Annotated in this window: 105 protein-coding genes, 1 other RNA gene and 2 pseudogenes (1 of these 108 only partly in view); 47 read left to right on the top strand and 61 right to left on the bottom strand. The window is 65.0% G+C overall.

What is annotated here, in order from left to right:
* The 7 genes from A6A04_RS14860 to A6A04_RS14830 all read left to right on the top strand — a co-directional run.
* Positions 1–1,449: the 3' portion of a DEAD/DEAH box helicase gene (locus A6A04_RS14860; protein WP_068494226.1), read on the top strand. The gene continues 612 nt to the left of window position 1, outside the view; the window shows 1,449 of its 2,061 coding nt (coding positions 613–2,061); the start codon falls outside the window, past its left edge; its stop codon occupies positions 1,447–1,449.
* Positions 1,442–2,650 carry a GIY-YIG nuclease family protein gene (locus A6A04_RS14855; protein WP_068494224.1) on the top strand — a complete coding sequence of 403 codons (1,209 nt, stop codon included), beginning with the start codon at positions 1,442–1,444 and terminating at the stop codon, positions 2,648–2,650. Before A6A04_RS14860 ends, A6A04_RS14855 begins: the two co-directional genes overlap by 8 nt.
* A gap of 8 nt (positions 2,651–2,658) precedes the next feature.
* Positions 2,659–3,963, top strand: coding sequence for a HEPN/Toprim-associated domain-containing protein (locus A6A04_RS14850; protein ID WP_068494222.1), 1,305 nt, complete (start codon positions 2,659–2,661; stop codon positions 3,961–3,963).
* Between the two features lie 221 nt (positions 3,964–4,184).
* Positions 4,185–5,342: a hypothetical protein gene (locus A6A04_RS14845; RefSeq protein ID WP_068494220.1), complete on the top strand. Its 1,158-nt coding sequence runs from the start codon at positions 4,185–4,187 to the stop codon at positions 5,340–5,342.
* Between the two features lie 3 nt (positions 5,343–5,345).
* Positions 5,346–6,329, top strand: a complete 984-nt coding sequence (locus A6A04_RS14840) for a hypothetical protein (RefSeq protein ID WP_068494218.1) — start codon at positions 5,346–5,348, stop codon at positions 6,327–6,329.
* A 290-nt stretch (positions 6,330–6,619) separates the two neighbouring features.
* Entirely contained in the window at positions 6,620–7,189 is a 570-nt protein-coding gene (locus A6A04_RS14835) for a tyrosine-type recombinase/integrase (protein WP_068494217.1), read from the top strand.
* Between the two features lie 85 nt (positions 7,190–7,274).
* The gene (locus A6A04_RS14830; RefSeq protein WP_068494215.1) at positions 7,275–7,682 is read left to right on the top strand and encodes a hypothetical protein; all 408 of its coding nucleotides are present in this window, start codon (positions 7,275–7,277) and stop codon (positions 7,680–7,682) included.
* 262 nt (positions 7,683–7,944) lie between these two features.
* Here A6A04_RS14830 and A6A04_RS23210 read toward each other — a convergent pair whose 3' ends face one another.
* From A6A04_RS23210 to A6A04_RS14800, 7 genes are all read right to left on the bottom strand, one after another.
* Positions 7,945–8,067, bottom strand: coding sequence for a 7-cyano-7-deazaguanine synthase (locus A6A04_RS23210; protein ID WP_407670274.1), 123 nt, complete (start codon positions 8,065–8,067; stop codon positions 7,945–7,947).
* Positions 8,064–8,933: a GTP cyclohydrolase I FolE gene (folE, locus tag A6A04_RS23545; RefSeq protein WP_322096820.1), complete on the bottom strand. Its 870-nt coding sequence runs from the start codon at positions 8,931–8,933 to the stop codon at positions 8,064–8,066. Before folE ends, A6A04_RS23210 begins: the two co-directional genes overlap by 4 nt.
* 1 nt (position 8,934) lies before the next feature.
* On the bottom strand, positions 8,935–9,549 hold the full coding sequence (gene queE, locus A6A04_RS14820) for a 7-carboxy-7-deazaguanine synthase (protein ID WP_068494213.1): 615 nt from the start codon (positions 9,547–9,549) through the stop codon (positions 8,935–8,937).
* The gene (locus tag A6A04_RS14815) at positions 9,546–10,157 is read right to left on the bottom strand and encodes a 6-pyruvoyl trahydropterin synthase family protein (protein WP_082914956.1); all 612 of its coding nucleotides are present in this window, start codon (positions 10,155–10,157) and stop codon (positions 9,546–9,548) included. Before A6A04_RS14815 ends, queE begins: the two co-directional genes overlap by 4 nt.
* A gap of 101 nt (positions 10,158–10,258) precedes the next feature.
* The gene (locus tag A6A04_RS14810; RefSeq protein WP_068494209.1) at positions 10,259–11,761 is read right to left on the bottom strand and encodes a hypothetical protein; all 1,503 of its coding nucleotides are present in this window, start codon (positions 11,759–11,761) and stop codon (positions 10,259–10,261) included.
* A gap of 3 nt (positions 11,762–11,764) precedes the next feature.
* Positions 11,765–13,192 (bottom strand): hypothetical protein, encoded by a 1,428-nt coding sequence (locus A6A04_RS14805; protein WP_068494207.1) that lies wholly within the window; start codon positions 13,190–13,192, stop codon positions 11,765–11,767.
* A 3-nt stretch (positions 13,193–13,195) separates the two neighbouring features.
* Positions 13,196–14,164: a DNA adenine methylase gene (locus A6A04_RS14800; protein ID WP_082914955.1), complete on the bottom strand. Its 969-nt coding sequence runs from the start codon at positions 14,162–14,164 to the stop codon at positions 13,196–13,198.
* Between the two features lie 91 nt (positions 14,165–14,255).
* On the opposite strand from A6A04_RS14800, the gene amrS reads away from it, so the two are divergent.
* The 7 genes from amrS (at position 14,256) to modC (ending at position 22,218) form a co-directional block, all read left to right on the top strand.
* Positions 14,256–15,464, top strand: coding sequence for an AmmeMemoRadiSam system radical SAM enzyme (gene amrS, locus A6A04_RS14795; RefSeq protein ID WP_068494203.1), 1,209 nt, complete (start codon positions 14,256–14,258; stop codon positions 15,462–15,464).
* 69 nt (positions 15,465–15,533) lie between these two features.
* The gene (locus A6A04_RS14790) at positions 15,534–16,535 is read left to right on the top strand and encodes a lysylphosphatidylglycerol synthase transmembrane domain-containing protein (protein WP_068494201.1); all 1,002 of its coding nucleotides are present in this window, start codon (positions 15,534–15,536) and stop codon (positions 16,533–16,535) included.
* Positions 16,536–16,609: 74 nt separating this feature from the next.
* Positions 16,610–18,115 carry a leucyl aminopeptidase gene (locus A6A04_RS14785; RefSeq protein ID WP_068494200.1) on the top strand — a complete coding sequence of 502 codons (1,506 nt, stop codon included), beginning with the start codon at positions 16,610–16,612 and terminating at the stop codon, positions 18,113–18,115.
* 128 nt (positions 18,116–18,243) lie between these two features.
* On the top strand, positions 18,244–19,749 hold the full coding sequence (locus A6A04_RS14780) for a leucyl aminopeptidase (protein ID WP_068494198.1): 1,506 nt from the start codon (positions 18,244–18,246) through the stop codon (positions 19,747–19,749).
* Positions 19,750–19,751: 2 nt separating this feature from the next.
* Positions 19,752–20,420, top strand: a complete 669-nt coding sequence (locus A6A04_RS14775) for a lipid-binding SYLF domain-containing protein (protein WP_068494196.1) — start codon at positions 19,752–19,754, stop codon at positions 20,418–20,420.
* An 8-nt stretch (positions 20,421–20,428) separates the two neighbouring features.
* Entirely contained in the window at positions 20,429–21,121 is a 693-nt protein-coding gene (modB, locus tag A6A04_RS14770) for a molybdate ABC transporter permease subunit (RefSeq protein WP_068494194.1), read from the top strand.
* 2 nt (positions 21,122–21,123) lie between these two features.
* A complete protein-coding gene (modC, locus tag A6A04_RS14765; RefSeq protein ID WP_068494192.1) occupies positions 21,124–22,218 on the top strand; it encodes a molybdenum ABC transporter ATP-binding protein in 1,095 nt (364 codons plus the stop codon).
* Here modC and A6A04_RS14760 read toward each other — a convergent pair.
* The 12 genes from A6A04_RS14760 to A6A04_RS14705 form a co-directional block, all read right to left on the bottom strand.
* Positions 22,208–23,638 (bottom strand): diguanylate cyclase, encoded by a 1,431-nt coding sequence (locus A6A04_RS14760; protein WP_068494190.1) that lies wholly within the window; start codon positions 23,636–23,638, stop codon positions 22,208–22,210. The two genes, modC and A6A04_RS14760, sit on opposite strands and share 11 nt — an antisense overlap.
* Positions 23,639–23,741: 103 nt before the next feature.
* Positions 23,742–24,761 carry a sensor histidine kinase gene (locus A6A04_RS14755; protein ID WP_068494188.1) on the bottom strand — a complete coding sequence of 340 codons (1,020 nt, stop codon included), beginning with the start codon at positions 24,759–24,761 and terminating at the stop codon, positions 23,742–23,744.
* 13 nt (positions 24,762–24,774) lie between these two features.
* Positions 24,775–25,167 carry a DUF1987 domain-containing protein gene (locus A6A04_RS14750; protein WP_068494185.1) on the bottom strand — a complete coding sequence of 131 codons (393 nt, stop codon included), beginning with the start codon at positions 25,165–25,167 and terminating at the stop codon, positions 24,775–24,777.
* A 7-nt stretch (positions 25,168–25,174) separates the two neighbouring features.
* Positions 25,175–25,723 (bottom strand): SiaB family protein kinase, encoded by a 549-nt coding sequence (locus tag A6A04_RS14745; RefSeq protein ID WP_068494183.1) that lies wholly within the window; start codon positions 25,721–25,723, stop codon positions 25,175–25,177.
* A gap of 69 nt (positions 25,724–25,792) precedes the next feature.
* A complete protein-coding gene (locus tag A6A04_RS14740) occupies positions 25,793–27,112 on the bottom strand; it encodes an ATP-binding response regulator (protein WP_156612630.1) in 1,320 nt (439 codons plus the stop codon).
* Positions 27,113–27,117: 5 nt separating this feature from the next.
* Complete coding sequence (locus A6A04_RS14735; RefSeq protein ID WP_068494181.1) at positions 27,118–27,861, bottom strand: response regulator transcription factor; 744 nt, start codon at positions 27,859–27,861, stop codon at positions 27,118–27,120.
* A 177-nt stretch (positions 27,862–28,038) separates the two neighbouring features.
* A complete protein-coding gene (locus A6A04_RS14730; protein ID WP_156612629.1) occupies positions 28,039–29,763 on the bottom strand; it encodes a hypothetical protein in 1,725 nt (574 codons plus the stop codon).
* A gap of 39 nt (positions 29,764–29,802) precedes the next feature.
* Positions 29,803–32,535, bottom strand: coding sequence for a sensor histidine kinase (locus A6A04_RS23460; protein ID WP_068494176.1), 2,733 nt, complete (start codon positions 32,533–32,535; stop codon positions 29,803–29,805).
* A gap of 3 nt (positions 32,536–32,538) precedes the next feature.
* Positions 32,539–32,766, bottom strand: coding sequence for a hypothetical protein (locus A6A04_RS14720; protein ID WP_068494174.1), 228 nt, complete (start codon positions 32,764–32,766; stop codon positions 32,539–32,541).
* 1 nt (position 32,767) lies between these two features.
* Positions 32,768–34,840, bottom strand: coding sequence for a hypothetical protein (locus tag A6A04_RS14715; RefSeq protein ID WP_068494169.1), 2,073 nt, complete (start codon positions 34,838–34,840; stop codon positions 32,768–32,770).
* A 21-nt stretch (positions 34,841–34,861) separates the two neighbouring features.
* On the bottom strand, positions 34,862–35,236 hold the full coding sequence (locus A6A04_RS14710; protein ID WP_068494167.1) for a response regulator: 375 nt from the start codon (positions 35,234–35,236) through the stop codon (positions 34,862–34,864).
* Between the two features lie 81 nt (positions 35,237–35,317).
* Complete coding sequence (locus tag A6A04_RS14705) at positions 35,318–35,920, bottom strand: HD domain-containing protein (protein ID WP_068494165.1); 603 nt, start codon at positions 35,918–35,920, stop codon at positions 35,318–35,320.
* 129 nt (positions 35,921–36,049) lie between these two features.
* Between A6A04_RS14705 and A6A04_RS14700 the strand changes: the two genes are divergently transcribed.
* Genes A6A04_RS14700 through ychF form a run of 3 tightly spaced genes read left to right on the top strand, consistent with a single transcriptional unit; the run spans position 36,050 to position 38,475 of the window.
* Positions 36,050–36,658: a 50S ribosomal protein L25/general stress protein Ctc gene (locus A6A04_RS14700; RefSeq protein WP_068494163.1), complete on the top strand. Its 609-nt coding sequence runs from the start codon at positions 36,050–36,052 to the stop codon at positions 36,656–36,658.
* 1 nt (position 36,659) lies between these two features.
* Positions 36,660–37,367 (top strand): aminoacyl-tRNA hydrolase, encoded by a 708-nt coding sequence (gene pth, locus A6A04_RS14695; RefSeq protein ID WP_068494162.1) that lies wholly within the window; start codon positions 36,660–36,662, stop codon positions 37,365–37,367.
* Positions 37,368–37,371: 4 nt separating this feature from the next.
* On the top strand, positions 37,372–38,475 hold the full coding sequence (gene ychF, locus A6A04_RS14690) for a redox-regulated ATPase YchF (protein ID WP_068494159.1): 1,104 nt from the start codon (positions 37,372–37,374) through the stop codon (positions 38,473–38,475).
* A gap of 96 nt (positions 38,476–38,571) precedes the next feature.
* On the opposite strand, the gene ccoG is transcribed toward ychF, so the two are convergent.
* The gene (gene ccoG, locus A6A04_RS14685) at positions 38,572–40,017 is read right to left on the bottom strand and encodes a cytochrome c oxidase accessory protein CcoG (RefSeq protein ID WP_068494157.1); all 1,446 of its coding nucleotides are present in this window, start codon (positions 40,015–40,017) and stop codon (positions 38,572–38,574) included.
* 239 nt (positions 40,018–40,256) lie between these two features.
* Positions 40,257–41,633 (bottom strand): SLC13 family permease, encoded by a 1,377-nt coding sequence (locus A6A04_RS14680; protein WP_068494155.1) that lies wholly within the window; start codon positions 41,631–41,633, stop codon positions 40,257–40,259.
* Between the two features lie 121 nt (positions 41,634–41,754).
* On the opposite strand from A6A04_RS14680, the gene A6A04_RS14675 reads away from it, so the two are divergent.
* The gene (locus A6A04_RS14675) at positions 41,755–42,399 is read left to right on the top strand and encodes a GntR family transcriptional regulator (RefSeq protein ID WP_068494153.1); all 645 of its coding nucleotides are present in this window, start codon (positions 41,755–41,757) and stop codon (positions 42,397–42,399) included.
* Between the two features lie 144 nt (positions 42,400–42,543).
* On the opposite strand, the gene A6A04_RS14670 is transcribed toward A6A04_RS14675, so the two are convergent.
* The 9 genes from A6A04_RS14670 to A6A04_RS14630 form a co-directional block, all read right to left on the bottom strand.
* The gene (locus tag A6A04_RS14670) at positions 42,544–43,647 is read right to left on the bottom strand and encodes a hypothetical protein (protein ID WP_068494150.1); all 1,104 of its coding nucleotides are present in this window, start codon (positions 43,645–43,647) and stop codon (positions 42,544–42,546) included.
* Positions 43,648–43,707: 60 nt separating this feature from the next.
* Complete coding sequence (locus A6A04_RS14665; RefSeq protein ID WP_068494149.1) at positions 43,708–44,616, bottom strand: SAM-dependent methyltransferase; 909 nt, start codon at positions 44,614–44,616, stop codon at positions 43,708–43,710.
* 129 nt (positions 44,617–44,745) lie between these two features.
* Complete coding sequence (locus A6A04_RS14660; RefSeq protein WP_068494146.1) at positions 44,746–45,606, bottom strand: lysophospholipid acyltransferase family protein; 861 nt, start codon at positions 45,604–45,606, stop codon at positions 44,746–44,748.
* Positions 45,607–45,745: 139 nt separating this feature from the next.
* A complete protein-coding gene (gene lpxK, locus A6A04_RS14655) occupies positions 45,746–46,723 on the bottom strand; it encodes a tetraacyldisaccharide 4'-kinase (RefSeq protein ID WP_068494144.1) in 978 nt (325 codons plus the stop codon).
* Entirely contained in the window at positions 46,710–47,990 is a 1,281-nt protein-coding gene (locus tag A6A04_RS14650) for a 3-deoxy-D-manno-octulosonic acid transferase (protein ID WP_068494142.1), read from the bottom strand. The genes lpxK and A6A04_RS14650 overlap by 14 nt, the downstream gene beginning before the upstream one ends.
* Positions 47,987–48,697: a lysophospholipid acyltransferase family protein gene (locus A6A04_RS14645; RefSeq protein ID WP_068494141.1), complete on the bottom strand. Its 711-nt coding sequence runs from the start codon at positions 48,695–48,697 to the stop codon at positions 47,987–47,989. The genes A6A04_RS14650 and A6A04_RS14645 overlap by 4 nt, the downstream gene beginning before the upstream one ends.
* A gap of 2 nt (positions 48,698–48,699) precedes the next feature.
* Entirely contained in the window at positions 48,700–50,487 is a 1,788-nt protein-coding gene (gene msbA / locus A6A04_RS14640) for a lipid A export permease/ATP-binding protein MsbA (protein WP_068494138.1), read from the bottom strand.
* Positions 50,488–50,719: 232 nt separating this feature from the next.
* Positions 50,720–51,781 carry a MaoC family dehydratase gene (locus tag A6A04_RS14635; RefSeq protein ID WP_068494137.1) on the bottom strand — a complete coding sequence of 354 codons (1,062 nt, stop codon included), beginning with the start codon at positions 51,779–51,781 and terminating at the stop codon, positions 50,720–50,722.
* Positions 51,782–51,914: 133 nt separating this feature from the next.
* Positions 51,915–52,784 (bottom strand): HpcH/HpaI aldolase/citrate lyase family protein, encoded by an 870-nt coding sequence (locus A6A04_RS14630; RefSeq protein WP_068494135.1) that lies wholly within the window; start codon positions 52,782–52,784, stop codon positions 51,915–51,917.
* 91 nt (positions 52,785–52,875) lie between these two features.
* Between A6A04_RS14630 and pdxY the strand changes: the two genes are divergently transcribed.
* Positions 52,876–53,730 (top strand): pyridoxal kinase PdxY, encoded by an 855-nt coding sequence (pdxY, locus tag A6A04_RS14625; protein ID WP_068494133.1) that lies wholly within the window; start codon positions 52,876–52,878, stop codon positions 53,728–53,730.
* 149 nt (positions 53,731–53,879) lie between these two features.
* Here pdxY and gloB read toward each other — a convergent pair whose 3' ends face one another.
* Entirely contained in the window at positions 53,880–54,653 is a 774-nt protein-coding gene (gene gloB / locus A6A04_RS14620) for a hydroxyacylglutathione hydrolase (protein WP_068494131.1), read from the bottom strand.
* 115 nt (positions 54,654–54,768) lie between these two features.
* Here gloB and A6A04_RS14615 point away from each other — a divergent pair, with 115 nt between their 5' ends.
* Positions 54,769–55,515 (top strand): class I SAM-dependent methyltransferase, encoded by a 747-nt coding sequence (locus A6A04_RS14615; RefSeq protein ID WP_068494505.1) that lies wholly within the window; start codon positions 54,769–54,771, stop codon positions 55,513–55,515.
* On the opposite strand, the gene A6A04_RS14610 is transcribed toward A6A04_RS14615, so the two are convergent.
* The 3 genes from A6A04_RS14610 to A6A04_RS14600 all read right to left on the bottom strand — a co-directional run bounded on the left by A6A04_RS14610 (position 55,493) and on the right by A6A04_RS14600 (position 59,538).
* Positions 55,493–56,272: a hemerythrin domain-containing protein gene (locus A6A04_RS14610; protein ID WP_082914954.1), complete on the bottom strand. Its 780-nt coding sequence runs from the start codon at positions 56,270–56,272 to the stop codon at positions 55,493–55,495. The two genes, A6A04_RS14615 and A6A04_RS14610, sit on opposite strands and share 23 nt — an antisense overlap.
* A 134-nt stretch (positions 56,273–56,406) precedes the next feature.
* Positions 56,407–58,992, bottom strand: coding sequence for a bifunctional aconitate hydratase 2/2-methylisocitrate dehydratase (acnB, locus tag A6A04_RS14605; RefSeq protein WP_068494128.1), 2,586 nt, complete (start codon positions 58,990–58,992; stop codon positions 56,407–56,409).
* Between the two features lie 354 nt (positions 58,993–59,346).
* Entirely contained in the window at positions 59,347–59,538 is a 192-nt protein-coding gene (locus tag A6A04_RS14600) for a hypothetical protein (RefSeq protein ID WP_156612628.1), read from the bottom strand.
* On the opposite strand from A6A04_RS14600, the gene ccmA reads away from it, so the two are divergent.
* Together ccmA and ccmB are read left to right on the top strand one after the other, a co-directional pair.
* On the top strand, positions 59,537–60,211 hold the full coding sequence (ccmA, locus tag A6A04_RS14595) for a heme ABC exporter ATP-binding protein CcmA (protein WP_068494125.1): 675 nt from the start codon (positions 59,537–59,539) through the stop codon (positions 60,209–60,211). The two genes, A6A04_RS14600 and ccmA, sit on opposite strands and share 2 nt — an antisense overlap.
* Entirely contained in the window at positions 60,208–60,873 is a 666-nt protein-coding gene (gene ccmB / locus A6A04_RS14590) for a heme exporter protein CcmB (protein ID WP_068494123.1), read from the top strand. Before ccmA ends, ccmB begins: the two co-directional genes overlap by 4 nt.
* 145 nt (positions 60,874–61,018) lie before the next feature.
* Here ccmB and A6A04_RS14585 read toward each other — a convergent pair whose 3' ends face one another.
* Together A6A04_RS14585 and A6A04_RS14580 are read right to left on the bottom strand one after the other, a co-directional pair.
* Entirely contained in the window at positions 61,019–61,537 is a 519-nt protein-coding gene (locus tag A6A04_RS14585; protein WP_068494121.1) for a dihydrofolate reductase family protein, read from the bottom strand.
* Between the two features lie 7 nt (positions 61,538–61,544).
* Positions 61,545–63,317 (bottom strand): HD family phosphohydrolase, encoded by a 1,773-nt coding sequence (locus A6A04_RS14580; RefSeq protein ID WP_068494119.1) that lies wholly within the window; start codon positions 63,315–63,317, stop codon positions 61,545–61,547.
* Between the two features lie 192 nt (positions 63,318–63,509).
* Between A6A04_RS14580 and A6A04_RS14575 the strand changes: the two genes are divergently transcribed.
* On the top strand, positions 63,510–65,024 hold the full coding sequence (locus tag A6A04_RS14575) for a UbiD family decarboxylase (protein WP_068494117.1): 1,515 nt from the start codon (positions 63,510–63,512) through the stop codon (positions 65,022–65,024).
* Positions 65,025–65,094: 70 nt separating this feature from the next.
* Here the strand turns inward: A6A04_RS14575 and A6A04_RS23200 are convergent.
* The 3 genes and pseudogenes from A6A04_RS23200 to petA form a co-directional block, all read right to left on the bottom strand.
* A pseudogene (locus A6A04_RS23200) lies at positions 65,095–65,748 on the bottom strand (cytochrome c1); the annotation flags it as partial.
* Between the two features lie 111 nt (positions 65,749–65,859).
* A pseudogene (locus tag A6A04_RS23195) lies at positions 65,860–67,092 on the bottom strand (cytochrome b); the annotation flags it as partial.
* A gap of 11 nt (positions 67,093–67,103) precedes the next feature.
* Positions 67,104–67,658, bottom strand: a complete 555-nt coding sequence (petA, locus tag A6A04_RS14565; protein ID WP_068494113.1) for a ubiquinol-cytochrome c reductase iron-sulfur subunit — start codon at positions 67,656–67,658, stop codon at positions 67,104–67,106.
* A gap of 129 nt (positions 67,659–67,787) precedes the next feature.
* Here petA and A6A04_RS14560 point away from each other — a divergent pair, with 129 nt between their 5' ends.
* Both A6A04_RS14560 and A6A04_RS14555 read left to right on the top strand, forming a co-directional pair.
* Entirely contained in the window at positions 67,788–68,288 is a 501-nt protein-coding gene (locus A6A04_RS14560; protein ID WP_245651220.1) for a tRNA (cytidine(34)-2'-O)-methyltransferase, read from the top strand.
* Entirely contained in the window at positions 68,275–68,973 is a 699-nt protein-coding gene (locus A6A04_RS14555; RefSeq protein WP_068494109.1) for a class I SAM-dependent methyltransferase, read from the top strand. Before A6A04_RS14560 ends, A6A04_RS14555 begins: the two co-directional genes overlap by 14 nt.
* Before the next feature lie 9 nt (positions 68,974–68,982).
* On the opposite strand, the gene A6A04_RS14550 is transcribed toward A6A04_RS14555, so the two are convergent.
* On the bottom strand, positions 68,983–69,267 hold the full coding sequence (locus A6A04_RS14550; protein ID WP_068494107.1) for a hypothetical protein: 285 nt from the start codon (positions 69,265–69,267) through the stop codon (positions 68,983–68,985).
* A 130-nt stretch (positions 69,268–69,397) separates the two neighbouring features.
* On the opposite strand from A6A04_RS14550, the gene A6A04_RS14545 reads away from it, so the two are divergent.
* The 4 genes from A6A04_RS14545 to A6A04_RS14535 all read left to right on the top strand — a co-directional run bounded on the left by A6A04_RS14545 (position 69,398) and on the right by A6A04_RS14535 (position 71,611).
* On the top strand, positions 69,398–70,180 hold the full coding sequence (locus A6A04_RS14545) for an enoyl-CoA hydratase-related protein (protein ID WP_068494106.1): 783 nt from the start codon (positions 69,398–69,400) through the stop codon (positions 70,178–70,180).
* Between the two features lie 221 nt (positions 70,181–70,401).
* Positions 70,402–70,752 carry a hypothetical protein gene (locus A6A04_RS14540; protein WP_156612627.1) on the top strand — a complete coding sequence of 117 codons (351 nt, stop codon included), beginning with the start codon at positions 70,402–70,404 and terminating at the stop codon, positions 70,750–70,752.
* A gap of 159 nt (positions 70,753–70,911) precedes the next feature.
* On the top strand, positions 70,912–71,064 hold the full coding sequence (locus tag A6A04_RS22425) for a hypothetical protein (RefSeq protein WP_156612626.1): 153 nt from the start codon (positions 70,912–70,914) through the stop codon (positions 71,062–71,064).
* 115 nt (positions 71,065–71,179) lie between these two features.
* Positions 71,180–71,611 (top strand): hypothetical protein, encoded by a 432-nt coding sequence (locus A6A04_RS14535; protein ID WP_068494102.1) that lies wholly within the window; start codon positions 71,180–71,182, stop codon positions 71,609–71,611.
* Between the two features lies 1 nt (position 71,612).
* On the opposite strand, the gene murJ is transcribed toward A6A04_RS14535, so the two are convergent.
* On the bottom strand, positions 71,613–73,163 hold the full coding sequence (murJ, locus tag A6A04_RS14530) for a murein biosynthesis integral membrane protein MurJ (RefSeq protein ID WP_068494100.1): 1,551 nt from the start codon (positions 73,161–73,163) through the stop codon (positions 71,613–71,615).
* Positions 73,164–73,300: 137 nt separating this feature from the next.
* On the opposite strand from murJ, the gene galU reads away from it, so the two are divergent.
* The 3 genes from galU to A6A04_RS14515 all read left to right on the top strand — a co-directional run bounded on the left by galU (position 73,301) and on the right by A6A04_RS14515 (position 76,143).
* A complete protein-coding gene (gene galU / locus A6A04_RS14525) occupies positions 73,301–74,176 on the top strand; it encodes a UTP--glucose-1-phosphate uridylyltransferase GalU (RefSeq protein ID WP_068494504.1) in 876 nt (291 codons plus the stop codon).
* 122 nt (positions 74,177–74,298) lie between these two features.
* Positions 74,299–75,321, top strand: a complete 1,023-nt coding sequence (locus A6A04_RS14520; protein WP_082914953.1) for a DNA/RNA non-specific endonuclease — start codon at positions 74,299–74,301, stop codon at positions 75,319–75,321.
* A 66-nt stretch (positions 75,322–75,387) separates the two neighbouring features.
* Entirely contained in the window at positions 75,388–76,143 is a 756-nt protein-coding gene (locus tag A6A04_RS14515; protein ID WP_068494098.1) for a class I SAM-dependent methyltransferase, read from the top strand.
* A gap of 14 nt (positions 76,144–76,157) precedes the next feature.
* Here A6A04_RS14515 and A6A04_RS14510 read toward each other — a convergent pair whose 3' ends face one another.
* Positions 76,158–77,711, bottom strand: a complete 1,554-nt coding sequence (locus A6A04_RS14510; RefSeq protein ID WP_245651219.1) for a sensor histidine kinase — start codon at positions 77,709–77,711, stop codon at positions 76,158–76,160.
* Positions 77,712–77,946: 235 nt separating this feature from the next.
* Here A6A04_RS14510 and A6A04_RS14505 point away from each other — a divergent pair, with 235 nt between their 5' ends.
* The 3 genes from A6A04_RS14505 to ubiB all read left to right on the top strand — a co-directional run bounded on the left by A6A04_RS14505 (position 77,947) and on the right by ubiB (position 81,508).
* The gene (locus A6A04_RS14505; protein ID WP_068494094.1) at positions 77,947–79,104 is read left to right on the top strand and encodes an alpha-hydroxy acid oxidase; all 1,158 of its coding nucleotides are present in this window, start codon (positions 77,947–77,949) and stop codon (positions 79,102–79,104) included.
* A gap of 11 nt (positions 79,105–79,115) precedes the next feature.
* Entirely contained in the window at positions 79,116–79,874 is a 759-nt protein-coding gene (ubiE, locus tag A6A04_RS14500; RefSeq protein WP_068494092.1) for a bifunctional demethylmenaquinone methyltransferase/2-methoxy-6-polyprenyl-1,4-benzoquinol methylase UbiE, read from the top strand.
* Positions 79,875–79,966: 92 nt separating this feature from the next.
* Positions 79,967–81,508 carry a 2-polyprenylphenol 6-hydroxylase gene (gene ubiB, locus A6A04_RS14495; RefSeq protein ID WP_068494090.1) on the top strand — a complete coding sequence of 514 codons (1,542 nt, stop codon included), beginning with the start codon at positions 79,967–79,969 and terminating at the stop codon, positions 81,506–81,508.
* A 96-nt stretch (positions 81,509–81,604) separates the two neighbouring features.
* On the opposite strand, the gene gluQRS is transcribed toward ubiB, so the two are convergent.
* On the bottom strand, positions 81,605–82,441 hold the full coding sequence (gene gluQRS / locus A6A04_RS14490) for a tRNA glutamyl-Q(34) synthetase GluQRS (RefSeq protein ID WP_068494088.1): 837 nt from the start codon (positions 82,439–82,441) through the stop codon (positions 81,605–81,607).
* An 82-nt stretch (positions 82,442–82,523) separates the two neighbouring features.
* Here gluQRS and A6A04_RS14485 point away from each other — a divergent pair, with 82 nt between their 5' ends.
* The 3 genes from A6A04_RS14485 to A6A04_RS14475 all read left to right on the top strand — a co-directional run bounded on the left by A6A04_RS14485 (position 82,524) and on the right by A6A04_RS14475 (position 84,169).
* Positions 82,524–83,189 (top strand): alpha/beta hydrolase, encoded by a 666-nt coding sequence (locus A6A04_RS14485; RefSeq protein WP_068494085.1) that lies wholly within the window; start codon positions 82,524–82,526, stop codon positions 83,187–83,189.
* 39 nt (positions 83,190–83,228) lie between these two features.
* Positions 83,229–83,326: signal recognition particle sRNA small type (ffs, locus tag A6A04_RS14480), an RNA gene on the top strand.
* 87 nt (positions 83,327–83,413) lie between these two features.
* On the top strand, positions 83,414–84,169 hold the full coding sequence (locus A6A04_RS14475) for a substrate-binding periplasmic protein (protein ID WP_068494083.1): 756 nt from the start codon (positions 83,414–83,416) through the stop codon (positions 84,167–84,169).
* Between the two features lie 6 nt (positions 84,170–84,175).
* On the opposite strand, the gene A6A04_RS14470 is transcribed toward A6A04_RS14475, so the two are convergent.
* Positions 84,176–85,633 carry a TrkH family potassium uptake protein gene (locus A6A04_RS14470; RefSeq protein ID WP_245651218.1) on the bottom strand — a complete coding sequence of 486 codons (1,458 nt, stop codon included), beginning with the start codon at positions 85,631–85,633 and terminating at the stop codon, positions 84,176–84,178.
* A gap of 7 nt (positions 85,634–85,640) precedes the next feature.
* Complete coding sequence (locus tag A6A04_RS14465; protein WP_245651217.1) at positions 85,641–87,086, bottom strand: TrkH family potassium uptake protein; 1,446 nt, start codon at positions 87,084–87,086, stop codon at positions 85,641–85,643.
* A gap of 154 nt (positions 87,087–87,240) precedes the next feature.
* Here A6A04_RS14465 and A6A04_RS14460 point away from each other — a divergent pair, with 154 nt between their 5' ends.
* Positions 87,241–88,188, top strand: a complete 948-nt coding sequence (locus tag A6A04_RS14460; protein ID WP_068494079.1) for a UDP-glucuronic acid decarboxylase family protein — start codon at positions 87,241–87,243, stop codon at positions 88,186–88,188.
* Here the strand turns inward: A6A04_RS14460 and A6A04_RS14455 are convergent.
* The 3 genes from A6A04_RS14455 to A6A04_RS14445 are packed head-to-tail and all read right to left on the bottom strand — an operon-like array spanning position 88,185 to position 89,547.
* Positions 88,185–88,493 (bottom strand): hypothetical protein, encoded by a 309-nt coding sequence (locus A6A04_RS14455; protein WP_068494077.1) that lies wholly within the window; start codon positions 88,491–88,493, stop codon positions 88,185–88,187. The two genes, A6A04_RS14460 and A6A04_RS14455, sit on opposite strands and share 4 nt — an antisense overlap.
* Complete coding sequence (locus A6A04_RS14450; protein WP_068494075.1) at positions 88,493–88,792, bottom strand: hypothetical protein; 300 nt, start codon at positions 88,790–88,792, stop codon at positions 88,493–88,495. Before A6A04_RS14450 ends, A6A04_RS14455 begins: the two co-directional genes overlap by 1 nt.
* A gap of 8 nt (positions 88,793–88,800) precedes the next feature.
* A complete protein-coding gene (locus tag A6A04_RS14445) occupies positions 88,801–89,547 on the bottom strand; it encodes a tetratricopeptide repeat protein (protein WP_068494073.1) in 747 nt (248 codons plus the stop codon).
* A gap of 116 nt (positions 89,548–89,663) precedes the next feature.
* Between A6A04_RS14445 and A6A04_RS14440 the strand changes: the two genes are divergently transcribed.
* Positions 89,664–90,518, top strand: a complete 855-nt coding sequence (locus A6A04_RS14440; protein WP_068494071.1) for an SDR family oxidoreductase — start codon at positions 89,664–89,666, stop codon at positions 90,516–90,518.
* Here the strand turns inward: A6A04_RS14440 and A6A04_RS14435 are convergent.
* On the bottom strand, positions 90,499–92,115 hold the full coding sequence (locus tag A6A04_RS14435) for a tetratricopeptide repeat protein (protein ID WP_068494069.1): 1,617 nt from the start codon (positions 92,113–92,115) through the stop codon (positions 90,499–90,501). The two genes, A6A04_RS14440 and A6A04_RS14435, sit on opposite strands and share 20 nt — an antisense overlap.
* A gap of 159 nt (positions 92,116–92,274) precedes the next feature.
* On the opposite strand from A6A04_RS14435, the gene A6A04_RS14430 reads away from it, so the two are divergent.
* Positions 92,275–92,784, top strand: a complete 510-nt coding sequence (locus tag A6A04_RS14430; RefSeq protein WP_068494068.1) for an NUDIX hydrolase — start codon at positions 92,275–92,277, stop codon at positions 92,782–92,784.
* Positions 92,785–92,791: 7 nt separating this feature from the next.
* Here the strand turns inward: A6A04_RS14430 and A6A04_RS14425 are convergent, their stop codons facing one another.
* From A6A04_RS14425 to A6A04_RS14415, 3 genes are all read right to left on the bottom strand, one after another.
* Positions 92,792–93,274, bottom strand: a complete 483-nt coding sequence (locus A6A04_RS14425; RefSeq protein WP_068494066.1) for a bacteriohemerythrin — start codon at positions 93,272–93,274, stop codon at positions 92,792–92,794.
* Positions 93,275–93,389: 115 nt separating this feature from the next.
* Positions 93,390–94,247 (bottom strand): LysR family transcriptional regulator, encoded by an 858-nt coding sequence (locus A6A04_RS14420; protein ID WP_068494064.1) that lies wholly within the window; start codon positions 94,245–94,247, stop codon positions 93,390–93,392.
* 154 nt (positions 94,248–94,401) lie between these two features.
* Positions 94,402–94,764, bottom strand: a complete 363-nt coding sequence (locus A6A04_RS14415; protein ID WP_068494062.1) for an HPF/RaiA family ribosome-associated protein — start codon at positions 94,762–94,764, stop codon at positions 94,402–94,404.
* Positions 94,765–95,021: 257 nt separating this feature from the next.
* Here A6A04_RS14415 and htpG point away from each other — a divergent pair, with 257 nt between their 5' ends.
* Positions 95,022–96,887, top strand: coding sequence for a molecular chaperone HtpG (htpG, locus tag A6A04_RS14410; protein ID WP_068494059.1), 1,866 nt, complete (start codon positions 95,022–95,024; stop codon positions 96,885–96,887).
* A gap of 40 nt (positions 96,888–96,927) precedes the next feature.
* Here htpG and A6A04_RS14405 read toward each other — a convergent pair whose 3' ends face one another.
* The 5 genes from A6A04_RS14405 to A6A04_RS14385 form a co-directional block, all read right to left on the bottom strand.
* On the bottom strand, positions 96,928–97,821 hold the full coding sequence (locus tag A6A04_RS14405) for a M48 family metalloprotease (protein ID WP_068494057.1): 894 nt from the start codon (positions 97,819–97,821) through the stop codon (positions 96,928–96,930).
* A gap of 27 nt (positions 97,822–97,848) precedes the next feature.
* Positions 97,849–98,307: an Hsp20 family protein gene (locus A6A04_RS14400; RefSeq protein WP_068494055.1), complete on the bottom strand. Its 459-nt coding sequence runs from the start codon at positions 98,305–98,307 to the stop codon at positions 97,849–97,851.
* A gap of 152 nt (positions 98,308–98,459) precedes the next feature.
* A complete protein-coding gene (locus A6A04_RS14395) occupies positions 98,460–98,891 on the bottom strand; it encodes a CBS domain-containing protein (protein ID WP_068494054.1) in 432 nt (143 codons plus the stop codon).
* Between the two features lie 262 nt (positions 98,892–99,153).
* Positions 99,154–100,332: a pyridoxal-phosphate-dependent aminotransferase family protein gene (locus A6A04_RS14390; RefSeq protein ID WP_068494052.1), complete on the bottom strand. Its 1,179-nt coding sequence runs from the start codon at positions 100,330–100,332 to the stop codon at positions 99,154–99,156.
* On the bottom strand, positions 100,329–101,360 hold the full coding sequence (locus A6A04_RS14385) for a DUF2125 domain-containing protein (protein ID WP_068494049.1): 1,032 nt from the start codon (positions 101,358–101,360) through the stop codon (positions 100,329–100,331). The genes A6A04_RS14390 and A6A04_RS14385 overlap by 4 nt, the downstream gene beginning before the upstream one ends.
* Between A6A04_RS14385 and A6A04_RS14380 the strand changes: the two genes are divergently transcribed.
* On the top strand, positions 101,359–101,946 hold the full coding sequence (locus A6A04_RS14380) for a gamma-glutamylcyclotransferase (RefSeq protein WP_082914969.1): 588 nt from the start codon (positions 101,359–101,361) through the stop codon (positions 101,944–101,946). The two genes, A6A04_RS14385 and A6A04_RS14380, sit on opposite strands and share 2 nt — an antisense overlap.
* Positions 101,947–102,011: 65 nt before the next feature.
* Here the strand turns inward: A6A04_RS14380 and A6A04_RS14375 are convergent, their stop codons facing one another.
* Positions 102,012–103,982: a protein meaA gene (locus tag A6A04_RS14375; RefSeq protein ID WP_068494047.1), complete on the bottom strand. Its 1,971-nt coding sequence runs from the start codon at positions 103,980–103,982 to the stop codon at positions 102,012–102,014.
* 219 nt (positions 103,983–104,201) lie between these two features.
* Here A6A04_RS14375 and ccrA point away from each other — a divergent pair, with 219 nt between their 5' ends.
* The 3 genes from ccrA to A6A04_RS14360 all read left to right on the top strand — a co-directional run bounded on the left by ccrA (position 104,202) and on the right by A6A04_RS14360 (position 107,855).
* Positions 104,202–105,458 carry a crotonyl-CoA carboxylase/reductase gene (ccrA, locus tag A6A04_RS14370; RefSeq protein WP_068494045.1) on the top strand — a complete coding sequence of 419 codons (1,257 nt, stop codon included), beginning with the start codon at positions 104,202–104,204 and terminating at the stop codon, positions 105,456–105,458.
* 131 nt (positions 105,459–105,589) lie between these two features.
* The gene (locus A6A04_RS14365) at positions 105,590–107,251 is read left to right on the top strand and encodes an acyl-CoA dehydrogenase family protein (protein WP_068494043.1); all 1,662 of its coding nucleotides are present in this window, start codon (positions 105,590–105,592) and stop codon (positions 107,249–107,251) included.
* A 13-nt stretch (positions 107,252–107,264) separates the two neighbouring features.
* Positions 107,265–107,855 (top strand): DUF6624 domain-containing protein, encoded by a 591-nt coding sequence (locus A6A04_RS14360; RefSeq protein WP_068494042.1) that lies wholly within the window; start codon positions 107,265–107,267, stop codon positions 107,853–107,855.
* A gap of 4 nt (positions 107,856–107,859) precedes the next feature.
* On the opposite strand, the gene A6A04_RS14355 is transcribed toward A6A04_RS14360, so the two are convergent.
* Together A6A04_RS14355 and A6A04_RS14350 are read right to left on the bottom strand one after the other, a co-directional pair.
* Positions 107,860–108,270 carry a rhodanese-like domain-containing protein gene (locus tag A6A04_RS14355; protein ID WP_068494040.1) on the bottom strand — a complete coding sequence of 137 codons (411 nt, stop codon included), beginning with the start codon at positions 108,268–108,270 and terminating at the stop codon, positions 107,860–107,862.
* On the bottom strand, positions 108,270–110,066 hold the full coding sequence (locus A6A04_RS14350) for a potassium/proton antiporter (protein WP_068494037.1): 1,797 nt from the start codon (positions 110,064–110,066) through the stop codon (positions 108,270–108,272). The genes A6A04_RS14355 and A6A04_RS14350 overlap by 1 nt, the downstream gene beginning before the upstream one ends.
* Positions 110,067–110,191: 125 nt before the next feature.
* Here A6A04_RS14350 and A6A04_RS14345 point away from each other — a divergent pair, with 125 nt between their 5' ends.
* Positions 110,192–112,246 carry a bifunctional aldolase/short-chain dehydrogenase gene (locus tag A6A04_RS14345; protein WP_068494035.1) on the top strand — a complete coding sequence of 685 codons (2,055 nt, stop codon included), beginning with the start codon at positions 110,192–110,194 and terminating at the stop codon, positions 112,244–112,246.
* A gap of 254 nt (positions 112,247–112,500) precedes the next feature.
* On the opposite strand, the gene A6A04_RS14340 is transcribed toward A6A04_RS14345, so the two are convergent.
* A partial coding sequence (locus A6A04_RS14340; RefSeq protein ID WP_216636118.1) for a hypothetical protein occupies positions 112,501–113,286 on the bottom strand: 786 nt, incomplete at its 5' end.

Raw genomic sequence — 113,286 nt, 5'->3', positions numbered from 1 at the left:
GTGCCGGTGCTGGCCCCGCTGGATGAAGCCAAGTTCGAGACGGTGACTTATACCTATTACGAGCAGTTGAACGGGTATGAGTATCTGAAGGCCTTGGACATTGGCTATTTCTTCTACACCGATGCCTATACCGACCACATCATGCGGGTACTGGACCCGACGGAAAAGACCATCGTCCATATTCCCAGCGTCAATTCGCGGGAAAGCCTGAAGGATAAAATCCGCGAGGTGGAACACATCCTGAGCGCCCTTGGCGATTGGCAGGGCGCTGATCCGGCCACCGGCTTTCAGTTGATCACCACGCCGGATGGCCGAAAGCTGAAGGTAGCCGACTTGGTTGATGATGACGCGGCCAGGCGCGACAAGGTGGTTGCCGCCCTGAAAGACCCTGCACACAAGAACAACCGCGACCATGTGGACATCATCATCGCGTTGGGGATGGCGAAAGAAGGCTTTGACTGGATTTGGTGCGAACACGCGCTGACCGTGGGCTATCGCTCCAGCCTGACCGAAATCGTCCAGATCATCGGACGCGCCACCCGTGACGCGAAGGGCAAGACCCGCGCCCGTTTCACCAATCTGATCGCCCAGCCAGACGCAGCCGACGAAGCGGTGAACGAGGCGGTCAATGACACCCTGAAGGCCATTGCCGCCAGCCTGTTGATGGAACAGGTGCTGGCCCCTCGCTTCAATTTCGTTCCCAAGACGGCTCAAAGCGGCCCGCAGGAAGGCTTTGATTACGGCGAAGGCGGATATGATCCTAACCGCTGCAATGTGGGCTTCAGCGAGGAGGCCGGGGCGTTCCAGATCGAGATCAAGGGGCTGGCCGAACCCAAGAGCAAGGAAGCCACCCGCATTTGCAAGGAAGACCTGAACGAGGTGATCACTGCCTTTGTTCAGGATAAGACCGCATTGGAACGCGGACTGTTCGACCCGGAACTGGTCCCCGAAGAACTGACCAATGTGCGCATGGGCAAGATCATCAAGGACCGCTATCCCGAATTGGATGCCGAGGATCAGGAAGCAGTGCGGCAACATGCTGTCGCCGCGCTCAACATGACCCAGCAGGCCAAGGCCATCACCCTGAACAGCGATGACGGCATGGCCAAGGGCAACACGGCATTGATTGACGGTGTACGGCAATATGCCATGGACGTGCGCGAACTGGACATCGACCTGATCGACCGGATCAATCCGTTCGGCGAGGCCTACGCCATTCTGGCAAAGACCATGAGTGAAGAGAGCCTGAAGCAGGTCCAGGCCATTATCAACGCCAAGCGCGTGAATTTGACGCTGGAAGAGGCCCGTGAATTGGCCCAACGCGCCCTGAAGTTCAAACAGGAACGAGGCCGTCTGCCGTCCATCACCTCGGCCGATGCATGGGAAAGACGCATGGCCGAAGGTGTTGCCTTCCTTCAGCGCAAGGCTGCCGAGGCCAAGAATGATTGATCAATCTGATCTTGAGCTTCTTGATGCCCTTGGGGTTGAGGTGGAGCCGGAGCGCAAGGGAACGCGCACAGCCCGCGAAGAACGCATTATTGCGGGTTTCGAGGAAATCCAGCGCTTCTATGACAGCCATGGCCGTGCGCCCCGTCACGGTGAAGACCGCGATATTTTCGAGCGCCTTTATGCCGTGCGCCTGGACCGTCTGCGGGAACTGGAAGATTGCCGCGCCTTACTGTTGCCGATGGACCGGCAAGGCTTGCTGAGCGGCGACTGCACTGCCGATGCAGCGGTCGGCGAAACCATGGACGACGACGCATTGTTGGCGGCACTTGGCGTTGAGGCCGGTGGTGGCGTGGACGACTTAAGCAACCTGCGTCACGTCCGCTCGGTGGCCGAGAAACGCGCCGCCGAAGAAATCGCCAATCGCACCAAATGCGAGGATTTCGACAAATTCAAGCCGCTGTTCGTTCAAGTCCAAAAGGAACTGGATGCGGGCATTCGGCAGACCCGACCACTCAAAATCGGTGGCGAGGTTCGGCTGGAGGAAATTGCGCTTGCTGCGTATTTCATCGTCGGCGGTCAGAAAGCGTATATCGCGGAAATGGGCGAGGAATTCGTCACTGAGTATGATCGCCGAGATCGACGGTTGCGGGTTATATATGACAACGGGACCGAGGCGGAGGTTTTGTCACGGTCCTTTCAGCGGGCGTTGCATCGAGACGACGCGGCCCGAAGGATCACTGATCCTTCCGCTGGCCCGCTGTTTGACAACGTGCAGGCCGATGGCGATACGGAAAGCGGCACGATCTATGTCCTGCGCAGCAAGTCCGACCATCCCGTTGTCACCGCTCATCGGGAGGTGCTGCACAAGATCGGCGTGACCGGCGGCAGCGTTGAGCAGCGGATCGCCAATGCCAAGCTTGACCCTACCTACTTGATGGCCGAGGTCGAGGTAGTTGCCACCTACAAGCTGTGCAACATCAATCGGTCCAAGCTGGAACACCTGATCCATCGCTTCTTCGAGCCTGCCCGGTTGAAGATCGAAATCATGGACCGCTTCGGCAACCCGGTGTCGCCCAAGGAATGGTTTCTGGTTCCCCGCTTTGCCATTGATGAAGCGGTTGATCGGATACGGGACGGCTCGATTGCCAATTTCACCTATGACCCTGGCAGCGCCAAGTTGGTGGGTGTGGAGGGGCGTTAGGGGGAAATGTGGGAACAGAAATTACACTCGATGTGGCTGGAGTGTCGGTCACGTACAGCAAGAACTATCGTGGGATTGATCACGGATCGATTTTTCAGGAGCCGGATCGAAAGCCAGTCAAAAGCGCTCAAATCGACTACGATTGCTACGAGAAGGATAGAGAATATCGTGCACTCGACGAGATGGCTTTCACGCGACCGCTAAAGCACGTCGTTCCACGCCTTGAGCTCCTTGGCTTCAATTTAGAGCACATACGGCGTGAATATGACGTCGTTGCCCAGAATTGGCAGGAGGAGAGGCTGTCTCTTCTGGACGAAGACGATAAGACGATTCCTGAGCTAATGAGTTTTGAGGAGTTCCGAGCATTTGCCGCTGCACATCCGCTCGACGGCCTAGACAATACCTTTATCGCGGGCACGGACGATGCGAGCGAAGCGAAAATGGTAGGGCGCTTCGACAGCGTCCAGCTCGAGCGGCTCCCCACCTACCGGCCCTATGATATCCAAGCCTATTCGGAGCGAAGCTTCTTCGGCGAGTTGGTGAATATCCTTCACCCATATTCGGTCCTTCGGCTCTTGGCGGAGACGAACGAGGATGCTCCTGTCGTCTGGCAATATGGACCGTTGGTGCAGGCCGGATGGGCGACGGAGCGAGAGTTTGTGCCGAATGCTCGGCGAACAGAGACGTTCCTGATTGCGACCGAGGGCAGCTCGGACATCCACATCTTGAAGCGGGCGCTTGAGATCTTGCGGCCAGGAATTGTGGACTTCTTTCGCTTCGTCGATGTTAGCGAGAGCCACCCTTTCTCTGGCACTGGCAACTTAGTCAAATTCGCAGAAGGGCTCGCGAAGATTGACGTACAGAACCAAGTCCTTTTTGTGTTCGACAATGACGCCGAGGGACTTGAGGCTCATCAGCGTCTGTCAGCACTTACCTTGCCTGTGAACATGCGGGGGATTATGTTGCCTGAGCTTGATGACTTCCGTTCGTTTCCCGCTCAGGGTCCTGATGGCCTCCACAACTCGGACATCAACCGGCGTGCGGCGGCGATTGAATGCTATCTCGACCTCAATGTAGGCGGTTATCCACCGGCGAAGGTGCTCTGGACGAACTACAAGAAGAGCCTCGGCGCCTATCAAGGGGCACTGGAATACAAGGAATCCTACAGCAAGGAGTTCTTGAAGCAGACAGCAGAGACGTTGGCTAATGGCGCGTATGACGTTCGCAAGATTGAAGCTGTCCTTGATCTGCTTATTGCGGAATGTACGGCGATTGCGGTCGACCAGCAGGTTTCCCAGATCTCTTATCTATAACCTGCGCTTCATCTCGAAGCCAAATTGCCCGCGTTCCGGAAAGTTATCCGTATTAAGGTAAGCGTGAGCCTAACCGTCGCCGCGTCTGCACTTGTAGTACAGCGTGATGCCATCCGCTTCATAGAAGATGACGCGGTCCTCTCTAGCGGCTAATGTACCTGAGGATCGTCATTGTCACACGCATTCACCATAAATAGCGTGATTTCTAGCATAGGTGCTTTATGAAGTTTGAAGTTGTCGGAATAGATTATGACAATCGCATTGATAACTTTATGATAAGTGCCAGAGCGGATTACGAATGGTATCTAGAAAAGACGCAGGGATCTGAGGAAAACCTCGCCATCCAGCGCGACATCATTAGAGGCTCCAAGCCATACAAAAATCTCAGAGCCGACCTCAAGATGGGCTGCATATTGCCCACGATAGTTCTCGCCGTTCGAAATATCGATGCGTCGGTCACGGGTAATTACAATGTAAATGATGGATTCATATCTGCGACGAGAGCTGACCTGGATTCATTGCAGAATGCAATCGCGAAGACTACACCCGTCGACGTCGATATCGTCGATGGTCTGCAACGGACCAACGCCCTTCGCCAGACTCTTGCGGAATTAAATGACGATGAACGTTCTGTCTTCCTTCTGCGGTCCCTGCGCCTTGAAATCTGGGTAAACATTGCCTTCTTCCCACTCGCGTACCGCATGTTGCTATTGAACGCCGGCCAGCGTCCGATGTCGATGAAGCACCAGATTGACATTCTATCGGGAGGCTTAGCTGAAGACCTTCAGGATCTTCCTGGTATCGAAATTATACGCCTCAAGGACCACAAACGCCGAGTCCGTCCAGGGCAATTTCACCTCTCGACGTTGGCACAGGCCTTTCAGGCCTGGATGCAAAGGAGCCCCAACGTTGATCGAACCAACCTCGTGGTCGAGACGATGGTAGTAGATGAAGCACTGGAATCGCTAGGTATCGACTTGACCGACAACAACGGCAATCAGCGTGACGGGTTTCGTCAATTCGTAGATTGGCTTCTGCGGCTCGACAGATCTCTTGGAGAAGAGCAAAACCGCTTCTTCGGAAACGATACTGTAGTGCTTGGATTTGCCGCAGCTATCGGCTTTGCGCACAAGAATGAGACGCTACAGGACCGCCTTTCCAACGCGATGACGAAGATGATCCATGATGCAGAGATGGACAAGGAAAACCCTCTTGGGGTGTTTACCTTCGAGCAAATCCGCAAGAGCATTGATGCGAAGCGTAGCAATGTCGGCGAGGCAACTCGTGCATTAGTTTTCAGGGCAGTGCGTGAATACATCATGCAGGATGGGACCAGTCCAATGATAGAATGCTGGACGCAGTCGGCAAGCATGATGTAAATCATGTATCTTCTTGAGGCACTTGCAATCGCGTCCGCCGAGGAGGTGGATCCGACACGTCCTTTGCAATTAGGGACGCTGGAGCTGGGAGTGGAGGCGGCTTCTGAAGCTGCCCGTATTCTCGCAGGTGGAGATTTCCCGCGCGATGTAAGTATTGATCCCCGGGATCTCACGAGGCCGTTTTATTGGACCGTAGCCCATAAGACGGAGGGGGAGGCCGAGATTTTTGGCTTCCCTCCTGGCACAGATCATGGGCTGCCCACAGCAATCGAAATAGCGCTCGTTCGTGCAGTAGCAGCTTCAAAGCCGGATCGGCACGCCATCGTCCTTGCGGGAGGTGTGGAAATCGCCATCGGCCCAGCTGTTGCGTCAAACGATTTCCGCAAAATAATCCGTGTTGTGGACCAACCTATGGCTGGCGACAGCATCCTCTTCAACGGTGCCACGCTTGCGATTATTGACGCGAACGTCAGCTCCCTTCTGAATAAGGTTGCGCTGAACTGCTTGGCCAACTCTTTCCGCACATCGCCGCTGAAGTTCCGGTTTCTCGAGCTCTATCGCGTGATGGAGGCGAGATTTCTCGCGGAGATAAAGATTAAATTGATCGCAAGTTTCGATGCCGAGCCCAACGCTGCATTGGACGATGCAGCCGAAGCTCTCAAATCCGAGATGAACCAAATCATCGGCTTGGCGGAAACCCAAAAAGATGCTTTCGAAGCCTGCTGGACGGCACTCGACCAACTCAACAACGTAAACCAGTTCGCGACCGCCCTATTTCGCAGGGTCACGAAGAAGAAAGTTGGCGGAGAGAAGTGGAAAACGGGCGCGGCTCTGGTCTATCAGATTCGCTGTGCCATCGTTCATGCTGGGGAGAAGGATATGATCTTTGAGAGCTTCCCGGACGGTGCGGAGGCCGTCAAGGCAGTACTGCCACATGTCGAGCGTGCCGCATTGTTGCTCGTCGGGGTAGATTTTCCGCAAGACTGACAGTGTTAATGTTGCGGGTCGGAGTGGGCCGCGAATGGCCGGATTCTGATAACTTTCCACGACCATGATGCGCGCGAAGCGTACATTAGGACAGCAGCAGCGAGCCCATCGTTTTTCGGAACGCCTCATCTCCAAGCTGAAGCACCCGCGTTCCGGAAAGTTATAGAATAGCAAAACCATAACCAAGCGCGGATTTCCGCCATTTTCAAAGCCCGATATCGGGGAGACCAAGGCAAAAGGTGATGTGACACTACCCATAGGATGAAAACATAACATTATGGGTGTTCGTCATGTCGCAAGCCAAAGTCCTGTCCGAAGCCGAGATGAAGCGCGTCCTGGCTGTGGTCGCCCAGCACGGCATCCTTTCCACCCGTAATCGCCTTGCTGTGTTGCTGTCGCACTGGGCAGGCATGCGGGCCGGTGAAATCGCGGCCTTGAAAATTATGGACGTTGTTAATGAAGGCTGTGCGGTTCGTGATCGCATCCACCTGTCCGCGTCACAAACCAAGGGCAACCGTGGTCGCACGGTGTTCATCAACACCAAGCTCCAGCGCGAGATCGCTCGTTATCTTGAACAGCGGGAATGGACGGACGAACGCAAGCCGCTGATCCGCAGTCAAAAGGGTGGACACTTCACGCCGACCACGATGGTAATGCTGTTCCGCCGCATTTACGACGAAGCGGGATTGGCGGATGCACGCTCGCATAGTGGGCGTCGTTCTTATTTGACGACGCTGGCAAACAAGGGTGTCTCCGTGTTCGTGCTTCAACAGCTTGCTGGACATCAAAGCATCCAAACCACCCAGCGTTATGTCACGGTCAACGAAGAGATGATGGTGAAGGCGGCTGAGTTGGCCTGAAATGTTGTAAATCGATATGACGTTCGCCAAATCATGGCCATAAGATACGCTGTGCCCGACCAACGCAAAATGGGGAGCGAGACGGATGTATCAGCACATGACCCACCGAGAGATGCGCGATGTGCAGCAGTATATTCTCAGCCAAAAGCACATGGTCGTGCCCTGTGTCCATTTTGGAGAGCCCCGTTCATGCCATGCCAATGCGAAACTCTATTGTGAAACAAATAAGGGCTGGAATGTGGTCTCGGGCTGGGTCTTACATGACGGAGAAACCGCCATGCTCCACAGCGTTGTATTCAACGTTGGCACAGGTGAATTCCTCGACGTAACGCTGTCGTCTCAGTTTTCAGAAATCAAGTTGGTCCCTGATGCTCGGTTGAAGATGGTTGAGCAGTGGGGGGCTCTCGAACTCGCGCTCGGCGACAAGCTGATGCCACCATCCGTTTCCCTCAACGTGGATTACACAGCTCCGCCCAAAACGCTGAGGTTATAGGGATTTTAGGCGTCAGCCCTTTGACCTCCACATCTTCCAGCCCTCAGCCCGCAATTTACAATTCGGACATTCCCCACATTCCATAACCCCAATCATGCATGTGGGTATGGTCGCCTTTGTAGCAGGTATGGGTGTCAAGCCGGATGATGTCGATAAGCTCCTCAGCGCCGAATCCGCAAGCTGATTAATGATGTCCAGATTGAGCAGGTGGTCTTCACCGCCAGGGTTGAGCTTGCCCAGAACAACCTTTCGGCATTCCAGTTCAATCCTGGGCTTGTCCGTAGTCGAAACCAACTGTGACAACCTTTTCGAATTTGCGCTTCGCCCAGGCAAGGCAGGTGGCGCTGTCTTGGCCGCCGCTGAAAAGAACGAGTGCTCCAGTCATTTTTCCATCCCGCTTTTCGGATTCCCGATCAAATTCATAAATTCCGAACGAACCTTTGGGTCCTCTCGGAACACGCCGGTCATGGTGCTGGTTATCATCTTGACCCGTTTCTTTTTGACGCCTCGCGTGGTCATGCACATGTGCTGGCCTGCGATAACTACGGCAACGCCTTTGGGCTTCAAAACCATGTGAAGCTTATCGGCGATTTGCGTCGTCATCTTTTCCTGAATTTGCAGCCGCCGTGCGTAAATCTCCACAAGCCGGGCCAACTTGCTGATCCCGACAACTGTCTTGTCGGGAATGTAGGCGATGTGCACCACCCCGGTGAACGGCACCATGTGGTGTTCGCAATGGCTGTCGAACTCGATGTCCGTAAGCGTCACCATCTCATCGTAGGAGCCCGTTTCCGCGAAGGTGGTCTTCAAGACCTCGGCTGCGGTGGAGTGGTAACCTGCGAAGAACTCATCGTAAGCTCGAATTACGCGGTCAGGCGTTCCGCGCAGCCCCTCGCGGTATGGATTGTCCCCCGTATAGGCAATGAGCGTTTTGATGGCCTCCATGGCCTCTTCACGTGTTGGGCGTCGATGAATGCGGTGCTGTGAATCGTACTTCAGGGCAAAGATGGCTTCGCTTTTGGCATCTTCCTCCGACTTGGCCGCGAGCGTAATCGTCACATGACGGGTCGTGCCTTCGGGCTTGCACATGGCCTCCCACGAACCAGTGCGGTCATTCTTGTTCAGGCCGACAAAGCCTTCCGGGCCGCGATAGATGATCGGAATGCCGCCAGCCTCCTTTGGCGGTGCAGGCTTCTTTCGGGACTTTTTCACGGGTTCAGAAAGCTGATCGGCGGCATCATTTTCGGCCATGCTATTCGAAGCCTCCAATCTTATGGGTCTGTAGGCTGAGGCTCCAATGCGGGTGAGCCAAGCAGTAGTCGATTGCCATTTTCATGCTGCCTTCAACACCGTCGCAGGGCTGAAGGAAGAAGTGCTTGAAACCCATTCGTTCAAAATCGGACGGATGGTTTTCAGCCTGGGGGTAGACAAGCTTCAACTCGTGCCCTTGATCTAACTTCACACGAGCATCGGCCTTGGGACTCACACACACCCAGTCCAGCTTGGCTGCAACGTCATGCTTGCCGACTGTACCATTGGTTTCCACAGCGACTTCAAATCCAGCGTTATGCAGGGCATCAACGAGCGGGATATCAACTTGGAGAAGCGGTTCGCCGCCTGTGCAAATGACATAGGGTTTCCCGCCGCCCGGCCATTTCGCTGCAATTGCCTGAACCAAGCAATCCAAGGTGTATTCATCGCCGCCAACGAAATCCGTGTCACAGAACTTGCAGATGGCGCTGGCCCGATCCTCGTCCTTGCCGCTCCACAGATTGCAGTTTGAAAAGCGACAAAAGATTGCAGGCCGTCCGCTGTGCGCCCCTTCACCCTGCAAGCTGTAGAAGATTTCTTTGACTTGGTAGCTCATCCCATAATCCCCGGATTGAAGCCGTCAGCCGTGTGATCGACCCAGCCGTTAGGCGTTTCAAAGAGGCGGATGTTGACGAGTCGAATTGGTGTCTTCTCGAAGTGCGCCTTCAAAGGCTGGTCCAGCATTTCGAACATATGGGCTGCAAGGTTCTCAGCGGTCGGGGAATACTGAACGGGCACGACCTTCATGCCGTCCGGGTCTTGTTCGCTGTAGCAGGTGCGAGGAAGCCGGATTGGCTTCTTATCCGCCGTGGAGCAGTACACGTCCAACTGCTCTGCGATTGATTCCTGGTAAAGATCTAAAATGGCTTTAGGGTCTTCACCTGGATAGAACATCTCCATCATTACCGCATCGGCAACGCTGACGATGAACGCATGGTCAAAGATGGCGTCAAAAATATCCATCATGTAGGCTTTGACATTGCCGAAATCGATGACCATGCCGTGTTCAGGATGGCCAAAGTCCTGAACAAGGTGGCCTGCACAGGTGGCGATTACGCGATACCTGTGACCATGCGGAGAACGGCACTTCGATCCGTGATCGGGGACGCGGTGTCCGCAATCAATGCCGATCTCACGATGAATGAGAGTTGGTGATCGTGACATGCGCCCCCCGGCAATTTGGCATATGGAGCATGGTGCCACGGAACGGCGGCAAAATCACCTCGCATCAAATTATCTTCTCATGCGAAGAAAAATCCCGCGATTTACGAAACCAGCATGCCGCCCAGATAGGAGCTCAACTCGGCCTCATATTTGTCCAAAACAGCGAATGGATTTTTGGCGTCGAAAACCTCATCAATCATCGACTTGATGGCCATGAAGTATTCCAACGACATGCCCCGATCACCCCGCCGCCAGCCCGGTGGCATGATGCCTTCTGCATGGATCAGATACATCATCGTCCAGACATCTTCTTGAATGCTTTGAAGCTCTTTGTGCTGGTCAAAGTGATTGGCCACACGCATGAGAAGCCTGTTCAGCATTTGATCGGAGAGGCTCCGTTCAACAGGCAGGCGCTCCAGCGCGACAAAAAATCGGTCGTGGGCATCCTTGTACATCTCGGTTTGGAGCCACAGGTTCTGGGCCATCATCAAGGATAGCGATATCCCGTCGCTCCAAGGCTGAAGATGCTTCGGCATGATGCGGTCTTTGTCTTCAGCATAACCAAACACAGGGCTCTCGAAGTCCAGCTGCTTCGGCAAATCGTCATGCCCCATTGGAAGGTCCCAGTCTTCCCAGCCCGTTTTGGGAACAACGGCTTTTCGCGTTGTCTCCAGATTTGGCCCCAAAATAGACCGCTCAAAATCGGTGAACAGAAGCCCAGATTCCCCGGCCTTCCGAAAGGCGGTGGATACATCGAAGGTGATTTGAAACTTCGGGATGCCGCTTCGGCGTATCATAATCTGGATATAGGAGTACATGACCGCAGCGGCGCTGACTCCAATGCCCAGGACATGGACATGAGGGCTGTGTTCTAAAGCCCCTTCCTGCTTCAAAAACATCAACATCCGAAGAAGGTTCTTCAGGTTCCGAAACGGTGTTTCCTCGGTTGAGGCTCCAAAGGCCCAGCCGTAATGGCGATACCTCTTTACGGCTTCATACCACTTCGTCTGGTCATCAATGGTGGAGCCATGAATGGCATGCAGGAAGCGAACGTTTTCATTTTTGTTGGGACGGCTTTCGTAGAACGCCAGATTTTCAAGGGTGAACGCCAAGCAGTCAGCAGGGGTTTTGAGCGCCTTGTGATCGGCTGAAGCGCCAAAGGTAGGGGCATCAAGCGACAACGAATAATCGGCAACGGCATCGATCCAAGTAAAAAGCCGCTCGCGCTTCTTGTCGATTTTCTCCGGGGAGTCCCAATCAAAGAAATCAGGAATCTTTGCCACCTGATAGCCGCCGCTATCTGTAATGAGAACGCTAGATGAGCGATCTCTTTTGAACAGGGCTGCTTCCTTGGTTGCCGCCTTCGTCAGGTCCAGTTCGGCATGGCCCGCGCTGTACATGAAATAGGGGTAGTGGAAGAATGGGCGCGTTTCACCCCCCTTGTTCCACCACCAAAGCTGCTCCATCGATTTCAGTCGCGGCGGGATGTTTTCCTGCCGTATCTCCGTGCGCTTCCGGCTGACCTTATCGAAATAGGTTGTCGAAACGCTGGGGGTGAATATGGAACGCTGCGGCAGGTTGGGCATGTCCTCGAAATAGGCCACGGCTCACCCCATGCTTGGAATCGTGAATGTAACCGCGACTTCCTTGTGGGGGCCGCTGATGAAAACACCCCCGTCACATATGCCGAAAGATGGAATACCATCAATCTGTTTGACCGCCCTCCCAACTTGTCCTTGAACCAGCTTCACCGAAGGCTGATCAGGTAATCCATCCAGCGGCAGCTTCAATTGATTCTTCGCGCACTTAACGTGCAGGGAGCCTTCAGAAGAGCTGATCGTCGTGAATTTTCCCTTCCAGCCCACTTCCACCGTTAGCTTTCTAGCGGTGTCGTCGTTAATGGCCACCGTGCTCTCGCACACAAAGTTTGGGGCGGTCGGCGGGGCGGGCACAGCTTCGACACGCCAACCGTCAATCTGCTCTGTGCCATCCGGGGCGCTCCAATTCACACCTTCGTACTGGAGCACTTTGTAGATAGCTTCCGGGTCTGGCAAAGCTTCTTGATCTTTGGCGTAAACTTTAACGGCGCTTTCCTGCACCTCCCAAACAAACCGCTCATCACCGACGCCGAGGGACAACCCAAGCAGTCGATCGATACCCTTTTCGTCAAAGGTTACGCCATCAGGCACATCCAGCTTTTGGGTGACGAAGTGGATAGCACCACAGCCTTTCAAAGCCCCAAACAGGGTTACTTTGGTGGCATCTCCGTCGTGCTCAAACTGCATGTGGCGCTGGGCTCCTTTTGGAAGCAGGGAGCGCATCCGCAATGCATCTGTTAGCGGTTTGCGAATTTTTTCAACGACAGCATATTCGTTGATGGCCTTGCGGATATAAGTGGCATCGAGCGGTGCTCGCCAAAGCTTCACCTTGCCATTCTCTCGCTTGATCAGGAGAGCTCCCAATCCATCATCATTGGGGTTCAAAAGGGCATCAAGGTCCGCTGCCGACAAGGTGATGGCATTCTCGTCAAAGGAGTGTGTGCAAGCATTGTCTAGTCGCTTGAGCAATCCCTTGTCGCTGGACCGGGCCTTGCCGCGTCCTTGTGACTGGACAAACTCTTGGCATTGCCCGGCCTCACGGTAAATCTCCGTCGCAGAGCGTGATGCCAGTTCATCCCCTAACGCACTTTCGTTCCACTGCTTGTAGTGGGCATAGGCGAGAATGGTCTGGTATTTGGAAATGGCGGCAGCGCTGGGGAACTCGTAGGTGTTCTTTTGGGTCGTGCTCGTTGTTCCAAAGCAGGCCTTCACCACATCAGTCCACCAACTGGTGTCGTTGCGAGAAGGCTTTGCCCCCATATCCTGAACCAGCTTGAACAATTCGCTTTGGTCGAGCGCGAAGGTATAGCCGAAGGCAAATGCCTCAGTTAATGCCTGGTTCAAGCACTTCTCTGCGTCGGCCTCCAGCTCAACGCTTTTTACGTAAGATCCGTTGGCCGCAGTCTTCAGCTTGGTCTGATTTGCGCTCAATCCCATGTGTCATTCTCCCCCAGCCCGATGCGGCACGGCGATGGTGCCGTCCGAGTTTATGCGAGCGCCATACAATCTCCAAAGGTCTGATGATGGATCGAAATTTGCGATGAGGCGCTCGTCGCGCTTGTTTGATCCGGCGCCATCCAGGAAGGCGTCCACCTTCCAGGTCCGGCTTGCACCAAAGTAGAACAGCTTGAAGGCTCGGGGCCAAAAGCGGCGCAAAGAGTGGGTGATGATCCAGTTATGCTTGCTGGCGAGCACCGCCTCATAGAAGGCATCAAAATTGAATCCAGCACCTTCCTTGTAGATGGTTTCCGTTCCGTCATAGGGCGGGTCCATGAAGACGACGACACCTGCATCGCTTCGGCCTTTTGCAGGCTCGGACAGCAAGGGCGCGTAATCGCCATTGGTTATGGTCACGCCTTGCAGCAAGGCATGGGCTTTTCGGATGCGGGGGAACAGGTAATCGCGCGGCTTTTGGACATAGTCCCACCGAAAGTCCTTCGCACCCATGTGTGCATTGAAAGACCACATGTTGATGATGAGGAAGGCTGTAGCCGCTTCCAGCACATTGTCGCTTTGCTGTGCGGCGAATTGCTCGGTGTATAGGGATACAGCTGCGGCCTCATCCATCCGAGCTTGCTTTACAAGCCCTGTGATATTGGCTTCTAGGGCGTCCGGCATATCGCGCACGATTGTCCAGAAGCATGTCACCCGCTGATCCTTGTCGTTGATCCAGAACGGCACGTCCGGATATTTGAAGCGAGCTAGCAAGAACGATGCGCCGCCACCAACAAACGGTTCCCGATATTCCATCACATGGGGTGGCAGCCAGCGATCAATCACATCTAATGAACGGCGTTTGCTGCCGTACCATTGAAGTGGCGTAATGGGAGGCTTGCTTGGCAATCCCGGCATCGTGATTTCCCAAATTTTGAGCAGGATATCAAAATTGGGGGATTTGAGCGCGGGCATTCAAGCGCGGATTCAAGGTCAGGGCGGCATCAGAATGTGGTAAGCTTTTGCGGTGGCGAAGCCTCTTTTCCGAGCGGGAGATTGTCTCCAAGTGTTTCGCAGAACCAAGTACTGGACGAGGCTGGGTGACGGTCGCATTCAGTGTGATGTGTGTCCCCGAGAGTGCAAGCTCCATAATGGGCAGCTTGGCCTCTGCTTCAACCGAGCTGCAATACACGACGAAATTGTTCTGACGACATACGGACGCAGCAGTGGGTTTTGCATCGATCCCATTGAAAAGAAGCCTTTAAATCATTTTCTACCGGGAACACCGATCCTGTCTTTAGGAAGCATCGGCTGCAATCTAACCTGCAAATTTTGCCAAAATTGGAGCATTTCAAAAGAGCAGGATAAATTATTGAAAACGCTTGTTCAAGAATCTCAAAATTCACACACAGTTTACACACAGTTATTGAACGAAAATATCACACAAAATCAAATAGATGCAATATGTAAGGATAGCCAGAACTGGGATATCTCCAAAGCGCGCGAACTGGACAAGCTGAACGACGCCGCCGAGCCCGAGCTGATCGCCCAGGCGGCCCAGCATTTCGGCTGCCGCTCGGTGGCCTTCACCTATAACGACCCGGTGGTGTTCCTGGAATACGCCGTGGACGTGGCCCAGGCCTGCCACGCCCTGGGCATCGGGACGGTGGCGGTGACGGCGGGCTATATCAAGCCCGAGGCCCGGGCCGAGTTCTATGCCCATATGGATGCCGCCAATGTGGACCTGAAGGCCTTCACCGAGGATTTCTACCACAAGACCTGCGGCGGCCATCTCGAGGCGGTGAAGGAGACCCTGGTCTATCTGCGGCACGAGACCAAGGTCTGGTTCGAGATCACTACCTTGCTGATCCCGGGCGAGAACGATTCGCCGGCCGAGATCGACGCCCTGTCGGGCTGGGTCGCCGATGCCCTGGGGCCGGACGTGCCGGTGCATTTCTCCGCCTTCCATCCCGACTGGAAGATGACCGACAAGGACAATACCCCGCCCGCCACCCTGACCCGGGCGAGGGACATCGCCAAGGCCAACGGCCTGTTTCATGTCTATACCGGCAATGTCCACGATCCGGCGGGGGGCTCCACCTATTGCTCGGGCTGCGGCGGCCTGCTGATCGGTCGCGACTGGTACGAGCTGTCCACCTGGGCCTTGGACGCCACGGGCTGTTGCACCGCCTGCGGCACCAGATTGGCCGGAGTGTTTGAGCCGCGCCCCGGAACCTGGGGCCGCAAGCGCCAGCCGATACGCTTTCAGCGTTGAGCGGTATTCACAGATCGCGGATTCGTGCTAAAGCTTGCCGCCTTCAGTCGCCACGAGAAGTTGAGGTCAATGGTGAAGCGCTGGCTGCCTTGGGTGCTCAAGGGGGTGCTTTCGGTCGGACTCATCTGGTTCGTCTTCAATAAGGTCGACATCAATTCGGCCTGGGACCAGGCGAAAACCCTTGATCCGTTGATGCTTGCCGTTGCCCTGGGCCTGGGCGTGATCCAGGTGCTGCTGGGCGCCGGGCGCTGGTGGCTGGTGCTCAAGGCGCTAAAGGCGGCCTTCTCGCCGGTCCAGGCCTTCGTGGTCTTCTATATCGGTATCTGTTTTTCCATCATCACCCCGGTGGCGGGTGACGCCATCCGCATGTGGAAGACGCGCCGCTCCGGCCTGTCGCTGGCCACCAGCGTCAATTCGGTGATGCTGGAACGCATCATCACCATCCTGGGCTTGGTGCTGCTGGTGGCGGCGACCCAGCCTTTGCTGCTGGCCCGCGCCCCCAACATCCCGGGGTCGTGGGTGTTCCCGCTGCTGTCGCTGGTGGGCATCGCGGGCATCGTCTTCATCAGCCAACTGGACCGCCTGCCCCAGTCTCTGCACCGCTGGCGCATCGTGCGCGGCCTGGCCCATCTGGCGGGCGACACCAGGCGGCTGTTCCGTCATCCGGGCTGGAGCGGCGGCACCCTGGCCGTGGCGGTGATCGGCCACGCCAATCTGTCGCTGGAAGCCTATGCCCTGGCCCGGGGGTTGGGGCTTAATGTGGATCTGCTGGACTGTCTGGTGCTGGTGCCGCCGGTGATCCTGCTGATGACCCTGCCCATTTCCATCGCCGGTCTGGGCCTGCGCGAGACCGCCATGGTCACCGCCTTCGGCTATGTGGGGGTGGAAAGCCATTCCGCCCTGGTGCTGTCGCTGCTGTTCGGCTTCACCAATATCGCCTCGGCCCTGCCGGGCGGCCTGATCTGGCTGCTGTCGGCCGAGCATCCCCGCCCCGACGAGATCGAGCGGATGGAGCATGCGGCCGAGGACGGCTTCGACGATCAGCCGGAAGCGGCGTCGGAAAAGACTTAGCCCCCTTTCTTTCCTCGCAGGGTTCGCTACATTTGTAGCCAAGCCCCTGTCCTGTCTTCCCCGCGAGGATTTCCATGAAGATTGCGTTTTCGAAGTCGGCCCTCCCCACCGAGGGCGCCATCGTCGCCGGTGTGCTTGAAGGCAAGCTGTTGGGCGCCACCGCCCAGTCCCTGGACTCCGAGACCAAGGGCGGTCTGGCCCGTGCCATCGCCACCAGCCGCTTCGAGGGCAAGAAGGGCCAGACCCTGCTGATCCTGGCGCCGTCGGGCCTGTCGGTATCGCGCATCCTGCTGGTCGGGCTTGGCAAGGCCAAGGATCTGGATGCCCTGGGTGCCCAGGCCTTCGGCGGCACCGCCGTGGGCTCGCTGCTGTCCAGCGGCGAGAGCGAGGCCTTCATCGGCATCGACGCCTATCCGGGCTCGACCCTGTCGGCGGCGGAATTCGCCGCCAATGCCGGGCTGGGCGCGCGGCTGCGCTCGTACCGCTTCGACAAGTACATGACCAAGCAGAAGAAGGAGGACAAGCCGTCGCTGAAGAAGCTGACGGTGATGTCCGAGGCCGCCGCCGAGGCCAAGTCCGCCTTCGCCCGCCTGGACAAGGTGGCCGACGGTGTCTTCCTGACCCGCGACGTGGTGTCGGAACCCGCCAACATCATCCATCCGGAATCCCTGGCAGAGAAGGCCGAGGCGCTGAAGGAGCTGGGTATCGAGGTCGAGGTCCTGGGCGAGAAGCAGATGAAGAAGCTGGGCATGGGCTCGCTGCTGGGCGTCGGCCAGGGCTCGGAGCGCGAATCCAAGCTGGTGGTCATGACCTGGAAGAACGCCGACAAGAAGGACGAGGCCCCGGTGGCCTTCGTCGGCAAGGGCGTCACCTTCGATTCCGGCGGCATTTCCATCAAGCCGGCCGGCGGCATGGAAGACATGAAATGGGACATGGCCGGGGCCGGGGCGGTGATCGGCGCCATGGCGGCGCTGGCGGGCCGCAAGGCCAAGGTCAACGCCGTCGGCGTGGTCGGGTTGGTGGAGAACATGCCGTCCGGCACCGCCCAGCGTCCCGGCGACGTGGTCACCTCCATGTCGGGCCAGACCATCGAGGTCATCAATACCGACGCCGAGGGCCGTCTCGTCCTGGCCGATGCCCTGTGGTACACCCAGGACCGCTTAAAGCCCAAATTCATGGTGGATCTCGCCACCCTGACCGGCGCCATCGTCATCACCCTGGGCCATGAATATGCCGGGCTGTTCGCCAGCGACGACAAGCTGGCCGATCGCCTCACGGCGGCGGGCAAGGCGGTGGGCGAGCAGCTGTGGCAGTTGCCCATGGGCGAGGCCTATGACAAGCAGATCAAGTCCGACATCGCCGACATGAAGAATGTGGGCGGGCGCGAAGGCGGCTCCATCACCGCCGCCCAGTTCCTCAAGCGCTTCACCAATGATGTCGCCTGGGCTCATCTCGACATCGCGGGCATGGCCTGGGGCAAGAAGGACACCGCTACCTGCCCCAAGGGCGCCACCGCCTTCGGCGTGCGCCTGCTCGACCGGTTGGTGGCCGACTACTACGAGGACAAGGCCGGGAAGTAATCCCTCGCCCGCTTGCGGGAGAGGGTGGCGAGCGCCAGCGAGCCGGGTGAGGGCTCGTCTGACGGACGCCATCCCCCCTCACCCCGACCCTCTCCCCCCGAAATGGGGGGAGAGGGGGGAGAGCTTGAATGCGTATCTTCTTTTCTTCTCCTCAATTCCCGCTCCTGGGCGCCGTCGCCCTGGGGCTGTGGCGGGGGCGCAAGCCCAGCACCGCCTTCGCCGCCCTGGATGGTGACGGCCGTCTGAAAAAGGCCCTGAAGCGCCTGGGCTTCGACGGCGAGTCCGAGGAGACCGAGCTGTTCCTGCTGCCGCCCGCGCCACTGACGGTGCTGGTGGCGGTGGGGCTGGGCAAGCAAAGCAAGCTGACCCCGGCCAAATTGCGTCGCATCGGCGGCGCCATCATCGACGAGTTGGACGACAGCCGCGCAGCCTCGGCCACGGTGGCGCTCGACCTTCCCCCCGATCAGGCGGCGGAACTGGCCTATGGAATGCGGCTCAAGGGCTATCGTCCCTTGCGCAAATACCGCACCAAAGTCGACCCCGACGACGAGGATGATCTGCCGCCGGTGCTCGAAGAGGTGGTGGTGACCACCACCGACCCCGCCGCCGCCGAGGCCCTGTATGCCGCCCGCGAGCAGGTGGCCCAGGGGGTGTTCCTGGCCCGCGACCTGACAGACGAGCCCGGCAATGCGCTGGGGCCGGAGGAGTTCGCCGCCCGCGCCCGCCTGCTGGAAGCGCTGGGGGTCGAGGTCACGGTGCTGGACGAGGCCGCCATCGCACAAGCCCGGCTGAACCTGCTGGCCGCCGTCGGCATGGGCAGCCATCGCCCACCCCGGCTGGTGCTGCTGCGCTGGAAAGGCGCCGAGACCCGGCCGCTGGTGCTGGTGGGCAAGGGCATCACCTTCGATTCGGGGGGCATCTCCATCAAGTTCGACGACGAGGACATGGACGCCATGAAGGCCGACATGGCCGGGGCGGCGGCCGTGATCGGCGCCATCCGGGCGGTGGCCGGGCGTAAGGCCCCCGCCCATGTCTGCGGCGTCCTCGCCCTGGCCGAGAACATGCCGTCCGGCCGGGCGCAACGCCCCGGCGACGTGGTGACCTCGTTTTCCGGCCAGACGGTGGAGGTGGTGGATACCGACGCCGAAGGCCGCCTGGTGCTGGCCGATGCCCTGGCCTGGGCGGCGGCGACCCTGAAGCCCGCCGCCATGGTGGATATTGCCACCCTGACCGGCAGCACCGAGGAATTGCTGGAGGCCGAGCATGCCGGGCTTTACGCCAATGACGACATCCTGGCCAAGCGCCTGCTGAAGCATGCCAAGGCCGAGGCAGAGCCGCTGTGGCGGCTGCCGCTCACCGAGTCCTGCGACGAGGACATCAAGTCGGCCATCGCCGATCTGCGCAATTGCGCCTGGGGCGATGTGCCCGATAACGACGATGCCGCCCGCTTCCTGTCGCGCTTCGTGCCGGATGGCGTGGCCTGGGCCCATATCGACATGGCGGGCTTGGAATTCGCCGACGAGGAGGATCCCCTGTGCCCCGAATCCGCCACCGGCTACGGGGTGCGGCTATTCGACGCCCTGGCCGGGGATGGCGAAAACCGCTATGTGAGGAAGACGGCAACCGGAGAGTGAGCATGCGGAAACTGATCCTGGCCCTGGGAGTGTTGCTGGCAGGCCTCGGCACGGCGCGGGCCGAGCAGGTCACCGACCAGACCCTGATGGTGGGCAAGGCGGTGACCACGGTGGAGCGCCTGCGCGCCGACCCCAATTTCGGCGCCACCATGGCCGACCTGCTGAACCGGGCGCGCGCCGTGCTGGTGATTCCCGATCTGGTCAAGGGCGGCTTCATCCTGGGCGCCCAATACGGCACCGGCGTCCTGCTGGCCAAGGACAAGGGCGGGCGCTGGAGCGGCCCCGCCTTCTATTCGGTGGCGGCGGGCAGCCTGGGGCTGCAGATCGGGGTCCAGGACGCCGAATGCGTCTATGTCATCATGAATGACGGCGGCTTGTCGGCAGTGGTGGAAAACAAGTTCAAGGCCGGGGCCGGGGCGGGGGTGGCGGTGGCCACCATGGGCGCCGGGGCCGAGGCCAATACCACCACCAATGTGGGTGCCGACATCTATGCCTTCTCCCGCGCCGTCGGCCTGTATGGCGGCGCCGTGCTGGACGGGGCGGGCATCCTGCCGCGCCATTCCTGGAACGCCGCCTATTACGGCGGCAATCCGACGCCCGAGGATATCTTGTTCCAGCGCAGCGTCGATTCGCGTCAGGCCGACCGGCTGCGCGACATGCTGTCGCGATAGGCCGCGCCATGTTCGGCCTGACCCCGCTGGAGACCGAGGCGCTGCGCCTGTCCCTGCTGGTGTCGGGCTGGGCGGTGGCCGGGTCGCTGCCCCTGGGGCTGGCCTGCGCCTGGCTGCTGGCGCGCCGCGATTTTCCCGGCAAGACGGTGGTGGATGGGCTGATCCATCTGCCGCTGGTGCTGCCGCCGGTGGTGGTGGGCTATGCCCTGCTGGTGACCTTCGGGCGGCGCGGCGTGATCGGCGGCTGGCTGTATGACTGGTTCGGCATCACCGTTGCCTTCACCTGGAAGGGGGCCGCCATCGCCTCGGCGGTGATCGCCTTCCCGTTGCTGGTGCGCGCCATCCGCCTGTCGCTGGAAGGGGTCGACCGGGGGCTGGAACAGGCCGCCCGCACCCTGGGCTGCGGCCCGGTGCGGACCTTCTTCACCGTCACCCTGCCGCTGGTGATGCCCGGCGTGATCACCGGGGTGATCCTGGCCTTCGCCCGCTCGCTGTCGGAATTCGGCGCCACTATCACCTTCGTCTCCAACATCCCCGGCGAGACCCAGACCCTGCCCATCGCCCTATACGCCCTGACCCAGGTCCCCGGTGGCGACGAGGCGGCGTTGCGACTATGCGTCATCTCGGTGGTGGTGGCCTTTGCCGCCCTGACGGTTTCGGAACTCCTGTCGCGTCGGGTCCAGGCCCGGCTGAGGGCCTGAGCATGCTGGAACTCTCGGTCCGCCGCCGCCAGGGCGACTTCCAGATGGATGTGAAACTCGCCGCCGGTCCCGGCGTCACCGCGCTGTATGGCCGTTCGGGCTCGGGCAAGACCTCGGTGATCAACATGGTGGCGGGCCTCGCCCGTCCCGATAGCGGCCGGATCAGCGTGGATGGAAGGGTGCTGTTCGACTCCGAGAGCGGGATCGATCTGGCGCCCGAACAACGCCGCCTGGGCTATGTCTTCCAGGATCATCGCCTGTTTCCCCATCTCTCCGTGCGGGGCAATCTGGAATTCGGCCGCAACCGGGTCCCCGTGGCGGAGCGGACGGTGGATTTCCATCAGGTGGTCGAGGTGCTGGGGGTCGGTCATTTGCTGGACCGTCGGCCGTCCTTGCTGTCGGGTGGCGAGAAGCAGCGCGTCGCCATCGGCCGCGCCCTGCTGGCCAGTCCGCGCATCCTGCTGATGGACGAGCCGCTGGCCTCGCTGGATTCGGCGCGCAAGGCGGAGCTGCTGCCCTTTATCTCGGCGCTGGCGGGCGAGTTCGCCATACCCATTCTCTATGTCAGCCACGCCATGGACGAGGTGCTGCGCCTCGCCGATACATTGGTGCTGATGGACCAGGGGCGGGTGGCGGCGGCGGGACCGCTGGAGCAACTGATGTCCGATCCCGGCCTCAGGCCTCTGACCGGGCGCTACGAGGCGGGCGCGGTGGTGTCGGCGGTGGTGGCCGGGCACGACACCGCCTATGGCGTCAGCCGCCTGACCTTTCCCGGCGGGACCCTGCTGGTCAGCCAGACCGACCAGCCGGTGGGCGCCAAGGTCCGCGTGCGCATCCATGCCCGTGATGTGGCCATCAGCATCGAACCGCCCGAGCGCATCAGCGTGCGCAACGTGCTGCCCGCCATGGTGACGTCGGTGACACCGGCGGGGTCTTTCCTGGTGGATGTGGTGTTGTCGGTGGGCGGAACGCCGCTGTGGGTCCAGATCACCGCCCTGGCCCAAGCCCAGTTGAGCCTGAAATCCGGCATGCGGGTCCATGCCCTGATCAAGGCCCTGACCATGGCCCGCGGCGACGTGGCGGGGGTTAGGCGCTGATGCGGTTGCGGCCGGCATCCTTGGCCCGGTATAGGGCGGCATCGGCGCGGGCCAGGACCTGATCCACCGACATTTCATCCGCCGCCCGCTCGGCGACGCCCAGGCTGGCGGTCAGGAATAGCGGCGGCTGGCCGTCCGGCAGGGCGATGGCCGCCTGGGCCATGGCCTGACGCAGGCGCTCGGCCACTTCGGCGGCGCCTGCCTGAGTGGTCTCTGGCAACAGGACGGCGAATTCCTCGCCCCCCAAGCGGCCCAGGATGTCGATCTCGCGCAGATTGGCCCGCAGCGCCGCCGCCGCCGCCCGCAGCGCGGCATCGCCCACGGCGTGGCCATGGCGATCATTGACCTGCTTGAAATGGTCCAGGTCGAACATCAGCACCGATACCGGACTGCCATAGCGGTCGGAGCGCTCCATCTCCAAGGTGGCGGCCGCGAAGAAGGCGCGGCGGTTCAAGGTACAGGTCAGGTCATCCACCGTGGCCATGCGGCGTAACTGCTGCTCCATGCATTTGCGCTCGGAGATGTCGGTGATCATGCCGATGGTGCCGGGCCGGGCATCGCCATCCTCGGTCAGGCGGCCGGTGGCGATCATCAGGGTGCGGGGGCCACCGGGCAGGCTGAGCGATGCCTCGAACTGCATGTCGCCGCCGGGGGCCAGGCCGTCGCCCTGGCTGTCCAGTTCCGCCAGTTGCGGCGGCATGGCGTCCTCGCCGGGGGCCAGCCCGAACATCTCGCGAAAGGCCCGGTTGACGATGCGCATGCGGCCGTCGCCATCCTTGTACCAGAGCGGATGCGGCAGCATGTCCACCAGGGTTTCGGCAAAGCGGCGCGCCCGGTCGAGCTCGCCCGTCCGTTCCGCCACCCGGTGCTCCAACGACGCGTTCAGGGTCTCGATGGTGGTCTGGTTGGCCCAGGACCGCAGGCCACCCACCAGGGAGGTGAACAGCTTCTGTGCCGTCAGCTCGGTCTTGGCCCGGTAGTCATTGATGTCATAGGCCAGCATGACCTCGCGCTCGGGGGCCTCGGCGGGTTGGCCGGTCCGCAGCACGATGGCGATGCGGCGGTTGCCCAACTCCTCGCGGATGTGGCGGACCAGGGCGAGGCCGGCATCCGGCGTCTCCATGACCACATCCAGCAGAATGACCGGAATATCGGGATGGCGGGCCAGGATGGTGCGCGCCTCGGTGGCGGAATGGGCGCTGATGACCTCGAAGGGGCGGTCCTTGAAGCTGAGGTCGCGCAGCAACAGCCGGGTCATCTCGTGGATGTCGGGTTCGTCGTCCACCACCAGAACAGGCCAGGGCTCGGATCGGGGATGGGGAGTGGTCGGCCTGAAGGCGCGCCGCAGCCGGTCGCGCAGCTTCTGCGGGCCGCCGGAAGGCGATTGCCCATCGGCAAGGTGTGGCGGCGTATCGGGCATGACTAATCCCTTGGTTCTATTCCCCCACCAGAATTAAGGGTGGCACCGCCCCCTGGACGGCGCCAACGCCGTTTTGGGGGGAATCGTGACGAATCGTCCCAGATCACTCCGCCGAGAGCGGAATGGTGACGACGAAACAGGTGCCGCCGCCGTCCCTGGGTTCGACCTGGACACTGCCGCCCAAAGGCCCGACCACCAGATTATAGACGATGTTCAATCCCAGGCCCGAGCCACCGGCGCCCCGACGGGTGGTGAAGAAGGGATCGAACACCCGGCCGCGATGCTCGTCGGCGATCCCCTTGCCGTTGTCGCAATAGAGGATGCGCACGGAGCCGGGATCGGGGCGTTCAACCTGAATGCCGATACTCCCCACCTGGCCGGGATCGAAGCCGTGGATCAGCGAGTTCATGACGAAATTGCTCAGCACCTGGGACAGGGCGCCGGGATAGCTGTTCATTTCCACCGCCTCGGGGCAATCCACCGTCACCGCGTGCCCGGCCTGACGCAGATGCGGCGCCAGGCTGGCCAGGGTCTCGCGGATATAGGCGCCCAGGTCGAAGCGGCGCCGTTCCGAGGTGGTCCGGTCCACCGCCACCTGCTTGAAGCTGCGGATCAGGTCGGCGGCGCGTTCGCAATTGCTGAGGATCAGGCCGGTGGTATCGGTCACCGTGGCCATGAAGCGCTCGAAATCATCGACGCCGATATCATCGGCCTCGAACAGCTTGCGCATCCGTGCCGTGGCATCGGCCAGATGCGAGGCGCAGGACAGGGCGATGCCGACGGGGGTGTTGATCTCGTGGGCGACGCCGCCGACCAGGGCGCCGAGCGAAGCCAGCTTCTCGGCCTGGACCAGGGATTCCTGGGCGGCCTTCAGGTGGTCCAGCGCCTCTTCCGCCTCGGCCTTGCGCTTGCCCAGTTCCTGGTTGACCGTGGCCAGTTGGGCCTGCAGGCGGTCGCTGACCTTGACCAGACGGCGCTGCTCGCGCACGCCGCGGCCATAGGCATCGATCAGACGGTCCAGGCCGTCGCGAACCTCCGGGGAGGCCTCGGCCATCTGGGTACGCAACTCCCCGGCCTGCTCGAGGAGCTTTTCCTCGGCATCGAAGAGGTTGAAACGGGCCATGGCAGGGCTGTCCTCAGCTCGCCGTCTCGACGGCCACCAGACTGAAGGACACGTGTTCCAGATCCTCGCTGAAGTCCTCGCCGAACTCCTTCATGGTGTCGTCGTCGGGCGAGTAGAACCAGGATACGGCGATCCTGGCCCCGGCCCCACCGGCGCGGTCGAGCATCTGGAACATGTTCATCAGCGCCTTGGCGCTGGAGCTGTTGAAATAGGTCAGGTCGAAATCCACCCGGATCTCGCGCCCGTCCAAGGTGGCCAGGAACTTTTCCAGCGCCTCGAAGATGGGGCCGAATACCGCCGAGGCGTCTTCGGGATAGGATTCCCCGCGCAGGCTCAACAGGCCCTGCTTGAAGTTGAATTCCACCTCGGGGGAGCGTTCGGTGGCGGCGATTTTCAAAGTATCCATGGCTACCTCAGATGCAGACCTTCATGCAGAAGAAAAAGGTGTCGCCGTCGATGCGGTCGAAATCGAACTCGATGGGCTCACTGGCCCGGCGGGCGATCTCGATCAATCCGATGGTGGCCCCCTTGCTCTGCTCTTCCGGCGCCTCTCGCAATTTTTCCTTGTAGTAGGCCTTGATGGCGTCCTTGTCCATCTTCTGCAGCCGCTCCAGCCGGTCGCGCAGCTTGGGCTCGTCGGTGGCCAATACGGTATTGGCGCAGACGATGAAGAAGCGGTTGTTCTCGGTGCCGATGGTCACCATGCCCGATGACAGTTCGGCGGTACGCGCGGCATCGCCCACCTTCTCGGCGGAATAGCGAATGATGTTCTGCGCCTGTTCGACAAAGACCGAGAACACCTTCTTGACGGTCCCGACATCGGTGTCTTCCAGGGCCATCTTCTGGCGCAGCGCGTCGCCCAGGGAATACAGGATGCCTTCCGACATATACCCGGAAAACGAGAAGATGATTCCCCGTTGATCCAGGTCGTGCTTGAAGGAGCGGTAGTATTTCGCAAGCATGTCATGCCCCTGTCTGGCGACACAGCTGAAAAAACCGGCCAACGACCGTAGCACCCGCGCGAAGGCGCCTCAAGCCGTCTTCTCCCGGGTATTGCGCGGCGGCGGACGCAGCCGCATGGTGAAGCACGACCCCTTATGGAGTTCGCTTTCCACCGTGATGGATCCGCCATGCATCTCGACGATCTGGCGCACCATATGCAGCCCGATGCCAGATCCGGGGATTCCCCGGGCGTTTGAGGCCCGGTGGAAGCGTTCGAACACTTCGCCCAGGTCTTCGGCCGGGATGCCGATGCCCTGATCGCGGACCTCGATGGCCACATCGCCGCCGTCCATGCGGGCCATCACCGACACCGTGCTGCCCGATGGCGAATACTTGGCGGCATTGCCCACCAGATTGTTGATGGCCAGGGCCACCAGCCCTGGATCGCCCCAGACATCCAGGGAGCCCTCGACCCTCGCCTCATAGCCGTGGCTGGGGGTGGCGACCCGGTGATGGGACAAGGTGACCTCGATCATGGGGGCGAGGTCGAAGGACTTTTCGTGCAAGACGATGCGGCCGCTGTCCAACTGTTCGTCGGCGAGACAGGTGTCGATCAGCCCCAGCAGGCGCTGGACACCGCCCCGGATGGTGTCGATGCGGGTGACGCTGTGGGGGTCGTGCTGTTCGGCGCGCAGGCGCAGCATCTGGGCCGAGGAATCGATGATGGCCAGCGGGGTGCGGAATTCGTGGCTGACCATGGACAGGAACTGGCGCAACTGGGTCTTGGCCTCGGTCTCGCGGGTCAGCGCGGTTTCCGCCCGATCCTTCGAGCGCTCCAGGGCGGCGTTGCTGTCCTCCAACTGGCGGGTGCGTTCGATCACCCGTTGTTCCAGCGAGGCGTTGAGTTCGGCCAGTTCCTTGTTCAGGGCGCCGATGGTGGTGATGTCGCGCCAGGCTCGCAGCGCGCCGACCACGGCGGTGAACATGCGCTGGGCGGTCAGTTCCGCCTTGCTCTTGTAGTCGTTGATGTCATAGGCCAGAACAACGTCGCGTTCGGGGGCGTCGCCGGGCTGGCCGGTGCGCAGGATGATGCGGATGGAACGGTTGCCCAGGTCCTCGCGGATGTGGTGAACCAGACGCAGGCCCGCGTCCGGGGTTTCCATCACCACGTCCAATAGGACCACCGGAATTTCCGGGGCAAGATCCAGAATGGCGGCGGCCTCGGCCGCCGAGGTGGCGCTGATGCATTTGAACGGGCGCCCCTCGAACTCCAGGTCGCGCAGCACCACCCGGGTCATCTCGTGGACCTGTTCGTCGTCGTCGACCACCAGCAGCGGCCACGGATCGACGCTTGCGCCACGGCCCCGTTTGTCCCGGTCTCTGAAGACCAGTTTCTTCGGGGCGGTCATGATCTCTAACGCAGCCCGACCGGCGCGGCGAAGGCGTAGCCGACGCTGTGAACCGATTCGATGGGGAGTTCCTGCTCCAATGCGGTCAATCCCTTGGCCCGCAAGCGGCGGACCATGGAATCCACCGAGCGGTCGGCCGGGTCCCATCCCCGCTTGCCGAGCGCGCGGAAGATTTCGTCGCGCGAGACCGGCTCGCCGGGACGCGACACCAGCAGGGAGACGAAGACCCGCTCGTTACCGGTCAGTTTGACGGATTTGCCATCGGGAGCGATGAGGGTCCAGGTCAGTTGGTCATAAATCCACTCGGTGGCGGCGGTGCTGGTCACCGGAGGCGCCGAGTGGTGGCTGTCGGCATCGCTGTCGATGGGCTGGGGGGCCGAGGCCCCGGCCCGCATGCGCCTGGCCAGGGTGCGGACCTGGGCTTCCAGTTCGCGCAGCTCCACCGGCTTGACCATGTAGACGTCGGCCCCGACCTCCAGCCCGACCACCCGGTCGACATTCAGGCCGCGGGCCGTCAGCATGATGATCCCCACTTCGGAATGGGACCGCAGGCGACCGGCGATGGAAAAGCCGCCCTCGCCCGGAAGATTGACGTCGAGGATGATGATGTCGATGGGGCGCTGGTCCAGAAGCTGTTCCAGCTCCTTGCCATCGGCGCATCCCCCCACCTCGTGGCCACAGGCCGAGAGATACTCAACCAAGTCCGTTCGAAGCGGAGCTTCGTCCTCCACCACCGCGATCCGAGCCATGGCACCCCACCTCCTTGCACTCAGTACAGATGAACCACACGGGATTCGTTACGTACAATAACAAGTAATGTCACTACGTGACGAGATGTAATGGAGAATGTGCGAAATATTGGAAGCCGCGTAAAAGGGGCGGCTCCCGTCCCCGGCGGGCCTACGGGTTCGACTTGTCATGTTTCGTCACAAAGGCGCCGGCGGAGTGGTCTTCCGTTTGCGCCGCTTCGGGGGTTTGTCGGGAATGCTGGGCAAGGCAAGCGGCAGGTCGGCCTGACGGGGCGTGGTCGGCTGCTCGCCGGGGTCCGGCGGCAACTGCTCCATCTGGGCGCTGATCTGCGCCACGCTGTGGATCAGCGCCTTCAGTTGATCCTTGAGGTCGTTGACGCCCGTGTCCGGCGGAGGTGTCGGCTCGGCCGGCTTGGGCTGGACCAGGGCGGAGGTGCCGCCCCCCAGGAAGGTGTCGCGCCAGCCTTCCAGGACCGGGATATCGATCCCCAGGGACTGGGCCAGCGTTTCGGCCGCTTCGCCTTGCAACAGGCGCAGCACCGCCTCGGTTTTCTGGACCTTGGTGAAGCGCCGCCGCTTGGCCGGGAGGGGGGAGATGGAGGGCGGTGATGGCAAGGACGGGGGCGGTGATGGCAAGGAATGGGGCGGACTGGCGGCCACCGACACCGAAAGGGTGGACAGGCGCGGGGTGGCGACCACGCTGACCGGAATCGGGTTGAGCGGGGTCGTGACCATGGGGGCGGCCGGGGGCGGCGCGGATGCCGTTGGAGGCGCTGGCGGAGGGGGTGGTTCGGGAGCGCTGAGACCGCGCATCACCGGGTGCAGGCTTGGGGGCGGCGAAGGCGGCGGAGGCGATGACGTCGGCAGGCTGATCTTTTCCGCCTCGGCCAGGGCAATGCGGGCCGCCATGGCCACGGCGGAAAAATTCTCGGGGCGGCTCAGTTGGGCCAGCAGGGCCAGGGACGCTTCGTGATAGTCGCGGGCCAGGGCGGCCTGGCGCGGCCCCGACAGCTCGATCACCCGGCGGATTCGCGAGGGAATGCGCCGCAGCAGGCCGACCCGGCGGGCGGACAGCACCTTGAAGTCCATCACCTGGACCAGGAGCTGGCGATGACGGCCGGGATGGAGGTTTTCGAACAGGTATTCGATCAGTTCGATCTCGGAAAATTCCAGGATCAGGAAGCTGCTTTCCCGCGCCTGCCAGCCCTGGACGAAGGAGCAGATGGCGGACAGTTGCGCCGCCAGTTCATCGCTGAACAGGATGGGGTCCAGCATGGCCCAGGCCTTGGCCGAGGCGATGGGCAGGCGGCCGGGACGGCCGAAATCACGGGTCAGGGCGCGGGCGATCGCCATCAGAACGCGGCTGTCCGACTGCCGGGTGCCGCGGGGAAAGGCGTCCTGCAACAGGTCCACCGCCTGGAAATCCTGCAGCGGCACTTCGTCGGCCAGCAGCAGGGCGGCGGCGACCACATGGGCGGGGATCGAGGGATCGCCCTTGGGCGGAAGCCGGGACAGGATGTCCTCGACGCGGCGACGGGCCTCGTCGGGCTCCAGGCTGGGAGTAGTCGGAACCTCCATCGGCGGAGGCAGGGCAGGCCCGCCGGTCGCCAGGGGAGCCGCCGGTTCGGGGGTTTGGCCGGGCAGGGCGTCCCAGACGGCGGCCAGCAGGCGCTGCGATGCGTCCTGGGCGGTGCGGCCCATGCGCCCCGCCAGATCCGCCAGCCGCCGCGTCCAGCGAGGCGGCTCCGGTGCCTTCGCGGTGTCCTCCCGCCGCCCCTTGCCCGGGTCGGAGGAGGCGACCGCCGCCGCCCAGCCGCCCGCCGGGGCCGATACGGATTCCGACGCCTCCAAGGCCGGGTCGTCGTCGCCATCTTGATGTCTGGACGCCAAACCGTTCGACACCTTTCACCCCTCGAATCTTCCCTCCTTGGGGAGTCTAGCTCAGCTGGTGGTGCCGGGTCCAACCGATCCGTTCGGCCGGGGCAGGCGGAAGGCGAAGCAGGCCCCCCGGCCGGGTTGGCTGTCCACCCAGATGCGTCCGCCCAGATGCTCGATGATGTTGCGGCTGATGGTCAGGCCGAGGCCGGTACCCGATGGTTTGGAGGTCATGGTGTCTCCCACCTGCTGGAACTTGTCGAACACCTTTTCCAGGGCCCAGTCGGGAATGCCCGGCCCGTTGTCGCTCACCGAGACGGTGACGGAATCGCCCTCGTCGGCAAGGCGGACCCGGACCTCGCCGCTGTCGGCCTCGCAGAACTTGACGGCGTTGGACAGAAGATTGATCACCACCTGGGAAAAACGGTCGCGGTCGGTGGCCAGACGTACCGGTTCCGGGGGCAGCGCCAGTTCCAGGGTGACGCGTTTGTCCTTGTAGAGTTGGCCGACTCCCGCCGCCGCTTCATGGATCAGGGTGGCGAGATCGGTTTCCACCATCTCCCAGTCGCCGGTTCCGGCTTCCAGCTTGGCCAGGTCCAGCACCTGATTGATCAGTCGGGTCAGGCGCTCGCTTTCCTTGATGACGATGCCGAGGAATTCCTGGCGCTGGGCCAGGTCCACGTCGGGATTGTCGTGCAGTATCTCGGTGAACGAGCGGATCGAGGTCAGCGGCGTGCGCAATTCATGGGTGACGGTGGCGATGAACTCGTCCTTCAGGCGCGACAGGTCGGAGAGCTTCTCATAGGCGGAGCGCAGTTCGGCGGTGGTGGTTTCCAACTCGCGCGATTTCTGCTCCAGCTTGTGGCTGTAGGCGATCACCTGGGAATTCTCGTCCAGGATCTCCATCACCTCGTTCAGGCTGACGATCTCGCCCTTGGTCACCGAAGCCACCACCACCCGGGCGGTGGCGGTGCCGATGGCTCCCGCCAGCAGCCGCTCGGTGAACTCCACCAGTTCGGGGTCGGCCTCGTCGCGGGCGGCTTCGCGGCGACCGCCGTTCAAGAAGGCGGAGAAGGCGGATTCGGCATGCTCGGCGCCGACGAAGCGGGCGGCCAGCGCCTGCAGGTCGGCTACCGTGGCTTGGCCGCGCCAGAACTGCGAGGCGCCGCCCGGAACATTGGTGAAGCGGTCGGTGAAGACCGAGGCCTGGATGCGCTCGATGGCGCTCTGCTCGGTGACTAGCGACACCAGCACATAGGCGCCGATATTGGCCATCATGCTCCACATCAGGGCATGGGGCACCGCCTCCAGCCCGGTCAGGCCGAACAGGGCGCCGGGCTTCAACAGCGCCAGGCCGAACGGCCCCAGCTCGACGAAGTCCGAGGCCAGCACGCCCGAGCGCGCCAGCGAGGGCAGGAACAGGGTATAGACCCAGACCAGGAACCCCGCCGACAGCCCGGCCAGGGCGCCCGCCCGGCTGCCGCCGCGCCAGAACAGGCCGCCCAGCAGCACCGGGGCGAACTGGGCCACGGCGGTGAACGACATCAGCCCGATGCCCACCAGGGTGAAATTCTCGCCGGTCAGGCGGGCATAGACATAGCCCAGCAGCAGGAACCCGGCGATGGCCAGGCGGCGGATGGCCAGCACCACGCCGCTTAAGGATTCCCGGCCGCGATAAAGCGTCATGCTGCCGCGCACCAGCAGCGGCATGGCGATGGAGTTGGAAAACATGGTGGCCAGGGCCACGGTCTCGACGATGACCATGCCGGTGGCCGCCGACAGACCGCCCAGGAAGGCGATGGCGGCGAAGATCGGGGCATCCTGGGCCAGCGGCAGCGCCAGCACATAGGTATCGGGGTCGACCCCCTGGCCCTCGAAGGCGAGCCGCCCCGCCAGGGCGATGGGCAGCACGAACAGATTGATCAGGATCAGGTAAAGCGGGAACAGCCAGGCGGCGCGCCGCGCGTGGCTTTCGTCGACATTTTCCACCACCGCCACCTGGAACTGCCGGGGCAGGCAGATGATGGCCATCATGGACAGCAGGGTCAGCGAGATCCAGGTGCCGTAATCGCCCGCGCCGGAAAAGGTGAACAGCCGGGCCAGGTCGGGACGCGCGGCGGCGCGCTCGAACAGGTCGGCGAAACCGTCATGGAAGCCGAAGGTCACCAGGCCGCCCACCAGCAGGAAGGCCACCAGCTTGACTACCGATTCGAAGGCGATGGCGTCGACCATGCCGCGATGGTGCTCCGAGGCGTCGATGTGGCGTGCTCCGAACAGGATGGAAAAGACCGCCAGGATCAGGGTGACGTGGAAGGCGGTGTCCAGCAGCACCGGCAGCGACCGGGTCGATGGCTGGGGCAGGCCATGGCTGACCAGCAGTAGGAAGGTGTCAGACACCGCTTTCAGTTGCAGCGAGATATAGGGAACGATGCCGATGACGGCGATCACGGTGACCAGGGCGCCGACCGCGTGGCTCTTGCCATAGCGCGACGAGATGAAATCGGCGATGGAGGTGATGCGCTCGGCCCGGCCGATGCGGATCATGCGGCCCACCACCATGGGCCACAGCGCCGCCATCAGGGTCGGCCCCAGATAGATGGGCAGGAACATCAACCCGCGCTGGGACGCCAGCCCGACGCTGCCGAAAAAGGTCCACGAGGTGCAATAGACCGCCAGGGACAGGGAATAGACCCACGGTCCTCCCCGCATGGCGCCGGTTCGCCGGTCGCCGCCATAGGCGATGGCGAACAGCACCAGCAGGTAAAGCAGCGACACGATGGCCAGCAATCCCGCGGACATCCGTTATTCCCCGCTGTCGCGCTCCGCGATCAGCCCCAGCAGCGCGGTCAGGCTGATCCAGGCGACGAAGACATAGAGATAGAAAAGCGGCACGCCCATCACCCGGCTGCCGGACATGAACAGGGTCAGCAGGGGGGGCGTGAACAGCCCCGTCCCCAACAGGAAGGCGGCGATCAGCTTATCGCGGGTGGCCTTGGTCTTCCTCAGGCGGAAGGCGCGGCGATGGGGCATGTCAGGCGTCCATCAGGGAATCGGCGCGAGCGAGGTTGCCGCGCAGGGCGGCGACCAACTGGTCGAAATTGACGATACGAAGGGAGTGTAGACGGTCGATCTGGCCCAGCAGCACCTCGCCGGTCAGCAGGGCGCGCCCGATCTCGGTGCGATGCTCGCCCATGCGCAGACCCAGCCGCCGGGCGCAGGCCTCCAACCCATGGTCATGGGCCTCGGGATCCAGCAGTCGCGACAGCAGCATGGTGTCGATCACCGGCGGATGCCCGCCCGCCGCCTCGCATTCCTCCAACAGGCCCAGGCATTGGCCGATGCCATGGGCGACGATCACGCCCTGGCCGACAAAGCCCCAGAATTGCGGCAGCACCACGGCCAGCGGCGGCTTGCCCCCGTCATCCCTGTCCGTGCCCTCGCCACTGCCGCCCAGGGACACCCGCCGGTCGAAGCTGCGGGCCGTCAGCAGGCGACCGTCCTCGATCCGGACGGCGCCAATGGCCGATATTCGCCGCATGTCGCCCGCCCGCACCGCGCCGGGCGGCGCTTGCACCGCCACCGCCACGAAGGGCATGCGCTCCAGCGCCCGGCCGCCGAACTCTCCCGCATGGGTGCGGATCATCTGTTCCGCCCGGTTCTCCGCCTCGGACAGCGAGGGCGGCTGGCCCAGCCCGGTCCATTCCTCGGGCGAGAATTGCGGGCGACGTGCCAGCGGCAGCGGCACCCGCAGGGCGGAGAAGCCGCCGCGCTTGGCAAGGCTCCAGGGCTGGCTGTCGTGGCGGTCCAGCACCTCGCCCACGGTTTGCGGCCCCAGGGTGGTATTGATCTCGGCCCCCAGCCAGTGGGTCAGCCGACCATCGGGCACCGGAGCGCCGGTCCAGTTGACATCCACATAGACCCGACTGTCACCCAGCATGCATTCCATGTCGAAGGTGGTGGCGCCGGTATGGGCGTGCAGGGCGGCGAACAGGGCCAGGAAGGCTTCCATCAGGCTGTGGCTGTCGCCGTGCAGCCACAGCGGCACCCCCACCATGGTCAGGTGGATGTCCAGGCGTTGTTCCAAGGTGGCGGCGACACAGGCGAAGACCTCGCTGAAATGGATGTCGGCCATGGGCCAGGGGATGACCTGGGTGTCGTCGGCTTCCGTGGCCGCCAACCGTTCCAGGCGTCGGGCCATGCGGTCGCCCTCCTCGGTGACGATCTGGACGAATCCGGCGCGCTCGGACGCCGACATGGCGGGGAAGTCCTGCAGCATCTGGGCGGCGGCGTGCAGCGAGCCCAAGGGGCCGCGCAACTCGCGGGCCAGGGTCTGGCGCAGGGCGGAAGCGCTGGTATCCGGATTGCCGTGTTGGCGCAGGACCGCCACATAACCGCCCGGCTGCTGGCCCCGATGGTTCTGCGACGGCCCCAGCACCAGGGACATGCGGCCGGACAGCACCCGGTTGCCATCGCGCGAGCGGCAGGCGAATTCCGTGGTGCCGATCTGGCCTTCCAAACCTTTGCCAAAGGCGGAAACGCGGGCCTTCAGCCCGTCCAGAGCATGGTCGAGGGCGGCGCGGGGCAACATGGCCCCCAGGCCGAAGCCACTGGCGATGCCGCTCAACAGCCGCTCGGCCTCGGTATTGTGGAACAGGACCCGGTGGTCTGAATCACAGACCACCACCGCCTCGGACAAGTCACGCAGCGCCACGTCCAGCCAAGCCCGCTGCTCCTCGGCGCGGTCGCCTGCCAGCCGGGCCGCCTGCCGCAGTCCCTGGCGCTGCTGGCGCAGCGCGTCGCACAGCCGCGCCACCGATTCGGGCAGGCTGTCCAGGCCATGGACGCCGATCCCGCTCAAGGGCCGGTCGTCGCCGCCCTCGGCGAGCCAGGCTTCCACCTCGCGGGCCAGCCGATCACCGGGGCGCAGCAACAGCCGGTCGACCCAGTTCCAGGCCACCGCCAGGAAGGTGGCGCACAACACCCCGGCCATGGCCTGGGCGGCGCCCAGGGGCTGGCCCAGCCACCAAGCGGCGGCGGCGGGCGCCAGCAGGCTGGCGAGGCCGAGACCGGCGAAGGTAAGGGCGATCCAGCTTCTGTCGCGCAATGATCCCCCCGTGGTTTGGGGTTAAGGGGCGGGGTCCAGGTAATGCTTGATCAGTTCGACCACGTCGCGGGTGGAAAACGGCTTGGTGACGTAATCGTCCACACCCATGGCGAAGCCCTTCTCGCGGTCGATCTCGCGACCACGGGCGGTCAGCATGATGATGCGCACCGACGCCCAGGCCGGGTTGGCCCGGATGGTCTGGCAGACGTCGTAACCGTCGCGCTTGGGCATCATCACGTCGAGCAGGATCAGGTCGGGCAGCTTTTCCGCCACGGCGGCCAGGGCGGCGTCGCCGTCGCGGGCGATGCGCGGCTCGAATCCCGCCTGCCGGACCAGGAATTCCAATGAGATGACGATGTTTGGCTCGTCGTCGACGATCAATACGGAACGTGCCACGCCTCACCCCCGCCGATCATTTTTATTTCTATCATTGATCATGGGGGTTAATTGGCCCGTCGCCAAGGGGTCTGTTGCTAGTTATGCCTCTGGCAGGTAGCCCAGGCGCACGGATTCATCGATCAGGGCGCGGGCATAGTCGGCCAGCCGCTTCGATCCGCCCTCGATGCGGGGCAGCAGGGCGCGGACCTTGTCGGCGGTGACGTGGTTGGGCGTCCAGGTGCCGCCCCGGGTCTCGAAATTATGCAAGAGCGGCTGCAGCCGGTCGAGGGAATGGGCGAAGCGGGCGTCGGCGGTCTCGCGGGCCTCGAACTCGCCCCACAGGGCGGTGAACTCCCCGGCTTGGTCGGCGGGCAGGATGCCATAGAGCCGCTTCGCCGCCGCCTGCTCGCGGGCGTCCTTGTCCTCGTGGCCCTTGGTGTCGTGGATGAAGGTGTCGCCCGCGTCGATCTCGACGATGTCGTGGATCAGCAGCATGCGGGCCACCCGTCCCGCATCCACCGGGGCGTCGGCATATTCCGCCAGCACGAAGGCCATGGTGGCGATATGCCAGGAATGCTCGGCGTCGTTCTCGCGGCGCGAGCCGTCGGTCAGCAAGGTCTGGCGCAGCACCGACTTCAGCGCGTCGATCTCGACAATGAAGGCGATCTGGGCGGCAAGGCGGGAATCGGGGCAGGGAATCACGGGATGGCGCCTCCTTGGAACGAAAGGAGTCTAGTCTTGCTTGCCAAGCCCCCGCAACCGGTGTAAACGACGCCCTTCCGCGCGGCACCCCTGGAGGCCGCGCTCCTACGTGTTTGTCAGGAGAATACCATGTCCGAAGCTATCACCATCGCCGCCGAGCTGCGCGATCGGAGCGGAAAGGGGGCCGCCCGTGCCACTCGTCGTGCTGGTCTGGTTCCCGGTGTCATCTATGGCGAAAAGCAGGCCCCCGTCTGCATTCAGCTCGATCCCCGCGTCCTGTGGGCGCAGATCACCAAGTCGGGCTTCTTCACCCAGCTGTTCGACGTCGATCTGGGCGCCAACGGCAAGCATCGCTGCCTCGCCCGTGACGTGCAGATGCACCCCGTCACCGACCAGCCGATCCATGTGGACTTCATGCGCGTCTCGGCCGATCACGCCATCCATGTGAAGGTGCCGGTGCATTTCACCAACGAGATCAAGTCGCCGGGCATCAAGAAGGGCGGCGTGGTCAATCTGGAACTGCACGAAATCGAGGTGACCTGCAGCCCCGACAACATCCCCCACGAGATCGTTGTCGACCTGACCGGTTTCGAGATCGGGCATTCGGTCCACCTGAAGGATCTGGCCCTGCCCGCCGGGGTGAAGCCCTATCACCTGTCGGCCGAGGCCACCGTGCTGTCCATCGCGGCCCCCACCGTGGCCCGCGCCGAGACCGCCGAGACCGAGGCCGCCGGCTAACATGCCGCTGCTGGTGGTGGGACTGGGCAATCCCGGGCCCCAATACGCCAGGAACCGGCATAATATCGGCTTCATGGCGGCGGACGAACTCGTCCGCCGCCATTCCTTTTCTCCCTGGCGCTCCAAGTTCCAGGGCGAGGTGGCGGAAGGCTCTATCGGGGGCGAGAAGGTGCTGGCGCTCAAGCCCCAGACCTTCATGAACCTGTCGGGGCAATCCGTGGCGGCGGCGGCCCGCTTCCTCAAGATCGCCACCAGTGACATCATCGTGCTGCATGACGAGCTGGACATCGCGCCCGGGCGTCTGAAGGTCAAGCGCGGCGGCGGCGCCGGGGGGCATAACGGCCTCAAAAGCATCGACGCCCATCTGGGCGCCGACTATCGCCGGGTGCGGCTCGGCATCGGCCATCCCGGCGACAAGGCGCTGGTGTCCGGTTTCGTGCTGCACGATTTCGCCAAGGCCGACGAGGCCTGGATCACCCCACTGCTGGACGCGGTGGCCGAGAGTTTCCCGCTGCTGGTCGGTGGCGACGATACCGGGTTCATGACCCGTGTCGCCCATCTGACCGCGCCGCCCAAACCGAAGAAGGAGAAGGCGCCGGAAGCCACGACCCAACCGGCGGCCGCTTCAGAAAATCCGCCGTCCCCATCGGGCGGCTCCCTGGCCGAAGCCCTGAAGGCGGCCATGACCCGATTCACCAGGAAGGACTAGTCCCATGGGTTTCAACTGCGGCATCGTCGGCCTGCCCAATGTGGGCAAGAGCACCCTGTTCAACGCCCTGACCTCGACGGCGGCGGCCCAGGCGGCGAACTATCCCTTCTGCACCATCGAGCCCAATGTGGGCCGGGTCGCGGTGCCCGATCCCCGGCTGGACAAGCTGGTGGTGATCGGCAAGAGCCAGAAGGAAATCCCCACCCAGCTGGAATTCGTCGATATCGCCGGTCTGGTGCGCGGCGCCTCCAAGGGCGAGGGGCTGGGCAACCAGTTCCTGGCCAATATCCGCGAGGTGGACGCCATCGTCCATGTGCTGCGCTGTTTCGAGGACGGCGACATCACTCATGTGGAAGGCAGCGTCGATCCGGTGCGCGATGCCGAGACCATCGAGACCGAGCTGATGCTGGCCGACCTGGATTCGCTCGAGCGCCGCATCGTGCCGCTGGAGAAGAAGGCCAAGAACGGCGACAAGGAGGCCAAGGCCCAGGTCGACGTCATGGCGCCGCTGCTGGCGGTCCTGCGCGAGGGCAAGCCCGCCCGCAGCGTGACCTTCGATTCCGAGGAAGAGCGCCGCATCGCCAAGACCCTGGGCCTGATGACGGTCAAGCCGGTGGTCTATGCCTGCAATGTCGACGAGGCCTCGGCCGCCACCGGCAACGAATTCTCCGAGCGGGTGGCCAAGTTCGCCGCCGCCGAGGGCAACAGCTCGGTGGTGATCTCGGCCGCCATCGAATCCGAGGTGGCGCAACTGGCCTCGGAGGAGGAGCGCAAGGAGTTCCTCGAGACCCTGGGGCTGGAGGAGACCGGCCTGGCCCGCGTCATCCGCGCCGGATACGAGTTGCTGCACCTGATCACCTTCTTCACCGTTGGGCCGAAGGAGGCGCGCGCCTGGACCCTGCAGAAGGGCTGCAAGGCGCCCCAGGCCGCCGGTGTCATCCATACCGATTTCGAACGCGGCTTCATCCGCGCCGAAACCATCGCCTATGCCGATTTCATCGCCTGCAACGGCGAGGCCGGGGCCAAGGAAGCGGGCAAGATGCGGCTGGAAGGCAAGGAATACGTCGTCCAGGACGGCGACATCTTCCACTTCCTGTTCAATGTGTAGGGGGCGCCACCTCTGTCACCGTCACCCTCGGGCCTGACCCGAGGGTCCATGGATGGCCGGGACGACGCCCGGCCATGACGGATAAGGGGGGCTCCCTTACTTCTCCGGCCCGGCGAACAGGCTTTCGCTCTTGACGGTGCGGCTGGAGCCTTCCAGCACGAAGGTGATGGGCAGGCTCTTGGCCGTCACCTGGGCGGCGGGCACGGTGACATAGATACGGAACGAACCGACACTGTCGCGGGAAACCTGCAATTCCGCCTTGGTGGCGTTGGTCTCGCCGCCGACCACGTCGAGGGTGGCGCCCTCCAATCCCGCCAGGGTCAGGCGGAAGGTGCGGTCCTCGGCCTTCATGTTCAGGATCTTGTAGACATAGCCGTTGCGGATGGAACCGTCCGACATCTGGACATAGAGCGGCGCGCGCTCGTGCAGGATGTTGACATCCACATCGGGGCGCGACACCAGCCGCGCCAGCATGATGGAGGCCACCAGCACCAGGATGCCGCCATAGACCAGGGTGCGCGGCCGGATGATGCGATACCGCCCGGCGCCGCCCTTGCCTCGGGCCTCGATATTGGCGCTGGAATCATAGGCGATCAGGCCGCGCGGCAGGCCGTAGCGGTCCATGACGCTGTCGCAGGCGTCGACGCAGAGCGCGCAGCCGATGCAGGCCAACTGGTTGCCCTGGCGGATGTCGATGCCGGTGGGGCAGGCCTGGACGCAGGAGCGGCAATCGACGCAATGGCCGCGACCCTCGAAGCTTTGGCCCTTATAGGCGGGTTCGCCCTTGCCGCCGCGCCAGGCCTCGTAGGTGACGATCAGCGAATGTTCGTCGAACATGGCCGCCTGGAAGCGGGAATAGGGACAGAGATAGACGCAGACCCGCTCGCGGGCGAAGCCGGCCAGCAGGAAGCAGAAGCCCCCGATGACGAAGATGGTGCCGTAGGTGGCGGTGGAGGCCTGGCCGGTGAAGATGTCCCGCAGCATCGCGAAGGCGTCGCCGAACCACAAGGTGGCGCCGATGCCGCAGGCGGCCGATATGACGATCCACGACGCCATGACCAGGGCGGTCTTGCCCAGCTTGGCCGCCGACCACGGCTGGCGGTCGAAGGCGATGCGGGCGTTGCGGTCGCCGACGATCTGCTTTTCCATCCACACGAACAGATCGGTATAGACGGTCTGCCAGCACAGGAAGCCGCACCACACCCGACCCGCCAGGGCGCTCATCAGGAACAGGGAGATGGCGGCGATCAGCAGGATGCCGGTCAGGTAATAGACTTCCTGCGGCCAGATCTCGATGAACAGGAAATAGGCCCGGCGACCCGGCATGTCAATCAGGATGGCCTGGTCGGGCGCCCCCGGCCCCCGGTCCCAGCGCAGGAACGGCGCCAGATGCCACCAGGCCAGGGTCAGGGTCATGGCCCACCACTTCAGCGAGCGGAAGGTGCCCTTCACCGCGCGGGGATAGGCCTTGCCGGTTTCCATGTAGACGGGAACCTCACCTTTATGCAGGGGGCGGGTTTCCGTGGAGGCCGAGCTGTCCATGGGTCAGGTTCCTGAATTTATATTAGACCCATACAATATTGAATCCATTCCGGAATGTCTCGGGTTTTTCCCGCATGCATGGGCTGCCCGGTCTTGTGTGAGTAAGTCACTTGCCTTCTTGCGGTCCCTCAATAGCCGGGCGGGATGCGTCCCGCATCCCCTTGGCTTTCGCGGCACGAGCCGCGTCGGCCCTTGGCCGCAATTCCTCGCCGCCGCCTGCCGCCGACGGCTCGTCGGGGCTACAGCCAGCCCAGCAGCCGCCACCACAGGAAATCCAGCGGCAGCAGGACGAAAATGGTGATGGCGCCCAGCCACAGGCACAGGGTCTGGGCGGGACCCAGCCGCTCGCCACCCAACTGCATGGCCACCACCAGCGGTGCCGACTGATAGGGCAGGATGGGATTGGAGAAGCCCAGCACCTGGCTCATCACCACCGCCTCGATGGGCAGGCCCGAGGCCTTGGCCATCTCGCCCGCCAGCGGCGTCAGGACCGCCGGTCCGCCGGGCAGGGTGGTGACCATGCTGACCACGGTGGACATGGTGGCCAGGCTGGCGAAATTGGTGGCCGGGCTGTCGGGGGCCAGGGGCAGCACCGCCAGCATGGCCTCGGCCAGCCGGATTCCCAGGCCGGATTTGTCCACCACGGCGCCCAGTCCCATGATGCCGGCGACGTAGAACAGGGACGCGTAATTGATCTGTTCCTGAAAGGCCTTGCGGTCCACCAGTCCGATCACCGGCATCAGCAGGAGGGCGGCGGCGGCCATGCTGACCCAGGCCGGGCTGACATGATGGACAAAGTCGGTGGCCCACAGCAGCAGGGCGGCTCCCAGCAACAGGGACAACTGGCGTTCGGCGCCGCTCATGGGCCCCAGGGATTGGGGGGCCTCCCCCGAGAGTTGGGGGGTGTCGGGCCACAGCTTCACGATCAGCGGGATCATCACCGCCGTCTTGAGGAAGCCCAGCACCGGGAAATGCAGCAGCAGATACTCGCCATAGCTGGGGCTGTAGTGCCACAGGGTCTCGGCGGCGCCGACCATGACCAGATTGGGGACATTGGCGGGCAGCACCGCGAAGGTGGGGACATGGCAGCCGAAGGCGGCGGCCAGGACCAGGCCGAGATGGCCGTTGCTGCCCGGCTTGAAGCCGTAGCGGGCGGCCAGGCTGAGCGCAATGGGCATCAGCAGGATGGCGCGGCCCATGGAGGACGGCATCAGGAACCCCATGGCGACTCCCACCAGGGTCACGCCGGTGATGATGCCCCAATAGCTGGAACCGAAGGCGCGTCCCAGCCTCGTGGCGATGCGGTTGCCCAGGCCGGTGGACTTGACCGCCACCCCCATGACCAGCCCGCCGAAGATCAACCACAGCGCCGCCGATTCGAAGCCGCCGAACACCACCGCGGCGGGCGCCACCTTCAACAGCATGGCCGCCGTGAAGAAGAACACCGCCGTGATGGGCTCCGGCACCACCCCGGTGGCCCACAGCCCGATGGCCGCCACCGCCAGGGCCAGGGCGCGGGTCTCGGCGCCGGGCAGCGGCTCGACCGCCAGGATCAGCAGGCCGCCGATCAGGGCGGCCCAGGCCACCAGTCGGGGCAGGGTGAGATGTCGGAGCATGGCGGGCGCCCTTCGTGATCATTCGTGTTTCATGTTACGTGATACGTTATTCCTGTTTGCGTCCGGACGCAAGCTCGGTCAGAATCAAATTTCCCTCTCAACCCTGCCATGGCGACCTGTCGTGAAGCCCCTGCAAAAGACCAATCTGGCGGAACAGGCCTATGCGGTGATCCATCGCCTGCTGCTCGACGGCGGCGTGGCCCAGCCGGGCGACAAGATCAGCGTCGAGGATCTGGCCCGGCAGCTGGGCGTCTCGCGCTCGCCGGTATGGTCGGCCATGGCGCGGCTGGAGGCGGAGCGCATCGTCGAGATTCGCCCCCGCCAGGGCGTGTTCTTCATCGGCTTCAATCGCGACCGGCTGATGGAGATTTTCGCGGTGCGCGAGGTGCTGGAAGGGGCCGCTGCCCGGCTGGCGGCGGAACGGGCCGATGCCGAGACGGTGGCGCGGCTGCGCGAGTCCATCACCCGCCAGCGGGCCGCCACCCGGCCGGGCTGCCAGAAGGAATACGCCGAGGAGGCCACCCGCTTCCATGTCCTGCTGGCGCAATTGGCGGGCAATGTCACCATGGCGGAGATGATCGAGCGGCTATGGGCCCAGACCCAGGCCATGTGCATCCGTCCCGAGGCCAAGCGGGCCATCCTGGATGAACGGGTGGACGAGCACGCCCGCATCGTCGATGCGGTGGAACGTCACGACGGCGATGGTGCCGAGGCGGAAACCCGCCACCACATCCGGCGCATCGCCGCCGAGGTCTATAATCTGTGAGGGTCGGCTAAAGTCTGTCGAAGTCTGGTGGAGTCGATCTTTCCTTTTCGTCACCCTCGGGCTCGACCCGAGGGTCCATGGATGGCCGGATCAAGTCCGGCCATGACGATGAAGGAGAACGCCTCCACAAAACTCAAGCAGACCCTACCGCTTGACCGAGGCCAGCCATTCGTCCACCGCCGGGGTCATGGCCTTGCAGGTCAGGGCGCAGGAGGTCATCAGCTTGTCCTTCTCCTGGCTCATATGGATCAGGCTGTCCACCTGCTTGCGCAGGATGTCCTTGGCGAAGGCGGGGATGGAGAGAAGCTGGGGCAGGCGCGGACCAAAGGCGGTCTTCAGCCCGTGGATCATCACCTCGACCTTGTCGATGTTCAGGCGCTGAATCTCGGCCAGATTGTCGGCGGCGATATAGCACAGCACATCGCCGAAAATCTTGATCACCGATTTGTCCAGCGCGGCGCAGACATTGAAGAAGGCGGTGTCGCGGGCGAAGAACGCCCAGGCCTTGTCGCCCAGGGTCTGGCGATAGAACTGGTACATGTCCTTGTTCCACACCGAGATGCCGTGGATGGCCTGGGGCCGGTCGGCCAGGATGGCGGCGAAATCGGCGCCGACCGCGGCTTTGGCCTTTTTCAGCTTTTCCGCGTCGAAATGGGAGACCGCCTCGATATGGGCGATGGAGGGCAGGGCGACGATGTCTTCCCCGATCTCGATGATCTGGGGATAGGACAGCTTGGTGCGATAGGCTTCCAGCAGCGGCAGTTGCCAGCCGAAGGCGATATAGCGCGACAGTTCCCGGACCTTGCGCTCCTCCACCGGGTCCACCGCCTGACGCTCCACCTGCTCGGTCTTCTTGATCAGGCCGAACATGCTGGTCTTGGTGATGGTTTCGGTGATGGTCTCCATGGGCTTGTCGGCCTCGAAGATCTTCTTGGCGCAGGTGCGGACCAGCAATTGCTGAATCTGGCCCAGGCTGACACCGCAGACCAGCGGCGTGGCCTCGTCGCGCACGGGGGCGTCGCTCGCGGCGGGGCGAACGATGTCGTCCACCAGATCGCGCTTGGCCTGGAATGTCTTGATGAAGGATTCCAGGACATGGGGGTCGGAAATGATCTGTTGATAGACGATGGCGCCGTCGACGGCGCCCGCTTCCTGGAAGCGGGCCAGGACTTTCTTCAAGCCGTCGATGATCGCCCGCTTGGTGTCGGTGTCGATCTCGACCGGAGGGGGAAGAACTGCTATGGCCATAAAGCCCTCAAACCATTCATTTTGCCCGAACCCACCACAGGTTTACTCCCAAGGATATAATCAGGCAAGGGCAGGGGTGATGCGCATCCAGGTCAGTTCATGCTTGTTGTGGGAAAGATGCAAGAGCCGCGAGCCGGGAATGGCGGCAAAGCGTTGGGCGGTGGCATGGTCGGTCTCACCCTGGAATTTCAGGGTGCAGATGAAATTGCGCGCCAGACCGCTGTCGAGCCAGCGTTCCACCAGCCGCAACAACCGCTCGGGGTAGCAGATCACGTCGGAGCACAGCCAATCCACCGGGCCGATTCCGCCGGGCTCCAGGCCGAAGGCGCTTTCCTGGCGGCACTCCACATTGGGCATGGCGGCGATGGCGGGCGCCAATGGCGCCTTGTCGACGCTGATCACCCTTGCGCCGGTGGAGGCCAGCACCCAGGTCCAGCCCCCCGGGCTGGCGCCGAGGTCCAGGCAGGTCTGGCCGGGCCTGGGCATCTCGCCCGCCAGGGTCAGGGCCTCCCACAGCTTGAGATAGGCCCGGTTGGGCGGGGCGTGGCGGTCTTCAATAAAGGCGGCCTCGCCATTGGGAAAGGGGCTGGAGCAGCGGGCCGAGGCCAGCACCGTATTCTCGTCCAGCCAACAGAACGAGCCCAGCGGCGCCGTGGGCGCGGGCTGGCCGAACTCCAGCGGCTTGGCCGAGACCTTGGGCAGCTTGTCCACCAGCAGGGCGGTGCGGCGGTGCAGGTGGAATTCATGGGGCCACCAGTTGCGCTGGATGGCTTTCAGCGCCTTGGCGGCCTCGCCGATGGAGGCCACGTTCAGGCGCTGGGGCTCCAGCCAGATATTGGCGGCCCAGGCGGCGGGGCGCGGCGGCCCCTCGGCCAGCAGCAGCCGCCCGTGCTCGGCCATGACCTCGCCCAGTTCGGCCCGCAGATCGGCCTCGAAACCCGGTGCGGCCAGATAGGCGGTGAATGTCATGACAAGGCCCCCACCCCGACCCTCCCCCGGCTTGGCCGGGGGAGGGAGCAAGAGATAGGAACCCTCCCCCGGCTTGGCCGGGGGAGGGAGGGGCCCGCGAAGCGGGAGGGAGGGGGCGTACTCACAGCATCAATCCGGCCAGCGCCGATGCAGCCACAACCATTGCGCCGGACGCTCGCGAATCCATTGTTCCAGCAGGGCGTTGATGCGGATCAGCAGCAGCCGGTTGTCGTCGTGGGGATCGCCGGTATGGGGGAAATCCAGGGGCGGATAGACGGTGAGGCGGAAATGGGCGCCCTTCAGCCGCTCCACCCGGGCGGGCACCAGCGGACACTTGAACTTGGTGGCGAAGGCGGCCTGGGCCGGGGCGGTCATGGCGTCGCGGCCGAAGAAGGGGATGGGAATCCCGTCATTCATCTTCTGGTCCACCAGCATGCCGAGATGGCCGCCATTTTTCAGCACCATCAGCGCCTGGCGCGCCCCTTCCGGCCCTTTCTGGATCAGGGCATCGGCGGCATCGGCCCGACCCTTGCGGTAGAGATCCTCGACCCAGGGATTGTTGGCGGCGCGATAGACCAGATGCAGCGGCAAGCCGTATACGGCCGCCACCGCGCCGTTCAGCTCCCAGTTGCCCACATGGCCCGAGATGAAGATGCCGGGCTGGCCGTCGTCGCGCAGCAGGTCAATATACTGGGTGCCGATCAGTTCGACCCGCTCGCTGGCGATGGTCTTGAGATGGGGGAACTCGCCCGCCACCCGGCCGAGATTGTCCCACATGTCATGAATGATGGACTCGATCTCCGCCTCGGTCTTGTCGGGAAAGGCGGCGCGAAGATTGCGCCGCGCCACGCGGGTGGCCCGCAGCCACGGCCCCAGGGTGCGACCAAGCCATCCCCCGGTCGCCGAGGCGGCATCCAGCGGCAGCAGGCCGAACAGCGCCCAGATCAGGCGGGCTCCCAGGGCTTCCAGGCGTTGGCGCAGGCGCTTCATCTCAAGCGTCCCGGAGTTGTCTTCCCGAGCATCAGCGAGGGATATCCGCTTGGCATGACCGAGCCGGTTCCGACCCGCCGGATCAGGATGAGATCCCTCCGTCCTTCGGTCGTCGGGATGACATCGTCGTAATTGGTGGTCAAGCTTTCACTCCAATGCGGTCGAGCAGGGGAGTTAGCAGATGCGGCTGCTCCCAGTCCAGCGCCACCGGCAGAACCGCGACCCGCTGGCGCAGGTCGGCGGGCAGGCGGACGCGGTCCTTGGCGGTGGTGATGGCCAGGGCTTCGTTGGCCTCGGCCTCGGCCAGCAGGTCCTCGATCTCGGCGCGCTCATAGGCGTAGTGATCGGGAAAGGCGGTGGTGGTCACCAGCCGGGCGCCGCAGGACTTCAAGGTCTCGAAGAATTTCTCGGGCCGCCCGATGCCGGCGAAGGCCACCAGCTTGCGGCCCATCAATTCGGCGCCTTCCGGTCCCGGCACCAGCCGCGCCCGCAGCACCGGCACCCCGGCGGCCTCGGAGCGGGCGGCAACGCCGGTGCGGTCCTCGCCCACCAGCACCACGGCATCGGCGCGGGCCAGCCCGCGTTCGGGCGGCTCGCGGCAGGGACCGGCGGGGATGGGACGGCCGTTGCCGAAGCCATAGGCGCCATCCACCACCACCAGCGACAGGTCCTTGGCGATGGAGCCGTTCTGGAAGCCGTCATCCATGATGATGAGGTCGGCGCCCATTTCCACCGCCGCCACGGCGCCGTCGGGGCGCCAGCGGGCCACCCAGGTGGGGGCCTCGGCGGCCAGCAGCAGCGCCTCGTCGCCCACCCGCACGAAGTCGTGGCGGTCCAGGTCGACGGCACGCGGCCCCACCTCGGAACCGCCATAGCCCCGGGTCAGCAGGTGCGGCTTGCGTCCGGCGGCCAGCAGGCGCCGGGCCAGGGCGATCACCACCGGTGTCTTGCCCGCGCCGCCCGCCACGATATTGCCGACACAGATCACCGGTATGGCGGGGCGGTATTCCTCGGCCCGCTCCAGGTTGCGGGCCACCGCCCAGGCATAGACCGCGCCCAGCGGCGCCAGGGCGGCGGCCACGGCGTTGTCGCGATGCCAGAAGTCAGGGGCGCGCATGACGCTTGTCCAATCCGCCGAGCAGGGGGGCCAGCGCCGCCTCCACCTTGTCCAGCACCCCGGCCTCGGCCTCGGTCCAGGCCAGGGCGGCGGCTTTCAGGGACTGGGTGCGCTGACGATCGGCCAACAGACCGCCCACCGCCAGGGTCAAGGCCTCGGCATCGGCGACTTCGGTGGCGGCTCCCGCCGCCCGCATGGCGTCCACCATGTCGGGGAAATTGTCCATGGCCGGGCCGAACAGCACGGCGCAGCCCATGCGGGCGGGTTCGAACGGGTTCTGGCCGCCGCCCACCGCCAGGGACTTGCCGACGAAGACGATGTCGGCCAGCCGGTAGAACAACCCCAGCTCGCCGATAGTGTCGGCCACATAGATGTCGGTGGCAGGGGCCAGCGGCTCATGGGCCGAGCGCAGCGCCACCGTCAGGCCGAGGCGGCGCAACTCCGCCGCCACTTCGGCGCCGCGCGGGGGATGGCGGGGCACGATCAGGGTCAGCAGGCCGGGAAAGCGGGCGGCAAGGGCGGCGTGGACCTGGGCGCAGAGGACTTCCTCGCCGGGATGGGTGCTGGATGCCAGCCAGACCGGCCGCCCGGCCATGGTATGGCGCAGCCGCTCCAACTCGCCCGGATCACAGGGCAGCGGTGGCACCGCGTATTTCAGATTGCCCAGGCAGCGGGCGGCGGGGGCGCCCAGGGCGGCCAGCCGTTGGGCGTCGCCCTCGGTCTGGGCCAGGCACAGTTCGAAACCCGACAGCAGCTTGCGGATGAAGCCGGGCACCGTCTTCCACCCGGCGAAGGATTTCGGCGAGACCCGGCCCTGGACCAGCACCAGCCGCACGCCGCGCCTGCGGCTTTCCGCCAGCAGGTTGGGCCAGAACTCAGATTCCGCCCACAGCGCCAGGTCGGGCCGCCAGTGGTCGAGGAAGCTCCGGACATAGGCCATGCGGTCCACCGGCACGTATTGGTGCAGGGCGCCCTTGGGCAGCCGCTGTTCCATCAGCCGGGCCGAGGTGACGGTGCCGGTGGTGACCAGCACGTTCAGCCCCCGGCCGCACAGCCGTTCGATCAGCGGCAGCATGGAGAGCGATTCTCCCACCGAGGCGCCATGGACCCAGACCAGCGGACCGGCCGGACGCGGCCGGGCGGGGCGGCCGAGGCGTTCGGCGAAGCGGGCGGAATCCTCCTTGCCGCGACGCTTGCGCCGTTCCAGATACAGGCCGATCAGCGGCCCGCCCAGGGTGGTCAGGCCCTGGTAGAGGCGGTGCATCATGCTGTCGCCTCCGGTTCGGCCGGTTCGGGGCTTTCCACCCCCATGCGGCGGTCGGCGTCAAGGGTGATGGCGTTCAGCGCCGTCTCGACCTCCAGCCGCTTGGCCTCCAGCCCGGCCTCGTCGGCATCGCGGGGCACATGGATGGGCTCCGCCCAGACGAAAACGCCCTTCGAGAACGGCAGCGCCACGGCGAAACGATCCCAACTGCCGAGCAGTTTGCGCTTCTCGGTGGCGAAGGTCGCGCACAGGATCGGCACCCCGGCGAGGCGCGCCACATTGACGATACCCGACGACGCCCGCATGCGCGGCCCCTTGGGGCCATCGGGGGTGATGCCGACGCATTCGCCCCCTTTCAGGAATTTCAGCATGGCGCGCAATGCGGCGCTGCCGCCCCGCGTGGAGGAGCCCGCCACGGTCTCGATGCCGAAATGGGCGACGGTGCGGGCGATCAACTGGCCATCGCGGTGCTGGCTGATCAGCATGTGGATGGGAATCGAAGGCCGCCAGCTCTTGGGCATCATCAGGATGCGGCCATGCCAGAAGGCCAGGATGAAGGGCTGGCCAGCATCCCACAGCGCCCGGGCATGGCCGTCATTGACCACCTGCCAGCGTCCGCTGAGATGGACGAAGCGGATATAGAGCGAGCCGAGCCAGCACAGCAGGCCGCGAAGGGATTCGCTCTTGCCGATGCGCTTGGCCAGCCCCATGGCTAGCGTCCCGAGGGGACGGCGGCGGGGTCGTCGGCAAACTGCATGGCGTACAGACGGGCATAGGTTCCGTCCTTGGCCATCAAACTGGCGTGGTCGCCGGATTCGATCACCCGGCCCCGGTCCAGCACATGGATCAGGTCGGCATTGACCACGGTGGACAGGCGATGGGCGATGACGATGGTGGTGCGCCCCTTCATCAGGTGTTCCAGGGCGGTCTGCACCTGGCGCTCGGACTCGGTGTCCAGCGCGCTGGTGGCTTCGTCCAGCAGCAGGATGGGGGCGTTCTTCAGCATGGCCCGGGCGATGGCGAGACGCTGGCGCTGGCCGCCCGACAGGTTGAGGCCGCGCTCGCCCACCACGGTGTCATAGCCCTCGGGCAGGCTAGTGATGAAGTCGTGGGCGGCGGCGGAGCGGGCGGCGGCCTCGATCTCCTCGTCGGTGGCGCCGAAGCGGCCATAGGCGATATTGGCCCGGATGGTGTCGTCAAACAGGGTGATTTCCTGGCTGACCAGGGCGATCTTGGCCCGCAAGCTGGCCATGGTGACACTGCGGACGTCCTGGCCGTCCACCATGACATGGCCATCGGTGACCTCGAAGAAGCGGGGCAGCAGGTTCAGCACCGTGGACTTGCCCGCCCCCGACGGTCCCACCAGCGCCACGGTCTTGCCGCCGGGAACCGCCAGGTCGATGCCGTCCAGCACCGCCTTGCTGCCGTCATAGGTGAAGAACACGCCCTCGAAGCGGACATTGCCTTCCAGTACTACCAGATCCTTGGCGTCGGGGCGGTCCTGGATGGCGGGGGGCGAGTCCAGCACCGAGAAGGTGCGCGCCGCCGCCGCCAGGCCGGCCTGGAGATTGGTGTTGAGCGAGGCCAGCGACTTCAGCGGCCGATAGGCCAGCATCAGGGCGGTGATGAAGGAGAAGAAGGCGCCCGGCGTGGTGTGGCCCTCGATGACGCGCGAGCCGCCATAGAGGATCACCACGGTGATGGCGACGCCGCCCAGCAGTTCCATGATGGGGCTGGACGCCGACCGCACCCGGGCGGCCTTGTAGGTGAGGTCCTGCAGGGTCTCCACCAGCGACTTGACCTTGGCCTTCTCGTATTCCTCCATGCCATAGGCCTTGACCACCCTTATGCCCTGGACCGCCTGTTCCAGATAGGTGGTCAGCAGGCCCATCTGCTCCTGGGTGTTGTCGGTGACCTTGCGCATGCGCCGCCCCAGCTTGGCGATGGGCAGGATGGCCAGCGGGAAGACGAAGAAGGTCCAGGCCGACAGCCGCCAGTCCTGATAGAACATGGCGCCGATCAGGAAGATCAGCGACGAGGCGTCCTTGCCCGCCCCGGTCAGGGCGTCGGACACCGCGAAGCGCATGGAGGAAATGTCGTTGGTCAGCCGCGACAGGATGCGCCCCGTCGAATTGGCGTGGAAATAGGCCACGTCGAGCCGCATCAGATGGGCGAACAGCCGCGACTGCATGTCGGCGATGACCCGCAGGCCCACCTTGGACAGGAACACCGCCTCGCCGTAATTGGCGATGGATTTCAGGGCGAAGGTGGCCAGCACCGCCAGGCCCAGCGGCCACAGGAAGTCCGACTGGCGCTCGGTGAAGATCTTGTTGACCACCGGGTCCATCAGCAGGGCATAGCCCGCATTGGCCGCCGCGCCCACCACCATGCAGACGACCGCCATCACCACCTTGCCAAGATAGGGGCGCATGCCCTCCTTGATCAGGCGGCGAACCAGGACGAGGGTGGAGTGATCCAGGGAAATCTTCTGCTTGCTCAAGGGCCTGACCGTTGCGGCTCACGCGTGCGGCGGACCATAGCACGGCGGATCGCCCCGGCCAATGGCGGGAGTGTGGGCAAGGGCCCATTGTCCCTCAGGCGCCGGGCGGGTTTCTCCGAAACCCTTGGCTTTCGCTCGCATGGGCTCGCGGGCGCTCAACGCGCCAGTCGCTACGCTCCAGCGTCGGGTCCCTCGGGCTCCCTCCCCCGCCGAGGCGGGGGAGGGAGAGGCGTCAGCGGGGCATCAGTACGGTGGTGTCGAGGTCGAGGACCACCGAGGCGTCGAAATCCTTGCCGTTCTCCGCCTTGAAGGGGAAGGCAGCGCAGGGCTGGTTCTTGGTGGCCACCAGCCGCAGGCGCAGCGCCCCCACATCGGAGCGGCCGGGGATCTCGATCTTTTCCAGCACTTCCGACCAGGCGTGGATGGTGTCGCCCGCGAAGGTGGGATTGGCGTGGCGGCCGCCATTGAAGGCCACCAGCTTGAAGGCGTTGCCCAAGCCGTTGAAGGACAGGGCGCGGGCCAGGGAAATGATGTGGCCGCCATAGATCAGGCGCCGCCCGAAGCGGCCCTGGCCCTCGGTATACTGGTTGAAATGCACCTTGGCGGTGTTCTGCCACAGGCGGGTGGCCATCATGTGCTCGGCTTCCTCGATGGTCATGCCGTCCACATGGTCGATCTTCTCGCCCACGGCGTAGTCGCACCAGCGATGCGGGCTGCCCGCGAGGGTGCCGTCATAGGCCTTGAGATCGAGACCGGCCGGGATGATCAGGTCGGCGGCGGCCACCGAGCCGGGCAGCTCGGGGACCGATTCCTCGGACACCACCGCGTTGACGTCGCGTTTGCGCACCATCACCCAGCGCACATACTCCACCACCATCTCGCCCTTCTGGTTGGTGCCGGTGGAGCGCACATAGACCACGCCGGTCTGCTTGTTGGAATTCTCCTTCAAGCCGATGACGGTGGAGACCGTGGTCAGGGTGTCGCCGGGATAGACCAGGGCGCCGAAGCGGCCCGCCGCATAGCCCAGATTGGCTACGGCGTTGAGGCTGATATCGGGCACGGTCTTGCCGAACACCACATGGAAGGCCAGCAGGTCGTCCACCGGGGCGGCGCCGTTCGCCGCGAGGCCGATGGACCTGGCGAACTCGGCCGAGGAATTGACGGCGAAGCGCGAGCCGTAGAGCGCGGTATACAGCGCCACGTCGCCCGAGGTCACGGTGCGCGGGGTGGCGTGGGTGATCACCTGGCCGAGGCGGAAATCCTCGAAGAAGTTACCGGCATTGGTCTTGGTCATTCTCAATTCCTTGTTTCTTCCCCTCTCCCGCTTGCGGGAGAGGGAGGGGCCCGCCGTGAAGCGGTGGGAGGGTGAGGGCCCTCACCCGGCTCATTTCATTCGCCACCCTCTCCCGCTTGCGGGAGAGGGTTCCTCAGCCCTCGGCGATCAGTTCGGCCATGGCGACGATGCGCCGGGCGTTTTCCACGTGCAGGTTCTCGATCAGCTTGCCATCGACCACCACCACGCCCTTGCCCTGGGCGGCGGCTTCGGCATGGGCGGCGATGATCTTCCTGGACCACTCGATCTCCTTTTCCGAGGGCGCGAACACCCGGTTGGCGGCGTCGATGGTCTTGGGGTGGATCAGGGTCTTGCCGTCGAAGCCCAGTTCCAGGCCCTGGCGACAGGAATACTCGAAGCCCTCGTCGTCGTTTAGGTCGAGATAGACCCCGTCCAGCGCCGCCAGCCCATGAGCGCGGGCGGCCAGCAGGCACAGGCCCAGCGAGGTGATCATGGGCAGCCGCTCGCGGGTATGGGCGCAATGCAGGTCCTTGGCGAGGTCCGAGGTGCCCATGACGAAACCGGCCATGCGCGGGCTCGACGTGGCGATCTCCTCGGCGCGCAGGATGCCCTTGGGGGTCTCCATCATGCACCAGATGGCCATGGTGTCGGGGGCGCCATTGGCCTCCATGATGGCCTGGGTCAGCCGCACCGCGTCGGCGCTTTCCACCTTGGGGATCAGGACGGCGTCGGCGCCGCTCTGGGCGGCGGCGGCCACATCGGCATGGAACCAGGGCGTCGACAGGCCGTTGACCCGCACCAGCAGCTCGCGGCGGCCATAGCCGCCCGCCTTGACCGCTTCCACCACCTGGGCGCGGGCAGTGTCCTTGGCGTCGGGGGCGACGGCGTCCTCGAGGTCCAGGATCAGGCCGTCGGCGGCCAGGGTTCGGGCCTTGTCGAGGGCGCGGGGATTGGAGCCGGGCATGTAGAGGACGGAGCGGCGCGGCCGCGCGGTGGTCGCCATGGGGCATACTCCCGTAAGATGGAAAAGGCGGGGCAGACTAACCGAAGCCCCGGTTGCAGCGCAACAATCTATCCTCTATACCGGGCGCGACATGCAGATTCTTTCTTTCCAGTCGGCCGTCGCCTATGGCCATGTGGGCAATTCCGCCGCGGTGTTTCCGTTGCAGCGGCTGGGATTCGACGTCTGGCCGGTGGATACGGTGCAGTTCTCCAACCATCCCGGCCATGGCGGCTGGAAAGGCGCGGCCATGGCCGCGCCCCATCTGGCCGATGTGGTCGAGGGCCTGCGCCGGGTGGGGACCCTGGCGGCGCTGGATGGCGTGCTGTCGGGCTATCTGGGCGAGGCGGCGGCCGGGGTGGTGCTGCTGGATGCCCTGGACGCGCTGCCGCCCGGCGCGCTGTATCTCTGCGATCCGGTGATGGGCGACGACGGGCCGGGCCTCTATGTCAAGGCGGGCATTCCCGCCGTCCTGGCCGACAAGCTGATTCCCGCCGCCCAGGTGGTGACGCCCAACCGTTTCGAACTGTCGCTGCTGACCGGTTTGCCGGTGGCCGATCTGGGCGGCGCGGTGGTGGCGGCGCGGCGCTTGCTGGCCCCGGCCTCCTCCGGTGGTAGGGGGCCACGCCTGGTGGTGGTCAGCAGCCTGACGGCGGGCGAGGGCTCCATCGCCTGCCTGGCGGTGAGCGCCGACGGCGCCTGGAGGGTGGCGACGCCGCGCCTGGACTTCCCCCATCCGCCCAACGGGGCGGGTGACCTGCTGTCGGCCTTGCTGCTGGGGCATCTGCTGAAGGGGACCGAGGCGCCCGAGGCCCTGTCGCTGGCGGTGTCCAGCGTGTTCGGGGTGTTGACGCGCACCCGCGCCCTGGGGCGTCGCGAGCTGGCGCTGGTGGCGGCCCAGGCCGAGATCGTCACCCCGTCGCGGCTGTTCCCGGCGGAGGCGATGTAGCTCTGTCCGAGCTTGGCGGACTTTATATGCCCACTCGTCACCCTCGGGCTCGACCCGAGGATCCATGGATGGCCGGATCACCCCCGGACTTGATCCGGGAGCCGGCCATGACGAGGTGAGAGGACGTTTTCACCTAAGCCGGACAGACTCTAGAACGCGTCCTTGCGGCGGCGCAGTTCGGCGAAGACCCGGGCGGGGTCGGTGCCGGGCTCCATGCCCACCGCCTTGGCGACGGCGGCGGTGTCGGCCCGCAGGAAGGGGTTGGTGGCGCGTTCCTCGGCGATGGTGGTGGGAATGGTGGGCAGGCCCTTGGCCCGCAGCTTCTCCACCTGCTCCAGACGGGTGGCCAGGGCCTGGTTGTCGCGCTCCACCAGCTTGGCGAAGCGGCCATTGGAGGCGGTGTATTCGTGGGCGCAATAGACCTGGGTGTTTGGGGGCAGGTCGCGCAGCTTCTTCAGCGAGGCCCACATCTCCTCGGCGCTGCCCTCGAACAGTCGGCCGCAGCCCAGCGAGAACAGGCAGTCTCCGGCGAAGACCACATGGGCGTCGGGGAACCAGTAAGCGGTGTGGCCGGAGGTGTGGCCGGGGGTTTCCAGCACCATGACGGCGGCGCCCCCCAGCAGGAAGGTATCGCCTTCGCCCACCTCCATGGAGATGCCGGGGATGCGCTCGGAATCCCGGGCGGCGCCCACCACCGTGCAGCCGGTGCGGCGGATCAGCTCCAGATTACCGCCGGTATGGTCGCCGTGGTGATGGGTGTTGAGGATATGGGACAGGGTCCAGCCCCTGGCCGCCAGATGCTCCAGCACCGGTTCGGCCACCGCCGGGTCCACGGCGGCGGTGGCACCGCTGACGGGCTCGTGCGCCAGGGTGATGTAATTGTCCGACAGGACGGGAATCTGCTCGACGACGATCTTAGCCATGGCGGCCTCGCGGCGTTGGATTGCGCGGAGTGTAGCGCCAATCTTCGGTTCCGCCTATTCTTCTGGCAGGAACCGCAGGAGCCCCCCCGTGAATCGCGATCTCGCCTATCCGGCCATGTGGACCGACGTGGTCGATCTCCGCGACTTCTATTCCGCCAGCCTGGGTCAGGTGGCGCAACGGCTCATCCGCCGTCGCCTGCGCCAGTTGTGGCCCGATCTGTCGGGGCTGCGGGTGCTGGGGCTGGGATTCGCCACGCCCTATCTGCGGCCCTATCTCGGCGAGGCGGAACGGGTGATCGCGGTGATGCCCGCCAGCCAGGGAGTGCTGCCCTGGCCCGCCGAGGGGCCGGGCCTGACCGCGCTGGCCGACGAGACCGATTTGCCGCTACCCGATCGCTCCATCGACCGCCTGCTGCTGGTCCATGCCCTGGAATCCACCGAACAGGTTCGCGCCATGATGCGGGAAGCCTGGCGGGTGCTGGCCGATGGCGGACGGCTGCTGGTGGTGGTGCCTAACCGGCGCGGCATCTGGGCCAGGCTGGAACGCACCCCTTTCGGCAATGGCCGTCCCTATACCAAGGGCCAGTTGGACCGGTTGTTGCGCGACAACATGTTCACCCCGGTGGCGCGCGCTTCGGCGCTGTTCCTGCCGCCGACCACCTCGCGCATGCTGCTGCGTTCGGCCTCGGCCATGGAGGAAATCGGCTCGCGCTGGTTCGAAACCTTCGGCGGGGTCCTCATGGTCGAGGCGGCCAAGCAGATCTATGCGGGCAGCGCGCTGCGCGACGCCAAGTCACGGCGCCGCTCCTATCTGCCGGTGGCGGAAGGCTTCTCGCGCGTCAGTCTGCACGATCGGGACTGACCGGTCCGAAATCCGCCATGTCGGTGGTTCGGATGTGGTCGAAGATCCAGTAGCGCAGGTAATGATCGGCCATGGCTGATGACTCGCTGCCCGCCATCATGCGATCCAATTCACCGAGCAGGCGTCGATGCTCGGCCCGATGGGTGGAAACAGGAATGCCCTGGGCGATCAGATAACGTTCCTCGGCGGCGAAGTGCTGGCGGGCATGGCGCAGGAAGCGATCGGCCAACTCGGACAGCGCCTCGCCGTCACCGGCCCGGGCGGCCAGGGCCAGTTGATTGATGATGGCGGCCAGGTGGCGGTGCTGTTCGTCGATCCAGTCGATCCCGGTTTCCAGCTCCGGATCCCATACCACCGCCTGTTCGTCGGGGTCGAACCGCACCGCTTCCCAATAGGCGGAGTCTTCCAGCAGTTCATGGTCGTAGAGAATCTGCTCCAGCTCGTCGATGGCGGCATGGCGCACCGACGTGCCCTGGGTGACATCCTGGGCATCGATGATGGCGCGTACCCGATCCAGAATGGCGGCATGGGCCTTGTCGTGCTCGTCGGCGGCATCGAAGCCGGCGCCCCGGAAGATGACGCCTTCCAGGGCGAAATGGGCCGCCAAGGCGTCGTAGAAGTTCAACACCGCGTCGGTGAAGCCCTCGCCGCCATTGCGCACGCTCTCGGCGGCGCGGGCGATGATCTCGCTGATGGCCCGGTGCTGGCGATCAATCAGCTGATTGCCGCTGTTGGGCATGGCCCTGGGTGCCGTCATGCTGCTTCCCCATTAGACTCCATATCATAACATGCGGATTGGATGAATTTAAAGATGGCAGAGGGCATGGCATCCGCGACGAAAAAGCCCACCCCCGAGGGGGTGGGCTTGGTCGATAGACCCTCGGTCCGGGATCAGACCGTCACGGTGGCGGCCTGATCGCGGAATTCGGCGATCTGGTCGAAGTTCATGTAGCGATAGATGTCGGCGGCCTTGGCGTTGACCACGTTCACCTGCTCCAGATACTCGGCGACGGTGGGGATCTTGCCCATCAGGGCGCAGACGGCGGCCAGCTCGGCGGAGCCGAGATAGACGTTGGTGTCGATACCCAGACGGTTAGGGAAGTTGCGGGTGGAGGTGGACATGGCGGTAGACCCCTTGCGGATCTGCGCCTGATTGCCCATGCACAAGCTGCAGCCGGGCATTTCCATGCGGGCGCCTGACTTGCCCAGCACCGAGTAGTAGCCTTCCTCGTTGAGGATCATGGCGTCCATCTTGGTGGGCGGCGCGATCCACAGGCGGGTCGGGATGTCGGACTTGCCTTCCAGCACCTTACCGGCGGCGCGGAAGTGGCCGATATTGGTCATGCACGAGCCGATGAAGACCTCGTCGATCTTGGCCCCGGCCACTTCGGACAGCAGCTTGACGTCGTCGGGGTCATTGGGGCAGGCGACGATGGGTTCCTTGACGTCGGCCAGATCGATCTCGATCACGGCGGCGTATTCGGCATCGGCGTCGGGGGCCAGCAGCTTGGGATCGGCGATCCAGGCCTCCATGGCCTTGATGCGGCGGCCCAGCGTGCGGGCATCCTGATAGCCGTTGGCGATCATCCACTTCATCAGGGTGATGTTCGAGGTCATGTACTCGATGATCGGCGCCTTATCCAGGTGCACCGAGCAGGCGGCGGCCGAACGCTCGGCGGCGGCGTCGGACAGTTCGAACGCCTGTTCCACCTTGAGGTCGGGCAGGCCTTCGATTTCCAGGATGCGGCCGGAGAAGACGTTCTTCTTGCCCTTCTTCTCCACGGTCAGCAGACCGGCGCGGATGGCGTAGAGGGGGATGGCGTTGACCAGGTCACGCAGCGTGACGCCGGGCTGCATCTTGCCCTTGAAGCGCACCAGCACCGATTCCGGCATGTCCAGCGGCATGACGCCGGTGGCGGCGGCGAAGGCCACCAGACCGGAACCGGCCGGGAAGGAGATGCCGATGGGGAAGCGGGTGTGGGAGTCGCCGCCGGTGCCCACGGTGTCGGGCAGCAGCAGGCGGTTCAGCCAGGAGTGGATGACGCCGTCGCCGGGACGCAGCGCGACGCCGCCACGGGTGGAGATGAAGCCCGGCAGCTCGCGGTGGGTCTTGACGTCCACCAGCTTCGGATAGGCGGCGGTGTGGCAGAAGGACTGCATCACCATATCGGCGGAGAAGCCGAGGCAGGCCAGATCCTTCAACTCGTCGCGGGTCATGGGGCCGGTGGTGTCCTGGCTGCCCACGGTGGTCATCTTGGGCTCGCAATAGGTGCCGGGGCGCATGCCCTTGCCCTCGGGCAGGCCACAGGCGCGGCCGACCATCTTCTGGGCGAGCGAGAAGCCCTTGCCGGTATCCTTGGGCACGGCGGGCAGGCGGAACAGGGTCGAGACCGGCAGGCCGAGGGCCTCGCGGGCCTTGGCGGTCAGGCCGCGGCCGATGATCAGCGGAATGCGGCCGCCGGCGCGCACTTCGTCGAAGATCACCTCGGACTTGACGGTGAATTCGGCGATGACCTTGCCGTCCTTCAGCGCCTTGCCGTCATAGGGACGCAGCTCGACCACGTCGCCCATGTTCATCTGGTTGACGTCCAGCTCGATGGGCAGCGCGCCCGCGTCTTCCATGGTGTTGTAGAAGATCGGGGCGATCTTGGTGCCCAGGCAGACGCCGCCGAAGCGCTTGTTCGGCACGAAGGGGATGTCCTCGCCGGTGAACCACAGCACCGAATTGGTGGCGGATTTGCGCGAAGAGCCGGTGCCGACCACGTCGCCCACATAGGCCACCAGATGGCCCTTCTTGGCCAGGGCTTCCAGCTGCTTCAGCGGGCCACGCTGGCCGGGTTCGTCCGCCTCGATGCCGGGGCGGGGATTCTTCAGCATGGCGAGCGCGTGCAGCGGGATGTCGGGGCGGCTCCAGGCGTCAGGAGCGGGCGACAGGTCGTCGGTGTTGGTCTCGCCGGTCACCTTGAAGATGGTGACGGTCAGGCTTTCCGGCACCGCCGGGCGCGAGGTGAACCACTCGGCATCGGCCCAGGACTGGATCACCGCCTTGGCGTTGGCGTTGCCCTTGTCGGCCAGGTCCTTGACGTCATGGAAGAAGTCGAACACCAGCAGGGTCTTCTTCAGGCCCTCGGCGGCGACGGTGCCGACCTTGGCATCGGCCAGCAGCTCGATCAGCGGCTTGACGTTGAAGCCGCCCAGCATGGTGCCCAGCAGCTCGGCCGCCTTCTCGCGCGAGATCAGCGAACAGGTCTCGGTGCCCTTGGCCACCTTGTCCAGGAAATCGGCCTTGATCTTGGCCGCGTCATCGACGCCGGCCGGGACGCGATAGGTGATCAGCTCGACGAGGGTCTGTTCCTCCCCCTTGGGCGGGTTCCGCAGCAGGCCGACCAGTTGCTCGGTCTGGGCCGCCGACAGCGGCAGGGGCGGAATCCCGAGCGCGGCACGCTCGGCGACATGCTGGCGATAGGCTTCAAGCACGGCGAAATCCTCTCGGTCAAGTGTGTGGGCCGGATTCCCGAAGGGGTCCGGTCTGCATTCAGCGGCGAACCACCCTTAAGTGGGGGTTCGCGGGGAAGAAAACTACCCTTATCGCCCGCCATAGGAAAGAGTGTTTCCGCAATCGCCGCCGCATGTCGGCCATGAATTTGCCTTAATTGGGGGGCATCATGATGTTCAAGGCCCGGAGGCTTCCCCGCCTTCCCACCCCCTCGGGCGGGTGAAGCCGGGCTTTCAAGGCGGCGGTCGGTGCTCCCCCTGGCCCGACCGCCGCTGTTGATTCGGCCCCGGTGCGAGCCGCTCGAGCCCCGGCGGAACGGGAAGCCTTGACCCATTTCAGCCCCCTCCCTCTCCGTCATGGCCGGGCTCGACCCGGCCATCCATGGGTACCGTCAGGCACCGTGCCGGATGGAAACGCGCGGATGCCCGGAACACGTCCGGGCATGACGCAAAGCAAATGGAATGGGCGGCCAACTCGTCCTGCTCCAGCGACGAAACCCCCTCGTCAAGGCGGCGGAATTTTGCCATGGTGCCGCCCATGACCATCCCGGCCGCCGCCACATTCTCCGGAACCGATCTGGCCTGCCTCAGGGGCGGGCGGGTGGTGTTCGCCGGTCTGGGGTTCAGCCTTGAAAGCGGCGGCGCGCTGGTGCTGCTTGGCCCCAACGGCTCAGGCAAGTCGTCGCTGCTGCGGGTGATGGCCGGGCTGCTGCGGCCCGCCCATGGCGTGCTGGCCTGGGACGGAGAGCCGGTGGGCGAGAATCCGGAAGGCCACAACGCCCGCACCCATTACCTGGGGCATCACGACGCGGTGAAGCCGGTGCTGACGGTGGCGGAGAATCTCCGCTTCTGGGCCCATCTCCACGATTCCCATGCCGGTCGGGCGGGGTTGGCGGTGGAAACGGCGCTGGACCGTTTCGGCCTGTCCCATCTGGCGGCCATTCCCGGCAAGATGCTGTCGGCGGGCCAGAAGCGCCGCACCAATCTGGCGCGGCTGCTGGCGGCGCCCAGCCCGCTCTGGCTGCTGGACGAGCCCACCACCGCTCTCGACAAGGCTTCCATCAAGGCGCTGGAAGCGGTGTTGGCGGAGCATCGCGCCCAGGGCGGCATGGTGGTGCTGTCCACCCATGCCGATATCGACCTGCCCGGTGCCACCGAGATGCATCTGGACGAATTTGCCGTGGCGGAGGAATTCCCATGAACCGCTTCCTCGAAGTGGTGCGCCGCGACCTGCGCCTGGCCCTGCGCCAGGGCTCGGACAGCGTCATGGTGGTCACCTTCTTCGTCCTGACGGTGGTGCTGTTCCCCTTCGGCATCGGCCCCGAGGTCAATGTGCTGGAACGGGTCTCGGCGGGCGTGCTGATGGTCACCGCCCTGCTGGCCTCCATGCTGTCGCTGGACCGGCTGTTCCAGGCCGATTACGAGGACGGCTCGCTGGAACTGCTGGTGTTGACGCCGACGCCGCTGGGCGTGGTGGTGGCCGCCAAGATACTGGCCCACTGGCTGACCACCGGCCTGCCGCTGATGGTGGCCGCCCCGGTGCTGGCGGTGCTGTTGCACATGCAGCCCGAGGGCTTCGCCACCCTGCTGGCGGCCATGGCGCTGGGCACTCCCATCCTGTCGCTGATCGGCGGCATCGGCGCCGCCTTGGTGCTGGGCGCCCGGCGTGGTGGGGTATTGCTGTCGCTGCTGATCCTGCCGCTTTACGTGCCGGTGCTGATCTTCGGGGTCGGCGCCATCGACGCCGCCGTCCAGGGCATGAGCGCCAAGCCCCATCTGCTGATCCTGTCGGGCATCCTGGTGGCGGCGCTGGTGCTGGCGCCCTGGGCCAGTGCGGCGGCTCTGCGCCAGGCGCTGGAATAGAGAGGGGCGGGAGAATAGGGAAAGGCGGGCGAAGGGAGGCTTTATTGTCCCTCAGTCGCCGGGCGCCGCCTCCGGCGGCTTGGCTTTCGCGGCACGGGCCGCGCCGGGCCTTGCCCGCAACTCCTCGCCCCTGGCTCGTCGGCTTCTATCCCACCACGTAGGACAGCCGGACCACGCCGTTGATATAGCTTTTCGCCGCCAGCAGGGTCAGGCGCGCGGTCCGTTCCGAGGGCTCGAACAGCGGTTTGCCACCGCCCAGCATCACCGGCATCACGAACAGGTCGAAATGGTCGATGGCCTTGAGGTCGAGGAAGGCGCGGATGGCCTTGGCGCCGCCCGCCACCCAGACATCGCCGGTCGTCCCTGCCCGCAATTCCTCCACCAGCCGGGCGATGTCGCCCACCCAGGGCTCCACATTGTCGGGTGCGGTGTCCATGGTGCGCGAGGTCACCACGATGCAGCGCTTGTCGCCATGGGGCCAATGGCCCATGGCGTGGAGATGGTCATAGGTGGTCCGCCCCATGACCAGGGTGCCGATATGGGTCATGAAGTCGTCGAAGCCGTAGTCGATGGCGTCGAAGGGCTGCAGCCAGGCGATGGACCCGTCCCGGTCGGTGATATAGCCGTCCAGGGAGGCGGCGATATAGGCGCGGAACCCCGCCACGGGGCCGCTATTTCGCCGCCTTGGGCAGGTATTTGGAGATATCCACGTCGTCCACCTGCTCGGGCCGCAGATATTTCTCGGCGTATTGCTTCCAGATGCCCGAGGTCAGGAACAGCTGCCACAGATCGGGGTCGATATGCTGGTCCTTGACCATGAAGGACATGATCTTGAGCGATTCCGACAGGGTCTTGGGCTTCTTGTAGGGGCGGTCGGCGGCGGTCAGCGCCTCGAAAATGTCGGCGATGGCCATCATGCGGGCGGGCCAGGACATCTGGTCGCGGGTCAGGCCCTTGGGATAGCCGCCACCGTCCATCTTTTCGTGGTGGCCGCCCGCCCATTCCGCCACGCGGGACAGGTTCTTGGGGAAGGGCAGGGCCTTCAGCATGAAGATGGTCTGGACGATGTGATCGTTGATCTTGAAACGGTCCTCGGCGGTCAGCGTGCCGCGGCCGATGCACAGATTGTAGATCTCGCCCAGATTGTAGCGGTGCTCCGGCGGCTTCATGGTGATGCCCTCGGCCTCGTAGCGGCTGACATCCACCGCGATCTCGTGCGGGATGACGTGCCAGTCCTTGTCGGCCAGCACCGATTCCTTGACCGGCGGCTTGGGGGCGTCGGGGCTGCGGCGGCGCATCTCGTCGATGGACAGGCCCAATGTGTCGTCCAGGGTCCGGGTCCAGGTATGCGACGCGATGTCCTTCAGGCGGTCGACCTTCTCGGGCGCCATGAACTCGCCTCCCACATTGCATTCGGCGACAAAGCCGAAATCGTCGTCGATGCGGGCCAGGGTCTCGTCGAGGCGCTCCTTCAGGGTGTCGGCATCCTCTTCCCCGGCCAGCAGGCCCTCCAGATAGGTGATGACGGCGTCGCGCTTCATGACCTCGAAGCGCATGCGCACTTCATGGATGCGGTTATAGATGGTCTCGAGCTTGGTGGCTTTGTCGACGATGTATTCCGGGGTGGTGACCTTGCCGCAGTCATGCAGGCCGGCCGAGACTTCCAACTCGTACCACTCGTCCTCGGTCAGCTGGAAATCGGCGAAGGGGCCTTCGGTCTGCTCGCAGGCGGCCTGGGCCATCATGAAGGTGACGGCGGGGACGCGGTGGCAGTGGCCGCCGGTATAGGGGCTCTTGGCGTCGATGGACCCGGCGATGACCTGGATGAAGCTCTTGAACAGGTTCTTCTGGGCTTCGATCAGGCGCTGATTGTCCAGGGCCACCGCCGCCTGGCTGGCCAGGGCCTCGATCAGCGGCGTGATCTCGGCGCCGAAGGCCATGATGCGGTTGCGGCGGTCGCGGGCGTTGATCAGCTGCAGCACGCCGATCACCTCGCCCTCGTAGTTCTTCAGCGGCACCGTCAGGAAGGATTTCGAGCGATAGCCGGTCTTGGCGTCGAAGGCCTTGGTGCCGGAAAAGTCGAATTTGGTGTCGTCATAGGCGTCGACGATATTGATGGTGGTGCCGGTCAGCGCGCAGGAACTGGAGACGTTCTTGTGGTTGGGATGGCCGAAATCATCGCGCAACCGCAGCGGCGGGAACGGAATGGGCTTGCCCGTGGTCCCGCCCATGGCGATGTCCAGGGTGTCGTTCAGCATGATCTCGAAGCGCAACCCGTCTTTGGTGTCGGTCACCATGTAGAGGGTGCCGCCATCGGCGTTGCACATCCCCTTGGCGCCATGGAGAATCTTCTCCATCAGCCGGTTGTGATTGCGCTCCGCCGACAAGGCGATGCCCAGCTCGATCAGCGTGCGATAGCGTTCTTCCTTTTGGAATACGGCCATGGACTGGGCCCTTGCCTTCCCGGTTATCCCCCGAACCTCCGAGTGCAGAGCCTACAGGCAAATATGTGCGCCGTGAAGTCAGGGTTGTGCCGTATTTTTATCACATATTGATCGATTCTGGTGCCTTCGATCGCCTCTTGACGGGAAACCGTCTTCGTCGTCCCCTGGGGCGCCAGCACGGAGACCCTCGACATGCCTTACGACTCCCTACGTGACTTCATTCGCCGCCTGGAGGAGACCGGACGGCTGAAACGGGTCGCGGCGCCGGTCTCGCCCCATCTGGAGATGACCGAGATCCAGACCCGGCTGCTGGCCGAGGGCGGCCCGGCGGTGCTGTTCGAGAACGTGGTGCGGCCCGATGGCACCGCCTATGGCATGCCGGTGCTGGTCAACCTGTTCGGCACGGTGGAGCGGGTGGCCTGGGGCATGGACCGCGAGCCGCACCAGTTGCGCGAGGTGGGGGAAACCCTGGCCTTCCTCAAGCAGCCCGAACCGCCTGGTGGCTGGCGCGAAGCCCTGGAGATGCTGCCCCTGGCCCGCACCGTCATGGCCATGCGGCCCAAGACGGTGAGCAGCGCGCCCTGTCAGCAGGTGGTGCTGACCGGAGATCAGGTGGACCTGGCGCGCCTTCCCATCCAGGGCTGTTGGCCGGGCGAACCGGCGCCGCTGATCACCTGGCCGCTGGTGGTGACCCAAGGTCCCAACGTCAAGGACGACAAGCGCGACGGTTTCAATCTGGGCATCTACCGCATGCAGGTCACCGGGCGCGACACCACTTTGATGCGTTGGCTGAAGCATCGGGGCGGTGCCCAGCATTTCCAGCGCTGGGTGAAGGCGGGCAAGGGACCCATGCCCTGCGCCGTGGTGATCGGCGCCGATCCCGGCACCATCATCGCCGCCGTCACGCCGGTGCCGGAAACCTTGTCGGAATACCAGTTCGCCGGGTTGCTGCGCGGGAAGAAGCTGGAGCTGGTCGATTGCAAGACGGTGCCGCTCAAGGTCCCGGCCGAGGCCGAGATCGTGCTGGAAGGCCATGTCATGCCCGACGAGAACGGTCCGGAAGGCCCCTATGGCGACCATACCGGCTATTACAATTCGGTGGAGGATTTCCCGGTCTTCCGCATCTCCGCCATCACCATGCGCAAGGACCCCATCTATCTGTCCACCTTCACCGGCCGTCCGCCGGACGAGCCCAGCGTGCTGGGCGAGGCGCTGAATGAGGTGTTCATTCCACTGCTGGCGCAGCAGTTCCCGGAAATCATCGATTTCTGGCTGCCGCCCGAGGGCTGCTCCTACCGCATCGCCGTGGTCAGCATGAAGAAGGCCTATCCCGGCCATGCCAAGCGGGTGATGTTTGGGGTGTGGAGCTTCCTCAAGCAGTTCATGTACACAAAATTCGTCATCGTGGTGGATGACGACATCGACGCGCGGAACTGGAAGGACGTGATGTGGGCCATCTCGACCCGCATGGACCCGGCCCGCGACATCACGGTGATCGAGGGCACCCCCATCGACTATCTGGATTTCGCCAGCCCGGAATCCGGGCTGGGGGGCAAGCTGGGCATGGATGCCACCAACAAATGGCCGCCCGAGACCCATCGCGAATGGGGCGAGAAAATCCGCATGAGCGACGACATGGTCGCGCGGGTCAGCGAGCGCTGGGCCGAGCTGGGCCTGCCGGGCTCGGGCAAGCCCATCTGGAAATAGGGCCGTCGGACAACAAAACGGCCGCCCCGTCGCCGGGGCGGCCGCGATGCTTTCCGTCAGGCCAGGACGCTCAGTGAACGTCCTTCCAGATCTGCCGCTTCAGCGCATACAGCATGGCGGTGATCAGGGCCAGGAACACCATGACCTTGGCGCCCATGCTCTTGCGGGCGTCAAGCTCGGGCTCGGCGGCCCAGTTCAGGAAGGTCACCACGTCGTAGGCGATCTGCTCCTTGGTGGCCTTGGTGCCGTCGGCATAGGTGACGATGTCGTCACTGACCACCATGGGCATGCTGATGGCATTGCCCGGGAAGTAGTGGTTGAACATCTTACCTTCGGGAATGGTCACCCCGGCCGGAGGAGCATCCTCGTAGCCCAGCATCAGCGAGTAGACGTAGTAGGGGCCTTTGACCCGGGCCTTGTTCATCAGCGACAGGTCAGGCGGCAGGGCGCCGCCATTGGCCGCCTGGGCGGCCTTGTCGTTGGGGAACGGAGGCACGAACTTGTCGGACGCGCGGGCGGGGCGCTGGAACATGGCGCCTTCGTCGTTGGGTCCGTCGGTCACTTCCTTCTCGGCGGCCAAGGCCTTGATCTCATCGGCGGTGAAACCGATATCGGCAAGGTTGCGATACGCCACCAGCTTCATGGAGTGGCAGGCCGAGCACACGTCGTGGAACACCTGATAGCCACGCTTCAGGGTCGCCTTGTCGTGCTTGCCGAAGACGCCTTCCCACGAGAAGGGCTGGGCGGGCTTCTTCAGTTCGGGGCCTTGTCCGCCGCTGGCCAGGGCCTGGCCCGAGAATCCGGCCAGACCAACCAGGATCATCACGCCGAGCGCGGCGGCCTTGACCACCGGCGACGAGATGGAGGCGGGCAGCGCCTTGGGCTTCTCGATCTTGCCCAGCAGGGGCAGGATTACCAGGAAGTGAGCAAAGTAGTAGGCGGTGCAGAACTGGCCGAGACGCACCAGGATGCCTTCGGCCGGCATGCCACCCACATAGCCCAGGACCATGGCGTTGACGAAGAACAGCCAGAAGAACTGGCGGTACAACGGCCGGAACTTGGCCGAGCGCACCTTGGAGGTGTCCAGCCAGGGCAGGGCGAACAGGATCAGGATGGCCGAGAACATGGCCAGCACGCCCTGCAGCTTGGCGGGCAGGAAGGGCAGGTCGAAGGTGAAGGAGCGCAGGATCGCGTAGAACGGCAGATAGTACCATTCGGGGACGATATGCGGCGGGGTCACCATCGGGTTGGCCGGGATGTAGTTGTCGGGTTCGCCGAAGAAGTTGGGCGCCCAGAACACGAAGCCCAGGTAGAACATCAGGAACAGGCCGATGCCGAACAGGTCCTTGATGGTGTAGTAGGGGTGGAACGGGATCGAATCCTGCGGCCCCTTCATGTCGATGCCCAGCGGGTTGTTCGACTTGACGGTATGCAGCGCCCACACATGCACGACCACCAGGCCCAGGATGACGAAGGGCAGCAGGAAGTGCAGCGCGAAGAACCGGTTCAGGGTGGGATTGTCCACCGAGAAGCCGCCCCACAGCAAGGTGACGATGTGCTCGCCCACCAGCGGGAAGGCCGAGAACAGGTTGGTGATCACGGTGGCGCCCCAGAAGGACATCTGGCCCCAGGGCAGCACATAGCCCAGGAAGCCGGTCGCCATCATCGCCAGATAGATGGCGATGCCGACGAACCACAGGATTTCGCGCGGGGCCTTGTACGAACCGTAATAGAGGCCGCGGAAGATGTGGATGTAGACCAGGATGAAGAACATGGAGGCGCCGTTGGCGTGCAGATAACGCAACAGCCAGCCATAGTTCACGTCACGCATGATGCGTTCGACCGAGTCGAAGGCCAGCGAGGTGTGGGAGGAATAGTTCATGGCCAGGAACAGGCCGGTGAGGATCATGATGATCAGCATCACCGCCGCCAGCGAACCGAAATTCCACCAGTAGTTCAGATTACGAGGCGTCGGATAGTCGATCGCGCTGTGCTGCATCATCGAGAAGATGGGCAGGCGCGAATCAATCCAGTTGACCACCTTGTTGTTGCTCTTGAAGTCGCTCATCACGGGCCCCCTCAGCCGATCCGGACGGTGGTGTCGCTGGTGAACTGATAGGGCGGCACCGGCAGGTTGGCCGGAGCCGGGCCCTTGCGGATGCGACCCGAAGTATCGTAGTGCGAGCCGTGGCAGGGGCAGAACCAGCCGCCGAATTCCCCGCGGGGATCAGCCGGCTTCTGGCCCAGCGGCACGCAGCCGAGATGGGTGCAGACGCCGATCAGGATCAACCACTCGGCCTTCTTGGCGCGATCGGCGTCAGCCTGCGGATCACGCAGTTCGGCGATGTTGACCTTACCGGCATCGGCGATCTCTTCGGGCAGGCGTCGCCGGACGAAAACCGGCTTGCCGCGCCAGACGATGGTCACGGATTGACCTGGCTGGATGGTGGAAATGTCGACGTCGGTGGTGGAAAGTGCCAGCGTATCGGCGGCCGGATTCATGCTGTGCACGAACGGCCACAGCGCCAAGCCAGTCCCAACCGCTCCGACGGCAGAAGTGGCATACAGCAGGAAATCCCGCCGCGTCTGCCCGTCCACCGACGAGGGCTGGGCATTATGTGCCTGATCAGCCATGTCTAATCCTCTTGTTGGCCCGCGGAAGCGCGACTATTAACCACATCGGCCTTTTGGTTTCAACTGCCGTCTCGTCTTGTATTATGTTTCGATAATATGACGATGGCGCGGCCAATGGGGAATGTCTGGGTGGATCGGCTCCGTCTTGCGCTCTATCAGCCTGATATCCCGCAGAACGCGGGCAGCCTGCTGCGGCTGTCGGCCTGCCTTGGCGTGCCGGTCGACATCGTCGAGCCCTGCGGCTTCGTCTGGGATGACGGCAAGCTGCGGCGGGCGGGCATGGACTATATCGCGCAATCCAGCTATGCGCGGCACAGGTCGTGGGAGGCCTTCCACGCGGCCCTGGTGGACGGGGGGCGCCGACTGGTGCTGCTGACCACCCTGGGCGAGGACCGTCATGACCGCTTCACATTCCAGGCGGGGGACACCATCATGGTGGGACGGGAAAGCGCCGGTGTTCCGGCCGAGGTGGCCCAGGCCGCCCATGCGCGCATCCGCATTCCCATGGCGGTGGGGCCGCGCTCGCTGAATGTCGCCCTGGCGGCGGCCCTGGTGACGGGCGAGGCACTGCGGCAATTGGACGGTTTTGCCGAGGATGGCGGTCAGGGAGGGCTGGATGGACGCGGATAAGCGGGATCATTGGGACAAGGACCGGGCCGAGGCTTATGACCGCCGGGTGCGGGAAGCCATTCCCGGCTATGATGCGCTGCATGTCCTGTCGTGCCAGATCGTGGCCGAGGTTACCGGCGGCCATGGCCGTGCCCTGGTGGTGGGGGCGGGGACCGGCGTCGAATGCGTCGCCCTGGCCGAAAGCTGTCCCGGTCTGGCGGTGGTGGGAGTTGACCCGTCCAAGGAGATGCTGCGCCATGCCGAGGCCAAGGTGGCCGAGCGTCGCCTGACCCGGCGGGTGCGGCTGTATCCCTCCAAGGTCGGCGCCCTGCCCAAATTCGAGCCCTTCGACGCCGCCACCGCTCTGCTGGTGATGCATTTCCTCAAGGATGACGGGGCCAAGGCGGCCCTGCTCGAGGAGATATCAAGTCATCTCAAACCCGGCGCGCCGCTGGTGCTGGCCGATCTGTTCGGCCGCTGGGACGACGCTTGGCAGCAGCAGTTGCGGGCCTGGTGGCGGCATCTGCAACTGGCGGCGGGCATTCCGGAGGGCGAGGTGGAAAAGGGCTTCCGCCACATCGACCGCGACATCTTTCCCGTTACCGAGACGCGGTTGGCCGAGTTGCTGGCGGGGGCCGGTTTCGGGCCGCCGCAGCCCTATTTCCGCGCGCTGTGCTTCGGCGGCTGGGTGGCGCGCAAGGCGTAGCGGCTTGGGTCAGTGGCCGCAGGAACAGCCACCGTGGCCCTTGTCGCCGCCGCATTCGTCGTCTTCCGGCTCGGGGGTGTCGTCGGGGCGGAAGATGGCGCCCTGATAGATGCGGGCGGTGCGGCCGTCGAAGCCGACCTCGACGCAGTTGCGGCCCTGGTCGTCGGTGACCATGCTCATGCCCAGCTCGCCCGCCTCGATGGCCTTGACCACCTCCATTTCAGCCAGGTCGAACGCCTTGGCCACCGCCCCGATCAGGGCGTTGATCTCTTCGAACATCTCGCGGTTTTCCATGGGGCGGTCCTGGTCTGTGTGGGGGTGAGGGGGTGGAATTCCCGGACCATACGCATTTCCGGCGGCCTCTGTCGACTGCGGCCTGACAAGATGGTTTACTCATGCTTCAGCCGAAGCAAGGACGCCGCCCATGAGTGATGCCCTTCATGTCAGGATTGCCGGTCCGGTCGCCACCCTGACCCTGACCCGCCCCGACCTCCATAACGCCGTCGATGCCCAATTGGCCGCCACCCTGACCCAGGCCTTCCAGAAGATCGGCGTCGCCGATCTGGTGCGGGTGGTGGTGTTGGCGGCGGAAGGGCCCAGCTTCTGCGGCGGCATCGAGCTGGGCTGGCTGCAGGCGGGCGCCGACCACACTGCCGCGGACCTGCAGCGGGATGCCGCGCAACTGGCCATGCTGGTGGATGCGGTGGATCGCTGCCCCAAACCGGTGATCGCCTTGGTCCAAGGTCCGGCCATCGGCCTGGGAGTTGGGCTGGTGGCGGCGGCCGACATGGCGATCTCGGTCGAGGAGGCCAGCTTCGCCCTGCCCGAGATTCGGGTCGGCCTGTCGCCGTCGGTGGTTGCGCCGGTGATGGCGGCCGCCATCGGCGCGCGGGCCTGCCGCCGCTATATGCTGTCGGGCGAGCGGTTCGATGCCCGCGAGGCGCTGCGCCTCGGCCTGATCCATGGCGTGGTGGCGGCGAACCGTCTGGAGGCCGCCCGCGATCATCTGGTGGATGCCTGCCTGAAGGGCGGTCCGGCGGCCCAGGCCGCGGTCAAGGACCTGATCCGGGTGATCGACGACAGCCCCATGGGACCGGATCTGTTGCGCTATACCGCGACCCATTTCGCCGAGTCCCGTCTGTCCGACGAAGGACGCGACGGGGTGGCGGCCCTGGCGGAAAAGCGCCCGCCCTCCTGGAGTAGCTGAACTCCCGGCTAAATCCTGAATTCTTTATGTTTTTCAGATTCCTAGGTCGTGGCCGCGCTTGGTTCGGCCTGCGAAAAGTCTTGCATTTTCCTGCCTTTTGGAGTAGATAGGGTAATAGCGAGAAACTTTGTTTCAGGCAGAACGCCATGTTCATCGGCAGCGCATCGGAGCACGGGCAACAGGTCTACGCCCCCCTCAGCGGGAAGGCGGAGGCTGCTTCCGTGCCCGCACATGCTTCGTCCGATGCCGTGGTGTCTCCCGAAGCGGCTCTCTTCATCAGCCCCGCCGTCAATTTCGACTACAAGGCCGGGATCGCCGTTTTCGTCATCCGTGATGGTGAAACCGGTGAGGTGAAGGCGCAGTATCCCTCGCAGAAAGTGGTGGAAGAGTATATCCGCCACGGTGCCGCCAGCCAGGACGCCCCTGCTCCCGATACGGCTTCCGCCACTTCGGCCCAGGACGGCGCCCCGGCGGTGGACCCCGCCGTTGCGGTGGCTCCGGTGCCCGTGGCCCCGGCCCCCATCGCCGCGCCTCCCGCCCCGGTCGCCTCCCGCGCCGATCAGGTCGCCTGATCCTTATTCCTGATCAATCTCCGATGGTTCAGTCATGTGGTTTGCGCATGGCCGGTCTTCCATGCCTTTCGCAGTTGCGAAAAGGCGTGTAGAGAGTGAGCCAGCGCCGCTTGCGTCGGCGATCCGCGCCACCGACCGGGCGGACCGAGGAGAGACGAGATGTATTTTACCACCATGGATATCGTCATGGCCGCGCTCGCGGTTCTGGCCCTGGTCGGCGCCGCCATTTCGCTGAGCGCCTGGCGTCATGCCGTGCGCGTCGAGCGCGAGGACGCCAAGGCCGCCGATCCCAATCTGGCCTCGACCATCTGACCCCGGCCGTCCGGGTCGCGATTTCCTCAGACCTCCCCTTCCCAGCGGGCCATTGCCCGCCGCCCCGCCAAGCCTTAACCTTATCCCCGGGGATGAGCCATCCGGGAGGATAAGCATGGCCAGCAAGCGAGTGCGTGATGGCCTGATCCTGGCCGCCGGGCTGGGGCTGTTTCTCTGGGCCACCCTGCCGCCGGACAAGGTCAGCCTCAACGAGGGCTGCGAGCCGAAGGGCGGTCCCGCCGCCTTCAGCGCTTTCATCTATCCCACATCCTTCTGGCGGACCCAGTTGGAGGCCCTGGTCGTCGAGCGTAACGACCTGCTGTCCCAGCCGGCCCGGCGCGCCCGCGCCCAGGCCGAGGCCGAGCGTGAGATGCGCGAGAACCCGGCCCTGGAAGAGCGCATGATGCGGCTGTCGCGCGAGCAGGAGCGGGTCGACGATAAATTGGAGCGTGAGCGGCGCGAGGCGGCCCTGCAAAGCGCGCGGCTGCAGCGGATCACCTGGCTGATGCAGTGCGAGGCCGAGGTGGCGGCGCGGCTGGCGAAATAGCTCAACCCGTCTTGCGGCGGCGCATCATGGATTTCAACTCCGACAGCCGCGCCGCTCCCAGCAGATGGACGGCGAGGCCGTAACCTAAGGCCCCAACCGCCACCAAGGCCGCCAGCATAACCACCGCCAGCATCTGGCCCTGGGCCAGCGGCCATAGCAGCAGGCGGGTCCCCCACAGCGCCGCGGCCATCACCGCGCAGGCGGCGAGGATGCGCGGCGCCTTGGTCCGCAGTCGCTGGTCCATGGCGAAGAAACCGCGACGGTGCAGCAGCACCGCCAGCACCACCACGTTGAACCAGGCGGCGAGGGCGGTGGACAGGGCCATGCCCACATGGCCGATGACCGGGGCCAGGGCCAGGTTGAGGCCGATATTGAGCAGCATGGCGGCACCGGCCACCTTGACCGGGGTTCCGGTGTCCTCGCGGGCGAAGAAGGCGGGGACCAGTACCTTGACCAGCACATAGGCGGGCAGGCCGATGGCGAAGGCCACCAGGGCATTGGCGGTGGCCTCGGTCTCGGTGGGGCCGAAATTGCCACGCTCGAACAGCACCCGGATCACCGGGGCGGCGATGCACATCAGCGCCACCGCCGCCGGCAGGGTCAGCAGCAGCCCCGCCTCCATGGCGCGGTTCTGGCTGTCCTTGGCGGCGGCGATGTCGCCTTCCTTCAACTGGCGTGACAGCAGCGGCAACAAGGCGGTGCCGATGGCGATGCCCACCACCCCCAGCGGCAGCTGGTTGACCCGGTCGGCATAGTTCAGATAGCTGACGGCACCGTCGGCCACCAGGGAGGCGATCATGGTGTTGACCACCAGATTGACCTGATAGACCCCGGCGCCCACCGCGCCGGGCACGATGCGCTTGAACAGCAGCCGGACCTCGGGCGACAGGCGGGGGCGGCGCGGCGCCAACCCCATGCCGCAGCGGCGCGCCGCCCAGAACAGCCAGGCCAGTTGCACCAGACCGGCGGCGAAGGTGCCCCAGGCCATGGCATGCCCGGCGGTGGGGGTATGGGGCGCCAGCGCCCACAGCCCGGCCATGGAAGTGAGGTTGAGCAGCACCGGCGTGGCGGCCGCCGCCGCGAAGCGGCCCTGGGCGTTCAGCACCCCCGCCTGCAGCGAGGTCATGGAGATGAACAGCAGATAGGGAAAGCAGATGCGCGAGAAGTCCACCGCCAGGTCCATCTTGCCCGGCGTGGCGGCGAATCCCGGCGCCAGTCCCAGCATGGCCCAGGGCATGAACACTTCCATCAGGGCGACCAGGATGGTCAGCGCCACCACCAGCACCGCCAGGGCGCGCTCGGCGAACAGGCGGGCCTCGGCGGCGCCGTGTTCGCTCAGCCGCCCGGTGAAAAGCGGCACGAAGGCGGCGTTGAAGGCTCCCTCGGCGAACAGCGAGCGGAACAGGTTGGGAAAGCGGAAGGCGACGAAAAAGGCGTCGGCCACCGCGCCCGCGCCCAGGTAATGGGCGATCATCATCTCGCGCATCAGCCCGGTGACGCGCGACATCATGGTGAACCCGCCGACGGTGGCGATGGAGCGGAACAGACTCATGGGGCCTTTGTAGCCGAGACGGCGTCTTTGCGTAAGGGCCTCACGCGCCCCGATTTCGCCGCAATCGCGCCCTTATGGCGCCTTAAGCCCTTGGCATGATCCCCGCCATCGACACCTTCTCCCCGAGAGAGACCATCATGATCCGCAAAGCCGTTCTTCCCGTCGCCGGTATGGGCACCCGAGTTCTTCCCGCCACCAAGGTGCTGCCCAAGGAGTTGCTGCCGGTGGTGGACAAGCCCCTGATCCAGTACGCGGTCGAGGAGGCCGCCGAGGCGGGCATCACCGAGATCATCCTGGTGACCGCCAAGGGCAAGGAAATGCTGGCCGACCATTTCGACCGCCATGCCGAGCTGGAACGCTCGCTGGAAGATCGCGGCAAGACCGAACTGCTGGACATCGCCCGGTCCACCTGCCCCAAGGGCGTCACCATCACCACCGTGCGCCAGCCCGCGCCGCTGGGACTGGGCCATGCCGTGCTGTGCGCCCGTGCCGCCGTGGGCAATGAGCCCTTCGCGGTGATGCTGCCCGACGACCTGATCCTGGGCCGTCCCGGCTGCCTGAAGCAGCTGGTGGACGTGTGGTCCGAGGTCGGGGGCCATGTCATCGCGGTGGAAAACGTTCCCGCCGATCAGGTCAACCGCTACGGCATCCTCGACGTGATCGAGGAAAAGGGCCGCCTGGCCCGCGCCCGGGGCATGGTGGAAAAGCCCAAGCCCGAGGAAGCGCCCTCGACCCTGTCGGTGATTGGCCGCTATGTGCTCGATCCGGCGGTGTTCGACGCCCTGGAACTGCGCCAGCGCGGCGCCGGTGGCGAGATCCAGCTGACCGACGGCATCGCCCGGACCCTGGACCGCATTCCGCTGCACGGCGCCCGCTTCATGGGGACCCGCTACGACTGCGGCAATAAGGCCGGTTACGTGGAGGCGATCATTGACGCCGCCCTCGCCCATCCCGAGACCGCCGCCCAGGTGATGGCCCATCTGGAGGCCTTGCTGGGTCGCCGCGCCGCCTGAGGGTTAGTGTACACCCATAGGTATGCAAGCATATGTTGCATACAACCTCAGCGAATTGAAACTTGGCTGTGTCTTGGGCACTATGCGAGTGACTTGAAACTTGCAGGTGCGAAATGGCTAAGATGCGCATATTAAAGCACGTAATAGCTGCCGCCGTGGCCTTGCTGGTCACGGCGGCGGCTCCGGCCTGGGCCAACAAGCCGCTGGCCTGTACCGGACAGGGCGGGGGCCACGCCCTGCCCTATCAGACCCAGGTTCCCCCTGGATTCGACCATGACCGCTTCGTGACCCAGCCGCGCTCGCTGATGTTCGAATACGGCCCCTTCACCAGTTCCTTCGCCACGCCCGCCGACGAGGCTTCGGCCGAGTCGCCCTATAAGGGCATTCCCAAATGGGTGGCCTACGAGATGCGGGCCCTGCTGGACGAGGATGGCGATCCCATCCATCCCCAGGGCGCCAGGCGGCCCTACAAGTGGTACGAGTTGGACGAAACCGCCTTCGTCTGGGATGGACGGCCCGATCTCCGCAAGAAGGGCATCGACGCTGCCTATCGCAAGATGGCCGTATTGTGGAATCGCGGCCACATGGCGGCGCGCAGCCATGCCAACCGCCTGTCCTGGCAGGAGGGCTGCAACACCCATGTCTTCGTTAATGCGGTGCCGCAATATGCCGACATGAACCAGGGCGACTGGCTGGCCTTGGAAAACTACGCCGTGGCCGCCGCCAACAAGTTCGGCCGGGTCTGGACCATGGCCGGGCCGGTGTTCGATCCCGACCGCGAGGTCGATACCGTTGGCCAGCCCGGCACCACCGAGGTCGCCATCCCCCACGCCCTGTTCAAGATACTGGTGATCGAACGGTCGGGGAAGCTGGAAGCCCGCGCCTTCCTGTTCCCCCAGGCCGACGAGGATCATCGCGGCCAGTACCGCAAATGCGCGGGCACGCCGCAGTCGCGCTACGACTTCAACGAATACGCCACCAGCATCGCCAGCATCGAGGCCGCCACCGGGCTGCGCTTCTTCACCGCACTTACCGACGCCCAGCGCAAGGTTCTCAATACCGCCTCCGCCTCCGGTCCCTGGGCGATCGAGTCCCGATTCTATGACGACCGCTGCGGTCGCGAGGATGACGAGGAGGATAGCTGAGCCGAGTCTTTAGTGCTTTACTTCCCCCCGACCACGTGACGGGACCGAAGGGCCGGGGCAAGGGGAATGATCGGCAGGGGCGGCATCTGGACGCACTTCATCCTGGCGGCGGCGGTGGCCCGCTCCGCCAGGGCCGTCACCGACCGCGCCTCCGCCGACGAGGCCGAGGTGCCGTTCTGCTATGCCGACACCCATGGCGGCCGGGGGCGGCTGCGCCGCACCAGCGTGGTGGAGACGGTCCTGGCGGCCGAGGCCGAGTTCGGCTGCCGCTGGTTCCATGACGCGGTGCGCGAAACCGATTGCTATCCCGGGTCCTGGGTGCTGGCGGGCCGGGTGGTGGCCGATCTGCCCCGCGCCGTGTTCGAGGCCGACGTCAACGACCATGACCCCCAGGTGATCGACCTAGCCAAGGCCAACCGCGAGAACGGCTGGGTCAGGTTCTGGAGCCATGATTGGTTCTTGTTCCTGCGCAACCGGATCAGCATGCCGTCGCGACCGCATTTCGTGTTCATCGACCCGCCCGCCGACGACCATCGTGGCCCCGGCTATGCCATCGACGCCGCCATTCTGCTCGACACTTTGGGTATTCCCTACATGGTCAGCTACGCGGTGGACGATCCCCAGGACCCCATCGACCAGATCGGCCGCTCGGGGCTGGAACTGTGGCGCGGCGAATGGGGATTCGGCGTCATGCTGGGCGGCGGTGCCGAAGCGGTGGTGCTCGACGTTCTGGGAGACCTGAAACGGCTGGCGGATGTGCTGGAAGGTGACTTCACCATGCGCCTGCCCAAGGCGGCGGCGTCCGACGACTACATCATCTGAGGCGGCCGCCCCGTTCAGGCCGTCCGCAGGGTGAACAGGATGCTTGTCCCCTGGCCCGGTTCGGACTCGACCCAGATGCTGCCGCCGAAGCGGTGGACGATGCGGCGGCACAGTGTCAGGCCGATGCCGGTCCCTTCGGCGTCCGCGGTCGGGTGAAGCCGTTGGAAGATTTCGAAGATCTTTTCGTGATACTGGCGCTCGATGCCGATGCCGTTGTCGGTCACGGCGAATCGCCATGTCTCGGGTGCGATGCGCTCCGCCGCGATGGAGATTCTGGTGGCCCGGTCGGGGGAGCGGTACTTGATGGCATTGCCCAGGAGATTCTGAAACAGGCTGGTCAGATGCGAGCTGGTCGCCATGACCCGGGGAAGCTCCGCCACCTGGACGACAACCCCGAAACGATCCAAGTCCGGTCGCAGATTGTCCAGCGCCTCGGCCACGGCGGCTCTGGCATCGGTTGGCTCCAAGGGGTCGGCCTGGCGTGACGCGCGGGAATAGTCCAGCAGGTCGTGGATCAGCCGCGTCATCCGCTTGGTATTGTCTACGATGAAGCCGATGAAGTCGTCGGCATCGGAATCCAGCCTGGTCTTGTAGCGCCGCTCCAAGAGCTGGGTGTAGCTGACGATGTTGCGCAGCGGCGTTTGCAGGTCGTGGGACGCCACATAGGCGAACTGCTCCAGATCGGCATTGGATCGCGCCAAGGCCTCGTTCTTGTCGGCCATCTCCGCCAGGGTGCGGGCACGCTCGGCCTCCATGGCGCTCAGCTTGGCGGCCATGCGGTCCAGGCCGGCCAGCACGCTAGAATCCGAGGCGGCGGAGCCCGAAACGGTGAAATCGCCCTGGCCGATCCGGGTGATGCGAGCGTGAACCTCCTGCGCCGATCCGCCCAGGATGGCCCGCGATTCGGCCGAAAGCCGCCACAGGAAACCCACCACCGTCAGGGTGAAGGCCAGGAAGGCCAATCGGCAGATCAGGGCGAAGCTCTCGGCGCGCCTGACGGTGACTTCGGTTCGATCCTGCATCAGCGTGTAGAAGTCGTTGATGGGACGCATGATCGCCGCCTTGGCATGGTGGTAGGTGGCATCATGCAGCATGGCGATGGCCCGCATCCGGTTGGATTGGGAATCCTCGGCGGGGGTTTCCAGCAGTTCCATCGCCTCGTATTCGCGGTTGGTCAATTCATCCGAATTGGCCTTGGCCTCGGCGAGCTTGCGAAACTCCTCGTCGGAAAAGCCCGCGTCACGCATGCGGTCCAGCAGGGCCACGCCTTGACCCTTGGCCGGGCGGGTGTAATGCGGGTCAAGCAGGGCGAGGTCCCAATAGACACCGTCATAGCCATCGGGGGTCAACCGGATGCCATCGCGGATATCCAGAATATCCTGGTAACTTTGTTTGTAGGCGGGATCTCCGGTCACCACATAGGTGCGGACCATGCGGGTCAGGTCGTCGGAGGACTGGCGAAGCTGCCCAGCCAGCTTGTAGGACAGCAGTTGCTGCTCATTGGCGCGGTCGATCAGCTTCTCTGAATAGACGTAGAGCGTGAATGATGTGACAAACGAAACCAGCATGGCCGCGCTCAGCCATATCCGGCTTGGAAATCGCCACATACCGCTGCTTCCAGGCATGGCTCCCCTCGTCTCCTCACCATGGCGGCCCACCCCGGATCAGGCCAAGCTTACTCCCCTCCAAGGCCATAGCATAAATCGAATGGCTTGGGCGACCTATGCCTTATCCGGTCGTTGCCAGCACGCCCAGGGACGGCTACCAAGCAGGGGTGAGCTTTCAGCGCGAGGAGGCACGGCGATGCGACGCATGAGCTGCATCCAGGATATGGCCCTGCGGGCGAAGCGGCGCATCCCCGCCTTTGCCTGGGGTTATCTGGACGGCGGTTCGGGCGAGGAAGGCGGCCTGCGCCGCAACCGTGACCGGCTGGAGGCGGTGCTGCTGAAGCCCAGGTTTTGCACGGGGGTCCGGCCCGATACCTCGGCGGCCCTGTTCGATGTCACCTATGCCCAGCCCTTCGGCATCGCCCCGGTGGGCATGGGCGGGTTGATGTGGCCGGGCGCCGACCTGGCCCTGGCCGCCCTGGCCAAGGCGGGCGGCATTCCCATGGTGGCCAGCACGGTCTCGTCCACGGCCCTGGAAGACATCGCCCAGGCGGCGGGTGGCAATGCCTGGTTCCAGCTTTATGCCTCGCGCCAGCCCCGGATCAACCGCGACCTGATGGATCGTGCCTGGGCCGCCGGCATCCGGGTGATGGCCGTCACCGTCGATGTCCCCCTGGCGGGCGATCGCCGCCGCGACGTGCGCAACCGCTTCATCCTGCCCTTCCGCCCCGGCCTGCGCTTCGCCTGGGACGTGGCGACCCATCCCGCCTGGGCCTTGGCGACGCTGCGTCACGGTTCGCCCGGCTTTCCCAATCTGGCCCGCTATTCGGGCGATGTGGACGGCCAGACGCTGACCGCCTTCATCTCGTCGCAGATCAAGGACGATCTGAGCTGGGACGATATCCGCGATATCCGCCAGACCTGGCCGGGCAAGCTGCTGGTCAAGGGGATCCTGGCCCCCGAGAACGCCGCACAGGCGCTGGCCATCGGGGCGGATGGCGTCTGGGTCTCCAACCATGGCGGGCGCCAGCAGGATTCCGCCCCCGCCGCCATCGATGCCCTGGCCGCCGTGCGCAGCGTGGTGGCAGGCGATGCCATGCTGGTGATGGACAGCGGTCTCCGCTCGGGCGAGGACATGGCGCGAGCCCGGGTGATGGGAGCGGATTTCGTCTTCGCCGGACGGCCGTTCTATTACGGCGCGGCCGCCGGGGGGGCCGCCGGAGCGGCGCGGGCGGTCGAACTGCTGAGCGCCGACCTGAAGCGCATCCTGGCGCAGTTGGGCTGCCCCTCCTGGCGCGATCTCGACCGCCGCTGGCTGTGGGACGGTCGTGACAGCCCGGAAAAACCCGGCTAAGGTGCGGCCCCATGACCACTGAACATTCGCACACATCCGGTACCACCCATTTCGGTTTCCGCACCGTGGCCGAGGACGAGAAAGTCTCGCTGGTGCGCGGCGTTTTCGATTCGGTGGCATCGAAATACGACCTGATGAACGACCTGATGAGCGCGGGCGTCCACCGGCTGTGGAAGGCGACCTTCCTCGACATACTGCGCCCCCGTCCCGATCAGGTCCTGCTGGATGTGGGCGGCGGCACCGGCGATATCGCCTTCGGCTGGAAAAAGCGCGGTGGTGGCCCGGTCACCGTCTGCGACATCAACCGCGAGATGCTGGCGGTGGGGCGCGACCGCGCCCTTGACCGCAACATCCTGGACGGCGTCGGCTGGGTCTGTGGCAATGCCGAGGCCCTGCCCATCCCCGACCGCAGCGTCGACCGCTACACCATCGCCTTCTGTCTGCGCAACGTCACCCACTGGGACGCCGCCATCCGTGAGGCCTATCGCGTGCTGAGGCCGGGCGGGCGGTTCATGTGCCTGGAATTCTCCCATGTCATCGTGCCGGGCCTGAAGGAAGCCTATGACCGCTATTCCTTCTCGCTGCTGCCCAAGGTGGGCGAGATGGTCACCGGCAACCGCGACGCCTATCAGTATCTGGTGGAAAGCATCCGTAAGTTCCCGCCCCAGGAGGAATTGGCCGCCATGATCCGCGACGCCGGATTCTCGCAGGTGAGCGTGCGCAACCTGTCGGCCGGGATCGCCGCCATTCATTCCGGCTGGCGGATTTAGATGGCGGCGAAGACTCACCGCCGCCGCCATCCGGCCGCCATTGAGGCGGCGGCCAAGCGCCCGGATGGGCGCGCCCGGCGAGGGGCAATGCAATGATCCGCTCCATCCGCAACCTCAATCGCCTTCTGACCATCGGCCGGGTGCTGGCGCGCCACGACGCGCTGTTCCTGCTGGAAGAGATGCTGCCGCTGGCCCGTCACCTGTCGTCGCTGCTGCGCGGCGGTCGGCCTTCGGCCTCCACCGGGCGGCCGGGCGAGCGTCTGGCCGATGCCCTGACCGAACTCGGCCCCTCCTTCATCAAGCTGGGCCAGGCCCTGTCCACCCGCGCCGACCTGCTGGGCGAGGAGATGGCCGCCGACCTGTCCAATCTGCAAGACAAGCTGCCGCCGTTTCCCGCCACCGAGGCCCGCCAGATCATCGAGGAGGAGTTGGGCGCGCCGCTGTCGGCCCACTATTCCAGCTTCGACGATATGCCGGTGGCGGCGGCCTCCATCGCCCAGGTGCATTTCGCGGTGACCACCGAGGGCCGCGAAGTGGCGGTCAAGGTGCTGCGCCCCGGCGTCGAGGCCAAGTTCCGCCGCGATATCGACCTGCTGACTTGGCTGGCGGAATGGGCCGAACTGACCATGCCGCGCCTTCGTCGCCTGAAGCCGGTGGAGACGGTCAAGACCTTCGAGGATTCCGTCACCCTGGAAATGGACCTCCGCTTCGAGGCGGCGGCGGCGGCCGAACTGGCCGAGAACTTCCTGGGCGACGACAATTTCAAGGTGCCCGAGGTGGACTGGGTCCGTACCGGCAAGCGGTTGCTGACCCTGGAACGGGTGACGGGCATTCCGGTGGACGAGGTGGACCGCCTGCGGGCCGCCGGGCACGACCCCGTCGAGATCCTGGCCAAGGCCGCCGAGGCCATGTTCAACCAGGTGTTCCGCGACGGCTTCTTCCACGCCGACATGCATCCCGGCAACCTGTTCATCGGCTCCCAGGGCGAGCTGATCGCGGTGGATTTCGGCATCATGGGCCGGGTCGACCAGCGCACCCGGCGGTTCCTGGGCGAGATGCTGCTGGGCTTCCTGTCGGGCGATTACCGCAAGGTGGCGGAAGTGCATTTCGCCGCCGGATACGTGCCGTCCGACCAGTCCATCGATTCCTTCACCCAGGCCTGCCGCTCCATCGCCGAGCCCATCCTGGGCCGCCCGCTGCACGAGATTTCCATCGCCAAGCTGCTGGGGCAGCTGTTCCAGGTCACCGAGACCTTCGCCATGGAAACCCAGCCGCAACTTTTGCTGTTGCAAAAAAGCATGCTGGTGGCCGAAGGCGTCGGGCGCATCCTCGATCCCCAAATCAATATGTGGCAGTTGGCCCAGCCGCTGATCGAGGGCTGGATGCGCTCCAATCTTGGTCCCGAGGCCAAGATCCGCGAGGCCGCCACCAATGTGATGGGCTCGCTGGAACGGCTGCCGCGCCTGCTGGCCGAGACCGAGAAGACCTATTCCATGATGGTCAATCAGGGCCTGAAGCTGCATCCCGATACAGTTCGGCACATCTTCGGCGAACAGCGCCGCAAGTCACCGCTCTCCGGCCTGCTGCCCTGGGTGCTGGCCGCCGTCCTGGCGATCCTGCTGATCACGAAGTAGGGTTCTGGCCCCCCTCCCGACCTCCCCCCGGCAAGCCGGGGGGAGGGGGAAGCCCTCTCTCCCTCCCCCGCCGGAGGTGGGGTGGGGGCGCTTTCCTCAGGCGAACCCCGCCATTCGCCGCACATCATCCGCCGATCTGCCCGCCTCGCTCAGGGATCGCAGCGTCAGCGCCTTGTCGCGCTTGGCCAGCCTGCGGCCCTGCTCGTCCAGCAGCAGGCGGTGATGGGCGTAGGCGGGAGTGGGCAGGTCCAGCAGCGCCTGCAACAGCCGATGGATATGGGTTGCCTCGAACAGGTCGACCCCCCGGGTCACCAGGGTGATGCCCTGGAGCGCGTCGTCCACGGTGACCGACAGGTGATAGCTGGCGGGGGTGTCCTTGCGGGCCAGCACCACGTCGCCGAACAACTCGGGCCGCGCCACCACCAGCCCGGCCTCGCGGTCGCTCCAGGCCAGCTTCCCCGTCCGGTGCCGGGCCTCGGCCGTGTCAAGCCGCAGGGCATAGGCCTCGCCGGCGGCGATGCGCTCGGCGCGCTCGGCCGCCGACAGGGCGCGGCAGGTGCCGGGATAGAGCGGGCCGTCGGGGCCGTGGGGAGCATGACCGGCGGCCTCGACCTCGCGCGCGATGTCCTTGCGGGTGCAAAAGCAGGGATAGAGCAGGCCCTCGCCCTCCAGCCGGGCCAGGGCGGAACGGTAGTCGTCGAAATGCTCGGACTGCCGCCGCACCGGCTGCTCCCAGTCCAGCCCCAGCCAGGCCAGGTCGACGAGAATGGCGTCGGTGAATTCGGCGCGGCATCGGGTCCGGTCGATATCCTCGATGCGCAGGATGAAACGCCCGCCCGCCCGTCGGGCCTCGCCATGGGCGAACAGGGCGGAATGGGCGTGGCCGAGATGCAGCTCGCCGGTGGGGCTGGGGGCGAAACGGGTGACGATCACGGGCGGGGTCGCAGTTTGGATTGGTGCGAAAGAGCAGAGCATAGCATAGTGCTGGCCCCGATCTCATCCGACAGGAGCCCTCATGCCATCCCATCCCCCCACCCTGACCGGCCCCAGCGTCGACCCCGCCTCGGGCGGCCCGGCGGCGCAACTGGTGGTGCTGCTGCACGGCGTGGGCGTGGATGGTAGCGACCTGATCGAGCTGGCGCCGTTCCTGGCCACCATCCTGCCCGATGCCGCCTTCGTCGCCCCCGACGCGCCCCAGGCATTCGACATGGCGCCGTTCGGCCGCCAGTGGTTCAGCCTGCAGGACCGCACCTCCACAGTGATCGCGGCTGGCGTGCGCGAGACCGCGCCGATCCTCGACGCCTTCATCGACGAGCAACTGGCCAAGTGGGGCGTCGGCGAATCCGACCTGGCCCTGGTGGGCTTCAGCCAGGGCACCATGATGGCGCTGCATGTGGCTCTGCGCCGCGCCAAGGCACCCGCCGCCGTGGTCGGCTTTTCCGGCGCCTTGGTGGATGCCGCCTCGCTGCCCGCCGAGATCACCGCCCGGCCCCGGGTGCTGCTGATCCACGGCGAGGATGACGAGGTGGTCAATCCCGCCAGCCTGCCCACGGCGGAACAGGCCCTGACCTCGGTGGGCGTGCCCGTGTTGACCGAACTGCGCCCCGGCCTGGGCCACGGCATCGACGGACCCGGTGCCCAGCTGGCGCTGCGCTTCCTGGGCCAGGCCTTCGGAATCTAACGCTTGCAATCGGGGGCGGGGTGCCCGTATTTTCCCGGCGGGAGATCGGCGCGGACGGACTCGTCGCCAACCCGGTCAGGTCCGGAAGGAAGCAGCCGTAACGATTTCCGGTCCGGGTCGCTGTCCGGTCTCCCACCTTCCCGTCAGAATTAATCGCATCTCGATTCTTGACAGAATCGGCCCTACCGCGTTCCATCGAGCCTTGCCTCAGGATGGAACTGAATATGTGCCGCCTCGCCTGTCTCATCGGTTTCTCGCTGGCCTTGATCACCGCGCCCGCTGTCGCGCGCGAGGTCAATGTCGCCATCGGCCTGTCGCTGTCGCCCTATGTCATCCCCGAGGAAACCCGGGGCATGGAATACGACATCGTCAAGGAGGCCCTGGCCCTGGAGGGCCACACCCTGCGGCCCCATTACATGCCCCAGGGGCGGGTCGCCAAGGAGTTGGGGGGCGGGCAGTTGGAAGCGGCCCTGACCCAGCGCATGGAGGTCGGGCTGCCCGCTCATTATTCCGACGTCTACATCACCTATCAGAACTTCGCCATCACCCTGGCCAGCCGCAATCTGGCTGTCGACAAGGAAGAGGATCTGGCGGGCAAGTCGATCATCGCCTTCCAGCGGGCCGCCCTGTATCTGGGGCCGCGCTTCAAGGCCGTGGTCGAGGCCAATCCCCTTTATCGGGAGGAAAGCCGCCAGGTGGTACAGCCCATCATGCTGTATCTCGACCGTATCGACGTGGTGATCGCGGATCGCAACATCTTCAACTGGTTCGCCCATCAGCCCGAGGTCGCCGCCAAGGTCGACACCCGTCAACCCCTGCGGTTCCACCCGCTGTTCCCCCCCACCGATTACCGCATGGCCTTCCGCGACGAGGGCTTGCGCGACGCCTTCAACCGGGGACTGGCCAAGCTGCGGGCCAGCGGCGCCTATGATCGCATCGTCAGGGCCTATACGCCGGTGATGGCGGCGGAAGCCAGGTAGCCCGGACTACTGCCGCCAGAAGGCGGGGACGAACAGCACCAGCATCGGGAACATTTCCAGCCGCCCGAACACCATGCCCAGCGCCAGCAGCCATTTGGCGGTATCGGGCAGCGCGGCATAGGTGGAGCCTGGACCGATCTCGCCTCCCAGGCCGGGGCCGAGATTGGCCAGGGCCGAGGCGGCGCCGGAAATGGCGGTGGTGAAATCCAGCCCCAGGAAGGCCAGCGCCATGGACAGCATGGCGAAGGCCAGGGCGTAGACGAACAGGAAGCCCATCACCGAGGCCAACACGTCCTCGGGGATGGGGCGACGGTTGAAGCTGGGGATCAGCACGGCGTGGGGCCGCAACAGCCGACGCAACTGCACCAGGGCGTCGGCGAACAGGAACTGGAAGCGGAAGACCTTGACCCCGCCCGAGGTCGACCCGGCGCAGCCGCCGACAAAGGCCAGGAACAGCAGGATGGCGGCGGGCAGCCCTCCCCAGTTGCCGTATTCCAGGGTGAACAGGCCGGTGCCGGTCATCACCGAGATGGCGGTGAAGCTGCCCGAACGCAGCGCATCCCACGGCGCCAGCCCCTTGCTGGCCGTCAGCCAAGCCGAAACCCCCAGGCAGCCGAGTGCCATCAGTCCGAAATACCAGCGCAACTGGCCGTCCTTGGTCCAGGCCCGCGGATTGCCCTGGGACATCTGGAAGAACAGCAGGAAGGGCAACCCTCCCAGCACCATGCCCACCATCACCACCAGTTCCACCGCGCGATTGTCGAAATGGCCGATGGAGGCGTCCGAGGTGGAAAAACCGCCGGTGGACAGGGTGGACATGGCGTTGGCCAGCGCCTCGAAGCCAGTCATGCCCGCCACCCACAGGGCCAGGGCCAGCAGCCCGGTCAGCCCGGCATAGACCGCCACGATCACCAGGGCGATGCGTCGGGTGCGGCTGGTGGCGCGCTCGGCGGGGCCGGGGACTTCCAGGCGGAACATCTGCATGCCGCCGATGGCCAGGTCGGGCAGCACCGCCACCGCCATGGCGATCACCCCCAGTCCGCCCAGCCAGTTGAGCAGCACCCGCCACAGCAGCAAACCGCGCGGCAGGGCGTCCAGCCCGTGGATCACCGTCGCCCCGGTGGAGGTCAGGCCGCTGACCGCCTCGAAGACGGCATCGGTGAAATCCATCTGCAACGGCCCATAGATGAAGGGCAGGGCGGCGAACAGTCCCGGCACCGTCCAGCCGAACACGGTGGCGAGAAAGGTCTGGCGCAGGCTGCGGCGATGGGAGCCGGTATGGGTTCCCAGCACCAGCAGCAGCCCGGCGAACAGGGTCAGCCCGCTCGAGACCGCGAAGACCCGCCATTCGGCGTGGTTGTCGCGATAATCCAGCAGGGCGGGGCCGACCATGGCCATCGCCAGGACGCAGAGCAGGGCGCCAATGACCTGGAAGACGGGACGAAGGTCGATGATCGCGAACACGGCCGCCTTACTCCCGCCAATAGCTGCGCGAGAACAGCACCGCCACGGTGAACAGTTCCAGGCGCCCCAGCATCATCTCGAAGGACAGGATCCACTTGGCGGCCTCGGGCAGGCCGCGATAGCTGCCCATGGGGCCGATGGTACTCCCGACCCCCGGCCCCACATTGCCCAGGGCCGATGCCGAGCCCGACAAGGCGGTGACCAGATCGACCCCCACCATGGTCAGCGCCAGGGCGAAGGCGGCGAAGGTGAAGAAATACATCACCACGAAGCCCAGCACGGAATCCAGCACCGCCTGGCCGATGGGACGCTGATTGTAGTGGATGACGAAGATGCCGTGGGGATGCAACAGCCGCTTCAGGTGAATGCCCGCCATGGCGAACAGCAGTTCCCAGCGGAAGATCTTGACGCCGCCGGCGGGCGAGCCGGTACAGCCGCCGATGAACAGCAGGACGAAGAACACTACATGGGCGAAGCCGCCCCAGGCGCTGTAATTGGTGGAAACGAAGCCGGTGGTGGTCACCACCGAGGTCACCGAGAAGGCGGCGTGACGCAACGCCACGCCCGGGCTCATGTCGTTGACCGCCCATTGCCACAGCGCCAGCACCCCCGCGAAGGCGCCCAGGAACATCAGATACCAATGGGTCTGGGCATCATCCAATACCTTGGGCCGCCAGTTCTTCCACGGGCCGATCCACAAGGTGAAGCTGGAGCCGCCCACCAGCATGGCGAAGATGGCCACCCATTGGACGGCGGTGTTCCAATGGGCCAGATTGGCGTCGGAGGTCGAGAAGCCGCCGGTGGACACCGCCGCCATGGCATGGCAGACGGCGTCGAAGCGGCCCATGCCCGCCGCCCAGAACGCCACTGCCGTCAGGGCGGTGAAGGCGGCGTAGATCAGGGTGATGGCGGTGGCCACCTGGGTGATGCGCGGCTTGATCTTGTCGGTCTTGTCCGAGCTTTCCATGCGGAAGACCTGCATGCCGCCGATGCGCAGCAGGGGCAGGATCACCACCGCCATGATGATGATGCCCTCGCCGCCCAGCCAGTTGAGCAGCGCCCGCCACAGCAAGATGCCCTTGGGGGCCTTGTCCAGGCCGATGATGACGGTGGCGCCGGTGGTGGTCAGGCCGCTCATGGCCTCGAACAGGGCATCGGTGGGCGACAGGCGCAGAGTGCTGAAGGCGAAGGGCAGGGCGGCGAAGGTGGCGGTCAGCAGCCAGGCGATCACCGGCAGCATGAAGGCCTGTCGCGGCGTCAGGCTTGGGCGGCCCTTGGGCCGCGCGCCGAAGACCAGGGCCAGGGCCACGAAACCGGTGGCCATGGCCGAAACCGCGAAGACCTTCCAGTCGCCATCGTCGGCCCGCAGGTCCACCACCGCCGGGAAGCCCATGGCGGCGGCAAGCACCAGCAGCAGAAAGCCGTTGACGAAAAGAACCGGCCGGATGTCCATCAAGTCTGAGCCCCTCGCCTTGATCCCAGACTCATGGCCTTGTTCGCGGGCACTGTCCAGCGAATCGTGAGAGGCGGCACGGGAATGGGATTGCCATTTGGCCCGGGCCGCCGTAACTAGGGGGCGTCAGGCGTCAAGAAGGCTGGGCCCAAGAATGAAATACGGTCGCAAACGTGTGCTGGTGACGGGGGGGGCCGGGTTCCTGGGCTCCCATCTGTGCGAACGGTTGCTGGCCGAGGGCTGCGACGTGCTGTGCGCCGACAACTTCTTCACCGGGGTGAAGGACAATATCGCCCATCTGCTGGGCAATCCCTATTTCGAGCTGATGCGCCACGACGTCACCTTCCCGCTGTTCGTGGAGGTGGACGAGATTTTCAATCTGGCCTGCCCGGCCTCGCCCATCCACTACCAGCGCGATCCGGTCCAGACCACCAAGACCTCGGTGCACGGCGCCATCAACGTGCTGGGCCTGGCGAAAAGGGTGGGGGCGAAGATCTTCCAGGCCTCCACCTCCGAGGTCTACGGCGATCCGGAAGTGCATCCCCAGACCGAGGACTACCGGGGCAACGTCAATCCCATCGGCCCGCGCGCCTGCTACGACGAGGGCAAGCGCTGCGCCGAGACCCTGTTCTTCGACTACTGGCGCCAGCACGCCCTGCGCATCAAGGTGGCGCGCATCTTCAACACCTACGGCCCGCGCATGCATCCCAATGACGGCCGCGTGGTCTCCAACTTCATCGTCCAGGCGCTCCAGGGCCAGGACATCACGCTCTATGGCGACGGCAGCCAGACCCGCTCGTTCTGCTTCGTCTCCGACCTGATCGAGGGTTTCATCCGGCTGATGAACTCCCCCGACGACGTCACCGGCCCCATCAATCTGGGCAATCCGCGCGAGATGACGGTGCGCGAACTGGCCGAGATGGTGGTCCGGATGGTGGGGTCCAAGTCGCAGATCGTCTATCGGCCGCTGCCCGCCGACGATCCCTTGCAGCGCCAGCCCAATATCTCGCTCGCCAAGGAAAAGCTGGGCTGGGAGCCCAAGGTTCCCCTGGAAGATGGTCTGGAACAGACCATCGCCTATTTCCGCAAGGTGGTGGGCTAAAGATTCTCGCGGGCGATGGCGCAGACCACCGCGTCCCACCATTCCAGCACCTGATGGGCGGCATTGACCGCCTCGGCCGGGGCCAGCGTCTTGATATCCGACTGGAACAGGGCCTGATGGGCCAGATCGTTCAGCATCTGGTTGGCCGACCACAGCGTCGGCCGGTCGGTACTGGCCACGCCGACCCGGGCCAGGGCGCGTCCCTCATAGACCAGGCTCACTTCCGTGTCGTCCACCTCCAGGCGGGCGAAGGGAACCGAGGGCAGCGAGCGGATCACGGCGATGATCTCGGCGGCGCTGGCCATCAGCTTGCCTTGGCGCTGTCGGCGAGAAGCGTCGCCAATTGCCGCACCTGATCCCAGTCCAGGAACTGGTCTCCCAGCCGGATGCCGCCATGGCTGGCGGTGGCGTGGAGCGCATGGTCGCTGGCCATCGGACTGAGATAGATCTCGGATTCGGCCGAGCGGCCATCACTCAGGGCAAGAAGCGCCAGGGCGATAGTCCCGGCCTCGCGCGGCAACAGGTCCAGGGCGGGCGACCCGTCCGCCTGAAGGCGGATCAGCGTCCCCAGGGCGCGATGACGGAAGGTGGAGGCCTGGATCATGACCTTGGCTATTTCACCTTCACATCCATCAGTTCCAGATTGCGCCGGGCGGTGTCGGCGGCGGTGCTGTCGGGGACGGCGTTGATCACCTTCAGCCAGTCCTCGCGGGCTCCGGCGGTGTTGTCCTCCAGGCGGCGGATCATGCCGCGTTCCAGCAGGGCGTCGGGAACGCCGGGCTCCAGCACCAGGGCGCGGGCGATGTCATCCTTGGCCAAGTCCAGCTTGTCCATGTAGCGATAGGCGCTGGCGCGCAGCACCATAGCCTCGACCCGGTTGGGCTGGGTCTTGAGCACCTGGCTCAAGGCCTCCACCGCCTTGGGATAATGGGCTGCCTGGGCATAGACCACCGCCTTGTCCAGCAGCAGGTCGGGCTGGCCCGGCACCAGCGAAAGGCCGGTATCCAGGTCGGCCAGGGCCTTTTCCGGCTGTCCGGCATGCAGCCAGGCCTGGGCCGCCTGGGCCAGCATCTCGGCGCGCAGGGCGGGGGCGGCGCGGCTTTGGCTGGCCAGGGCTTCCAGCCGCGTTGCCGCCTCTTCCAGCTTGCCTAGTCCGATCAGCGCCACGGCGGCGCAGTGGCGTGCCGGTTCGCCGCCGCCCAGCGAGGTCCAGGCGATGGCTTCCTCCCAGCCCTCGTCGGGCTTGGTGCGGGCCAGATGCAGGCAGGTGCGGTATTCCTGGCGGGGATTGATGGCCTCGGCCCGCGCCGGCAGGGCGGCGAGCAGGAGGGGTGCCAAAAGGATGACGAGACGCTTCATGACGGCGTAGTGTCATCAAAAGCGGGGCGGATGCAAGGGGGACATGCGGATGGCCCCCACCCCAACCCTCCCCCGGCCGAGCCGGGGGAGGGAGCCCGGAAAGGGAGGATGACGAGGTGACACGTAAGTTCTTTCTGTTCGGGCTGGGTTTCTCCGGCCGGGTGATCGCCCGGACCCTGGCGGCGGCCGGGTGGCAGGTGACGGGCACCACCCGCTCGGGCGAGGCAGTGGATTTGCCCGGGGTCACGGTGCTGCCTTTCGACCGCGACCATCCGCTGGACCCTGCGTGCCTGGACGGGGTGGCGGCGGTCTTGTCCTCGGTGCCGCCGGACGCAATGGGAGACCCGGTGCTGGATGTGATGGGCGACGCCATCCGTGCCCGCGCCCCCGATTGGGTCGGCTATCTCTCCACCACCGGGGTTTATGGCGATCACGGCGGCGGCTGGGTGGACGAGGAGACGCCGGTCAATCCGTCGCTGGAGCGCTCGCGCCGCCGGGTCGCGGCCGAGCGGCAATGGCTGGAATTGGGGCTGGACCTGTCGGCCCATGTCTTCCGGCTGGCGGGAATCTATGGCCCCGGACGCTCCGCCATCGACACTGTGCGGGCGGGCGAGGCGAGGCGCATCAGCAAGCCCGGTCAGGTGTTCAGCCGTATCCATGTGGAGGATATCGCCAGCGCGGTGGCGGCCTCGCTGGCGCGTCCCCGTCCAGGGGGCATCTATAATCTGTGCGATGACGACGCGGCGCCGCCCCAAGAGGTGATCGCCCATGCCTGTGCCCTGCTGGGGGTGGAACCCCCGCCGGAACTTCCCTGGGAGGAGGCCAAATCGGTGCTGTCGCCCATGGCGCTCAGTTTCTATGCCGATAACAAGCGGGTCTCCAACCGGCGCATGAAGGAGGAGTTGGGGGTGCGGCTGAAATATCCCGGTTATCGCGAGGGCCTGGCCGCCATCATGGCCGACGCAGGATGACCACCAGGCCGGGAACCTCGGCCTCGGCCTCGCGGCGGGTGACCGCGTGGTCCATGCGGGCCAGGGCAAAGCCCGCCACCTGGGCCTTGGCGGCCACGTAATCCTCGGCATGGGCGTAGCGGTTCTTGGCTCCCAGCAGATAGGACGAACAATCCTCGGCCCGCTCCACCGTGAAGGCGAAGATGCCGCCGGGGCGAAGCGCGGCGAAACCGGCGTGAAGCACCGGTTCCAGATCACCGAAATAGACCAGCACGTCGGCGGCCACGATCAGGTCGTAGGTGGCGGGACGGGTGGTCAGCGCCGCGCCAAGCTCGCCCACGGCCAAATCGTCATACAGGCCCCGGGCGCGGGCCTTGTCCACCATGGCGGGCGACAGGTCGATGCCGTCGAGCCGTCCGGCCAGGGGCCGCAAGACCGGCGCGGCCAGGCCGGTGCCGCAACCGGCATCCAGCACGGCCAGCCCGGTCTTGCGGACCAGATCCCGTTCCAATGCTTCGGCCAGCAGCGCCGGAGCACGATAGCCCAGCCGGTTGACCAGGGCGCTGTCGAAGGTCTCGGCATAGTCGTCGAACAACTGGCGCACATAGGCGTCGGGGGCGCGTTGCGGCACCGGCGCCCCGCCGGTCAGGGCAAGGCCCAGGGCGGCGCCGTGGGTATCGTCGGGGTCGAGTTCGAGGCAGCGGCGATAATGGGCGGTCGCCTTGGCGGTTTCGCCCAGCAGGCGGCGCGCCTCGGCCAGGCACCAATGGGCGTCCACCGAATCCGGCTCGGCGGTGACGGCGCGCTCGAAGGCGGCGGCGGCTCCTTCCGGCATGCCCTGGGCGTTGCGGATCAATCCCAGCTCCATCCAGCCGACCGCGTCGCGCGGCGCGAGCTTGGCGGCCTGCTCGGCCTGGATACGCGCCTCGTCCAGCCGCCCCATCTCGCGCAGGGCACCGGCCAGATTGGCCCGGGTGGCGGCATGGTCGCGGCGCAGGTCCACCGCTCCGGACAACAGGGCGGCGGCCCGCTCCGCCTCGCCCAGGCGCCGCAGCACCAGACCGTAATTGTGCAGTGCCACCCCCCAGTCGGGCCGCAGCGCCAGGGCCCGTTCCAGATAGCCCCGCGCCTCGCGGTCCTCGCCCTGTTGATGCAGCAAGGCGCCCAGGGCGCACAGGGCCTCGGCATGGTTGGGATTGACGGCGATGGCATGGCGGCCATGATCCAGCGCCTGGCTGGCCTTGCCGGTGCGGGCCAGCAGCGCCGCCAGGCGGGCATGGGCCTCGGCATGGTCTGGCTCGGTGATCAGGACGGCGCGATACTGGACGATGGCCGCGTTCAGGCTGTTCTGAGCCTCCAGGGCACGGCCCAGCGCCAGTCGCGGCACCGATTGGTTGGGGTCGGCGGCCACTGCCCGCGACAGATGTTCGGACGCCTTGCGGGCCTGGCCCTGGGACAGGGCGATGGCGCCCAGCAGGTAATGGGCGCCGCCGAATCCGGGATTGGCATCGGCGATCAGCCGGGCCAGCCTGCGGGCCTCGGTGGCATTGCCCGATTCCCAGGTACGCATGGCCTGGGCGAAGGCATCGCTGACCGACAGGGAAAACTGTCTAGCCATGGCTTTTCCGAATGAGACAGATCAGGCAATAGCGCAAGCAACCCTCCGCCTGGTTGAACAGCCGATCCATCCCCACGCGTGAAGGGTAACCCGACCATGGGGGGTTGGCTAGCATCCTCGACACATGACAGACAAGAGAAATTCGGCGACACTGCCCCAATGAAACCATCCGGCCCTACCATTCGGACTATCCCCGACGGCGACGACCGCGAACGCCTGGTCTGCGGCGACTGTGGCTTCGTGATGTACGAGAATCCCAAGGTGATCGTCGGCGCGGTCTGCACCTGGCAGGATCGTTACCTGCTGGTGCGTCGCGCCATCGAGCCCCGCCTGGGCTATTGGACCATGCCGGTGGGGTACATGGAACTGGGAGAGACCACCGAGCAGGGAGCGGCGCGCGAGGTTTGGGAAGAGGCCCAGGCCAGGGTCGAGGTCGACGGCTTGCTGACCATCACCTCCATCCCCCAGATCAGCCAGGTCCACCTGATCTACCGCGCCCGCATGCTTGACGACCGGTTCGCCGCCGGTCCGGAAAGCCTGGAGGTGGCCCTGCTGTCCTGGGACGACATTCCCTGGGACTCCCTGGCCTATCCCAATGTCCGGGCTTCATTGGAATACGAGCGCGAGGTCAAGGGCGTGGCGGCTTTCCCGCCACTGACCCGCTCCTGACTCCGTTTCACCGCACCCCGGCGATCTGTTCCGACACGGCGATGGCGGCCCGCTGGCGCTTTCGGGCCTCGGCCTCCTCGGCCTGCTGCTTCAGGACATAGGGCTTCATCCGCAGGTCGGACTGGATGATGTGATCCACCAGCCATTCCCGCAGGAACTTGCCCAGGTCGCGGATCATGCGGTCGCGCTCCTCGCCCCGGGCGGCGGTATAGGTCTGGACGATGCCGGTCAGTTGCCGCAGCACGTCACGGTGACCGTGACGGTGGGACTCGTGGTAGGGATAGCGGATCTTCAGCTGGATATCTTCTTCGCGCTTGAAATGCTCGCCGGTGTATTCCACCAGTCCCAGCAGCACCCGCGCCACCTTCTTGTGGTCGATAGTGCCGACGATGGCAGCTTCGAAGACGTTGATCATCTCCACCAGATGCCGGTGATCGGCATCAATGACGGGGTCCCCCACGCTCATGGCATCGCGCCACGCGATCGACATACCTTGATCCCCCAAAGGAGGGCACCCATCCCAATAAGGGTAATACCCGATCCTTTCTCGGCCATCCATAACCGAAAGGTTATGTGGTCCGGGGGAGTCTAATGCGAAGGTTTGGCTACTCTTCGTTTTCCAGCGAGGCGACGTAGCGCAACCCGTCCAGCGCGGTGGCGAACCAGTCCTCGCGGGCTTCGTCCTCGGCATGGACCAGATAGGCGGGGCGGCGGAATTCCGGCGCCTGGCTGACCAGGAACAGTCGGCCCGCCGCCAGATAGCTGCGCGCCACCCGCATGGGCAGATAGCCGGTGCCGCCATAGGCCAGGATATGCTGCAGGCCCAGCGCGCCCAGACCCACCGACACCGCCGGAGTCTTGAGGTCGGGGAAGGCCTGGCTGTGGGCGGCGCGGAATTCCGGCCCCCAATCCACCAGCACGTAATCCACGTCCCATTCCTCCACCGAGCGGCGCCGGGTGGAGACCATCACCAGGCGTTCCTCCAGCAGCTTCTCGATATGCAGGCCGGGGCGCGAGGTCGGCGAATACATCACCCCCACATCCAGCAGGCCTTCCATCAACTGGCGCATCAAGCCGTCCGACAGCCCGACCTCGGCCTTCAGGGCGACATCGGGCATGGCGGTGCGCATCCAGGGAATCCACTGCACCAGCAGCCGGTCCCACAGCGAGAACTGGCCGCCGATATTCAAGACGGTGCGAAAGCCCGGCGGCAGCGCCAGTTCCTGGCGGGCCTGTTCCCAGACCCGGACCATGGTGGTGGCATAGCGGCGGAACTGCAGCCCGGCGGCGGTCAGTTGCGTGCCGGATTTGGACCGCACGAACAGCGGGCGCCCCAATTCGTCCTCCAGCGCCTTGATGCGCATGCTGACGGTGGATTGGGTGACGGAAAGCCGTTCGGCGGCCTTGTTGAAATTGCCGGTGTCGACGATTTCGAGGAAGGTTCTGGCGAGGTCGATGTTCATGGCTGGTCCGGTGGGCGCCGGTTATGCTGCGCCGCAATATCGAACAGCCTTGTACATGAACTAAGGGCGCGCTTCAACCTTGCGCGGAGTTCAGTTCAAAAAATTTGATGCATGGGTGGGTTTGCCCCACCCATGCAGGTCGGTCAGATCACGATCAGGCGCGGGCGCGTGCCTTCACGTCGCCGCGCATGCGCTCGACATATTCCTTCAGCTGACGCTCCATGCTGGCGAAGGTTTCGCGCAGGGCCACATAGATGTCTTCGTTGACGTGGCTGTCCTTGGGGTCGCGCTTCACCACCAGTTCGGTGCCGGGCACGGTGATGTCGAGGCGAATATGGAAGGGTTCCCCTTTGTGATGAAGGTTGGAGGTGTTGCGGTGGTGCGACTCGATCACGATGCGGCAGCTGGTGATCCGATCGCAGAGTTGCTCCAGTTTAGCCACCTTTTCGCGGATGCGGGTTTCAACGGCGTCAGAGTGATCCACGCCGTGAAAGGTGATCTGGAGGGGAATCTGCATCAACGTCTCCATCAATATCAGTCGCTGGGTGGTCCGCCTTGGGCGGCTTCTAGGGCGACTTGGTTCTTTTTCCGCGCCCGCGAACGGTCGCTTGGGTGAAAATCGAGGGCATACATAACCGCTTGCGGGCGCTCGGGCAATGCCCCCGGAGCGAACCTTCATTGTCCGCGAGAATCGTCGGACTTGCAACCGTCCGAACCTGACCTCATATCAGGGCGCTTTCCTGTTCATAGCTTTCAAGTGGAGTCTCATTGGCCATGGCCGAAGAAAAGCGTCAATTCCAGGCGGAAGTCGGCAAGCTGCTCGATATCGTCGTGCACTCGCTCTACTCCAACAAGGAGATCTTCCTGCGCGAGCTGATCTCCAATGCCTCGGATTCCTGCGACCGGCTGCGCTACGGCGCCATCACCGAGCCCGACCTGCTGGCGGGCGATGCCGAATTTTGCATCCGCCTGATTCCCGATGCGGCGGCGGGCACGCTCACCATCGCCGATAACGGCATGGGCATGAACCATGACGAACTGATCGCCAATCTGGGCACCATCGCCAAGTCCGGCACTTCGGAATTCCTGGCGCGGCTGACCGGCGACGCCAAGAAGGACGTCAACCTGATCGGCCAGTTCGGCGTCGGCTTCTACTCCGCCTTCATGGTGGCCGACGAAGTGACGGTGGTCAGCCGCAAGGCGGGCGAGGCCAAGGGCTGGCGCTGGGTGTCGGACGGCAAGGGCGAGTTCACCGTCTCCGAGGCCCCCGAGGCGACGCGCGGCGCGTCCATCACGCTACGCTTGCGCGAAGGCGAGACGGAGTTCACCGAGGCCTTCCGGCTGAAATCCATCGTCAAGCGCTACTCCGACCACATCGCCATCCCGGTGCGCCTGAAAGAGGCGGACAAGGACGAGGAAACCATCAATTCCGCCAGCGCCCTGTGGACCCGGTCCAAGTCCGAGATCACGCCCGAGCAGTACAAGGAATTCTACCACCACGTCGCCCATGCCTTCGACGAGCCGTGGTCGACGCTGCACTACAAGGCGGAAGGGGCCATCGAATATACCGGCCTGCTGTTCATCCCGTCGTCCAAGCCGTTCGACATCTTCCATCCCGACCGCAAGCAGCATGTGAAGCTCTATGTCCGCCGCGTCTTCATCACCGATGACTGCGAGGAACTGCTGCCGCCTTACCTGCGCTTCGTCAAGGGCGTGGTCGACAGCCAGGACCTGCCGCTCAATGTCAGCCGCGAGATGCTGCAGCACAATCCGGTGCTGGCCAAGATCCGCTCCGGCCTGGTCAAGCGGGTGCTGGGCGAACTGAAGAAGAAGGCCGAGGACGCCGAGGGCGGCTTCGAGACCTTCTGGGAGACCTTCGGCGCCGTGCTGAAGGAAGGCATCTACGAGGATTTCGAGCGCCGCGACGACATCCTGGAACTGTGCCGCTTCCGTACCACCCATGGCGATGGCTGGACCACCCTCGCCGACTATGTGGGGCGCATGAAGGAAGGCCAGGACGCCATCTACACCATCACCGGCGACGATCTGGCCAAGCTGAAGCAGAGCCCGCAACTGGAAGGCTTTATCGCCAAGGGCGTCGAGGTGCTGCTGCTGACCGATCCCATCGACGAGTTCTGGGTGTCGGCCATTCCGCGCTACCAGGACAAGGAGCTGCGCTCGGTCACCGCTTCGGGTGCCGACCTCTCCAAGGTCAAGGCCCCCGAGGGCGCCGAGGACAAGGCGGCCGATGAGGCTCCGGCGGGCGAGGTCACCACCCTGATCGAGGCGCTGAAGCTGTCGCTGGGCGACAAGGTCAAGGACGTCAAGGTGTCGGAGCGCCTGACCGAATCCGCCGTCTGCCTGGTGGCCGATTCGGGCGATATGAGCATGCATCTGGAAAAGCTGCTGCGCGCCCATGGCCAGGGTCCGGGCGAAAAGCCCCGCATCCTGGAGATCAACCCCCGCCACGGCCTGATCAAGGGCCTGGCCGCCAAGGTCGCCGCCGCAGGCACCGGCCCGCTGGTGGACGACATGGCTGCCCTGCTGCTGGATCAGGCCCGCATCGTCGAGGGCGAGCCCCCGGCCGACCCCGCTGCCTTTGCCCGGCGTCTGGTCTCGGTGATGGAAAAGGGGCTGTAGGAAAAGGAAAGGGGGGCGGGTGCTTCGCCCGCCTCCCTTGCTACTCCCTGATCCCCGACCGCATCAGCATTCCGAACATCTCCCACGGCCCCGGGCGGCGGGGTGGCGACAGCTCGCGCAGGCGTTCGATGCGTTCCGGAATGGTGGGATGGGTGCGGATCAGGCTGAGGTCGAGGGCGCCACGGCGGTCCCAGTGGCCGCCCAGGCGGGACAGAACCGCGATCAGGGCCTCGGGGTCGCCGGTCAATTCGCAGGCGGTGGCGTCGGCGGCGAATTCGCGGGTGCGCGACAGCTTCAGGATCAGCAGGTCGCAGGCGATGGGGCCGAGCGTGATGGCGGCCAGGGCCAGGGGCGAGACCGAGGCGCCCAGTGCCATGGCCTCGGGCAGGTAGTAGACCAGCAGCAGCACGCTGGCCAGCGCCACGGCGCGGGTCAGGCGCCCGGCCATCTCGGCGAGGCGCAGGATGCGCAGATCGCCCGCCCGGATATGGCCGATCTCGTGGGCCAGAACGGCGGCGACCTCGCGGGGGCTCAAGCGGTACAGCAGCCCTTCCGACACCGCCACCGCCGCGTCACGGCCCCAGCCGGAGGACAGCGCCTGGATGCGGGCATCCGGGATGAGATAGAGCGGTGGGATGATATCGAGATCGGCGCGGCGGCTGAGTTCAGCATGAATCTGCCACAGCCGGGGCGCCAAGGCGGGGGGCAGCGGCCTGGCCCGCAGCAGATGGCGCATCACCGCCCCGGCGGCGTGGGGATGCAGCAGCAGACCCAAGCCGGTGCCCAGGGCGGACAGGGCAATACCCAGCCCGCCCGCCAGCATCCAGCCGATCAGGGCCATCAGGGAGAAGATCCCCGCCAGGATCAGCACCGTATCCCGCAGATTGCGGCGGCGCTGATCGGCGAGGGTGACGGGGTCGAGATGGAAGCGCATGGCGATTCCTCCGTCCCCGTCATGGGCTTAGGCCGCCTTGGACTCGATCAGCTTGGGATCGGCCTGGGCCTCGATCTTGATGGTGCGGGGCTTCATGGCCTCGGGGATTTCACGCACCAGATCCACATGCAGCAGGCCGTTGGCCAGGGCGGCGCGGTCGACCCGGATATGGTCGGCCAGTTCGAAACGGCGTTCGAACGAACGCCCGGCGATGCCGCGATGCAGGAATTCCACCTTGGGCTCCTCCTTGCGCAGCTTGCCGGAAATGACCAGGGTCTGGCCCTTGGAGGTGATCTCCAGGTCGCCCTCCTCGAAGCCAGCCACCGCCATGGTGATGCGATAGGCATCCTCGGAATGCTTCTCGATATTGTAGGGCGGATAGGACAGGGCGGATTCGTCCAGGCGGTTGGCCGTCTCCAACAGGTGGTTGAGATGGTCGAAACCGACGGTGGAGCGGAATAGGGGGGTAAGGTCGAAGGTACGCATTTCCAGTTCTCCTTTGCGAAGCAACCAGCTTGGACGCGGCGTCTTGCCGTCGCCCCGGAGCCCCGCATTCGGCGGCTCCGTGCAAACGAGATAGGATGGATTTCGGGGTCGTCAAGGGCCTCCCCCGACGCGGTCGGAGGAGGCCGGAAGACTTAGCTGGCGGTGACGTAGGCCCGCATGGCCTCGGCCTCGAACTCGGCCCGTTCCAGGCTGTTGGAGACCAGATCGCGGATGGAGACGATGCCGATCATCTTGCCGTTGTCGAACACCGGCATGTGGCGGAAATGATGGGTGGACATCTGGCTCATCACCGAGGCGACGCTGTCGGTGGCCTTGCAGACCAGCGGATTGCGGGTCATGTGCTCGCCCACCGGGGCTTCCAGCACGCCCGCGCCATGGGCGGCGAGACAGCGGGTGACGTCGCGTTCGGTAAAGATGCCCTGGGTGACGTCGTTGGCGTCGACCACCAGCACGGCGCCGACCTTGAACGAGGCCATGCCCTGAACCGCATCCATCATGGCCTTGGTCGGCAGGATCTTGAAAACCTTGTTGCCCTTCCTGGCGAGAATTTCCGAGACAAGCATGGACTCAACTCCGTTTCTGCTGAGAGGGGGGAGCGGGTGGCGCGGTTCAAACACCCTACTCCATGGTCAGGATAACCAATTCCCCGGCGGGAACAAGCCGCCGATTTACACCGCTTGGCGTTTGGTTCGACGTGTCTTGTCATCCCGAGCGGCAGCGAGGGATCTCGTCCTGGACCGGCTCTTCCTGCTTGGAAGCAGCATTCCAGGCGGAGTTCCCTCCTCCCGATGGTCGTCGGGATGACAGGTCAAATGGCGGCAGGAATTACACCAGCAGCAGGCGATTGGCCGCCGCCGCCGCCGCGCCGGGGGCCAGCGTCATCCCCTGGGCGATCAGGGCGGCTTCCAAAGCCGACAGGCAGGTGGTGACATGGTGCGGCGTGGCGCTTTGCCCCATCAGGCCGATGCGCCAGACCTTGCCGGCCAGGGCGCCCAGACCGGCGCCGATCTCAAGCCCGTGCTCGGCCAGCAGCCGGGCGCGCACGGCCGCCTCGTCCACGCCATCTGGCACCAGCACGGCGTTCAGTTGCGGCAGTCTCGCCGAGGGCTCCACCAGCAGTCCGAGGCCCATCACCTCGAGCCCCGCCAGTAGCGCCTGATGCATCATGGAATGCCGGGTCCAGGCATGCTCGATGCCTTCCTCGTGCAGCATGACCAGGGATTCGTGCAGCCCGTACAGCGCATTGATGGGGGCGGTGTGGTGATAGGCCCTTTTGGCGCCGCCTCCCCAATAGGCGGTCAGCAGGCTGAAATCCAGGAACCAGCTCTGCACCTTGGTCTTGCGGGTCTTCAGCACCTCCACCGCCCGATCGGAGAAGGTGACCGGCGACAGGCCCGGGGTGCAGGACAGGCATTTCTGGCTGCCGGAATAGACCGCGTCGGCGCCCCAGTGGTCCACCAGCACCGGAATGCCGCCCAACGAGGTCACGGCATCGACGATGGACAGCGCGCCATGCTCGCGGGCCAGTTCGCACAGGGAACGGGCATCGGATTCGACACCGGTGGAGGTCTCGGCATGGACGAAGGCAAGGGCCTTGGCGCCGGGATGGGCCTTCAAGGCGGCTTCCGCCTTTTCCAGGTCCACCGGCTTGCCCCAATCGTCCTCCACCACCACCGCCGTGGCGCCGCAACGCTCGACATTCTCCTTCATACGGCCGCCGAACACGCCGTTGACGCAGACCACCACGGTGTCGCCGGGTTCCACCAGATTGACGAAACAGGCCTCCATGCCCGCCGAACCCGGCCCCGACACCGGCAGGGTCAGGGCGTTGTCGGTGAAGAAGGCCTGCTGCAGCATGGCCTTGACCTGATCCATCATGACGATGAACTGGGGGTCGAGATGGCCGATGGTGGGGCGCGCCATGGCCGACAGCACCCGGTGATGCACGTCGGAGGGGCCGGGCCCCATGAGGATGCGGCTGGGCGGCTGGAACGGCTTGGTCATGGCGTCGGGACTCCGGGCAGGGGCAGCAGGGGCGGCAACCGCAGCAGCGGGAACTGACCGGCGGTCAGCACGCCGTCCTGCAGGGTCAGCGGCATGTTGAGCGTGGGGCGGCCCTGGGGATCGGGGCGGGCCATCAGGGCCAGCATGAAGCGGGCGGCCTCGGCGGCGCCGGGCTCGATGACTCCCGCCGCCACCAGCCGGGTGACCAGGTCGCCGCCGCCGCGGACCCGGGCCGAGGCCGACAACAGCGGCTGCAGGCCGGGATCGAGGGCGAAGGTGCCGTCGGCCTCCAGCCCCAGCGGTGCCCATTCCACCAGCGCCCGGTCGATCTCCACCGTGCCGCCTTCGCCACTCCATGCGGCCAGGGCGGTGGCGAAGCCGCCATCGGGCGGAGTTCCCATCATCCGGGCATTCAGGCGGATGGCGGCGACGCGGCGATCGAAGGGCAGGCCGGTCAGATCGGGCAGGCCGAGCCCGTCCAGCTCCAGGCGAAGGGTCAGGAAAGCGGCATGATGGCTGTGGTCGGCGGGGCGCGGCCAGTCCAGCCCCAACTCGACCCGGTCCAGGATCAGGGGATCGTATCCGGCCTGTTCCAGCGCCAGGGCGCTGCCCGTCACCGCCAGCGCCGCCAGTTGCCCCTCCAGGGTCAGGCGCGGCCGCGCCGTCAGGGTCTTGGCCGAGACCACGCCGGACCAGCCGAAGCCCGCCAGCCGGTGGAAGCCCGGCGCTTCCACCACCGGCTCCAGCGGCGATGTCAGGGGAACGCTGACCGAGAGTTGTTCCGCCGACCAGGCCAGCCCGAGGGGCGAGCGCAGTGTGACCGAGTCCAGCCGGGCATTCACCCGCGTGGGAAAGCCGCTCATGGCCGGTTCGGACAGCTCCACCGTCCAGCCCTCGGCCCGGCGGGCGGCGGCGAAATCGTCGATCCCCTTGCGCAGCAGCCCCGCCGCGTGGAACCAATAGGCGGCAATGCCCGCCCCCGACAGGGCGAGCAGGACGACAAGGATGATGCGGATACGGATGGACATGACGCCTGCCAGGGATGATCTCCCCTCAACCTCTACCCCGGCCGGGGACATCGGGCAAGCCGCTCCGCCATTCTGGGTGTTCGCCTATGGCTCGCTGATGTGGCGGCCGGACTTCCCTCATGTGGAGGAGAGCGGCGCCCGGCTCAAGGGCTATCACCGCGCCATGTGCATTCTGTCCAATCATTATCGTGGCACCCACGAGCGGCCGGGTCTGGTGCTGGGGCTCGATCGCGGCGGCTCGTGCCGGGGCCGCGCCTTCCGGGTGGCGGCCGACCTGGTGGACGAGGTGCAACGGATGCTCTTTGAGCGCGAGATGATCACCGGCGTCTATCTGCCCCGTTTCGTGCCGATCACCCTGGATGACGGGCGCAGGCAGGCGGCCTGGGCCTTCATCGCCCGGCGCGATCACGCACAATACGTGCCGCCCGACCAAGCCCGTGCCGTGGCGCTGATCCGTCAGGGCGAGGGCAAGGCCGGGCGCAGCCGCGACTACCTCGCCCAGACCGTGGCGGCGCTGGAGGGCCTGGGGGTGGAGGACAGGGCGCTGAAGCGTCTGCTGGCGCTGGTGGACCAGGGGGACGGTTAGGCGGCCGGGACGGCCGCGCTCCGCTCCGGTCATGAGGACGGAGCGCGGGCTTCCAGCCCGCTTTTCTACGCCGCCCGCTGGCCCAGCAGGCCGACGATATCGCCCATGATGGCGGTGATGTCGTAGTCCTTGGGGGTATAGATGCGGGCGCAGCCGGCGGCCAGCAGGGCCTTTTCATCTTCGGGCGGGATGATGCCGCCCGCGATGACCGGAATATCGCCCAGACCGGCGGCCTTCATGCGCTCCAGCACCTCGGTCACCAGCGGGATATGGCTGCCCGACAGGATGGACAGGCCGACCACATGGACGCCTTCCTCCAGCGCCGCGTTGACGATCTGGGCTGGGGTCAGGCGGATGCCTTCGTAGACCACCTCCATGCCCGCGTCGCGCGCCCGAACCGCGATCTGCTCGGCGCCGTTGGAATGGCCGTCCAGGCCGGGCTTGCCCACCAGCATCTTGACCCGGCGGCCCAGCTTGGCCGAGACCTTCTCCACCTCGGCGCGCACCGCGCTCATCTTCTCGCCCTTGACCTGCGCGGCGGCCCTGGCCACCCCGGTGGGCGCCCGGTATTCGCCGAACACGTCGCGGAGCGTCGCGGCCCATTCGCCGCCGGTCACCCCGGCATGGGCCGCCGCGATGGAGGGCTCCATGATGTTGCGGCCTTCGCTCGCCGCTGATTTCAGGGCGCTGATGGCGGCTTCCACTGCCTTGGCGTCGCGGGACGCCCGGAAGGCCTTGAGGCGCTCGATCTGTTCGGCCTCGGACTTGGGGTCGACGGTCATGATGGAGCCGTCGCCGGTGGTGAGCGGGCTGGGCTCGGTCTCGGTCCATTTGTTGACGCCGACCACGATCTGCTCGCCGGATTCGATGGCGCCGATGCGCCGGGCGTTGGATTCCACCAGCTTCTGCTTCATGTAGCTGGATTCCACCGCCGCGACCGCGCCGCCCATGGCGTCGATGCGCGCCAGTTCCTCGCGGGCGCCGACCTTCAATTCCTCGACCTTGCGGGTGACTTCGGTGGAGCCGTCGAAGATGTCGCCGAATTCCAGCAAGTCGGTCTCGTAGGCGACGATCTGCTGCAGCCGCAGCGACCATTGCTGGTCCCACGGGCGCGGCAGGCCCAGGGCCTCGTTCCAGGCGGGAAGCTGCACGGCGCGGGCGCGGGCGTTCTTGGACAGCACCACCGCCAGCATTTCCAGGATGATGCGATAGACGTTGTTTTCCGGCTGCTGCTCGGTCAGGCCCAGGCTGTTGACCTGGACGCCATAGCGGAAGCGTCGCGCCTTTTCGTCCGTGATGCCGTAGCGGGTGCGGCAGATCTCGTCCCACAGCTCGGTAAAGGCGCGCATCTTGCACAGTTCGGTGACGAAGCGGATGCCCGCGTTGACGAAGAAGCTGATGCGGCTGACCACCTGCTCGAAATCGGCCGCCGGGACCACCGGGCGCACGGTATCCAGCACCGCGATGGAGGTGGCCAGGGCGAAGGCCAGTTCCTGTTCCGGCGTCGCGCCCGCTTCCTGCAGGTGATAGGAACAGACATTCATGGGGTTCCACTTGGGAACCTCGCGATAGGTGAAGGCGATGACGTCGCTGGTCAGCTTCAGGCTGGGTTGCGGCGCGAAGATATAGGTGCCGCGCGACAGGTATTCCTTGATGATGTCGTTCTGGGTGGTGCCGTTCAGGCTGGACCGCGCCGCGCCTTGGCGTTCGGCGGTGGCGATATAGAGCGACAGCAGCCAGGCGGCGGGCGCGTTGATGGTCATGGAGGTGTTCATCTTTTCCAGGGGGATGTCCTGGAAAAGGGTCATCATGTCGCCAATATGGCAGACGGGGACGCCGACCTTGCCCACTTCTCCCTTGGCCAGGATGTGGTCGCTGTCATAGCCGGTCTGGGTCGGCAGGTCGAAGGCGATGGACAGGCCGGTCTGGCCCTTGGCGAGATTGGTGCGATAGAGCTTATTGGATTCCGCCGCCGAGCTGTGCCCGGAATAGGTACGAATCAGCCAGGGCTTCTCGCGGGCGGTCTTCTCGGTCATCGTGCGCTCCAATTTGCTCTTATTCAAAAAATGCCGGTTTGCCGGGGGTTTAGAGGGTGCGGCGACCTAAAATTTCTCGAAACCCCGACTTCGCGAAACAAACTATCATTTTGTGCATTGCGAAGGAAGCAACAAAACGCTAAAAGGCGGGGGTGCCGGACGCTCCCACAGGGGCGGCGTCGGCGAATTGTGGTCCCGACGGTGTTAAGGAGTTCTCAGATGAGCGAACAGGTGGTCAAGGATCTCTATGAAGTCGGTGAGATCCCGCCGCTCGGGCATGTGCCCCAGAAGATGTACGCCTGGGCCATCCGGCGCGAGCGTCACGGCAATCCCGACACGGCCATGCAGGTCGAGGTGGTGGACACCCCCGAGATCGACTCCCATGAAGTCCTGATCATGGTGATGGCGGCCGGCGTGAACTACAACGGCGTCTGGGCCGCCCTGGGCAAGCCGATCTCGCCGTTCGACTATCACAAGGCCGATTACCACATCGCCGGTTCCGACGCCTCGGGCATCGTCTACAAGGTCGGCTCGAAGGTGAAGCGCTGGAAGGTCGGCGACGAGGTGGTGGTTCACTGCAACCAGACCGACGGCGATGACGAGGAGTGCAACGGCGGCGATCCGATGAATTCGCCGAGCCAGCGCATCTGGGGCTACGAGACCCCCGACGGTTCCTTCGCCCAGTTCGCCCGCGTCCAGGCCCAGCAGGTCATGGCGCGTCCCAAGCACCTGACCTGGGAAGAAAGCGCCTGCTACACCCTGACGCTCGCCACCGCCTATCGCATGCTGTTCGGCCATCGTCCGCATGTGCTGCGTCCCGGCCATAACGTGCTGGTGTGGGGCGCCGCCGGTGGCCTGGGCTCCATGGCCATCCAGCTGATCGCCGTCTCGGGCGCCAACGCCATCGGCGTGGTCTCGGAAGAGGACAAGCGCGAATTCGTCCTCGGCCTCGGCGCCAAGGGCGTGATCAACCGCAAGGACTTCGACTGCTGGGGCCAGCTGCCCGACGTGGACGGCGATCCCAAGGTGTTCTCCGACTACATGAAGAAGACCCGCGAGTTCGGCAAGGCCATCTGGGACATCACCGGCAAGGGCAACGACGTCGACTTCGTGTTCGAGCATCCCGGCGAGGCCACCTTCCCGGTGTCCTGTAATGTCGTGAAGCGCGGCGGCATGGTCGTGTTCTGCGCCGGCACCACCGGCTACAACCTGACCTTCGACGCCCGTTTCGTGTGGATGCGCCAGAAGCGTATCCAGGGCAGCCACTTCGCCAACCTGCTGCAGGCCGCCCAGGCCAACCAGCTGGTGATCGAACGCCGCATCGACCCCTGCATGTCCGAGGTCTATTCCTGGGACGACATCCCGCTGGCCCATATGCAGATGCTGAAGAACCTGCACAAGCCGGGCAACATGGCGGTGCTGGTCCAGGCCTTCAAGCCCGGCCGCTACACCGTCGAGGACTGCATCGAGGGCTAAGACGCCCGTTGAACGGCCGATGGATTGCCGGGTCATGCCCGGCAATGACGAAACAAGAGTATCGTCATGCCCGGACTTGATCCGGGCATCCTCGTGCCGGGCCCATTTTTCTTTAGGTAAGGACGCCGCCCATGACCGCCATCCTGCTTCCCGACCTGATCCCCACCTGTGAAAAGGCCCTGGCCGTGGTGGACAAGCTGCGCCTTGTCGCCAAGGACTCCGTGACCGCCATGGTCAGCAAGGGCGGCAAGATCGACAGCGCCCTGTTCGAGGCCAACCAGACCGCCGCCCACGGCTATGCCTGGCTGGCGACCTATGTGGCGGCGCTGGAGCAGATGCTGGGCTGGGCCAAGCGGCTGGAGGCGGCGGGCAAGCTGGGCGAGCTGGAGACCCTGATGCTCCAGGCGGCCTATGGCGAATATCTCTGTCAGATCCATGGCGGCATTCCCATGAGCCAGGGCGAGATCATCCGCCCCGCCGATCTGGGCCTGGATTCTCCCACCCGCCACGCCCACACCTCGGCCGAGACCTCGGCGCTGATGCATGGCGGCTGCACCGCGGCGGTGCGCACCCGCATCGCCGAACTGGTCCGCGACGGCCATCATTTCGGCGATTCGGGCCTGGAGGACGAGACCCTGGTGCTGATCCGCGATCAGTTCCGCAGCTTCGCCGAGAACGAGGTCATCCCCCATGCCCATGAATGGCACCTCAAGGATGAACTGATCCCCATTGAGGTGGTGGACCATGTTGCCGAGATGGGCGTGTTCGGCCTGACCCTGCCCGAGGAATACGGCGGCCTCGGCCTGGGCAAGATGTCCATGTGCGTGGTCACCGAGGAACTGTCGCGCGGCTATATCGGCGTCGGCTCGCTCGGCACCCGTTCCGAGATCGCGGGCGAGCTGATCCGCCTCGGCGGCACCGAGGAGCAGAAGCAGGAATGGCTGCCCAAGATCGCCACCGGCGAGATTCTGCCCACCGCCGTGTTCACCGAGCCCAATACCGGCTCCGACCTCGGCTCGCTTCGCACCCGCGCCGTCAAGGACGGCGACTCCTATGTGGTGACCGGCAACAAGACCTGGATCACCCATGCGGCGCGCACCGACGTCATGACCCTGCTGGTGCGCACCGATCCCGCCACCAAGGATTGGAAGGGCCTGTCCATGATGCTGGCGCCCAAGCCGCGCGGCACCGAGGATAATCCCTTCCCGGCCGAGGGCATGACCGGCGGCGAGATCAAGGTTCTCGGCTATCGCGGCATGAAGGAATACGAGCTGGGCTTCGACGGCTTCAAGGTCCCGGCCGCCAATCTGCTGGGCGGCGTCGAGGGCCAGGGCTTCAAGCAACTGATGGAAACCTTCGAATCGGCCCGCATCCAGACCGCCGCCCGCGCCGTGGGCGTCGCCCAATGCGCCATGGAGACCGGCCTGAAATACGCCAATGACCGCGTCCAGTTCGGCAAGCCCATCTACGAGTTCCCCCGCGTCGGCGGCAAGATCGCCTGGATGGCGGTGGAAACCATGATCGCCCGCCAGCTCACCTATTTCTCGGCGCGCGAGAAGGACGAGGGCCATCGCTGTGACATCGAGGCGGGCATGGCCAAGCTGCTGGCGGCGCGCGTCGCCTGGGCCAATGCCGATAACGCCCTGCAGGTCCATGGCGGCAACGGCTATGCCGAGGAATACCCCATCTCGCGCGTGCTGTGCGACGCCCGCATCCTCAACATCTTCGAGGGCGCGGCGGAAATCCAGGCCCAGGTCATCGCCCGTGGCCTGCTGAGCGGGGCGCGCGGCTAGGAGCCCCCTCGCGGTGGTCAAGCCGTTCCGTCACCGTCTGCTGACGCTGAAGGACGCCGAGCTCTCCCTGCGGGCCGAACTGGCCCAGTCGGGAGAGCCGGTGGGCGGCTATGCCCCGGCGCTGCGCCGCCTGCACGAGGCCAATGCCCGCGAGTTGGAACTGATCATCGACGACGAGGGCTGGCCCACTCCCGACGCCGCCGGCGAGGATGGCGCCGAGGCCGCCTGGCTGATCGCCATGCACGCGGTATCGCGGCCCAGCTTCATGCGGCGTTGCCTGGGTCTGCTCAAGGGCGCCGCCAACCGGGGCGAGGTGCCTCCGCGTCAGGCCGCCATGCTGGAGGATCGGATCCGCGCCCTGGAAGGCCGCCCCCAGCGCTACGGCACGCAACTGGACTGGCAGGACGGGGTGCTGACGCCCTTGGCGGTGGAGGAGCCGGAAACGGTGGATGCCCGGCGTGCCGCCGTGGGGCTGGCGCCCCTGGCCGAAACCATCGCCACCGCCCGCGATTCCGCCCGCCATGACGGCGCGCCGCCGCCCGAGGAATGGGAAGCCTCGTCCGAGGTGCTGGAAGCCCTGGCCCGGGACGTGGGCTGGCGGTAGGCCCTCAGCCCTTATGCTCGCGGCTGGGCTTGTCGCCCACCGGGCCACCGGCGTCCTTCCAGGCGCGGAAGCCGCCTTCCACATGGGCGACGGGGGCGAGGCCCATCTCCTGCACCGCCTTGGTGGCCAGGGCCGAACGCCAGGCCGACTGGCAATAGAACACGAAGCGCTTGCCCGACCCGAACACCTCCTTGAAATAGGGGCTGGTGGGGTCGATCCAGAATTCCAGCATGCCGCGCGGCGCGTGGAAGGCGCCGGGAATCACGCCTTCGCGTTCCAGCTCGCGCGGGTCGCGCAAATCCACGAACACCACCTCGGGATCGCCATGCAGGGCGATGGCGGCGGCGGTGGGAATGGTCTCGACCACCGCGTTGGCCTCATCGATCAATTGGCGATGGGTTTTTACCAGGGCCATCAGGTCACTCCCTTCTTGAGCCAGCGTTTCATCATGGCTTTCAACTCGGTGCGGGTCTGGAACACCGGCAGCTTGGGCGCGTCGACGGCGGTGGGCTCCACCGCCAGGCCGATTTCCGAAATGCTGTCATCCCAGTCCAGGCCGCGCACGATCAGTTCCACCTCGCCCAGCGTCACCCGGTCGCCGATACCGGGGGCATGCCCAAGCTCGCGGATTACCCAATGGGCGATGCTCATGTCGAAATCCATGGCCGGGACCGGCAGGCCGTAGGATATGGCCAATTCCTTCATATGGATGCCCGGCGCCAGGGCGAAGTCGCCGAAAAAGCGGCGGTCGGCCTCGGCCGCCGGGGCGGCGCTGGCGAACAGCCGGTCGAGATGCGGCACCCGCTCGGGCCGGGCGAACAGATAGGCGGTGTCGCCCGGCTGCAACTGCCCGGCGGCGAAGGCGCTGTAGGACCGGCTGTCGCGCACCACCAGCGACGGTTCGGCCCAGCGCGGCAGGCGATGGCCGCGCGCCACCAGGGAATCGGCGACGATGCGATAGGCCACCAATTCGTGCCGGGCGCCGGGGATTTCCAGCTCCATGCGTTCCACCGGGCCGATGCGCTTGGGCACGATCTGGCCGAGGAAGCGGGCGACCACGCCGATGGTCCAGCCCTGCAGCCCCAGGCTGACCAGCACCACCAGGAAGGCCAGGATGAAATAATCGCGGCCATGGGCCAGCCCCATCATCATGGGGACGATGGACAGCAGGACCGAGACCGAGCCGCGCAAGCCCACCCAGGCGACGAAGGCGGTCTCGTTGCGCTTGAAGCCGAAGGGCAGCAGGCAAAGCCACGCCGCCAGCGGCCGCGCCACGAAGATCAGCACCCCCGACACCGCCAGGGCGGCGGGGGCGAAGGCGGGGAACTCCGATGGCGTCGCCAGCAGTCCCAAGGTCAGGAACATGACGATCTGGGCCAGCCAGGTCAGGCCGTCCTGGAAGCGGCGCATGGTCTCGGGCGCGTTGATCTGGGCATTGCCCGCCACCAGTCCGGCGATATAGACGGCGAGGAAGCCGCTGCCATGCAGCACGCCCGCCACCGCGAACACCACCATGGCCAGCGAGATGGCGGCCAGGGGCTGCAGTCCGCGCTCGAATCCCATGCGATTGAGGGCCAGCACGATCAGCGCGCCGCCCGCCATGCCCACCGCCGCACCGACGGCGAATTCCATGACCAGATCGGCCAGCACCATCAGCGGCGAGGCCTTGGCCCCCGAGGCCAGCAGCCCCACCAGGGCCAGGGTCAGGAAGATGGCCATGGGATCATTGCTGCCCGATTCCACTTCCAGGGTGGATCGCACGCGGTCACGCACATGGATGCCGCCGACGCGCAGCAGGAAGAATACGGCGGCCGCGTCGGTGGAGGCGAGGATGGAGCCCATCAGCGCCGATTCCAGCCAGCCGAAGCCCATCAGGTAATGCACCGGGACGGCCACCACCGATGTGGTCACCACCACCCCCAGTGTCGCCATGGAGATGGCGGGCCAGGCGGCGGCACGGAAGGCCTTGACGCTGGTGTGGAAGCCGGAATCGAACAAGATGACGGCCAGGGCGACGCTGCCGATCAGATAGGCCGCCTGGACATCGTCGAAATGCAGCCCGCCCAGCCCGTCCTCGCCCGCCACCAGGCCGACGCAGAGGAACACCAGCAGCAGCGGCGCCCCGATGCGGAAGCTGAGCAGGCTGGAAAAGATGGACAACGCCACCAATCCCGAAACGATCAGGATGGAGACGTTCATGGACTCGAGCATCGGCTTCCCCTTGTCGATCACCTAGTACATAGGACAGATAACGGCCCCTGTCGAACCCTCGCGGCCGTGACAGCGCCGAAAAACCCGGCTATGAATGCCCCGCCCCACATCCTTTCGAGGTCGCCATGAAGTCGCTGTGGTCCGAGACGCAAGCCGAATCCTTCGTCGCCAAATACGCCACCCAGGGCGTCAACCGCGATCTGGCCCTTCGCGTCTACACCACCCGGCTGCTGGGCGGCGACCCCAAGCTGGTGCTGCATGGCGGCGGCAACACCTCGTGCAAGACCACGGTGAAGGATCTGCTGGGCGAGGATGTGCCGGTACTGTGCGTCAAGGGCTCTGGCTGGGACATGGGCGATATCGAGCCGGCCGGTCTGCCCGCCGTGCGGCTGGCGCCGCTCCTGACCCTGCGCCGCCTGGAAAAACTGTCCGACGAGGACATGGTGGACTTCCAGCGCGGCAATCTGATGACCTCGTCCTCGCCGAATCCGTCGGTGGAGACGCTGCTGCACGCCTTCCTGCCCCACAAATTCATCGACCACACCCATTCCACCGCTGTGCTGTCCCTGGTGGACCAGCCCGACGGCGAGGCCCTGGCCCGCGAGGTCTACGGCAAGAAGATGGGATATGTCCCCTATATCATGCCCGGCTTCGCCCTGGCCAAGAAGGCGGCCGAGGTCTTCGAGCAGGACCCTACGGTGGAAGGCCTGATCCTGCTCAAGCACGGCATCTTCACCTTCGCCGACGATGCCCGCACCGCCTATGAGCGCATGATCACCCATGTCTCCGCCGCCGAGGCGCGCCTGACGCAGGGGCGCAAGACCCTGGTCCCGGCCGCCGGTCTGCCCCAGACCCCGGCGCCGCTGGCCGAGGTGGCGCCGATCCTGCGCGGCCTGCTGGCCATGGACCGGGGCGAGGGCGACTTCAAGCGCTGGGTGATGGATTTCCGCGCCTCCGACGCCATCCTCGCTTATGTCAACGGCGCCGAGGTATCGCGCTATTCCCAGCAGGGCGTGGTCACCCCCGACCACACCATCCGCACCAAGAACTGGCCGGTGGTGCTGCCCGCCCCCGAGGCGGGCAAGCTGGCCGAATGGACCGAGGCGGCCAAATCCGCCATCGACGGCTTCATCGCCCGCTACCACGCCTATTTCGCCGCCAACAACGCCCGCCAGGACGTCAAGAAGACCGAGCTGGACCCCATGCCCCGCGTCGCCCTGGTGCCGGGTCTGGGGCTGTTCGGCATCGGCGCCTCGGCCAAGGATGCGGCCATCGCCGCCGACATTGCCGTCAATACGGTGGAAAGCGTCAGTGACGCCGAGGCCATCGGCCGCTTCCAGCCGGTGTCCGAGGATCATCTGTTCGACCTGGAATACTGGTCGCTGGAACAGGCCAAGCTGGGCAAGGGGGCGGAAAAGCCGCTGGCCCGTCAGGTGGCGGTGGTGACCGGCGGCGGCTCCGGCATCGGTGCCGCCACCGCCAAGGCCCTGGCCAAGGAGGGCGCCGAGGTGGCGGTGCTCGACCTCGACCCCGACGCCGCCAAGGCGGCGGCCAAGGCCTGCGGCGGCAAGGCCCTGGGCCTGGCCTGCGACGTCACCGACCCGGCCAGCGTGCGGGCCGCCTTCGACGCCGTGGTGACGCGCTTCGGCGGGATCGACGTGGTGGTCAGCAATGCCGGCGCCGCCTGGCAGGGCACGGTGGGCACGGTGGCGGACGAGGTGCTGCGGCACTCGTTCGAGCTGAACTTCTTCGCCCATCAAAGCGTCGCCCAGAACGCGGTGCGGGTGATGACCGCCCAGGGCACCGGCGGCGCCCTGCTGTTCAACGCCTCGAAGCAGTCGGTCAATCCGGGCAAGAATTTCGGCCCCTACGGCCTGCCCAAGGCCGCCACCCTGTTCCTGATGAAGCAATACGCCCTGGATCACGGCAAGGACGGCATCCGCTCCTGCGCGGTCAATGCTGACCGCATCCGCTCGGGCCTGCTGACCGCCGAGATGATCGCCAGCCGGTCCAAGGCCCGCGGCCTGACGGAAAAGGACTACATGGCGGGCAATCTGCTGGGCCGCGAGGTCGCCGCCGAGGACGTGGCCGACGCCTTCGTCTGGCTGGCCAAGGCGGGCAAGGTCACCGCCTGCACCGTCACCGTCGATGGCGGCAATATCGAGGCATCGCTGCGTTAGAGCAGGAAAAGCGGGCGGGGACGCCCGCGCTCCATGGGGGAGGCGTTATGTCGGTTTGCGCATAAGACGAGAATCCCCGCTCCAGCTTCATTGCCATCCATCGCTCACCGCACCGCATAAGTCAAAGTCCCCGCCCCGCATTAGATGAGAATTCCGGCAAGAGGTTGCATAAAAGATGAGAATTTCCGCGCATCTCGGAGCCGACGCTGTCTCCATTTCGCAGGTGAATGGTACTCAACGCCTCGGCTCCTACGTTATGGCCTCCCGAGCATGTCCGCGACCTTCACCGCATATCTATCGGTCATCCCAGAAATAAAGTCGGTTAACGAATGCAGGGCGTCGTACGAGCTAGTGAGGGAATCCGTTGGGAATCTCAGCGCCCTTACAACCTGCACATGATAGGAACTTAGCTTGCTTGCATCCCAGCCGACCAAACTTAATTCGTCCAGCAGAGGCAAGAGCCCGTCAAGAGCACGATAGACTACGTTGCGACCGTAGACCTCCAGCTCAGTTTTTCGGGCGGCCGTAAAAATTCGGCTCTTTGCAATCTTATTTATGTTGTTAATTTCTCCCGCCTTGCTCGACGCCTCTACTAAGGAAGTCTGGAAATCTCCTGTCATAATAGCAGCGTAGTTATCTTTGAAGGCCTCAACGCAAGCCGAGATTGCCCCTCCGATCGCTAGAGCCCTGTATCTTGATACTATTTCTGATTCGCTTTGGTCTGGATAGGCCTTATTCGACTTGGGAGCGATTTCTTCGAGTAAACCGATGACCAGATCGAAGGCGATGTCCCCCGCGAGATAGGCGTCTTCAAGGTCCATGATGTTGTAACAAATGTCATCAGCGGCCTCCATTAAGAAGGTCAGGGTGACCCTCCCCCCGTGAATGGCTCCAGGTTGAATGTAATAATTCAACTGACCATGAAGGGGACATTCCATGCCGAAGAAGAGACATTGACCCTCCCCCCGTGAATGGCTCCAGGTTGAATGTAATAATTCAACTGACCATGAAGGGGACATTCCATGCCGAAGAAGAGACAT

The organism is Paramagnetospirillum marisnigri (assembly GCF_001650715.1).
In the GTDB taxonomy this organism is placed as follows: domain Bacteria; phylum Pseudomonadota; class Alphaproteobacteria; order Rhodospirillales; family Magnetospirillaceae; genus Phaeospirillum; species Phaeospirillum marisnigri.
Note: the sequence above shows the minus strand (reverse complement) of the source record. Positions and strands in the feature narration are given on the sequence as shown.

Coding starts and splice junctions, on each gene's coding strand:
- A6A04_RS14680 (WP_068494155.1), bottom strand. CDS start 41,633: ATGCTCCGACATCTCACCCTGCCCCGACTGGTGGCCTGGGCCGCCCTG.
- A6A04_RS14830 (WP_068494215.1), top strand. CDS start 7,275: ATGTATCAGCACATGACCCACCGAGAGATGCGCGATGTGCAGCAGTAT.
- A6A04_RS14555 (WP_068494109.1), top strand. CDS start 68,275: ATGGACGCGGATAAGCGGGATCATTGGGACAAGGACCGGGCCGAGGCT.
- A6A04_RS23460 (WP_068494176.1), bottom strand. CDS start 32,535: ATGTCCGCGGGATTGCTGGCCATCGTGTCGCTGCTTTACCTGCTGGTG.
- A6A04_RS14790 (WP_068494201.1), top strand. CDS start 15,534: ATGGTGAAGCGCTGGCTGCCTTGGGTGCTCAAGGGGGTGCTTTCGGTC.
- A6A04_RS14390 (WP_068494052.1), bottom strand. CDS start 100,332: ATGACCAAGCCGTTCCAGCCGCCCAGCCGCATCCTCATGGGGCCCGGC.
- A6A04_RS14510 (WP_245651219.1), bottom strand. CDS start 77,711: ATGCTGGTTTCGTTTGTCACATCATTCACGCTCTACGTCTATTCAGAG.
- ychF (WP_068494159.1), top strand. CDS start 37,372: ATGGGTTTCAACTGCGGCATCGTCGGCCTGCCCAATGTGGGCAAGAGC.
- A6A04_RS14650 (WP_068494142.1), bottom strand. CDS start 47,990: ATGATGCACCGCCTCTACCAGGGCCTGACCACCCTGGGCGGGCCGCTG.
- A6A04_RS14700 (WP_068494163.1), top strand. CDS start 36,050: ATGTCCGAAGCTATCACCATCGCCGCCGAGCTGCGCGATCGGAGCGGA.
- A6A04_RS14420 (WP_068494064.1), bottom strand. CDS start 94,247: ATGAACATCGACCTCGCCAGAACCTTCCTCGAAATCGTCGACACCGGC.
- A6A04_RS14380 (WP_082914969.1), top strand. CDS start 101,359: ATGACGCCTGCCAGGGATGATCTCCCCTCAACCTCTACCCCGGCCGGG.
- A6A04_RS22425 (WP_156612626.1), top strand. CDS start 70,912: ATGTATTTTACCACCATGGATATCGTCATGGCCGCGCTCGCGGTTCTG.
- A6A04_RS14615 (WP_068494505.1), top strand. CDS start 54,769: ATGTGGACCGACGTGGTCGATCTCCGCGACTTCTATTCCGCCAGCCTG.
- A6A04_RS14745 (WP_068494183.1), bottom strand. CDS start 25,723: ATGCTTGCGAAATACTACCGCTCCTTCAAGCACGACCTGGATCAACGG.
- htpG (WP_068494059.1), top strand. CDS start 95,022: ATGGCCGAAGAAAAGCGTCAATTCCAGGCGGAAGTCGGCAAGCTGCTC.
- A6A04_RS14800 (WP_082914955.1), bottom strand. CDS start 14,164: ATGCCCGCGCTCAAATCCCCCAATTTTGATATCCTGCTCAAAATTTGG.
- A6A04_RS14580 (WP_068494119.1), bottom strand. CDS start 63,317: ATGGCCGTATTCCAAAAGGAAGAACGCTATCGCACGCTGATCGAGCTG.
- ccmA (WP_068494125.1), top strand. CDS start 59,537: ATGGTGCCGCCCATGACCATCCCGGCCGCCGCCACATTCTCCGGAACC.
- A6A04_RS14735 (WP_068494181.1), bottom strand. CDS start 27,861: ATGGCTCGGATCGCGGTGGTGGAGGACGAAGCTCCGCTTCGAACGGAC.
- pth (WP_068494162.1), top strand. CDS start 36,660: ATGCCGCTGCTGGTGGTGGGACTGGGCAATCCCGGGCCCCAATACGCC.
- A6A04_RS14780 (WP_068494198.1), top strand. CDS start 18,244: ATGCGTATCTTCTTTTCTTCTCCTCAATTCCCGCTCCTGGGCGCCGTC.
- A6A04_RS14435 (WP_068494069.1), bottom strand. CDS start 92,115: ATGGCTAGACAGTTTTCCCTGTCGGTCAGCGATGCCTTCGCCCAGGCC.
- A6A04_RS14485 (WP_068494085.1), top strand. CDS start 82,524: ATGCCATCCCATCCCCCCACCCTGACCGGCCCCAGCGTCGACCCCGCC.
- petA (WP_068494113.1), bottom strand. CDS start 67,658: ATGGCTGATCAGGCACATAATGCCCAGCCCTCGTCGGTGGACGGGCAG.
- ccmB (WP_068494123.1), top strand. CDS start 60,208: ATGAACCGCTTCCTCGAAGTGGTGCGCCGCGACCTGCGCCTGGCCCTG.
- A6A04_RS14405 (WP_068494057.1), bottom strand. CDS start 97,821: ATGCGCTTCCATCTCGACCCCGTCACCCTCGCCGATCAGCGCCGCCGC.
- modB (WP_068494194.1), top strand. CDS start 20,429: ATGTTCGGCCTGACCCCGCTGGAGACCGAGGCGCTGCGCCTGTCCCTG.
- A6A04_RS14835 (WP_068494217.1), top strand. CDS start 6,620: ATGTCGCAAGCCAAAGTCCTGTCCGAAGCCGAGATGAAGCGCGTCCTG.
- modC (WP_068494192.1), top strand. CDS start 21,124: ATGCTGGAACTCTCGGTCCGCCGCCGCCAGGGCGACTTCCAGATGGAT.
- galU (WP_068494504.1), top strand. CDS start 73,301: ATGATCCGCAAAGCCGTTCTTCCCGTCGCCGGTATGGGCACCCGAGTT.
- A6A04_RS14465 (WP_245651217.1), bottom strand. CDS start 87,086: ATGGACATCCGGCCGGTTCTTTTCGTCAACGGCTTTCTGCTGCTGGTG.
- A6A04_RS14665 (WP_068494149.1), bottom strand. CDS start 44,616: ATGACATTCACCGCCTATCTGGCCGCACCGGGTTTCGAGGCCGATCTG.
- A6A04_RS14430 (WP_068494068.1), top strand. CDS start 92,275: ATGAAACCATCCGGCCCTACCATTCGGACTATCCCCGACGGCGACGAC.
- A6A04_RS14575 (WP_068494117.1), top strand. CDS start 63,510: ATGCCTTACGACTCCCTACGTGACTTCATTCGCCGCCTGGAGGAGACC.
- A6A04_RS14840 (WP_068494218.1), top strand. CDS start 5,346: ATGTATCTTCTTGAGGCACTTGCAATCGCGTCCGCCGAGGAGGTGGAT.
- ccrA (WP_068494045.1), top strand. CDS start 104,202: ATGAGCGAACAGGTGGTCAAGGATCTCTATGAAGTCGGTGAGATCCCG.
- A6A04_RS14630 (WP_068494135.1), bottom strand. CDS start 52,784: ATGGCGACCACCGCGCGGCCGCGCCGCTCCGTCCTCTACATGCCCGGC.
- A6A04_RS14660 (WP_068494146.1), bottom strand. CDS start 45,606: ATGAAGCGCCTGCGCCAACGCCTGGAAGCCCTGGGAGCCCGCCTGATC.
- A6A04_RS14785 (WP_068494200.1), top strand. CDS start 16,610: ATGAAGATTGCGTTTTCGAAGTCGGCCCTCCCCACCGAGGGCGCCATC.
- A6A04_RS14365 (WP_068494043.1), top strand. CDS start 105,590: ATGACCGCCATCCTGCTTCCCGACCTGATCCCCACCTGTGAAAAGGCC.
- murJ (WP_068494100.1), bottom strand. CDS start 73,163: ATGAGTCTGTTCCGCTCCATCGCCACCGTCGGCGGGTTCACCATGATG.
- A6A04_RS14385 (WP_068494049.1), bottom strand. CDS start 101,360: ATGTCCATCCGTATCCGCATCATCCTTGTCGTCCTGCTCGCCCTGTCG.
- A6A04_RS14600 (WP_156612628.1), bottom strand. CDS start 59,538: ATGGCAAAATTCCGCCGCCTTGACGAGGGGGTTTCGTCGCTGGAGCAG.
- ccoG (WP_068494157.1), bottom strand. CDS start 40,017: ATGGACAGCTCGGCCTCCACGGAAACCCGCCCCCTGCATAAAGGTGAG.
- A6A04_RS14445 (WP_068494073.1), bottom strand. CDS start 89,547: ATGAAGCGTCTCGTCATCCTTTTGGCACCCCTCCTGCTCGCCGCCCTG.
- A6A04_RS14350 (WP_068494037.1), bottom strand. CDS start 110,066: ATGCTCGAGTCCATGAACGTCTCCATCCTGATCGTTTCGGGATTGGTG.
- A6A04_RS14845 (WP_068494220.1), top strand. CDS start 4,185: ATGAAGTTTGAAGTTGTCGGAATAGATTATGACAATCGCATTGATAAC.
- A6A04_RS14415 (WP_068494062.1), bottom strand. CDS start 94,764: ATGCAGATTCCCCTCCAGATCACCTTTCACGGCGTGGATCACTCTGAC.
- A6A04_RS14545 (WP_068494106.1), top strand. CDS start 69,398: ATGAGTGATGCCCTTCATGTCAGGATTGCCGGTCCGGTCGCCACCCTG.
- A6A04_RS14345 (WP_068494035.1), top strand. CDS start 110,192: ATGAAGTCGCTGTGGTCCGAGACGCAAGCCGAATCCTTCGTCGCCAAA.
- A6A04_RS14425 (WP_068494066.1), bottom strand. CDS start 93,274: ATGTCGATCGCGTGGCGCGATGCCATGAGCGTGGGGGACCCCGTCATT.
- pdxY (WP_068494133.1), top strand. CDS start 52,876: ATGCAGATTCTTTCTTTCCAGTCGGCCGTCGCCTATGGCCATGTGGGC.
- A6A04_RS14355 (WP_068494040.1), bottom strand. CDS start 108,270: ATGGCCCTGGTAAAAACCCATCGCCAATTGATCGATGAGGCCAACGCG.
- A6A04_RS14720 (WP_068494174.1), bottom strand. CDS start 32,766: ATGCCCCATCGCCGCGCCTTCCGCCTGAGGAAGACCAAGGCCACCCGC.
- A6A04_RS14400 (WP_068494055.1), bottom strand. CDS start 98,307: ATGCGTACCTTCGACCTTACCCCCCTATTCCGCTCCACCGTCGGTTTC.
- gloB (WP_068494131.1), bottom strand. CDS start 54,653: ATGGCTAAGATCGTCGTCGAGCAGATTCCCGTCCTGTCGGACAATTAC.
- queE (WP_068494213.1), bottom strand. CDS start 9,549: ATGAGCTACCAAGTCAAAGAAATCTTCTACAGCTTGCAGGGTGAAGGG.
- A6A04_RS14535 (WP_068494102.1), top strand. CDS start 71,180: ATGGCCAGCAAGCGAGTGCGTGATGGCCTGATCCTGGCCGCCGGGCTG.
- lpxK (WP_068494144.1), bottom strand. CDS start 46,723: ATGCGCGCCCCTGACTTCTGGCATCGCGACAACGCCGTGGCCGCCGCC.
- A6A04_RS14815 (WP_082914956.1), bottom strand. CDS start 10,157: ATGTCACGATCACCAACTCTCATTCATCGTGAGATCGGCATTGATTGC.
- A6A04_RS14515 (WP_068494098.1), top strand. CDS start 75,388: ATGATCGGCAGGGGCGGCATCTGGACGCACTTCATCCTGGCGGCGGCG.
- A6A04_RS14455 (WP_068494077.1), bottom strand. CDS start 88,493: ATGGCCAGCGCCGCCGAGATCATCGCCGTGATCCGCTCGCTGCCCTCG.
- A6A04_RS14760 (WP_068494190.1), bottom strand. CDS start 23,638: ATGCCCGATACGCCGCCACACCTTGCCGATGGGCAATCGCCTTCCGGC.
- A6A04_RS14460 (WP_068494079.1), top strand. CDS start 87,241: ATGAAATACGGTCGCAAACGTGTGCTGGTGACGGGGGGGGCCGGGTTC.
- A6A04_RS14635 (WP_068494137.1), bottom strand. CDS start 51,781: ATGACCAAGACCAATGCCGGTAACTTCTTCGAGGATTTCCGCCTCGGC.
- A6A04_RS14740 (WP_156612630.1), bottom strand. CDS start 27,112: ATGACCGCCCCGAAGAAACTGGTCTTCAGAGACCGGGACAAACGGGGC.
- A6A04_RS14750 (WP_068494185.1), bottom strand. CDS start 25,167: ATGGATACTTTGAAAATCGCCGCCACCGAACGCTCCCCCGAGGTGGAA.
- ubiB (WP_068494090.1), top strand. CDS start 79,967: ATGATCCGCTCCATCCGCAACCTCAATCGCCTTCTGACCATCGGCCGG.
- A6A04_RS14450 (WP_068494075.1), bottom strand. CDS start 88,792: ATGATCCAGGCCTCCACCTTCCGTCATCGCGCCCTGGGGACGCTGATC.
- A6A04_RS14645 (WP_068494141.1), bottom strand. CDS start 48,697: ATGGGGCTGGCCAAGCGCATCGGCAAGAGCGAATCCCTTCGCGGCCTG.
- A6A04_RS14775 (WP_068494196.1), top strand. CDS start 19,752: ATGCGGAAACTGATCCTGGCCCTGGGAGTGTTGCTGGCAGGCCTCGGC.
- A6A04_RS14550 (WP_068494107.1), bottom strand. CDS start 69,267: ATGGAAAACCGCGAGATGTTCGAAGAGATCAACGCCCTGATCGGGGCG.
- A6A04_RS14755 (WP_068494188.1), bottom strand. CDS start 24,761: ATGGCCCGTTTCAACCTCTTCGATGCCGAGGAAAAGCTCCTCGAGCAG.
- A6A04_RS14610 (WP_082914954.1), bottom strand. CDS start 56,272: ATGACGGCACCCAGGGCCATGCCCAACAGCGGCAATCAGCTGATTGAT.
- ubiE (WP_068494092.1), top strand. CDS start 79,116: ATGACCACTGAACATTCGCACACATCCGGTACCACCCATTTCGGTTTC.
- A6A04_RS14505 (WP_068494094.1), top strand. CDS start 77,947: ATGCGACGCATGAGCTGCATCCAGGATATGGCCCTGCGGGCGAAGCGG.
- folE (WP_322096820.1), bottom strand. CDS start 8,933: ATGGCCGAAAATGATGCCGCCGATCAGCTTTCTGAACCCGTGAAAAAG.
- A6A04_RS14395 (WP_068494054.1), bottom strand. CDS start 98,891: ATGCTTGTCTCGGAAATTCTCGCCAGGAAGGGCAACAAGGTTTTCAAG.
- A6A04_RS14805 (WP_068494207.1), bottom strand. CDS start 13,192: ATGGGATTGAGCGCAAATCAGACCAAGCTGAAGACTGCGGCCAACGGA.
- A6A04_RS14855 (WP_068494224.1), top strand. CDS start 1,442: ATGATTGATCAATCTGATCTTGAGCTTCTTGATGCCCTTGGGGTTGAG.
- A6A04_RS14475 (WP_068494083.1), top strand. CDS start 83,414: ATGTGCCGCCTCGCCTGTCTCATCGGTTTCTCGCTGGCCTTGATCACC.
- A6A04_RS23210 (WP_407670274.1), bottom strand. CDS start 8,067: ATGACTGGAGCACTCGTTCTTTTCAGCGGCGGCCAAGACAGCGCCACC.
- A6A04_RS14670 (WP_068494150.1), bottom strand. CDS start 43,647: ATGGCCATAGCAGTTCTTCCCCCTCCGGTCGAGATCGACACCGACACC.
- A6A04_RS14375 (WP_068494047.1), bottom strand. CDS start 103,982: ATGACCGAGAAGACCGCCCGCGAGAAGCCCTGGCTGATTCGTACCTAT.
- A6A04_RS14520 (WP_082914953.1), top strand. CDS start 74,299: ATGCGCATATTAAAGCACGTAATAGCTGCCGCCGTGGCCTTGCTGGTC.